Raw genomic sequence first — 102,150 nt, forward strand, 5'->3', positions numbered from 1 at the left:
CTCGCCGAGTTCTGGTGCGAGGTGCTGGGGTACGTCGTCCCGCCGGTCCCCGAGGGGTTCGCCACCTGGTCGGAGTACCACCGGTCGCTGCCGCGCGAGGAGCAGCCGGTCTACTTCGCGTGCTCGGACCCCACGGGGGCGGGCCCGCGCGTGCTGTTCCAGCGCGTGCCCGAGGGCAAGGCCGTCAAGAACCGGGTCCACCTCGACGTACGCGCCGGAAAGGGCCTCGTGGGCGCCGAGCGCCTGGCCGTCCTGGAGGCGGAGTGCGCGCGCCTGGTGGAGCTCGGCGCGACCCACCTGAAGACGCTGTACGCCGACGGGGAGAACGAGTCCTGCATCAACATGCAGGACATCGAGGGCAACGAGTTCTGCCTCGACTGAGCACCGACGGCCGAGCGCGGGGGCCGGAGGGCCCGGGGGCCGAGCGACCGACGGCTGAGCCCGCCGGCCGGTCCCGAGGGCCGCGCCCGCTGGCTGAGCCCGTCGGCCGACCCCGGCGGCCGGCGGGCCCGCGGTCTACGGAAGCGGCCCCCGCCCATCCCGGGTGGGGGCCGCTCCGGCGTGCGGGCGGTGTCAGACCTGCCGGGGGTCGCGCTTCATCGCCCACAGGACCGGGCCGCCGCCCGGCAGGGCGAACTCGCCGCGGACCGTGAAGCCGAAGTGCTCGTACACCGGCAGGTTGTCGGGCTTGGACGACTCCAGGTAGACCGGGAGGCCCGCCGCGTCCGCCTTCGCGAGGCCGGAGCGCAGGAGGGCCGAGCCGTGACCCAGGCCCCGAGCGGCGGGGTCGGCGCCGATGACGGCGAGGTACCAGTGGGGTTCGGCCGGTCCGTGCCCGGCGGCCGCCGCGACGGCGTCCCGGAAGACCGGGGCGCGGTCGCCGAGGATCTCCGTGAGCTCCTGGACGGTCGCCTCGTCGGGGACGGCCTTGTCGGCCCCCTCCGGCGCGACCCAGAAGGCGGCGGCGGACGCGGTCCGCTCGCAGACGCCGTGCGGGCCGTACTGCCGGGTGAACAGGGTCGTGAAGTAGCGGCCGAGGGCCGCCTCGCGCGAGGCGTCGTCGGGGAAGAACCACCGCATCATCGGGTCGTCGCCGAAGGCGGAGGCGAGGGTGCGGCCGACCGTGTGAGCGTCGTCGATCGTGGCCGGCATGGGTGCGTTCGCCAGGGTCATACGGGTCATTCTGCACCCGTGATGATCTTGGTCGGAGGGCGGGTCCGTCCCGCGCCCCGCTCCGCTCAGGCGGCCCTCGGCCGGGTGCGGAGCAGGAGCACCGCCGCCACCACCGGCAGGGTGACGCCCACGGCCAAGACCGTGAGCAGCTCCCACACGCCGAAGCCGGAGAGGAGGAAGGCGCTGACCAGCACCACGACCGGGGGCGCGACGGTGAGGGCGGTGGCCAGGGCCTTGGTGCCCCGGTCCCAGGAGTCGGAGGTCCACAGCAGGAAGAGGCTCACGATCAGGGCGAGCACCGAGGGGGCGGAGCCGGCGACCCCGGCGATCCCGGTGACGCCGATCAGGACGGCGGTGAGGGTGTCCCGGGTGCGGTTCGGGGCGGTGGCGGCGGTCGCCGAGCCCGACGCCGCCGGGCTCTCGGGCTCCTCCGCGCGGGCCGCGGCCACGATGGCGGAGGGGCTGCCGAGCCGTTCGAGGGCCGTGCGGACGGCCTGCGGGTCCTCCTCGTCGCCGACGGCGACCGCGAGGTGCTCGCGCAGGTCGGCGAGGAGTTCCTCGCGGCGCCCCGGGGCCAGGAAGGACGCCTCGCGCTCGATCGTGTCCAGGTAGTCGGTCACGAGGGGGTGTGCGGTGCCGGTCATGCGGTGCCTCCGTGGGGTGCGGTCAGGAAGTGGTCGACGCCGTCGCGGAAGCGCGGCCAGCTCTCGGTGAACTCGGCGAGCGCGGCCCTGCCCGGCGCGGTGAGCGTGTAGTAGCGGCGGGCGGGGCCGGTGGCCGACTCGCGGAGCTCGGTGTCGACGAGTCCGTCGCGGCGAAGCCGGGACAGCAAGGGGTAGATCGTTCCCTGGCTGGTGGTCATGACGCTGACCGCGGCCAGCTCGTCGAGGATCTCGACGCCGTAGCGCGGACCGTCGCGCAGCAGGGCCAGGACGCAGTACTCCAGCACGCCCTTGCGCAGCTGGCTGGCGACCTTTCCGGCCGCCTCTGATCTTGCTTCGCCAGGAACCATGCAATGCAAGATACCTCCGGGAGCGCTTCCGATCAACGGCGGCCCGCGTGCGACGATGCCCGGATGCGAGAACCGCGTGCACTGAGCGAACTGACCGAGGTCGAGGATCCGGCGTGGCCGCGCCTCGCCGAGGAACTGCGGGCGGCGAAGGTGCCCGTCGAGGTGCTGGACGCCGACCCCGGACGGGCGGCGGCCACCCTCCTGACGACGCAGGTCACCGTCCGCTCGTACCTGGGGGCGTTCGTCCTGCACACCGGCGGGGTGCTCGTCGACGGCGGATGGCTGAGGGTCTACGGCAGCCCGGCCGCTCACAACGACCGGCGGCTGCCCGGTCTCGCCCGCGTCAACGGCTATCCCGACGAGCCCGGCGCCGCCTGGAGCCCCGCCGCCGGACTCGTCGTCGCGCACGACGTGCTGGGCGGGACCTTCGCGATCCAGGGCGGTACGGAGGAGGCGACCGGACTGCCGGGCCGCCCCGGCGAGATGGTCTACTTCGCGCCCGACTCGCTGCGCTGGGACGCGATCGGCGCCGGCTACGGCGCGTGGCTGTCGTGGCTGCTCGCCGGCGGGACCGAGGAGTTCTACGAGGGGCTGCGCTGGCCGGGCTGGCGCGACGAGGTGCCCGGCCTGACCGGCGGGGAGGGCCTCTCCCTCTACCCGCCGCTCTGGTCCGCCGAGGCGCACCAGGACCTGGCCGCGACCAGCCGCGCGGTCGTCCCCCTGGAGGAGCTGCTCGGCTTCGGCCGCGACACGGCCCTGCGCCTGGACGGGACCGACCCGGGCTTCCTGGGCACGCCGTGACCGCCGGGCTCAGCCCTTCGTCGCCGTCCTGACCGCCCGCTCCCGCAGGGCCCGCAGGGCCGTCAGGTCGGCGCCGTGGCCCGCGCCCAGGGTCCGCTCGGCGTCCTTCTGGACCGCCGTGACGACGGCGGTGAGCCCGGCGCCGGCCTGGCAGTCGGCGTCCGTCCGGGACAGCCTCAGCTCGGTTCCGGCGACGGCGTGCACCGCGGCCGGGTCGCGGCCGGCCTTCCGGAGGTCCGCGTCGATCCGGGCCTGCGGCTCGCCGAACGCCCGCGCCGCCGTCCCCGCGGCCTTCATGCAGCTGCTCCAGGCGCGCTGCGCCGCGAGGTAGCGGGGGTCGGCGCGCACCCGCTCGACCACCGCGTCGCCCAGCACCTGGAAGGTGTTGAAGAGCCGGTAGTAGTCCGGCCCGAAGAGCCGGGACTTGGCGTCGCTGACGCAGGAGTCCGCGTGGTAGTAGAACTCCCGCTTCATCGGCATCGCCAGGTTCACGCGGTGCGCGGGGGTGCCGAGCAGCGCCTCCTTCCAGCGGGCGTTCGCGCCCTCGGCCGCGTTGGCGTCCGCCGGGCGGCGGAGCGAGAGCGCGGTGCTCGTGATGCCGTAGCCGTCGTCGACCGCCTGCGCGACGCCGATCAGCCCGTACGGACTGACGTCGGAGAGGTGGTCCCCGGTGGCCAGGGGCTGCGGGCGGTAGGTGAAGCCGCGCCGCTTCATGCAGGCGGCGACGAGCTCCTCCTCCGCCGTGTGCAGGGCCCGGCGCTCCGGCTCGGGGTAGTGGGTGACGCCCTGGAAGGGGCGCGGGGCGGGGAGGGGCGCCGGGCCGGGTGCGGCGGTGCCGCCGGACGTCGAGCATCCGGCGGCACCGAGACCCAGAAGCAGCGCCACGGCGGCGGTGCGTCTCCTGGAGGTCATCGCTCTAGTAGGTGCACCACTTGTTGGAGCCGATGGTGCTCAGGTTGTCGCCGATGTCGGACCAGCCGGTGCCCCGGTCCAGCCTCCAGCCCGTGCCCTGGTAGTTCGTGGCCTTCCACAGCACCGCGTTGCAGCTGTTGCCGTTGTTGTAGGCGGAGCCGTGCAGGGCGTTCCGGAAGTTGTTGTAGCCGGTGAGGTCGGCGTTGTCCTGGTACACGGTCTGGACGGCGCCCTGGTAGTTGGTGTTCCAGTACACGCAGAGCCCGCCGCTGGCACAGCCGGCGGGGGCGGCGTTCGCGGCCGGGGCGACGGCGGCCGCGCCGAGGGCAACGCCCGCCGCCATGCCGAGGGCGGCGAGGGATCGCTTGAGGTTCACGAGGTGCCTTCCGTTTCTCGAGGACCGGTTCTCCGGTTCGCCACGAGGCTGTCAGCGGCGGCCAACGGAAGGGCAAGGAGATCTCAACACCCCCTCAACGGAGCGTCGTTGAAGCGCAGATCAGAAGGCGTCCGGACGGCGCCACGCCGATCCGGAAACCCGGCGACAAAGACGTCCGCGCCGCTGCATCCTGACCCTCGCGAGGAAGATCGACGGGGGGACGCGCGATGTGGTCGGTGGTGTCGGCGGGGGAGCTGCCCGCGAGGGAACGTTTCGACTGGTTCACGGACCTGATCACCCGGGAGGTGATGCCCACCGCGCTCAGCGTCGAGCGGCCCGCCGACTTCCAGGCCGACGCGGCCGTCCTGGACCTCAGGACCGTCCGGGTCGCGCGGTTCTCCTTCTCGCCCCTGCGGTCCCGCCGGACGCCCGCGCTGATCCGCAGCGGCGACCCCGAGCAGTACCAGCTGGGGCTGATGAGGCGCGGCGCCACCGTCCTGTCCCAGCACCGCAACGATTGCAGCGTCGGCGCCGGGGACCTGGTCTTCTGGGACACCTCGCGGCCCTCCGACGCGGCCATGCCCACCGCGTCCGGGCCGGTCCAGCTGACCATGCTCCAGCTCCCGCGCGACGTCCTGCCGCTGCGGCCCCGGCGGATCGACCGGCTGCTCGCCAGCCGGATCCCCGGCGGGCACGGCCTCGGCGCGGTCCTCGCCTCCTTCCTCGGCTCCCTGGAGGGCCACGCCGGACAGTGCGCGCCGGAGGACCTGCCGAGGCTCGGGTCCGTCGTCGTCGACCTGGTCGCCGCCTGCCTCGCCCAGAACCTCGACGCCGAGGACCAGCTCCCCGCCGACGCCCGCGCGCGGGCCCTGCTCCAGCGGATCCACACCTTCGTCGACACGCACCTCGGCGACCCCGACCTCGCCCCGGCCGCCGTGGCGGCCGCCCACCACATCGCGCCGCGGACCCTCCACCAGCTCTTCCGGTCGTACGGGGACGGGGAGACCGTCCAGGCCCTGATCCGGCGCCGCCGGCTGGAACGGTGCCGCGAGGACCTCGCCCGCCCGGAACTCCTCGCGCACCCCGTGCAGGCCATCGCCGCGCGCCGGGGGTTCAGCGGCCCGGCCGTCTTCAGCCGGGCCTTCCGGGCGGCGTACGGACTCAGCCCCAGCGAGTTCCGCGCGCTGAGCGTCAAGGAGGCCCGCGCCGGACGCACAGCCGGGCGGGCGGCGCGTTCCTAGGCTCGGAGCCGTACGGCAGGCTTCGGGACGAACGGGGGAGGGTGCACGATGAACGGCGACAACGGCCAGGGGATATGGGACTTCGACGCGTGAACCGGGAAACGACGACCGTACGGACGGAGCGGCTCGATCTGGTGCCGCTCGCCGTCGAGCACGCCGGCGAGATGGCCGGGGTGCTCGACGCCCCCGCCCTGCACGCCTTCATCGGCGGCGCCCCGCTGACCGGGCCCGAACTGCGGGCCCGCTACGAGCGCCTGGTCGCGGGATCGCCCGACCCGGCGACCGTCTGGTGCAACTGGGTGGTGCGGGTCCGCGCCACGGGCCGCCTCGCGGGGACGGTGCAGGCGACGGTCACCGACGGCGGCCGGACGGCGGAGGTCGCCTGGGTGACGGGCACGCGGTGGCAGGGCCGGGGGATCGCCCGCGAGGCGGCCGGGGCGCTCGTCGCCCTGCTCACCGAGCGGGGCGTCCGCACGGTCGTCGCCCACATCCACCCCGACCACGAGGCTTCCGCCGCGGTCGCCCACGCGGCGGGCCTCAGGCCGACGGAGGAACAGCAGGACGGCGAGACCCGCTGGGAGCTGCGGCTCCCGCCCGAGGAGGAGCCCGCCGAGGTGCCCGGTCCGGCCGCGCGAGGCGGCCGCCTGCCCGGGACCGAGGGCGCGTGAGCGCGGAGACGTTCCTCTTCCGCTTCGTGGACGGCGAGCCCGCCGCGCTGGACGTGGAGCGGTTCCGCCAGGTGGTCGAGCCGTACGTGGTCGCGGGCGGGACCGACATCGGAGAGGTCCACCTGCGCGCGGAGGACGGGGGTGAAGCCGAGTTCTACCTCTGCACGGAGGGAACCGGGGGAGCCATGACGTCCGTGACGGTCATGCACATCTCGAGCGGCGCCATGCTCGGCCTGCTCACCCGCGTCGCCGACGCGCTCGGGGCCGTCATCCTCCCGGTGGGAGGCGCCGCGGAGATCCTCCGCGAGGAGCAGCGGCGGCACCTTCCGCCGGAGCTCCGGGACGAGGCGGTCGTCCGGTCCTGACCGCCCGGCGTCCCGTCACCGCCACGCCCAGCAGGCCCAGTGCCGCCGCCGTCCCCGCCGCCAGGCCGGCTCGTAGGCCCGGGGGGCGGAAGGAGCAGGTGAGGGTGGCGTGGGCCGGGGCGGCGAGGAGGCCGCCGTACGGGACGGGGGCGGCGCCCTCGCAGTGCCAGCCCGCGATGTGCGGGGCCGCCACCACCGCCGTGCCCGTGGCGCCCGGCGGGAGCACGGCCCGGATGCCGTCGGAGGTGACCCGGACCGACGTCGCCGCGCGGGCCCGCAGCGCCGTCACCGCCGCGCGGAGGCGGTCGTGGTCCAGGCAGCCGAGTTCGCCGGGGCCCGGGAGGTCCGGCTTCAGGCCGGGGACCCGCTGGAAGCCCAGCGAGGTCAGGGCCGCGCGGCGCTTCGGGGTGCCGCCCAGGAGCCGGACCGGGGCCCCGTCGCCGAGGCGGGCGGTGCCCGTGGCGTCCGGGGCCCAGAGGAAGACCTCCGTACCGACCGGGCACGCGCCCGCGCGCGGGGACCCGTAGACCCGGGCGCCCAGCAGGAGTTCCTGGTTGCGGAAGGGCGAGCGGCCGTAGACCGGCGGCGGGCCCGGCGGCCGTACCGTCACCAGGGGCAGGCGGACGTCCGTACGGACCACCTCGCCGTCCCGCCACCGCGCCCCCACCCCGAAGAGCGCGTCCGTCACCGGATTGTCCAGGCTCAGCAGGTTCCGGCCGCGCGAGGTCCAGCCGCCGCCCAGCGCCGCCAGCGTCTCCGTCAGGACCGCCGGGGTGTGGCTGCTGTAGTACGCGGCGCCCTGGCCGCCCAGGAGCAGCGGATCGTTCCCCGCGACCCGTGGCAGCCCGGAGTCGGTGCGGTACGCGGGCCAGCCGTCGGCCGCCGCCAGGGCCGCCGCCCGCCGCTCGTGCTCCTTGCCCCACGGCGGGTAGTCGTCGAGACGGGCGAGCCGCTCCCGGTCCGCGTACGCCGTCGTCGCCGCCGCCTGCCCCAGCAGCGTGCCGGTGACGAGCAGCGCGGCGAGCAGCCCGTACCGGCCCCGGCGGGGCAGCAGCAGCGCGCCCGCCACCGCCGCGAGGCCCGCGCCCGCGAGGAGCAGCGCCCACGGGGTGAGCAGACGGCTCGGCAGCGCCCCGGCCGTGAGGGCGAGGACCACCGCCGTCCCGCCCAGGAGCGAGCGCCGGTCCGGCAGGCCGTGCGCGAGGCCGGTCCAGGCGGCGAGGACGAGGACGCCGGACAGCACGAAGGTCTGGCGGTACGGGCTGCCGTTCGGGGTCGCGAAGAGGTGCCAGACCAGATGCGTCGGGCCCCACTGCACCGAGAGCGCGACCGCCGCGCACAGCCCGCCCCACAGCCACCGCTCCCGGCCGGGCGCGTCCCGGCGGAAGAGCAGCGCCCCCGCGAGCAGCGGCACCGCCGTGCAGACGAAGGCCGCCGGGGTCGCGAAGCCGTACGTCACCGGGAGCAGCCGGGCCAGCACGTCCGGGCCGGCCGCCGGGGCGAAGTCCCGGACCAGGCCCGGGTAGGCGTGCCGGGAGCCGAGGAAGACCGGGACGAGGACGGGGGCCGCGAGGCCGATGCCGAGCGCCGTCGTCACCGCGGCCCGGAGCAGCGTGCGCCACCGGAAGGAGTCGGTGACCGCCAGCCGCACCAGGAGCACCAGGGCGGCGCCGAGGGTCGCCATGTACGCGGTGTAGAAGTTCGCGAACCAGCAGACCGCCACCACCAGGGGCCCCAGGAGCGGCCGCCGTCCCTCCCGCACCCACTCGCCGACCAGGCAGAGGAGCGGGAAGGCGATGAGGCCGTCCAGCCACATCGGGTTGTACGTGCCCTCGATGAGCGACCAGCCGCACAGCGCGTACGCGGCGCCCAGGACGGACGCCCACCACCGGGGGCCGGCCGGTCCGAGGCGCCGGAGCAGGAACGTCATCGCCGCCGCCGCGACCGCCGTCTTCAGGACGGTGACCGCGTACACCGCGTACTCGATGTCACCGCGCGGGAAGAGCGCGACGAGCGGGGCGAAGGGGCTCGACAGGTAGGTGCCGTAGTCGGGCAGGAAGCTCGTGCCCCAGCCGCCCCGCCAGTCGAGGAGGAGCCCGCCGTCGGCCCGGCCCCGCAGCAGGTCCCACAGGTGCGCGTGGAACGGCACGAACTGGTTGGCCAGGTCGTTGACGGCCCGGCGGCGCGGCCCGAAGGGGAACACCCGGGCGACGGCGTCCCCGCCGCAGACGGCGACGGCGGACAGGACGGCGGCGAGCGCGGGCGGGAGCGCGTCGGATGCGGGCGCGGGGGGCGAGGGCGCGGCGGACGAGAGCGCGGCGGACGAGAGCGCGGTGGACGGGTGCGCGGCGGGCGGGAGCGCGGCGGACGGGCCTGTGGTCTTCGGCATGACGGGTCGAATATGCCAGCGCGCGCACGGGGACGGTGGGTCCCGCGGGCCCGTTCACGCGATGGTCGCCTGACGGCCATCCCGCCGGACCGGCCGGGTCACCGGGCTCCGTTGTCGTGGTCCGCGTGCTGCTCTCGATCGTCGTCCCCTGCTTCAACGAGGAGGACGTCCTCGCCCGCTTCCACGACCATGTGACCGCCGAACTCCAGCGTCTCGACGGAGAGTTCGAGCTCGTCTACGTGGACGACGGAAGCCGGGACGGGACCCTCCCGCTCCTCCGCGAACTCGCCGGACGCGACCCGGACCGGGTCCGCTACCTCTCCTTCAGCCGCAACTTCGGCAAGGAGGCCGCGATGCTCGCCGGTCTCCGGCACGCCGCCGGGGACGCCGTCGTGATCATGGACGCCGACCTCCAGCACCCGCCGGAACTCGTGCACCGCATGGTCGCCCTGCACGCCGAGGGGTACGACCAGGTCGTCGCCCGGCGCACCCGCGAGGGCGACCGGGTCACCCGCACCCTCACCGCCCGCCTCTACTACTGGGCGATCAACCGGCTCGTCGACGTCGAGCTCGTCGACGGCGTCGGCGACTTCCGGCTCCTGTCGCGCCGCACCGTCGACGCGGTCCTCGGCCTCGGCGAGTACAACCGCTTCTCCAAGGGCCTCTTCTCCTGGGTCGGCTTCCGCACCACGACCTTCTCGTACGAGAACGCCGTCCGTGAGCAGGGCCGCTCCAAGTGGACCTTCGGCAAGCTCCTCAACTACGGCCTCGACGGCCTCCTCTCCTTCAACAACAAGCCCCTGCGGGCCGCCGTCCACCTCGGGCTCCTCCTCACCGTCGTCGCCCTCGGGTACGCGGCCTGGATCGTCGGCGACGCCCTGGCCAACGGGGTGGACACCCCCGGCTACGTCACCCTCCTCGTCGCCGTCACCGCCCTCGCGGGCGTGCAGATGGTGATGGCCGGGCTGATCGGCGAGTACGTCGGCCGCATCTACTACGAGGTGAAGCGGCGCCCGCACTACCTGCTGAAGGAGACGAACACGCGTCCAGAGGAGGGCCTGGTGCGGGCCGACACCCGGGCGACGGGTGAGTCGTTGTGGGAAACAGTCGCTCCGAAGTAGTGGCTCCGGCCCCGGCGACTCCCTACCATCGATCACCGCAAGGTCGTTCAACTGACGCACGACCAGCCCGGGAGGCTCCTTTGCACCGCCGCACTGCGCTCACCGTGTCCGCCGCGCTCCTCGCCGCGGCCCCCCTGCTCACCGCCTGCGGCAGTGACGCCCACCCAGGAGCGGCGGCCGTCGTCGGCGGTGAACGGATCGAGGTCTCCAGCCTCCAGGCACAGGTCGCGGACGTGCGGTCCGCGCAGGCGGCCTCGCCGCAGTCCGCCCAGCTCGTCGCGGCCACCGGCGACCTCGGCCGCCGCAAGCTCAACGTCATGATCTTCGACCGGGTCGTCGACCGGGTCGCCCGGGACAACGGCGTCACCGCCACCCGCGCCGAGCTCCAGCGGACCCGGGCCGGCTTCGTCCAGCAGGCCGGCGGCGAGGACCAGCTCAAGGCCGTCCTCCTCCAGGAGCAGGGCGTCGCGCCGGACCAGATCGACGACTTCGTCCGCCGCAACGTCCTCATGAACAAGATCGCCGAGAAGCTCGGCGTCTCCGACGACGCGGCGGGCCAGAAGAAGCTGACGGACGTCTTCTCGGCCGCGTCCAAGGACCTCGGCGTCGACGTGAACCCGCGCTACGGCCGCTGGGACGACGCCCAGGTCCGGCTCGACACCGGCTACGTCGGCAGCCCCTGGCTCCGCCAGATCAGCCAGGACCCGGCCGCCGTCCCGTCGGGCGCGTGAGTCCGGGTAAGTTCGAGGGGTGACATCTGAGAGCCCCGGCCGCATCGTCCTGCTCACCGCCAGCCACCGCGTGGCGCCCGGACTCCTGTCCTGGCCCGCCTGGCAGGCGCTGCACGGCGCCGACCGGGTGCTCTGCCCCGACGAGGACCACCCCCAGCTGCCGTACCTGCGGGAGGCGGGCGTCGCCGTCGAGCACGGCCGGCCCACCGCCGAGGAGCTCGTCGAGGACTGCGCCGGCGGCCGCACGGTCCTGCTGCTGCCCTCCGGCGAGGGCGACCGGGCGCTGACCGACGGCCTCGCCCGGCTCGCCGGCTCCGGCCGCGTGTCCATGCCCGACCTGGAGCTGCTGCCCGGCTCGTACGACCTGCCCGGCGCCCGCCTCCTCGACCTGGTGCAGATCATGGACCGGGTGCGCCGCGAGTGCCCCTGGACCTCGGTCCAGACGCACCGGGGGCTCGCCAAGTACGCCATCGAGGAGGCGTACGAGCTCGTCGAGGCGATCGAGGAGGGCGACCGCCGGGAGCTCCGGGAGGAGCTCGGGGACGTCCTGCTCCAGGTCGTCTTCCACGCCCGGATCGCCGAGGAGGACCCGGAGGAGCCCTTCTCCGTCGACGACGTCGCCGGGACGCTCGTCGAGAAGCTCATCCACCGGCACCCGCACGTCTTCGGGGACGCGACCGCGGAGACGCCCGAGGACGTCAACGAGCACTGGCAGCGGACCAAGGCCGTGGAGAAGCGGCGGGAGTCCGTGACGGACGGGGTGCCGCTCGGGCAGCCGGGGCTCGCGCTGGCCGCGAAGCTCGCCGGGCGGGTCCGCGCGGCGGGCCTGGACGTGAAGCTTCCGGCCGGGGAGGGCGTCGGGTACGAACTGCTGGCGCTCGCGTCCCGCGCGGAGGCCTCCGGGGTGGACCCGGAGGCGGCGCTGCGGGCGGCGGCCAAGGCTTACCGGGACGCGATCCGGTCGGCCGAGGGCCTGACGTGACCGGAGCGCCGACCACGAGCGCCCCGGACCCGGCCGCGTCGGCGGCGAGCGTCCCGGACGCGGACGCGGCGGCGAGCGTTCCGGACGCGGACGCCGACGCACCGAGGAGCGCGCCGGACCCGGCGCCGGGGAGCGCCCCGGACGCGGCGGGGAGTGCTCCTGACCCGGCGCGGGAGCGGAAGGCGCGGGAGCGGAAGGCGCGCAAGGCGTCCTCCGCCGAGGCGCCGCCGGGGCTGACCGTCCTGATGGTGCTGTTCTTCGGCTGGGAGACGCTGAGCGACGACAACGCGGTCTGGATGCGGATCCTCGCCGCGCTGCTCCTGATCGCGGGCGTCACGGAGCTGGTCCGGATCGTCCGGCGGCGGCGGCGCGCGCGTCGCTGACGGCAGGCCGGGGTCACCCCTCGCGCGGGGCGCGGGCCTCCGGGTCGTGCCAGAGCGGGGCCGGCGGGCCCAGGAGGCGTTCGGCGGCGGTGTTCGGGCGGGTGCGGAAGCGGCCCACGGACGGCAGGGTGTCGTGGTGGATCCGCGCCTCCTCGGTGCCCAGCTCCGCCAGCGCCTCGCGGACCTCCGCCACGAAGGCCGGCGGCCCGGCGAGGTACACGTCGTGCGCGGACCAGTGGACGCAGGCCCGCAGGGCCTGGAGCAGCCGCTCGGTCGCCCGGTCCCTGCGCTGCCGCGGTGCGGCCGTGATGTAGGTGACGTTCAGTCCGGGAAGGCGCTCCCTCAGGCGCTCGGCCTCCTCCCGCCCGTACAGGTACTCCCTGGCGCGGGCCACCACGAACAGCCGGCCCTCCAGCTCCGGCTCGGCCTCGGCGGCCTCGGCGAGCAGCGCCCGCACCGGGGCCCAGCCCGTGCCGCCGCATATATAGGTGCGCAGTCCGCCCGGCGGCGTCCGCGCGGTGAGCCCGCCGCCGGGGGCGCTGAGCCGCAGCACCTCGCCCGGTCCCGTCTCCTCGACCAGCGCCGTGGACATCGCGCCGCCCTCGATCCGGCTCACGTGCAGCTCCACGGTGCCGTCCGCGCGGGGCGCGTCCGCGAGGGAGTAGGTGCGCCAGACGCGCGGGACCCGCAGCGAACTGACGCCCACGTACTGACCGGGGAGGTACGGGAGGGGCTGCCGGGGCCGGAGGGTGAGGACGGCCAGGTCGGGGCCGTACCGCTCGTGCCGGACGACGTCCGCGTCCCACCAGGCGGGCTCCCCGGCCGCGACCGCCTCCTCGGCGCCCGCCAGCATCAGGTCGGCGACCCGGCCGTACGCCTCGGACCAGGCCTTCTCCGCCTCGGTCGTCCACGCGGGCCCGGCGGCGTGCGCGAAGGCGGCGAGCAGGCTCTGCCCGACGGCCGCGTACAGCGCGGGCGAGGCGAGGAACTTGCGGTGGTCGCGCCCGAGGCGTCCCAGGTATCCGGGGAGTCCGGGGTCCTCCAGGTGCGCCACCACATGGGTGAGCGCGGCGAAGAGACGGTCCCGCTGGGGGACCATGTCCTCGGGGAAGAGCTCGCGCACCCCCGGGTTGTTCCAGAACAGGTGCGCGTAGAAGAACGTGAGGGCGTGCTCGGCGCGTCTCTCGACGACCGCGAACGTGCTTCGGAGCAGCTGGGGATCCACCGGCACGAATCTAGGGCACGGGGCACACCGTTTGATCACATCTTCTCCGTGATTGCTCCTCCGGAGTGGCCCTGTACGGTCGTGCCGTGAGCACAGCCCCCACCCCCCGACCCGCCCCCACCCTCTTCACCTGGGAGTTCGCGAGCGATCCCTACCCCGCGTACGCCTGGCTGCGGGAGCACGCGCCGGTGCACCGGACGACGCTGCCCAGCGGGGTCGAGGCCTGGCTCGTCACCCGGTACGCGGACGCCCGGCAGGCCCTCGCCGACCAGCGGCTCTCCAAGAACCCCGCGCACCACGACGAGTCCCCGCACGCGAAGGGGAAGACGGGCATCCCGGGGGAGCGCAAGGCCGAGCTGATGACGCATCTGCTCAACATCGACCCGCCGGACCACACCCGGCTGCGGCGGCTCGTGTCGAAGGCCTTCACCCCGCGCAGGGTCGCCGAGTTCGCCCCGCGCGTGCAGGAACTGACGGACCGGCTGATCGACTCCTTCGTGGAGCGGGGGAGCGCCGACCTCATCCACGAGTTCGCCTTCCCGCTGCCGATCTACGCGATCTGCGACCTCCTCGGCGTGCCGCCGGAGGACCAGGACGACTTCCGCGACTGGGCCGGGATGATGATCCGGCACGGCGGCGGGCCGCGCGGCGGGGTCGCCCGGTCGGTGAAGAAGATGCGCGGCTATCTCGCCGAGCTGATCCACCGCAAGCGCGAGGGCCTGCGGGAGGAAGGCGCGGACGACCTGATCTCGGGGCTCATCAAGGCCTCCGACCACGGCGAGCACCTCACCGAGAACGAGGCCGCCGCGATGGCCTTCATCCTGCTGTTCGCCGGCTTCGAGACCACCGTCAATCTGGTGGGAAACGGTCTTTACGCCCTCCTTCGGCACCCCGAACAGCGGGCGCTGCTCCAGGCGTCCCTGGCCGCCGGGGAGACCGGACTCCTGGAGACCGGCGTCGAGGAACTGCTGCGCTTCGACGGGCCGGTGGAGATGGCGACCTGGCGGTACGCCACGCGGGCGCTGACCATCGGCGGCCAGGAGATCCCGGCGGGCGACCCGGTGCTCGTGGTGCTGGCCGCCGCGGACCGGGATCCGGAGCGGTTCGGCGGGCCGGACGTCCTCGACCTCGCCCGGCGCGACAACCAGCACCTCGGGTACGGACACGGCATCCACTACTGCCTGGGCGCGCCGCTCGCCCGGCTGGAGGGACAGACCGCGCTGGCGACCCTGCTGACCCGGCTTCCGGATCTGCGACTTGCCGCGGATCCGGCCGAACTGCGCTGGCGCGGCGGGCTCATCATGCGGGGTTTGCGCACGCTTCCGGTGGAGTTCTCCCCTTCCGTACGCGTCTTGGATGCTGACGAGCCATCAGAAATGTGATCTTCACGTGATCGCGGGGCGATCGACTTGTGACGGACGTTCGAATACCGCTACGTTTCCCGGCAGTCTCAGCCGTCACGCGAAAGGCCCCTCCTATGCGTTCCGGGAACGGACGACACCGTCGCCCCCGTCAGGCCCCCGCCATCGTCGTCGCCGCCGGTGTCACCGGATCCGCCATGGCGCTGCCGCTGCTCGCCACCGGATCCGCCTCCGCAGCCGACGCCGCCACCTGGGACCGGGTCGCCGAGTGCGAGTCCGGCGGCCAGTGGAGCGCCAACTTCGGCAACGGCATGTACGGCGGCCTCCAGTTCACCCAGGACAGCTGGGAGCGCAACGGCGGACTCACCTACGCGCCCAGCCCCGACCTCGCCAGCCGCGCCCAGCAGATCGCGGTGGCCGAGAAGGCACTGGCCAAGGGCAGCGAGGAGTGGGCCACCTGCGCCCCGATCGCCGGCCTGAAGAACGACGGCAGAGCCACCGGGGTCGATCCCGGCCCGCTCGCCGTCCCGACGACTCCCGGCGGCCCGCTCCCCGAGTCCAACCGGACCCCGGACGCCCAGGCCGCCCCCAAGACCTCCGAGGCGACGCCCGAGCGGTCCGCCACGCCCACGACCCCCGCGAAGCCGACCGCTCCGACCGCCCCGGCGACCTCCGCCGCTCCGGCCGAGCCCGCCACCCCGGCGACCCCCGCGACCCCGGCCATGCCCGACGCGTCCGTTACGCCCGGTACGCCTGATTCGTCCGAGACGCCGAAGGGTGACGCTCCGTCGGCCACGCCGGGCACCGGCAAGCACCGGGGCGACGCCGCCCCGGAGGAGTCCGGCAAGCCGGACAGTTCGGCCGAATCGGGCCGCCACGCCTCGGACGCGACCGACTCCCCGGACCAGCCCGCGGAGAAGGTGGACGCCACGCTGGTGACTGACGACGCGAAGAATTCGGACGTAACGGACAGTCAGGGCGCTTCGGGCGCGTACACCGTGCGGCCGGGCGACAGCCTGTCCCGAATTGCACAGAAGAACGAACTCTCCGGAGGCTGGACCGCCCTCTATGACGCCAACCGCCGGACGGTGGGCACCGATCCGGACCTCATCCTGCCTGGTCAGAGCCTTGACCTGACGGCGGGTTCGACGGCGAAGGAAGGTTAGTTCGCGGCCTTATGTCCGGTTCTGGGCAAGTGAGACATGGGTCTCTTCGCCCCAACTGGCGTGTCACGTCCGCGCACTCTGCTCCCGCTGGCCCCCACCTGCACAAACGCCGCCCACCGGAAGGCAAGTAAGGTCGATTTTTCCGCAATGGGCCTCTTTGAACTTCCGGTGGGTCTGTGTCTACGGTCGTCACCGCTCGCCACCGCGGGCCCCGTCGTCCGAATCGCCGAATCCTGCCGTCGGCCGATGGGAACAGTCGTCGCGCAAGCGCCGAAGGCAGGAGTGGGGGACCCAAGGTAAGTGCCGGGCCCGGCCGTCGAGACAGACGGCCGACGACCGGCTTGGGGTGAAGCCGCGTGCTAGGACACGCGGCCGGGCAACTTTCCGGCCCGAACCCGACAGCTCACCTCACAGGCGTCGGTGAGGAGAATCTCCATGCTGTTTTCCGCCAAGGGCAAACACCGTCGTCCCTCCAAGGCCACCCAGGTCGCCGCGCTCGTCGGCGTCACCGGTGTCGCCGTCGCCGCCCCGCTGCTGAGCGCGGGCACCGCCTCGGCCGCCACGTCCGCCGAGTGGGACACCGTCGCCCAGTGCGAGTCCGGTGGCAACTGGTCCATCAACACCGGCAACGGCTTCTACGGCGGCCTTCAGTTCACCAACTCCACCTGGGCCGCCTTCGGGGGCACCTCCTACGCCTCGCGCGCCGACCTGGCCTCCAAGGACCAGCAGATCGCCGTGGCCGAGAAGGTCCTCGCCGGCCAGGGCAAGGGTGCCTGGCCGAACTGCGGCGTCGGCCTCTCGGGCGCCTCCTACGACGGCGGCTCCGCCGAGACCCCGCAGCAGCAGCCCCAGCAGCAGGCCGCGCCGAAGCAGCAGGCCGCCCCGCAGCAGGAGCGCCGCGCCGAGCAGCCGACCAGCCGCAGCGAGCAGCGCCAGGCCCCGAAGGCCGACGCCAAGAAGACCGTCACCACGCCCACCGGCAAGAAGGTCAAGAAGGGCGACGGCGAGTACAAGGTCGCCGCCGGCGACACCCTCTCCAAGATCGCTCAGGCGCACGGCACCAAGGGCGGCTGGGCCAAGCTCTTCGAGCTGAACAAGGACGTCGTCGAGAACGCCGACCTGATCTACCCGGGTCAGCAGCTCCACCTGAAGTGAGCCCGGCGGCTCGCGTGAGTCCGGCGGCTCACGCGGCCCCGACGACCCTCCCGCGGTGACCACCCCGGTCCGGCGCGCCCTTCCCCCGTGCGCGCCGGACCGGGGTCTCCCCTTGTCGGGGGGAGACCCCGTACCGCGCTCTCCCCTTATTACGGAGAGGCCGACGGTCCCGCGTCCGTGAGGGAAAGCTGACGGTTCCGAGTGTTACCGCCCAGTAGATCCCGGGTCCTTCGTCCCGGGATGGGTGCCCTCGGGTCCTTTTTCGTCCCAGGGGGCGGGCGCGCGGCGGGCGGGAGCCTCCGGGCCGGTTAGGCTCGTGTCGCAAGGCCGAGCGACCCTGCACCGACCTTGCGTCACATCCAGCGTCACATCCCAGAAGGAGATGCTCGTGCCGTCCATCGACGTCGTCGTAGCCCGGGAAATCCTGGACTCCCGAGGCAACCCCACGGTCGAGGTCGAGGTCGGCCTCGACGACGGCAGCACCGGCCGTGCTGCTGTTCCGTCCGGCGCCTCCACCGGTGCGTTCGAGGCCATCGAGCTTCGCGACGGTGACCCCAACCGCTACCAGGGCAAGGGTGTCGAGAAGGCCGTCCTCGCCGTCATCGAGCAGATCGGCCCGGAGCTCGTCGGCTACGACGCCACCGAGCAGCGCCTGATCGACCAGGCCATGTTCGACCTGGACGCCACGGAGAACAAGGGCTCGCTCGGCGCCAACGCCATCCTCGGCGTCTCCCTCGCCGTCGCGCACGCCGCCTCCGAGGCCAGCGACCTCCCGCTCTTCCGCTACCTCGGCGGCCCGAACGCGCACCTGCTGCCCGTTCCGATGATGAACATCCTCAACGGTGGGTCGCACGCCGACTCCAACGTCGACATCCAGGAGTTCATGATCGCCCCGATCGGCGCGGAGTCCTTCTCCGAGGCCCTCCGCTGGGGCGCCGAGATCTACCACACGCTCAAGGCCGTCCTGAAGCGCAAGGGCCTCTCCACCGGCCTCGGCGACGAGGGCGGCTTCGCCCCGAACCTCGAGTCGAACCGCGCCGCCCTGGACCTCATCATCGAGGCCATCAAGGAGGCCGGCTACGCCCCGGGCACCGACGTCGCGCTCGCGCTCGACGTCGCCGCGTCCGAGTTCTACAAGGACGGCGTCTACGAGTTCGAGGGCAAGTCCCGCTCGGCCGCCGAGATGACCGAGTACTACGAGGAGCTCGTCTCCGCGTACCCGATGGTCTCCATCGAGGACCCGCTGTACGAGGACGACTGGGCCGGCTGGAAGGTCCTCACCGACAAGCTGGGCGCCAAGGTCCAGATCGTCGGCGACGACCTCTTCGTCACCAACCCGGAGCGCCTCGCCCGCGGCATCGAGGAGGGCACCGCGAACGCCCTCCTGGTCAAGGTCAACCAGATCGGCTCGCTGACCGAGACGCTGGACGCCGTCGAGCTGGCCCAGCGCAACGGCTTCAAGTGCATGATGTCCCACCGCTCCGGCGAGACCGAGGACGTCACCATCGCCGACCTCGCCGTCGCGGTGAACTGCGGCCAGATCAAGACCGGCGCCCCGGCCCGCTCGGACCGCGTCGCCAAGTACAACCAGCTGCTGCGCATCGAGGAGATCCTCGACGACGCCGCCGTGTACGCCGGCCGCAGCGCCTTCCCGCGCTTCAAGGGCTGACAGCGTCACACCCGGTAGTTCCGTCCGTCCCCGCACTCGGTCCCGTACCGTGTGCGGGGACGTACGCGTGAACAGGGGAGGCGACACGACATGGCCGCGAAGGACCGGGACCGGTTCTCGACCGCGACCCGGATCAGACTGCTCGGCGAGCAGACCGCCGCACGTGTCTACCGCTCCCAGACCCGCCGTCAGGCCCGCCGCTCCCGGCTCACCGGCCGCGCGGCCTTCCTCGCCCTCGTGGTCTGCTCCCTCGTCGTCGCCCTCGCCTACCCGATGCGGAGCTACGTCTCCCAGCAGGGCGAGATCGCCGAGCAGGAGCGCCGGGCCGCCGAGGCCGCCCGGCGGGTCGAGGAACTGAAGGACGAGAAGGCGCGCCTCCAGGACCCGGCCTACGTCCGCCGCCTCGCCCGCGAGCACCTGCACTACGTCCTCCCCGGCGAGACCGGCTTCACCGTGAACGACCCCGACGCGGAGCAACGGCCCCGCGCCGACCAGGGCGCGGCCGACCGCCCCTGGTACGACAACCTCTGGGACGGCGTCGACCACGCCGACCGTCCCTGACCCCTCCGCGACACGAACAAGGCAGACCAAGGCAGACATGGAAACGCCCCCTCCGCAGACCGAGAGCACCGCGCCGACCGAGACGGACATCGCGGCCTTCGAGCTCCAGCTCGGCCGCCCGCCCCGCGGCCTGCGCGCCATCGCGCACCGCTGCCCGTGCGGCAACCCGGACGTCGTCGAGACCGCGCCCCGGCTCCCCGACGGCACGCCGTTCCCCACCACGTACTACCTGACCTGCCCCCGGGCGGCCTCGGCCATCGGCACGCTGGAGGCCAACGGGGTCATGAAGGAGATGCAGGCCCGGCTCGCCACCGACCCGGAGCTCGCCGACGCCTACCGGGCCGCGCACGAGGACTACCTCGCCCGCCGCGACGCCATCGAGGTCCTGGAGGGCTTCCCGAGCGCCGGCGGCATGCCGGACCGCGTCAAGTGCCTGCACGTCCTCGTCGGTCACTCGCTGGTGGCGGGCCCGGGCGTGAACCCCTTCGGCGACGAGGCGCTCGCGATGCTGCCGGAGTGGTGGGCGAAGGGCCCGTGCGTCACGCCGTGCGGGGAGCAGAAGGAGCAGAAGGAGGGGTCCGCGTGACCCGGGTCGCCGGAATCGACTGCGGTACGAACTCCATCCGCCTCCTCGTCGCGGACCTCCACCCGGAGACGGGCGAGCTCGTCGAGCTGGACCGGCGGATGACGATCGTCCGGCTCGGACAGGGCGTCGACCAGACCGGGCGGCTCGCCCCCGAGGCCCTGGAGCGGACCTTCGCGGCCTGCCGCGCGTACGCCCGGGTCATCGAGGAGCTCGGCGCCGAGCGGCTCCGCTTCGTCGCCACCTCCGCCTCCCGCGACGCCGAGAACCGCCAGGACTTCGTGGACGGCGTCGTGGAGATCCTGGGCGTCGAGCCCGAGGTCATCACCGGCGACCAGGAGGCCGCCTTCTCCTTCACCGGCGCCACCGGCGAGCTGCACGGGGACGACCGGCGGCTGGTGGTGGACATCGGCGGCGGCTCCACCGAGTTCGTCGTCGGCAACCGGCACGTCGAGGCGGCCCGCTCCGTGGACATCGGCTGCGTCCGGCTCACCGAGCGCCACGTCCGCCACGACCCGCCGACCGCCGAGGAGGTCGCCGCGATCCGCGCCGACGTCCGGGCCGCGCTCGACCTGGCCGCCGCCACCGTGCCGATCGACACGGCGGACACCCTCGTCGGGCTCGCCGGCTCGGTGACCACGGTCGCCGCGATCGCCCTCGGGCTCCCGGAGTACGACTCCGAGAAGGTCCACCACTCCCGGATCTCCGCCGCGCAGGTCGCCGAGGTGACCGAGCGGCTCCTCGCCTCCACCCACGACGAGCGGGCCGCGATCCCCGTCATCCACCCCGGCCGGGTCGACGTGATCATCGCCGGGGCGCTCGTCCTGCGGGAGATCGTGGAGCGCGTCGGAGCCCGCGAGGTCGTCGTCAGCGAGCACGACATTCTCGATGGGATCGCCCTATCCGTGGCATAGCGGGCGGCTATCGACCCCTCCGGCGACACCCCGTCGGAAAAGGTTCGTGAAGTTCTTCACAAGGAAAAGGGCCCTGTCGGTGCCCGAGGAGGGTCTTTAGGCCCTTCGAGGGGCGCCGCAGGGCCCTTTCGCAGGCGCGGGCCCCGATTCGCTCGCTGTTTCCATCGTGTGAACCAGGGCTCCGCTTCAGCGTTAACGGGCGCTCTCCAGGCCAGTTCACGAGGGGTGAACAACGTTCGCCAGTGCACCCCGGTTCCTTTGCAGGACCATGATGTGGATCACGTGGGCGGCGGAGTGTAGCAGAGGTGTCCGGAGAGCTTGTGAAGGGGCGCACGAGCACCCCCCTGGGGAGGGGTGGATACTCGATGCCATGAGCACCACGGAGCGTCCCAGGATCCTCGTAGTAGGCGGCGGGTACGTAGGCCTGTACGCAGCTCGGCGCATCCTCAAGAAGATGCGCTACGCGGAGGCGACCGTCACGGTCGTCGACCCGCGGTCGTACATGACCTACCAGCCCTTCCTCCCCGAAGCCGCCGCCGGCAGCATCTCGCCGCGTCACGTCGTCGTCCCGCTGCGACGCGTCGTCCGCGGAGCCGAGGTGCTCACCGGCCGGGTCACCACCATCGACCAGGACCGCAAGGTCGCCACGATCGCGCCGCTCGTCGGCGAGGCGTACGACCTGCCGTTCGACTACCTGGTCATCGCCATGGGCGCGGTCTCCCGCACCTTCCCGATCCCCGGCCTCGCCGAGCAGGGCATCGGCATGAAGGGCATCGAGGAGGCCATCGGCCTGCGCAACCACGTCCTCGAGCAGCTCGACAAGGCCGACTCGACCACCGACGAGGAGGTCCGCCGCAAGGCGCTGACCTTCGTCTTCGTCGGCGGTGGCTTCGCCGGCGCCGAGACCATCGGCGAGGTCGAGGACATGGCCCGCGACGCCGCGAAGTACTACCAGAACGTGTCGCGCGAGGACATGCGCTTCGTCCTGGTCGACGCGGCCGACAAGATCCTCCCCGAGGTGGGCCCCAAGCTCGGCCTGTACGGCAAGGAGCACCTGGAGAGCCGCGGGATCGAGATCTACCTCGAGACCTCCATGGACTCCTGCGTCGACGGCCACGTCGTGCTGAAGAACGGCCTCGAGGTCGACTCCAACACGATCGTCTGGACCGCCGGCGTGAAGCCGAACCCGGCGCTCTCCCGCTTCGGTCTGCCGCTCGGCCCCCGCGGCCACGTGGACTGCAACGAGAAGCTCCAGATCAACGGCCTCGACTACGCCTGGGCCGCGGGCGACAACGCCCAGGTCCCGGACCTGGCCGCGATCAAGGCCGGCGTCCCGGCCGAGCGCGCCTGGTGCCCGCCGAACGCCCAGCACGCGCTGCGCCAGGCCAAGGTCCTCGGCGACAACGTGGTGGCCGGCCTGCGGGGCTTCCCGCAGAAGGACTACAGCCACGCGAACAAGGGCGCGGTGGCCGGTCTCGGTCTGCACAAGGGCGTCGCGATGATCGTCATGGGCAAGGTGAAGATCAAGCTCAAGGGCCGTCTCGCCTGGTACATGCACCGTGGCTACCACGGCATGGCGATGCCGACCTTCAACCGCAAGATCCGCGTCTTCGCCGACTGGACCCTCGGCATGTTCCTCAAGCGCGAGGTCGTCTCGCTCGGCGCCATGGAGACGCCGCGCGAGGAGTTCTACGAGGCCGCCAAGCCCGCCCCGGCGCCGGCCGCCCCGGCGCAGGAGAAGGCCAAGGCCTGACCTCCCGGTCCCGCAGCACCGGCAGTACCCGCAGTACACGCAAGGCCGTAAAAGGGCCGTCCGCCATCCGTGGTGCGGACGGCCCTTCGCGTGTTTTGCCGACTTGTTGCGCGGCGGCGGGACTGGAAACTCCTACGGACGGTGTTCCCTTGCTGACAAGCATTTCTGGGGCACGAGATCACGGAGGTGTGCATCATGGCCGACGCCGCGTCGCGGCTGGCGACTCTCGCCGAGGAACTCCTCGGAGTACCGCTGCCGGTCCGTCTGCGAGCCTGGGACGGCAGTGAGGCCGTACCGCCCGGCGCGGGAGCATCCGGCCCCGTCCTGATCGTCCGCGACCGACGGGCCCTGCGGAGGATGATCTGGAAGCCCGGGGAACTGGGCCTGGCCCGCGCCTGGGTGGCCGGCGAACTCGACGTCGAGGGAGACCTCTACGAGCTGATGGACCGCCTCTCCGGCATCCTCTGGGAGCGCGGCGAGGAGACCAGGAGCCTGCTGGACTCCGTACGCGACCCCAAGCTGCGCGCCGCCGCCCGCGCCCTGCTGCGGATCGCCGGGCCCCTGCCGCCGCCGCAGCCGCCGGCCGAGGAGATGCGCGGCCGCCACGGCAGCCGTCACACCAGACGCCGCGACCGGCAGGCGATCAGTCACCACTACGACGTGGGCAACGACTTCTACGCGCTCGTCCTCGGCCCCTCGATGGTCTACTCCTGCGCGTACTGGACCGAGGACGGCTCCCTGGAGGACGCCCAGCGCGACAAGCTCGACCTCGTCGCCCGCAAGCTGAACCTCCGGGCGGGGGACCGGCTCCTCGACGTGGGCTGCGGCTGGGGCTCCATGGCCATCCACGCCGCCCGGGAGTACGGCGCCCGGGTCGTCGGCGTCACCCTCTCCCGCGAGCAGGCCGCCTTCGCCCGCAAGAGGATCGCCGAGGAAGGCCTCACCGACCTCATCGAGATCCGCGTCCAGGACTACCGGGACGTCACGGACGGCCCGTACGACGCGATCTCCTCGATCGGCATGGCCGAGCACGTCGGCGAGGTGAAGTACCGGGAGTACGCCGACACGCTGTACGGGCTCCTCAAGCCCGGCGGGCGGCTCCTGAACCACCAGATCTCCCGGCGTCCCGAGTCCGACGAGGAGGCCTACGAGGTCGACCCCTTCATCGACGCGTACGTCTTCCCCGACGGCGAACTCGCCCCCATGGGCCGCACCCTGACGAGCCTGGAGGACGCGGGCTTCGAGGTCCGGGACGTGGAGGCGATCCGCGAGCACTACGCGCTCACGCTGCGCCGCTGGGTGGCGAACCTGGAGGCGGACTGGGAGCGGGCGGTGCGGCTCACCTCGCCCGGCCGGGCCCGGATCTGGCGGCTGTACATGGCGGCCTCCGCGGTCTCCTTCGAGCGCAACCGGATCGGCGTGAACCAGTTCCTCGCGGTGCGCACGCCGGGTTCGGGGAAGAGCGGCACGGCGCTGCGGCCGCGCGTCTGGCAGGAGTGAGACGCGGAAGGGCCGGTCCCCCCGCGCGGGGGGACCGGCCCTTCACGGACGGGGTGCTACTCGGCCTTGATGGCGGAGAGCATGTTCAGCTTCGCCGCGCTGCGGGCCGGCCACAGCGAGGCGAGGACGCCGACCAGGGCGGCCAGGACCAGGAAGAGCCCGATCCGGTCCCAGGGCAGGACCAGGACGTAGCCCGGCAGGCTGCTCTTGAAGGTCTCGCCCAGCGCCCAGCCGAGGAACGAGCCGAGGCCGATGCCGACGACGGCGCCGAACACCGAGATGACGACGGCCTCCAGACGGACCATCCGCTTCACGCGGCGCCGGTCGAGACCGATCGCGCGGAGCATGCCGATCTCCTGCTGGCGTTCGAAGACGGACATCGCGAGGGTGTTGACGACACCGAGGACGGCGATGATCAGGGCCATGCCGAGCAGGCCGTACATGATGTTGAGCAGCATGTTGATCGGGCCGCCGAAGGAGTCACGGATGTCCTTGTGGTCCATCACCGTGATCGCCGGGTTGTCGCCCATGGCCTTGGCCAGGGCCCGCTCGTGGGCCGCGCTCGCGCCGCCGTCCGTCGACACGAAGATCTCACGGATCTCCGCCTGCTCCTCGTGCGCGGTGACCAGCTTGTGGTCGGCCAGGACCGGCGAGACGAACTCGTTGGCCTCGTAGACCGCGCCGACGGTCAGCCGGCCCTTCTGCTTGTCGAGGTACTCGACCGGGACGGAGTCGCCGACCTTCAGGCCGCGCTTCGTGGCGACGTCGTCGTCGACGGCGATCGTGTTCCCGCCGAGGGAGGACAGCGAGCCCTTCAGGACGTCCAGCTTGAGGACCTTCTCGATGGCGCCGGGGGTGACACCGGAGACCGAGGTGTAGTCGCCCTTCAGCTGGAAGGCACCGGCCTGCTGCGGGGAGAGCGCGGTGACGCCCGGCGCCTTCTCCAGGGCGGTCAGCGCCTCCGGGCTGAGCCCGTTGCCGCTGGCCATGGAGACCATGTAGTCGGCCTTGATCTGGTCGGTCGTCACCTTGTCGAGGGCCGAGCCGACCGTGGCGCCGAGCACCGAGAGGCCGGTGACCAGGGTCAGGCCGATGGCGAGCGCGGAGGCGGTGGCGCCGGTGCGGCGCGGGTTGCGGACCGCGTTGAGCCCGGCGAGCTTGCCGGAGACCCCGAAGAGGCCGACGAACAGCGGGCGGATCAGGGCGATCACGGGCCGGGACAGCATCGGGATCAGCACGATGACGCCGATGAGGGTGAGGAACGCGCCGCCCGCGATGAGCATGCGGCCGTCGTCGCCGCCCTGCCCGGCGCCGAGCACGATCAGGACGACACCGAGCGCGGTGAACGCGGCACCGATGGAGTTCCGCAGGACGAGCGACTTGGTGCTCGCGGTGGCGTGGACGCTGCTCATCGCGGCGACCGGCGGGATCTTCGCGGCGCGGCGGCCGGGCAGCCAGGCGGCGAGCATCGTGATCAGGACGCCGACGCCGAAGGCGCTGAGGGCCGGGGTGACGCCGAGGACCAGGTCACCGGCCGGGACCTTCATGTCGAAGGCGCTCATCGCGGAGCGCAGGCCGACGGCGAGCCCGATGCCCAGGGCGTAGCCGACGGCGGAGGCGACCAGGCCGACGAGACCGGCCTCGGCGAGGACGGAGCGGGTGATCTGCTTGCGCGAGGCACCGACGGCGCGCATCAGCGCGAGCTCCTTGGTGCGCTGCGCGACCAGCATGGTGAAGGTGTTGGAGATCAGGAAGACACCGACGAAGAGCGCGATGCCGGCGAAGCCGAGGAGCACCTGGTTGAGGGCGCCGAGACCGGCCTCGATGTCCTTGGCCTGCCGGTCGGCGAGGGCCTTGCCGGTCTGTCCGGTGGCCGACTTCGGGACGACCTTCAGGACCTCGTCGAGGAGCTTGCCGTCGCTCGCGCCGGGGGCGGCGGTGACGGTGAGGTCGCGGTAGAAGCCGGGCTTCAGGTAGAGCTTCTGGGCGACGGCGTCGTCGAAGACGACCAGGCTGCCGCCCGCGTTGACGGCGCCGTCCTCGGTGGTGAAGACACCGGCGAGGGTGTACTCCTTCACCGGGCCGTTGGTGGCGACGCGGACGGGGTCGCCGACCTTGTAGCCGCCCTTGTCGGCGGTGTCCCGGTCGAGCGCGATCTGGTCGGCCCGGTGCGGGCCGTCGCCCGCGACGAAGGAGTACGCGCGGTCCTTGCCGTCCTTGCCGGGGGCGAAGTTGGTGCCCTTGTTCGACCAGCCGCTGCCGATCAGCTTGCCGTTCTTGTCGGGGACACCGGCGAAGCCGTCGACGCGGGGGGTGACGGAGGCGACGCCGTCGAGCTTCGCGACCTTGTCGACGACCTCCCGGGAGAGGCCGGGGGTCTTCCGGGCCTCCTCGGGGTTCGGGTACATGGTGACGGAGACGGCGACGTCGTCGTAGCTCTTGGCCGACTGGTTGCGGAAGGCCTGGCCGAGGGTGTCGGTGAAGACGAGGGTGCCGGAGACGAAGGCCACGCCGAGCATCACGGCGAGGACGGTCATCAGCAGCCTCGCCTTGTGCGCGAGGACGTTGCGCAGGGCGGTACGGAACATGGGCGGGTCCTGGAGTCCTGGAGGAGGGGGGGCGGGTACGGGGTGACGCGCGCGGTACCGGTTCGCGGCCGGTTCCGGCGCGGCGGCGTCAGCTCGTACGGCCCTTGGCGTCGAAGGCCTTCATGCGGTCGAGGACGCCGTCCGCCGTCGGGCGGAGCATCTCGTCGACGATGCGGCCGTCCGCGAGGAAGATCACGCGGTCCGCGTAGGAGGCGGCCATCGCGTCGTGGGTGACCATGACGACGGTCTGGCCCAGCTCGCGCACCGAGTTGCGCAGGAAGCCGAGGACCTCGGCGCCCGAGCGCGAGTCCAGGTTTCCGGTCGGCTCGTCGCCGAAGATGATCTCGGGGCGGGAGGCGAGGGCGCGGGCCACGGCCACGCGCTGCTGCTGGCCGCCGGAGAGCTCGGACGGGCGGTGGCTGAGGCGGGCGGAGAGGCCGAGCATGTCGATGACCTGCTGGACCCACTGCTTGTCGGCCTTGCGGCCGGCGATGTCCATCGGCAGCGTGATGTTCTCCAGGGCCGTCAGCGTCGGCAGCAGGTTGAAGGCCTGGAAGATGAAGCCGATCTTGTCCCGGCGCAGCTGGGTGAGCTGCTTGTCCTTCAGGGTGGAGAGCTCCGTCTCGCCGAGCCGGACCGAGCCGGAGGAGAAGGAGTCCAGGCCGGCGACGCAGTGCATGAGCGTCGACTTGCCGGAGCCGGAGGGGCCCATGATCGCGGTGAACTCGCCCTGCCGGAAGTCCACGCTGACCCGGTCGAGCGCGACCACCTGGGTCTCGCCGTGTCCGTAGACCTTGGACAGGTCGGTGGCGCGGGCGGCCACCGCGGTGGCGCGGGACACGGTGGGGGTGGTGGTCACGGGAGGACTCCTGTCACTGCGACGGCGTTTCGGGAACCCCTTCATCCTCTCGGCCGTTCCGCTTCCGGACGTCCGCCCACGTGCCCGTTCCGGGGGCCGTCTGGAGTCTGACCGGAGGCCCGGTCCCTCCTCCTTTGGGATGACGGGACCCCTGACTCCGTCCGGTGGCGGAGCCGCCGGACGGACGTGACAGACCCTCGACGACTTTTCGTCATTCCAGGGGGTGCCGCTTTGCGCCTGCGACCCCGGTCACAGTTTGGCGAAAGGGCCCCCACCTGCACTGACGCACCCTCAGGCGTCAATAAAATAAGACAACATCGGACCGATGTTCCGCTGATCGGGGGAAACCGTCCCGATAGGCTCATGTGCCAACGCGGAGCTTCGCGGCGACGCCCGGATGGTGGAATGCAGACACGGCGAGCTTAAACCTCGCTGGCCTTCGGGCCGTACCGGTTCGAGTCCGGTTCCGGGCACCACGGCTCCGCTACCTCGGCAGCCGGTCCAGCAGCCAGGTGCCGTACTCCTCGGAGAGGAGCGGGCCGCCGGGGTCCGGCTTGCCGGTGATCGTCCCGTCCACGAGGTCCTCGGTCAGACCGTCCGCCGCGTCCCCGTCGACGAGCCTCAGGAAGGCCGGGATCCGCGGCCGCTCACCCATCCGGCTCAGCTCCGCCTCGTCCTCCAGCTCCGGGGCGGCGCCGTTGTGGGAGAAGAGGACGCCCGTCCCGTGGTCGAGCCGCTGGTACTCCATGCCGGCGAGGGCGTAGCGCGCGGCGAGGGCGCCCTGCCCGGTGCCGCCGACGGTCAGCGGGGCGTCGCCGTGCCGCTCCGCGAGGGCGCGCGTGACGGTGTTCTGCACGATCCCGCCGTCACCGGTCATGGAGCCGTCCTCCGGCAGCGCGAGCAGGATCAGGTCGTGGCCGCGGGCCGTGAGCTCCGAGATCAGGGAGTACGCGCCGTGGTGGGCGCCCTCGGCGAGGGCGGCGAGCCCGGTGCCGGAGTCGCCGGCCAGGACCACGGGCCGGTCGAGGCGCCCGTTCGCGGTGAAGACCCACGCGGTCGCGTGGCGCAGGGTCCAGGTGTCGTTCGGTTCGGGGGCCATGGGCGCTCCTGTGGAGGGAATCGTTCCGTACGGGACGAGCCTGGCCGTGCGGGGAGGTTTGCCGCCGGTGAAGATCGGAAACTTGCGGGAAAAGATCCTCCCCGAGCACTAGGGAGTTTCTTTTGCCTACGCATTACCCTTGACGCAGGGCCGCGCCGTGCGGTCCGCCATGGAGGAGTGAGATGAGGAGCAGCAACCCGGTCTTCTCGCGACGGGGGTTCAGCCGCGACGCCGGCTACGCGGGCTTCAACGCGCAGCAGCCGCAGGCCGGGGGCCCCGCCGTCGGAACCAACCCGTACGCCACCGGCGCCCCGCAGGCCGAAGGCGCGGCGAACCCGTACGCGACCAACCCGTACGCCCCCCAGGACGTTCAGCTCGGAGCCCCGCAGCAGGCCCGCGGCAACGTGATGACGATCGACGACGTCGTGAGCCGTACGGCCATGACGCTCGGCACGGTCGTGCTCACCGCCGTCCTGTCCTGGCTGCTGCTCCCGGTCGACCCGGCGAACCTCGGCAAGTCCTACGGCATCGCCATCGGCGCCGCCCTGGTCGCCCTGGTGCTGTCGCTGGTGCAGTCCTTCAAGCGCAAGCCGTCCCCGGCGCTGATCCTGGGATACGCCGCCTTCGAGGGCGTCTTCCTCGGGGTGATCTCCGCCGCCGTCTCGACGTACATCGCCGACGGCGTGGTCATCCAGGCGGTCCTGGGCACGATGGCGGTCTTCGCCGGCGTGCTCATCGCCTACAAGCTCGGCTGGATCCGGGTCAACCGGCGCTTCGTCGGCTTCGTGATGGCCGCCGCGATGGGCTTCATGCTCCTCATGGTGGTCAACCTGCTGTTCGCCGTCTTCGGCGGCGGTGACGGCCTCGGCTTCCGCAGCGGTGGCCTCGGCATCCTCTTCGGTGTCATCGGCGTCATCCTCGGCGCCTGCTTCCTCGCCCTCGACTTCAAGCAGGTCGAGGACGGCGTGACCTACGGCGCGCCGCGCGAGGAGGCCTGGCTGGCCGCCTTCGGTCTCACCATGACCCTGGTGTGGATCTACCTGGAGATGCTGCGTCTGCTGTCGATCCTCCAGGGCGACGACTGACGTACCCCCTGACGCGGGGAAGGGCCCGTCCGGCTTCGTGCCGGGCGGGCCCTCTCGCGTGCGGAGCCACCCGGGGCGGCCGGGCTCAGAGCAGTCTGCGGGCCGCGCGGCGCAGGTCGTACTCGTGGATGATCGCCTTCGCGTGGCCGTACGTCAGCTCGTGCTCCCCCCGGAGCCAGCTGACGCGCTCCTCGAACCGGACGAGGGAGGGCCCCGCCTCGACGGTGCGCATCCAGTCGGCGATCTCGCGACCGGTGCGGCGCGGGATGCGCGCCAGCAGGTTGCGGTGGGTCTCCTCGGAGAAAGTCTGGGACATCGGCGCCTCCGGACGCTTCGTACCGTGTACTTCTCGTATTCCTTCCCGCCACCGTGCCGAAGCCTCGGGCCGTTGGCAAGGGCGCCGGGCGGGCGCGTAGGGTCGCGGCGTGCGCGATACGAGTGAACTGACCACCGCCGTCGAGCGGTTCGCCGACCGGCTGCGGGCGGCCCCGCATAGCCGGCTCCAGCGGGGCGCGGCGGCCGAAGGCCTGGCCCTGGCCAGGGAGTTGGCGGCGCGCGCCCAGCGCGCGGAGAACCCGGATCGGGAGCCGCGGACCATGCCGGACGCGGGCCTCTTCGCGGTGGGCGACCAGCTCGCCGTCGCCGGGAACGATCTGGCCGAGATCCTGCGGACGGCCCCGGCCGGCTCCCCTGAGGGTGAGCTGGACGAGGCCGTGGGTTTGGTGCGGGAGGCGGCGGCGCGCGCGGGGCTGTAGGGGGCTACAGGGACGCGATCACGCGGTCGGCGAGGATGTAGACGTTCTCCTCGTCCGTGTCGCCGTACGAGAAGGTCAGGGCGAAGGCGCCCGAGACGCCCGAGCCGCCGAGCAGGACCGGGGTGCGGCCGGAGCGCAGGGCCTCGGCCAGGCGCTCCGCGGTCTCGCGGTGGCCCGGGGTCATACAGAGCGTGGTGCCGTCCGCGAAGACGTACACGTCGAGCGTGCCGAGCGGACCCGGGCGCACGTCGGTGAGCGCGGTACGGGTGTCCGCGAGCTCCTCCAGGCGGGCCACCGTCCGCTCGTGGTCCGTCACGACCGGCGTCTGGACCGGCACGAAGTCCGGGTGCGAGGGGTGGCGGCGGCGGGCCGCGGCCAGCTCCGCCGTGTCCTCCGGGTACTCGGGGTACTCCGTGTAGTCGTCGAAGGCGTCCAGGGGGTCCGGGCCGTCCAGCGCGGCGGCCTCCGCCTCCATGGCCTCCAGGGCCATCGCCTCCAGGCCCACGAAGTCGGCCTGGCGCGGGACGAAGAAGGTCCCGTCGTCGGCCGTGCCGCCCAGACCGCCCAGCAGGGACGGGGCGTCGGCGGCGTCGCGGGCCTCCTGCGCGGCCCAGAAGGCGCGCGCCTCGGCCAGCTCGCGCTCGCGCTCCTCGGCCAGCGCCTCGGTGACCGCGGCCCGTATCTCGGCGGCGGGCGTGGCGCGCGCCGCCGGGACCGTGCCGCCGTGGCCCGCGGCCAGCTCGCCCCGGAGGGCGGTGACCTCCTTGCGGAGCCCGCGGACGGCATGCAGGGCAGCAGCGCCCACGGCCGTGGCAGCGGCCGTGGTCAGCAGCAGGGCAAGAGACATGGCGCTCACTGACGTACTCCCGATTCCGAGTCGATCCCCCGACTTCCTACATCAGCTTGTCCCGGGGTGGTGCCCGCTGTCAGTGCATTACGTCACGAATTGGACAGGTATTTCTGCCAGGTGTTTGGTCCCGAAACCGCTCTGACCTGGGAAAACGAACTCCCCCGGGATATAGGTCACATCCTGGGGGAGATTCGGTCACGGCTGGGACGCGGTGCGGTTGACGCACTCGGCGTGTGGAGACGTGGGGGGCGCGCGCCCCGGGGCTAGCTCAGGCGCTCGATGACCATGGCCATGCCCTGGCCGCCGCCGACGCACATGGTCTCCAGGCCGAACTGCTTGTCGTGGAACTGGAGGCTGTTGATCAGGGTGCCGGTGATGCGGGCGCCGGTCATGCCGAAGGGGTGGCCGACGGCGATGGCGCCGCCGTTGACGTTCACCTTGTCCAGGTCCAGGCCCAGGTCCTGGTAGGACGGGATGACCTGGGCGGCGAAGGCCTCGTTGATCTCGGCGAGGTCGATGTCGCCGATGGTCAGGCCGGCGCGCTTCAGGGCCTGCTTCGAGGCCTCGACCGGGCCGAGGCCCATGATCTCGGGGGAGAGGCCGGAGACGCCCGTGGAGACGATCCGGGCCAGCGGGGTCAGGCCGAGCTCGCGGGCCTTGGTGTCCGACATGATCACGAGCGCGGCGGCGCCGTCGTTCAGCGGGCAGCAGTTGGCGGCGGTGACCAGGCCGTCGGGGCGGAAGACCGGCTTCAGGCCCTGGACGCCCTCCAGGGTGACGCCGGCGCGCGGGCCGTCGTCCGTCGACACGACCGTGCCGTCGGGCAGCGTCACCGGGGTGATCTCGCGCTCCCAGAAGCCGTTCTTGATGGCCTGCTCGGCGAGGTTCTGCGAGCGGACGCCGAACTCGTCCATCTCCTGGCGGCTGATGCCCTTCCAGCGGGCCAGGTTCTCCGCGGTCTGGCCCATCGCGATGTACGCGTCGGGGACGACGCCGTCCTCGCGCGGGTCGTGCCAGGCCGAGCCCTCGGAGGCGGCGACCTCGGCGGTGCGGGCCTCGGCCTCGGCGAAGTAGGGGTTGTGCGTGTCGGGCAGGGAGTCCGAGTTGCCCTTCACGAAGCGGGACACCATCTCGACGCCCGCCGAGACGAAGACGTCGCCCTCGCCCGCCTTGATCGCGTGCAGCGCCATGCGGGAGGTCTGGAGCGAGGAGGAGCAGTAGCGGGTGACCGTGCAGCCCGGCAGGTGGTCCATGCCCATCTGCACGGCGACGATCCGGCCCAGGTTGTTGCCCTGCTCGCCGCCGGGGAGGCCGCAGCCGAGCATCAGGTCGTCGATGTCGCGCGGGTCCAGCTCGGGCACCTTGGCCAGGGCGGCCTGGACGATGGTCGCGGTGAGGTCGTCCGGCCGCAGGTCCTTCAGGGAGCCCTTGAAGGCCCGGCCGATGGGCGAGCGGGCGGTCGAGACGATCACGGCTTCGGGCATCACGGCTCCATGAGGGTGCGGAGTGGGCGGACTGAGAGGGAAGTTACCCGTACGTACCGCTGGGGTCACGGCCGCCGGTATGTGATGCGGACCTCTTTTCTAAGCGAGCGCTCATTCGGGCCGCGCGGCGCCGCACCCCCGCCGGGCCGTTGTGGGCGGCCCTCGCCGGCCCCGCTGCGGGCAGGCGTTCCGCCGGGGCGTTATGGGCCCGCGCCCCCGCCGGTCCCGGTTGTGGGCCCGTGCCCGCGCCGGTCCCGTTGTGGGCAGGCGTTCCGCAAGGGGCGGAACGGGTGGGCACAACGGACCAGCGCCCTGCCGGCGCCAGAGGCTCCTGGGCCTGACCCGCACCACCAGGGTGCCGCCACTCGCGGTGCGGGTCCAGGCCCGGAACGCGGAGGCGCCGCGAGAGGGCGCCGTCCCGTGTGCCCACCCGTCCCGCCCAGCGGGACGATTGCCCACACGGCAGTGGGGACGGGCCCCGCCGAGGGGCGCGGGCCCCACACGGGCGTGGGCGACGGCCCGCCGAGGGTGCGGCCCCACACGGGTCGGGGCCCACGCCCGCGCGGGGTCACGGCTGCGTCGCGTCCTCCGGGGTAGGCGTGTCCGCCGTGGGAAGGCGCCGCCGCCGGCGGTGCTTCAGGAGGGCCCACGGCGCCCGCGCCCCCGTGACCTCCGTGCCCGCCTCCCGTACCGCCTCCGCCGCCGCCTTCGCCACCGGCAGGATGTCCTCGCGCCGGGCCGGCTCCAGCCGGTCCGTCTCCGGCCAGACGCCCAGCGCGGCGCAGACCGTCGGCAGCATCGCCATCGCCGCCGTCGCGTACCCCTCCGCCGAGGGGTGGAAGTTGTCCGCCCCGAACATCTCGCGCGGGTTCGCCGCGAACTCGGGGCCCAGCAGGTCGCCCACGGACACCGTCCGGCCGCCCTGCTCGACCACCACGATCGTCTGCGCCGCCGCCAGCTGCCGCGAGGCCCGCCGGGCCAGCCAGCGCAGCGGCTGGTAGACCGGCTCGATCGTGCCGAGGTCCGGGCAGGTGCCGACCACCACCTCCGCGCCCGCGGTCCGCAGCCGCCGGACGGCTGCGGCGAGCAGCCGCACCGATTCCGTGGCGGGCAGCCGGTGCGTCACGTCGTTCGCGCCGATCATGACCACGCACACGTCCGGCGGCCCGAGCGGTTGCGCGAGCAGCAGCGAGACCTGCCGCTCCAGGTCGTCCGAGCGGGCCCCGGAGAGCGCCACGTTCCGCAGCACGACCGGCCGCTCGGCCACCGCGGCGAGCCCCGAGGCGAGCAGCGCGCCCGGTGTCTGGCCCGCGCGGCGCACCCCCTGGCCCGCCGCGGTGGAATCACCCAGAAGGGCCAGCCGCAGGGGGTCGTCCGTGCCGAAGGCACGGCCGTAGAGGCCGTCCGCCACCGGTGGCAGCGGCGCCGGGGCTCCGTAGACCGTGCGCTTGGCGAGCTGCGCCTCGGCGAGGAGGACCCCCACCGCCGCCACCCCGATCAGGCCGATGCTCCCGCCGCCGTACGCCGCACCCGCCGCGATCCGCCGCGCCACCCTCGCCCTCGACATGGGGCCGTCACCTCCTTCAAGCCGTTCAGGGTCTAACTGCCCCGTAACCCGCTCCGACTACGCATACGCTGGCTCCACCATTACGGAGACCCCGGAGATTACGGTGCAATTCCACGACTCGATGATCAGCCTCGTCGGCAACACCCCGCTGGTGAAGCTCAACAACGTCACAGCGGGCATTCAGGCGACCGTTCTGGCCAAGGTCGAGTACTTCAACCCCGGCGGCTCGGTCAAGGACCGGATCGCCGTGCGCATGATCGAGGCGGCCGAGCAGAGCGGTGAGCTCAAGCCCGGCGGAACCATCGTCGAGCCCACGTCCGGGAACACCGGCGTCGGCCTGGCGATCGTGGCCCAGCAGAAGGGCTACAAGTGCATCTTCGTCTGCCCGGACAAGGTGTCGCTCGACAAGATCAACGTGCTGCGGGCCTACGGGGCGGAGGTCGTGGTCTGCCCCACGGCGGTCGACCCCGAGCACCCCGACTCGTACTACAACGTCTCGGACCGGCTCGTCCGCGAGACGCCGGGCGCCTGGAAGCCCGACCAGTACTCGAACCCGAACAACCCGCGCTCGCACTTCGAGACGACCGGTCCCGAGCTCTGGGAGCAGACGGACGGGAAGATCACCCACTTCGTCGCGGGCGTCGGCACCGGCGGCACGATCTCCGGCACCGGCAACTACCTCAAGAAGGCCAGTGACGGGCGGGTGAAGGTCATCGGCGCGGACCCGGAGGGCTCGGTCTACTCGGGCGGTTCCGGCCGGCCGTACCTGGTCGAGGGCGTCGGCGAGGACTTCTGGCCCACGGCCTACGACCGGAACGTCACGGACCGGATCGTCGCCGTGTCCGACAAGGACTCCTTCCAGATGACCCGCCGCCTCGCCAAGGAGGAGGGCCTCCTGGTCGGCGGCTCCTGCGGCATGGCCGTCGTCGCGGCCCTGGAGGTCGCCCGGGAGCTCGGCCCCGACGACGTCGTCGTGGTGCTGCTGCCGGACTCGGGCCGCGGCTACATGTCCAAGATCTTCAGCGACGAGTGGATGGCCGGCCACGGCTTCCTGGAGGACACCTCCACCGCGACCGTCGCCGACGTCCTGCGCCACAAGGAGGGCGGCCTGCCCTCGCTCGTCCACATGCACCCGGACGAGACGGTCGGCCAGGCGATCGAGGTGCTGCGCGAGTACGGCGTCTCCCAGATGCCCATCGTGAAGCCCGGCGCCGGCCACCCCGACGTCATGGCGGCCGAGGTCGTCGGCTCGGTCGTCGAGCGCGAGCTGCTCGACCACCTCTTCACCAAGAAGGCCTCCCTGGAGGACCCGCTGGAGCACCACATGAGCGCGCCGCTGCCGCAGGTCGGCTCCGGCGAGCCGGTCGCCGACCTGATGAGCGTCCTCGGCGAGTCCGCCGACGCGGCGATCGTCCTGGTCGAGGGCAAGCCGACCGGTGTCGTGAGCCGTCAGGACCTGCTGGCCTTCCTGGCCAACGGCGGCGCGAAGTAGGCGGCCCGCCGGACGTGCGGCAGTTCGCGCAAACGGTACGAGGGCGACACGTACCCGCAGCACCCGCTTAACACGCGTCCGGCACAGTGGGGGTTGTCGGCGTCACGGACCTCCGGAGCGGCTCCCGGGCCTCCACAGACGCCACGGACGCGGCGACCGGCCCTGACCCGGGCCCGTGTCCCTCGCGGGGACCGCCGTCGTCCCGCCCCCCGGTGACGGGGGTGCGGCGGTCCCCGCGCCAAGACCTCGCACGACGCCCTCGGGCCCCCGTTCCCACGGGGGCCCGAGGGCGTTCCGGGCCCGGTCGCCGTCGCCGTCCGGTGCCGCCGGGCCCAGGCGCCGGGCACGCCGTCCGGCCCGCCCCCCAACACCACGCACGCGACGGCCCGTTCGCCGTGCGGGCGGCGCCCTTCGACCAGTAACCTCGGGGCACGGTAGTGGGGGAACGCGGACGGGACCGCTCCCCGGGCCGACGCGGCACACCCCGCCGACGCCCCTCGCCTCCCGGCAGGATCCCGACGGGAATCCCGGAAGGATCCCGACGGGGCTCCGGCGAAAGTCCGGCGGGATCCCGGCCGCCGGAGCGCCCCTCGGCCGTCATGCATATCCTTATGCAGGAGATTCGAGGGTGAATAAGGGGAAGGTGGCGGCATGAGCGACAGCCCGGCCGGCCGGCTGCAGGCGCTCTTCGAGGGGCACCGGCTGACGCCGACGCAGCGGCGGATCGCGCACTGCATGGTGCGCCGCGCCGCCGACGTGCCGTTCCTCTCCAGCGTCGAGCTCGCCGAGCTCGCCGGGGTGAGCCAGCCCTCCGTCACCCGCTTCGCCGTCGCCCTCGGCTTCGACGGCTACCCGGCGCTCCGCAAGCACCTGCGGGAGAGCATGCCCGCCGCCGCCGAGGAGGCCTCCGGCCACAACGAGTACCAGCAGGCCGTCCTCGCCGAGATCGAGAACCTCCGGCACCTCGCCGGACTCCTCGCCGACCCCGCACCCGTCGAGCGGGCCGGACGGCTCCTCGCCGGGTCCCGGCCGCTGCCCGTCCTCGGGCTGCGCGCCGCCTCCTCGCAGGCGCGGGGCTTCGCCTACTTCGCCGCCAAGGTGCACCCGGACGTCCGGCTCCTCGACGAGGGCGGCTCCATGCTCACCGACCGGATCGACGCGGTCGTACGGGCCGGGGCGACGGCCCTGCTCTGCTTCGCGCTGCCCCGGCACCCCCGGGAGGTCGTCGAGGCCCTGGAGTACGCCCGGGCCGCCGGGCTCGCGGTGGTCACCGTCGCCGAGTCGGCCTTCGCGCCCGTCGCCGCGCACAGCGACCTGCTGATCCCGGCCGCCGTCGGCACCGGGCTCGCCTTCGACACGGCCTGCGCGCCGATGCTCCTCGGCCGGGTCCTCCTGGAGGCCATGGCCGACGAACTCCCCGACGCGCAGGCGCGCCTGGAGGAGTTCGACACGAAGGCGGCGGCCCGGGGCCTGTTCGTCGAATAGGCCCCGCGCGCCGCTCCGGCTCAGACGTCCAGCTCGGCCTCGATCTTCTTCAGCTTGTGGCGGGCCATCGCCAGGTTGGCCCGCTCCTTGTCGAGCGCCAGGTAGAGGAAGAGGCCGTCGGTGCCGCGCCCCCTCAGCAGCCGGATCAGGTGGTACTGGGTGCCGAGGGTGATGAGGATGTCCTCGATGTCCTCCTTCAGGCCCAGCATCTCCATCGTCCGGAGCTTGGCCCGCACCACGTCGGTGTTGCCCGCCGCGGCCATGTTCAGGTCGAGCTCCTTGCCGCCGCCGATGGTGCCGAGCGCCATGCCGCTGGTGTAGTCGACGAGGGCCGCGCCGAGCGCGCCCTCGATCTGGGCCGCTTCCTTGAGGGAGGTCTCGGTGTTCGCCATGGTGTCGTTTCTTCCTTCTCGCTACTGATCGGACGGATTCAGTTCAGGTCTCTGCGTTCCAGCGCGCCGTCGACGAGTTCGCCTATCCGGGTGCTGGACCTGCGGGCCTCCAGATGGAGCCGCCCCACGTTGATCCGGGGTTCGGCGAGCAGCGTCAGGACGGCCGAGCCGCCCGCCGCGTACGTCGCCACATAGCCGTTCTCGCCGCGCACGAGCAGTTCGCGGAAGCGGCCCTGGCCGGTGGACTCGGCCAGTCGCTGTCCGACGCCGAGCGCCGCCGCGGTCAGCGCGGCCACGCTCTCGGCCTCGCCGTCCACCGTGTCGTGGGCGAGCACCAGGCCGTCGGCGCTGGCCGCCAGGGCCCCGGTGAGCTGCGGCAGTCGCGCGCGCAGCCGTCTCAGCTCGCCGAGGACCTCGGCTTCTGCCGTCATGAGCTGTCTCCTCTCGGCGCGCATGCGCAGGGCACGCCTCATCACAGGTGTGCCTCCAGGGCGTCACGGAGCCGGCGCAGCAGGGCGATGTCGGGATCGGCCACCGGCAGGGCGGCCGATAACGGGGGCGGTGGGGGGCCGGGGTCGGGTTCGGGGGCGAGCGGCGTCTCGACGAGTCCGGCCGCGGCGAGGCGCCGCACGTCGAGGAGCGTGTGGAAGGCGGGCCGGCCGAGCAGCCGGGCCAGCTCCGCCGGGGTCAGCTCCCCGTCGGCCGCGGCGAGCAGCGCGCGCTGGCGGGCGCCCACGGTCTGGCCGGGGGCGGCGGGGCGGGGCACGACCGGGGCGGTGTCCACGGCGGAGTACGGCCAGACGGCGTCGAGGAGTTCGCGGCGGCGCACGGTCTCGCGCTCCACGGCCTCGGCGGACACCGGCCGCACCGTCCCGAACCAGTGCCCGACCCCGTAGCGGAAGCGGGTCGGGCCGCTGGTGGGGGAGAGGGCGAAGAAGGCGGCGTCGAAGACGGCGCCGAGGTGGCAGATCTCCAGCTCGCCGTCGTGCAGCCGGCCGCTGTCGACGAGGAAGCGGCCGACCGCGCGGTGCGCCCCGGCCCGGTCGACGGCCTCGTCCCAGCCCTCGCGGGGCAGCCGGCCGCCGGTGGTGAGGAGGACGTCGACGCCGGGGGCGGCGGGGGACTCGGCGTGCACGACCCGGCCCTCGACGAGGTAGAGGGTGCCGTGGTCGCGCAGCAGGGCGCCGGTGGCCTTCTCGGCCGCGAGCCGGACCAGCATCGGGGAGACGGCCGCGCGGCTCATCCGAGGACCAGCCGTTCGGCGAGGTCGCGCAGGCGCAACCGGGCGAGGGCGAGGTTTCCGGCGTCGCGGTCGAGCCAGAGATGGAGGAAGACGCTGCTGTCGAAGGCGGTCTGGACGAAGCGGAGGACGTGATAGCCGGAGCGGGTGGTGACGATCAGGTCCTCGACGGGCGGGCCCTCGCTGTCCCCCTCCGTCGTGAAAGAGTCGAACTCGGCGGCGGAGCGGGCGATTTCGGCGGTCTCGGCGGCTGTGGTCTCGTGGTCGCCGACCGGCGAGGCACCCGCCGTCCCGAGAGCGAGGCCGCTGGTCCAGTCGACCAGGGAGGCGCCCCGGGCCCCCGGCAGGGCCATGGCCTCCAGAAGGCACTCGTCGATTCCGGGCACGCGGATTCCCCTCCCGATGCGGCGTGCGAACGTGCGGCAGTGACGGTGACGCTACTGAACGTTCGCGTCCGGGGGAGGCGTTCTGGCATTTTCCATCGGAACATGCCGCTGTATGACGAGAATTGATCCGGACCAGTCCGGATCAGCCGCGTGACTCCACGGTCCGCGCGATGTCGGCCAGGTCCTTCGTGAGCGCCTTCGCGACCGCCTTCGCCCCGAAGCGGGCGAGCAGCCGGGCGGCGAACCCCGCGCTCCGGCCGCCGGCGGGCCGGGCGGAGAAGGCCATCCGCAGCGTGGTGGCCCCGGCGCCGTCGGGCGTCAGGGTGAGCTCGGAGACGTAGTGCATGCCGTGCGAGTCGGCCACCGTGACGTAGCGGTCGGGCGGCTCGCACTCGGTCACGGTCATCTCCTCCGTCGCCTCCTTGCCCAGCATCCGCCGGGTCTCGCGCCAGCGCGTGCCGACGGCGAAGCCGCCCTCGGTGAGCACCTCCACCCGGTCGACGCCGGAGAGGACCCGGGGCATGTCCCGCAGGTCGGTGATCGCCTCCCAGACCCGCCCGGGGGAGGCGTCGACCCGGCGCTCGACCACGACGGAGGTGGTGTCCGTACCCGTTCCAGTCATGGCTTCATCGAAACCGGGCCGCCGCGCCCGCGCTACCGGAACGCCCCGGAGAGCTGCCCGACCAGCGCGTCCGCCCGGGCCCCGCCCGCCTCGGCGACGATCTCGTCGAGCGTCTGCGCCCCGCGCACGGCCGTGAAGGACACCGCCCCGTCCCCGTCCACCGTGAAGCCGTGGACCGCGGGCCGGGGCAGGCTGTTGTACGCGTAGTGGTGGGCGAAGTAGTACGCGCCGGTGTCCGGCACCGCCACCACGTCCCCGGGGCGCAGCAGCGGCAGCTCCCGGCCCGTGGCGAGCAGGTCCCCGGCGAAGCAGGCGGGGCCCGCCACGTCCTGGACGGTGAGGTCCCCGGTGCGGGGCCGTCCCTCGGCGTCGTACGCGAGGACGCGCAGCGGCCAGGAGCCGGGGGCGTAGACCGTGCGGGTGGCCAGCTGCACGCCCGCGTGGGTGACGGCGATCGGGCGGCCGCCGGAGGTCTTGGTGTACTCCACCCGGGCGAGGACCGTGCCGTGCTTGGCCAGCAGGGAGCGTCCGAACTCGGTGACGAGCCCGTAGCGGCCGTCGAGGAGCCCGGGGACGGTGGCGGCGAGCAGCCGGGCGTACTCCGCGTAGGTCGGCGTCTCCTCGTCGGAGGAGAAGTTCACCGGCAGGCCGCCGCCGATGTCGACGGTGTCGATCTGCTGCCGTCCGGCCTCCCGGTTGATCTCCTCGGCGAGCGCGTAGGTCTCCCCGACGCCCTCGGCCATCAGCGCGAGGGGGACGCCCTGGGAGCCGGTGTGGGTGTGCAGCCGGGTCAGCCAGGGCCGCTCCAGGAAGGCCCGCACGACGGCCTTGCGGGCGCCCTCGTCGCGGAGCGCCACGCCGAACTTGGAGGTGGCGGTCGCGGTCGAGAGCGCGCCGATGGAACCGGCTCCGACCTGCGGGTTCACCCGGAGTCCGAGCGGTGAGGCGGTGGGCGCGGCGGCGACGAGCGCGTCCAGGCGGGCCAGCTCCTGGAGGTTGTCGGCGTTCACGGCGATCCCGAGCGCGAGGGCCTGGCGGAGCTCGGCGGGGGTCTTGGCGGGGGAGTCGAGGACCGTGCGGGCGGGCGGGATCCCCGCGGCCCGGGCGAGGGCCAGCTCGCCGGGGCTCGCGACCTCGACGCCGAGCCCCGCCTCGTGCAGGAGGCGCAGGACGGGGACGAGCGGGGTGGCCTTCACGGCGAAGGCGTGCAGCACGGGCGCGTCGGTGACCGCGGCGAAAGCGCTGGTCAGGGCGGCGGCGGAGGCGTGGACGCCGGCCGTGTCGAGCAGGGCGACGACGGGTTCGGCGGGGGAGAGGAGTCCTTGATCGACGGTGGCTCGGACGGCGAGATCGCGACGGGAGGAGGCCATGCGGCCCATCCTCGTCCATGGCGTGGCCGGGACGCCCTGTTGACTACAACTATTCAGGAAGACAAGATGTGAATATCTGAACGACATTCGAGGAGGCACCGCCATGTCAGGACCCCGCCCCGTGCGAGCAGCCCGCGGTACGGAACTGAGCGCCCTGGGATGGCAGCAGGAAGCCGCCCTCCGGATGCTCCAGAACAACCTCGACCCCGAGGTCGCCGAGCACCCCGACAAGCTCGTCGTCTACGGCGGCACCGGCAAGGCCGCCCGCGACTGGCGCTCCTTCGACGCCATGGTCCGCACCCTGCGCACCCTCAAGCAGGACGAGACGATGCTCGTCCAGTCCGGCCGCCCCGTCGGCGTCATGCAGACCCACGAGTGGGCCCCGCGCGTCCTCCTCGCCAACTCCAACCTGGTCGGCGACTGGGCCAACTGGGAGGAGTTCCGCCGCCTGGAGCAGCTCGGCCTCACCATGTACGGCCAGATGACCGCCGGCTCCTGGATCTACATCGGCACCCAGGGCATCCTCCAGGGCACCTACGAGACCTTCGCCGCCGTCGCCGCCAAGAAGTTCGGCGGCACCCTGGCCGGCACCATCACCCTCACCGCCGGCCTCGGCGGCATGGGCGGCGCCCAGCCCCTCGCCGTGACCATGAACGACGGCGTCGCGATCTGCGTCGACGTCGACCCGCGCGCCATCGAGCGCCGCATCGAGCACCGCTACCTGGACGTCAAGGCCGACGACCTCGCCCACGCCCTCCAGCTCGCCGTCGAGGCCCGCGACGCCCGCCGCCCGCTCTCCATCGGCCTCCTCGGCAACGCCGCCGAGCTGCTCCCGCGGATGCTCGCCGAGGGCGCCCCGATCGACATCGTGACCGACCAGACCTCCGCCCACGACCCGCTCGCGTACCTCCCCGTCGGCGTCGCCTTCGAGGACATGGCCGACGCCGCCGCGAAGGACCCGGCCGGCTTCACCCAGCGCTCCCGCGAGTCCATGGCCAAGCACGTCGAGGCCATGGTCGGCTTCATGGACGCCGGCGCCGAGGTCTTCGACTACGGCAACTCGATCCGGGGCGAGGCCCAGCTGGCCGGCTACGACCGCGCCTTCGCCTTCCCCGGCTTCGTCCCCGCCTACATCCGCCCGCTGTTCTGCGAGGGCAAGGGCCCCTTCCGCTGGGCCGCCCTCTCCGGCGAGGCCTCGGACATCCACAAGACCGACAAGGCGATCCTCGACCTCTTCCCGGAGAACGAGTCCCTGCACCGCTGGATCAAGATGGCCGGCGAGCGCGTCCACTTCCAGGGCCTGCCCGCCCGCATCTGCTGGCTCGGCCAGGGCGAGCGCGACAAGGCGGGCGACATGTTCAACGACATGGTCGCCGACGGCACCCTCGCCGCGCCCCTCGCGATCGGCCGTGACCACCTCGACTGCGGCTCGGTGGCCTCCCCGTACCGCGAGACCGAGGCCATGCTCGACGGCTCCGACGCCATCGCGGACTGGCCGCTGCTGAACGCCATGGTCAACGTCGCCTCCGGCGCCTCCTGGGTCTCCCTCCACCACGGCGGCGGCGTCGGCATGGGCCGCTCGATCCACGCAGGCCAGGTCTCCGTCGCGGACGGCACGAAGCTCGCGGGCGAGAAGATCCGCCGCGTGCTCACCAACGACCCCGGCATGGGCGTCATCCGCCACGTCGACGCGGGCTACGACATCGCCGAGCGCGTCGCCGACGAGAAGGGCGTCCGCGTCCCGATGCGCGAGGGCGACCAGGCCGCCGAGGGTGACTCCGCGTGAGTGCCACCTTCCACGCCATGTGGCGGTCGTTGCGGCCCATCGGCCGCGACGCCGCCTCCGGCGGCTACCGCCGCTACGCCTGGACCGGGGCCGACGCCGACTGCCGGCTGTGGTTCCGGATGCAGGCCGAGGCCCGCCGCCTGGACGTCGAGACCGACCGCAACGGCAACCAGTGGGCCTGGCTCGGCGACCCCACCGCGGGCGACGCCGTCGTCACCGGCTCCCACCTGGACTCCGTCCCCGACGGCGGCGCCTTCGACGGCCCCCTCGGCGTCGTGTCCGCCTTCGCCGCCCTCGACGAGCTCCGCGCCCGCGGCGCCTCCTTCCGGCGGCCCCTCGCCATCGTCAACTTCGGCGACGAGGAGGGAGCCCGCTTCGGCCTGGCCTGCGTCGGCTCCCGCCTCACCGCCGGACGGCTGACGAAGGAAGCCGCGTACGAGCTCCGCGACGCCGACGGGATCACCCTCCCGCGGGCCATGGAGGCCGCCGGGTACGACCCGGAGACGATCGGCCCCGACCCCGAGCGGCTCGCCCGCATCGGCGCGTTCGTCGAGCTCCACGTCGAGCAGGGCCGCGCCCTGGACCTCTCCGGGGACGCCGTCGGCATCGCCTCCGCCATCTGGCCGCACGGCCGCTGGCGGTACGACTTCGCCGGCGAGGCCAACCACGCGGGTACCACCCGGCTCGTCGACCGCCGCGACCCGATGCTCACCTACGCCGAGACCGTCCTCGCCGCCCGCCGCGAGGCCGAACTCGCGGGCGCCGTCGCCACCTTCGGCAAGATCGCGGTCGAGCCCAACGGCGTCAACGCCATCCCGTCCATGGTCCGCGGCTGGCTCGACGCCCGCGCCGCCGACCAGGGCTCCCTGGACAAGGTCGTCGCGGGGGTCGAGACGGCGGCGCGCGAGTACGCCGAGCGCCACGGCATCGACCTCGCCGTCGTCCAGGAGTCCTACACCCCGGTCGTCGACTTCTCGCACGCCCTGCGCGACGAGCTCTCCCGGATCCTCGGCACCTCGGGCGAGGTCCCGGTCCTCGGCACCGGAGCGGGACACGACGCGGGCATCCTGTCCGAGTCGATCCCGACCGCCATGCTGTTCGTACGCAACCCCACCGGGGTCTCGCACTCCCCGGCCGAGACCGCGGCCGAGGACGACTGCGTGGCCGGGGTCCTCGCACTCGCCGACGTACTGGAGGAGCTGGCGTGCCGCTGACGACGTACTGGCTGGAACACGCCTGGCTCGACACGAACGTCGAGCCGGGCACGGCCCTCGACGTGTCCGCCGACGGCCGCATCGTGGCCGTCCGCACCGGGGTGGAGACGCCCCCGCCGGGCGCCGTCGTCCTGCGCGGCCTGACGATCCCCGGACTCGCCAACGCCCACTCGCACGCCTTCCACCGCGCGCTGCGCGGCACCGTCCAGGTCGGCTCCGGCACCTTCTGGACCTGGCGCGAGATCATGTACACCGTCGCCCAGCGCCTCACCCCCGACAGCTACTTCACCCTCGCCCGCGCGGTGTACGCCGAGATGGCGCTCGCGGGCGTCACCGCCGTCGGCGAGTTCCACTACCTGCACCACGCGCCCGGCGGCGACCGCTACGACGACCCCAACGCCATGGGCGAGGCGCTGATCGCGGCGGCCGGCGAGGCGGGCATCCGCATCACCCTCCTCGACACCGCGTACCTCTCCTCCGGCTTCGGCGCCGCGCCCGAGCGGCACCAGCTCCGCTTCACCGACGGCACCGCCGAGCGGTGGGCCGAGCGCGTCTCGGCGCTCAAGGAGAGCGACACCGTACGGATCGGCGCCGCGATCCACTCCGTCCGCGCCGTCCCCGCCGACCAGCTGTCCACCGTGGCCCGCTGGGCCCAGGACCGTCAGGCCCCGCTGCACGTCCACCTCTCCGAGCAGACCGCGGAGAACGAGGCCTGCCTCGCGGCCCACGGCATGACCCCGACGCGGCTCCTCGCGGAGCACGGCGTCCTCGGCCCGCGCACCACGGGCGTCCACAACACCCACCTGACGGACGAGGACATCGCGCTCATCGGCGGGTCCGCCACCGGCACCTGCATGTGCCCGACGACCGAACGGGACCTCGCGGACGGCATCGGCCCCGCCGTCGCCCTCCAGCGCGCCGGCTCGCCGCTCTCCCTGGGCAGCGACAGCCACGCCGTCGTCGACCTCCTCGAAGAGGCGCGGGCGATGGAGCTGAACGAGCGCCTGCGGACCCGCACCCGGGGCCACTGGACGGCCGCCGCGCTCCTGCGCGCGGCCACCGCCGACGGCCACGCGGCCCTCGGCCGGCCCGACGCGGGCGTCCTGGAGCCGGGCGCCCCGGCCGACTTCGCCACGATCACCCTGGACTCGGTCCGCACCGCGGGCCCGGCGGCGCGCCTGGGAGCGGAGACGGCGGTCTTCGCGGCGACGGCGGCGGACGTGCGCCACGTGGTGGTGGGCGGCCGGACCGTCGTGCGGGACGGCGCCCACGTCTCCGTACCGGACACCGGCGAGGCGCTCGCGACCGCGATCGCCGCGCTCAGAAGCTGAGCCGCACCCGCCCGCACCGCCCGCCCCTCCACGGAAGAGCACCATGACGACGACGCTCATCACGAACATCGGCAGCCTGGTCACCAACGACCCCGGCCTCGGCGCGGGACCCCTCGGCCTGATCACGGACGCCGCCCTCGTCCTGGATGGCGGCACGGTCGCCTGGGCGGGCCCCGCCGCCCAGGCCCCGGCCGCCGACACCGCCACCGACGCAGCCGGACGGGCCGTCGTCCCCGGCTTCGTCGACTCCCACTCCCACCTCGTCTTCGCGGGCGACCGCACCGCCGAGTTCAACGCCCGCATGTCGGGGCAGCCCTACCGGGCGGGCGGCATCCGCACGACCGTCGCCGCGACGCGCGCGGCGAGCGACGCCGAGCTGTCCGCCAACGTCGCCCGCTACATGTGGGAGGCGCTGCGCCAGGGCACCACCACCTTCGAGACCAAGTCCGGCTACGGCCTCACCGTCGAGGACGAGGCCCGCGCCCTGCGCATCGCCGCCGAGCACACCGACGAGGTCACCTACCTCGGCGCGCACATCGTCTCCCCGGACTACGCCGACGACCCCGCCGGATACGTGGACCTGGTCACCGGCCCGATGCTGGACGCCTGTGCCCCGTACGCCCGCTGGGTCGACGTCTTCTGCGAGAAGGGCGCCTTCGACGGCGACCAGGCCCGCGCGATCCTGACGGCCGGCCAGGCGAAGGGCCTCCAGGCCCGGGTCCACGCCAACCAGCTCTCGTACGGCCCCGGCGTCCAGCTCGCCGTCGAACTGGACGCGGCGAGCGCCGACCACTGCACCCACCTCACCGACGCCGACGTCGACGCCCTCGCGCAGGGAAACACGGTCGCGACCCTGCTGCCCGGCGCCGAGTTCTCCACCCGGGCCACCTGGCCGGACGCCCGCAGGCTGATCGACGCGGGCGTCACCGTCGCCCTGTCCACGGACTGCAACCCGGGCTCCTCGTTCACCTCCTCGATGTCCTTCTGCGTCGCCCTCGCCGTCCGCGACATGCTGATGACCCCGGACGAGGCCCTCTGGTCCGCCACCGCGGGCGGCGCCGCCGCCCTGCGCCGCACCGACGTGGGCCGCCTGAGCACCGGCGCCCGCGCCGACCTCGTCGTCCTGGACGCGCCCTCGCACGTCCACCTGGCCTACCGCCCCGGCGTCCCCCTGATCGCCGAGGTCTGGCGCAAGGGCGTACGGGTGGTCTGAGGGACCCTCAGCTCCCGGGGAGAGCGAGCGGCGCGTCCCGTAGCGTGGCGGGATGCCCACGCCGCCCGACGCGCTCGACCGCGCGCTGCACGCCCCCTCCGACCCGCCGCTCGCCCCGCTCCCGCCGGCCGTCGCGGACCTCCTGCGGCGTCTCGGCGCCCCGCCCCGGCTCGCCGCCCACCTGCGCGCGGTCCACGACGTGGCCCGCCGGCTGGTCGCCTGGGCGGAGGACCGCCATCCCGGCCTCGGAATCGACCGGGAGGCGGTCCTCTTCGGGGCGGCGACCCACGACATCGGCAAGGCCGCGCACCCCGACGAGCTCTCCGGCCCCGGCTCCCGTCACGAGGAGGCCGGCAGCGTGCTCCTGGCGGCCCACGGCTTCCCGCCCGGGTGGGCACGCTTCGCGGCCACCCACGCCACCTGGACGGCCCCCGGAGTGACCCTGGAGGACCTCCTGGTGAGCACGGCGGACAAGGTGTGGAAGAACAAGCGGGTCCCCGAGCTGGAGGACCTGGTCCTCGCCCGGATCACGGAGGCGACCGGCCGGCCGCGGTGGGAGGAGTTCCTCGCCCTCGACGAGCTGCTCGAAGGCCTCGGCGCCGGGGCCGACGCGCGGCTCGCCTTCCAGGCGTCGTTCCCCGTCGCCCCCGTCAGCCCCGGTGGCCCAGGACGTTGACCACGCGGCCGTCCGGGTCCCGGGCGAAGAAGCGCCGGACGCCCCAGGGCTCGTCGGTCAGGGGGTGGACGATCTCCGCGCCGGACGCGCGGACCGTCTCGTACGCCGCGTCGACGTCCTCGACCTCCACGCTCAGGTCGGGGACGACGGGGGCCGTGAGGTCCTCGGACATCAGGCTGATCTGGGCGGTCGGGGCGGACGGGGAGGCGAGGGTGGTGATCCAGCCGTGGTTCATGACCTCCTCGAAGCCGAGCAGGCCGTAGAAGGCGCGGTTCTCGGCCGGGGCGTCGGTCCGGAGATTGGCGACGGCGCGGCGGACGTTCATCGGGTTGCGTGACTCCATGCCCCCACCTTGCCCGGTACGGGCCGGCGGAACGCGTGCACGACCTCGATCTCGCCGACGATGTGCGCGTTGAACGCGTCCAGCTCCTCGGCCGGCACCCACAGCTCCAGGATCGTGCGCCCGCCCGCCTGCCGGACCGGGTACCTGCGGAGGAACTCCGTGTCGACCTCGAAGCGGGTGACGTACCCGGCGCCGTCGTGCTTCACGTTCCAGTCGCGCGCGATCCGCACCGCGTACTCCTCGTCGAGGACCGGGTAGAAGATCGGCTGCTCCGGCAGCCGGGGCGGCCAGGCGCGCCATCCCGACTCCCGGACGAGCTCCAGCTCGGCGGGGCCGGTGGGGCGCCACAGGGTCGTCGTCGTGCGGGTGCCGCTGGTCATCACGAGGCGCTCTCCGCCGGGGAGGCCACCGGTGCGGCCCCTGGGGGAACGGACGGTAGCGGCGGCGGCACCGAGGCGGCCACCGGGTTTCGGGGCGCGGCACACGGAAGGGCCCGCCCACGGTCGGCAGAGCGTGGACGGGCCCGGGGAGTCTCCGGCGGCGCGGGGCGCCGGCCGGGGTCACTCCTCCAGCGTCAGCCCCCGGCGCAGTCGGCCGAGGGTGCGGGTGAGCAGCCGGGAGACGTGCATCTGCGAGATGCCGAGTTCCGCGCCGATCTCCGACTGGGTCAGGCCGGTGACGAAGCGCAGGGAGAGGATCAGGCGCTCGCGGGAGGGCAGCGAGGCGATCATCGGCTTGAGGGAGGCGATGTACTCGATCCCGGTGAGTCCGTGGTCCTCGTAGCCGAGGCGGTCGGCGAGCGTGGCCTCGCCGCCGGCGCCGTCCTCCTCGTCGGGCTGGGCGTCGAGGGAGGTCGCGGTGTAGGCGTTGCTCGCGGCCATGCCCTCGACGACCTCCTCCGGCGCGATGCCGAGCTCCTCGGCGAGTTCGGCGACGGTCGGGGCGCGGTCGAGGCGCTGGGCGAGCGCGTCACCGGCCCGGGCGAGGTCGAGCCGGAGCTCCTGGAGCCTGCGGGGCACGTGGACGGACCACGAGGTGTCGCGGAAGAAGCGCTTGATCTCGCCGATGATCGTCGGCATCGCGAAGGTCGGGAACTCGACGCCTCGGGAGAGTTCGAAGCGGTCGATCGCCTTGATGAGGCCGATGGTGCCGACCTGGACGATGTCCTCCATCGGTTCGCTGCGGGTGCCGAACCGGGCGGCGGCGAAGCGGACCAGGGCGAGGTTGAGTTCGACGAGCGTGTTGCGGACGTACGCGTGCTCGTGCGTGCCCTCCTCCAGCTCGGAGAGCCGGGCGAAGAGCTCCTTCGACAGCGCGCGGGCGTCGACCGGTCCGATCCGGTCGAGCGGCGTGTCGTGCAGTCGGTCGGGCAGGTCGACGACAGGGGGGTGGGGGAGTGCTGCCGACGGCGCGTCGGGGGTACGCGGGGCGTCGAGCCGGGGTGACATGGGTCTCCTTCGGGTGCTTCTCGCTGCGGTTTGCGGCGCCTCCAAAGCCGGTCGGTCGGACGTTCTCTTCTAGGCCTACCGGTTTCACCCCGATGGTTGCAAGTGGCAATAATCCGTTTCGTGTCGGTTTGTGGACCCCCTCATGTGCATCGAAGGGGTCCCCACTTGTAGTGTTCGGGGGCACGTCAGTCGGCACCGCGAGAGCGAGAAGAGGCAAGGCCATGGACCGCGAACACATCGGCAGCGCGCAGCCCGCGCGCCTGCGGGTCGAGGTGCGGGACGTGGCCGGGAGCGCCCTCCTCACGCCCGCGGGTGAGCTCGATCACCACACCGCGGAAATCCTGCGCACTCCGCTGGACGCCGCCCTCGACGCGGGCACGGCGCGGCTGGTCGTCGACTGCTCCGGCCTGGAGTTCTGCGACTCGACCGGGCTCAACGTGCTCCTGGGCGCCCGGCTGCGGGCGGACGCCGCCGGCGGCGGTGTCCATCTGGTGGGGATGCGGCCCGCGGTGGCCCGGGTGTTCCACATCACGGGCGCGGACGCCGTCTTCACCGTCCACGCCTCGCTCGACACGGCGCTCCCCGGCTGAGACCGACGTCATACACCCCGCGGCTCCGCCCGCACGTCCTGTCCCTCTGTCCTGTCGATCGGTGAGGTGAAGCGTTGATGGACCAGGCTTCCGACGTCCGTACGCTCGCCCTCGGAGAGGCCAGCGGCACGGTGCCGCTCGCGCGCGACTTCACGCGGTCCGCCCTCCACGAGTGGGGCTGGCTGCCGGCCGCCACCGCCGACCGCAGGGCCGCCGCCGAGGACGTCCTGCTCGTCGTCTCCGAGCTCGTCACCAACGCCTGCCTGCACGCCGAGGGCGCCGAGCGGCTGCGCGTCCTGCGCACGCCCACCACGCTGCGCCTCGAAGTCACCGACCGCGGCGCCGGCCAGCCCGCGCCGCGCACCCCCCACCGCTCCGGACGCCCGGGCGGACACGGCATGTTCATCGTGCAGCGGCTCTGCCTCGACTGGGGCATCGACCGCACCCCCGGGGCCCCGGGCAAGACCGTCTGGGCCGAACTGGCCGCACCGGCATAGGACCTTCACAAGTCCACTGGCTCCCCTGCCTTCCCTCCGCAAGGTCTCGGGCGTACCTTGACGCCCAATCTGAAAGACCGTCAGTTATGTCGCGGTGAGGGGTGCTCGGGGTGTCCAAGGTGCCGAACCGGAGGAGAACGACCGCCGCGCTCACGGCCGCGGTCGCGGTGGCGGGCGCGGCCGTACTGGCCGGCGCACCGGCCGCCCAGGCGGCCGTCGTCGACGTGAACTACGCCTGCGAGACGAAGATCGGGCCCAAGAGCGCCGTCTCGCCCGTCGACATCAAGGCCGTCAGGAGCGGCAGCGGCTACACGATCACCATGTCGTTCGAGAAGGGCGTCTCCGACAGCCCGGTGGAGCTCCCCAAGGGCGTCATGACCCCCCGCGCCGAGCTCGTCCTCGGCGGCGACGCGAGCGGCCGGGTCAAGGTCACCGGGAAGCCGAACACGGCCGCCATCCCGCCCGACACCCCCATCAGCATCGGCACGCTGACCGGCACGTTCACCCCGAAGAAGAACGGCAAGGTCACCTTCACGGCGGGCGTCCTCACCGTGCACGCCCTCGGCATGGACGCGGCCGTCTGCACCCCGAAGAACAACCCCAAGCCCTCGCTGGAGCTCCAGGTCACGGGCGTCTCGGGCGGCTCCGACGCGCCCCCGCCCGCCGCCGACGACGGCGGCTCCGGCGGCGGCTCCGGCGACGAGCAGCTCCCCAAGACCGGGCCGCTCGACTCCGCCGTGGCGCTCGGCACCCTCGGCGGCACCGTCCTGCTGACCGGCGCCGCCGGAGTCCTCTGGCTCACGCGGCGCACGGCTCGCTGATGCGGACGGCGGACCGCCCGGGCGCGCGCGGGACGGCATCCCCCGCCCGGCGCGGACGGCGCCGGGCGGCCCGCTCCGGGCTCCTGGCCGCCGCGACGGCCCTCCTCGGCGCGGTCGCGGCGGCGCCCCCCGCCGCCGGACGCGACGGGACGGCCGCGCACGCCGCCGGACGCGACGGGACGGCCGCCCCCGCCGCCGCCCGCGACTGGACGGCCGCACCCGCCGCCGGACGGCCGTACGCCTATCTGGAGGGCCCGGCCGGCAGCGTCCTCCAGGACACCCTCTCCGTCACCAACCCCGGCACCGCCCCGCTCACCGTCCGCCTCTCCGGGCAGGGCGCCCCGGTGTCCTTCGCCGCGCCGACCGTGACCGTGCCCGCCAGGACCCGGGCCGACGTGCCCTTCGCCGTGACCGTCACCGCGGACACCCCGCCCGGCGACCACCGCGGCACCGTCCGGGCCGCGGCGGCCGGCCGGGAGGTCCGCGTCGACCTGCGGCTGCGGGTCAGCGGACCGCGCCTCGCCGCGCTCACCGTCGAGGACGTGCGCGTCGACGCCGCCACCGGCGCCCTCCGCTACACCCTGGTCAACCGGGGCAGCACGGTCCTCGCCCCGCACCTCGCCGTCCGCGCCGAGGGCCTCCTCGGCACCGTCCTCGACCGGCCGGCCCGCGCCCTCCCGCTCACCCTGCGCCCCGGCGAGCGGGTCACCAGGACCGAACCCTGGCCCGACCCGCCCGCCCTCGACTCCGTCACCGTCCGGCTGACGGCCACCGCACCGGGCGCCGCCCCCGCCACCGCCCGCGCCGAGGCCGCCTTCGCCTCGGGCCCCGCGCTCACCGGCGCCGCCGGGCTGCTCCTGGCGGCCGCGGGCGCCGCCGGGTGGACGGCGCGGCGGCGGACCGCGTCCCGTACCCAGCGAGCCCCGGCGGGAGCGACACCATGAGGACGATCCGTACGGCCGCCGCCCTCCTCGCCGCCCTCGCCCTCGTCCTGCTGCCCACCGCCCCCGCGGCCACGGCCGCGCCGGGGCCCGTGGTCGAGCTGTCGAAGACCGAGGGCGGCAAGGGCGGGGAGATCACCGTCAGCGGCAGCGGCTGGAAACCCGGCGCGCTGCTCATGCTCCTGATCTGCGGTCAGGGCGCCCCCGGCAAGGGCGTCATCGGCGGCACCAACTCCTGCGCCAACCCCGAGGGCCGCGCGGCGACCGTCGACCGCAGGGGGGCCTTCAGCGCGAAACTGCCCGTCACCGAACCGCCCAAGCCCTGCCCGTGCGTGGTGCACGTCGCCGGGGTCACCGGGCAGCAGGACGCCGTCGACAAGGCGTTCACGGTCGCCGGGCACCCCACCGCCCCGCTCCCGGATGCCTCCGGCGACGGCCGCCTCGCCGTCCTCGCCGCCGTCCGGCTCGACGGCTCCAGCGGCGTGCTCGTCTGGTTCGGGGCGCCCGCGCGCCGCGAGGTCGTCTTCACCGTCGGCAACCTCGGCCCGACCGCCGTCAAGGACCCCGTCTTCCGGGTCGGCACCAGCCACGGCGTCTTCGCGCCCCAGTACGAGGAACGCCCCTGGCGCGGCACGATCGAGCCCGGCAGGAAGGCCCTGATCCGCCTGCCCGCCGAGCTCACGGCCGGCGCGCACGGCGACTACCAGGTCTCCGTGACGTACGCGGGCAAGGTCCTCGTCGAGCAGCCGTGGGGGGTCGGCAGGCCCTGGGGCGTGACGCTCTTCTGGATGCTCCTCGCCGTCGTGGTGCCGGCCGCGCTCTTCCGGATCGGCATGGCCGTGGTCGACCGCGCGCGGCCCTCGTCCGGACCCGGCCGGGCGCGCGCCCCCAGGACCCGGCCGGTGCCGCGCCCGCGTCGGCGCGCCCCCGCCCGTACACCCGCTTCCGCCCCCGCTCCGGGGGACGGCGAGACGACCGCGGCCCTGCCGTGGTTCAGCCCTGACTCCGCACCGTCAGCGCCAGAGAGCAGCAGCCCGACGACGAAGGGACATGCGTGAGTACGCAACGGAGGATGAGCGCGGCCGGGGTCGCGCTGATGCTCGGCGGCGCGGGGATCCTGTATGCCGCCGGCCCCGCCCAGGCCGCCGAGATCAGTTACGCGACGGAGTGCGTCCCGCCGCCGATCTCGGGCCTTCCGCCCGTGCAGGGCACGACGAAGGTGCTGATCACCGCACCCGCGGAGGCCAAGGTCGGCGACGAGGTCGAGATCGTCTGGAAGACGGTCCAGGCCGCCTCGAAGAACCCCGACGTGCTCGACCTCGGCCAGGACACGGTGAAGCCGACCGGCACCCTCACCGTGGGCGGCGCGGGGAGCGGGACCGTCGCGATGGAGGGGCCGCGGCAGAACCCGCCGATCCCCAAGAACAGCCCGATGGTCCTTCCGGAGATGAAGGGGAAGCTGAAGCTGGACAAGGCGGGCGAGGTCACGCTGACGCCCGGCAAGTACACGATCAACGTCTCCAAGCCCCTGTCCACGGACACCAAGTGTTCCCCGAAGGCGATGGTGCCGGCCGGCGCGACGATCAAGGTCACGGACGGGGGAGGGGGGACGACCTCGGGCGGCTCGACGACCTCCGGCGGGACCACGTCCGGCGGCGGTACGGCCTCGGGCGGGACGACCACGGGCGGTTCGACGACCTCCGGCGGGACGACCACGTCCGGTGGCGGTACGACTTCCGGCGGTACGACGACCACGGCGGGCGGCACCACGGCCTCGGGCGGCACCACGTCCGGCGGCACCACCGCGTCCGGCGGATCCTCCGGCTCCGGCGGTACGGGTTCCACCGGCGGAAGCTCCGGCGGCACCGGCGGCGGACCGACCGACTTCCCCGGCAAGGAGGTCGCCGTCGCCTTCGCCTGCACGAGCCCCGGCCCCCCGGCGATCGACTCCAAGGTCACGATCAACGCGAAGAGGAACGGCGAGGTCTACGACCTGACGGTCAAGACCGCCAAGGGCGTCATGAAGAGCCCGGCCGCCCTGCCGGCGGGGGCCCTGAAGCCCTCCATGGCGGTGACGGTCGGAGGGGCCGACAAGGGCACGGTGACGGTCACCGGCGCGGCCAACCCCGAGGCCCTCGCCATGGACGCCCCGGTCAGCCTGGAGGACATGAAGGGCACCTACCGGCCCGGCGCGACCGGTACCTCCACGCTCAGCCCCGGCACGCTCACCATCAAGGTCAGCCTCGGCTCCGTGAAGATGGAGATCCCCTGCAAGGTCAAGAACGCCGTGAAGGCCTCCCTCGAACTGGACACCAGCAAGCAGGACGGCGGTGTCTCCGGCGGCGGTGACGACGGCGGCACGGCCGCGGCCGCCGGGTCGGGCTCCGGCTCCGCCGGCACCGACGGCGGGAGCCTCGCCCACACCGGCGGCGGGAACGACGGCGCCCTGCGCGCCCTCGCCCTCGTCGCGGGCACGGTGATCCTGGTCGGCGGCGCGGTCTTCACCTTCACCCCCTGGGCCCGGCTCAGGCGCTGAGGGAACGGCCGAAGGCCGCCGCACCGGAGCGGTGCGGCGGCCTTCGGCCGTACAAGCGGGGCGGGTCAGTGGACGCTGCCCATGAGGCCCTGGACCTTCTTGCGGTACATGTAGATCGCGAAGCCCGCGAGGACGGCCAGGGCGGCCTGCATCGCGATGATCCCCGTCCCGTTCAGGTCCACACCGGCCAGCGACAGCAGACCCGTGGTGCAGTCACCGGCGGTGACGGCGAGGAACCAGACGCCCATCATCTGCGAGGCGTACTTCTGCGGTGCCATCTTCGTGGTGACGGAGAGGCCGACCGGGGAGAGGCACAGCTCACCGATGGTCTGGATCATGTAGATCGTGACCAGCCACATCGGGGAGACCTTGGTGCCGTCGCCCGCCATGTTCATCGGGACGATGAAGACGAAGAAGGACGCGCCGACCAGGACGAGACCCATCGCGAACTTCACGACGGTGTTCGGCTCCTGGTTCTTGCGGGCCAGCCACAGCCACAGCCAGGCGAAGACCGGGGCCAGCGCCATGACGAAGAGCGGGTTCAGCGACTGGTACCAGGTGGCCGGGAAGCCGAAGCCGAAGACCGTGGACGCGGTCTTGTCGTCGGCGAACAGCGACAGGGTCGAGCCACCCTGGTCGTAGATCATCCAGAAGACGGCGGCGGCGACGAAGAACCATATGTAGCCGGTCATCTTCGACTGCTCGGTCTTGTCGAGGTCCTTGTCGCGCTTGATGCGGACGAGGACGGCGACCGGGATGATCAGACCGGCGAGGGTGATCGGGACGAGCGCCCAGTTCAGGGTGTACATGCCGAGGCCGACGACGACGCCGTAGAAGACGGCGGCGAGGACGGCCACGAGGGCGACCTTGACCAGGAGGGACTTGCGCTCGGCCGGGCTGAGCGGGTTCGGGACGACGTTGCTCTTCGCGCTGAGGTGCTTCGTGCCGAACAGGAACTGGACCAGACCGAGGCCCATGCCCAGCGCGGCGAGCGCGAAGCCGAGGTGCCAGTTGACCTTCTCGCCGACGGTGCCGACCACGAACGGCGCCACGAAGGCACCGAGGTTGATGCCGACGTAGAAGAGCGTGAAGCCACCGTCACGGCGCGGGTCGTCCGGGCCGTCGTAGAGGTGGCCGACCATCGTGGAGATGTTGGCCTTGAGCAGACCGGAACCGGCGGCGACGAGCGCCAGACCGACGAAGAACATCGCCTGGCCGGGGATGGCCAGCGAGGCGTGACCGGCCATGATCACGAAACCGGCGATGGCGACGGTCTTGCGGGCGCCCCAGACGCGGTCGCCGAACCAGCCGCCGGGCATGGCCATCAGGTAGACCATCGAGACGTACACCGAGTAGATGGCCGTCGCCGTGGCCGCCGTCATGGCGAGGCCGCCACCCTGGCTGCCGGTCGCCGCGTCCGCGCCGCCGGAGACCAGGTACAGAACGAGAAGGGCCCGCATGCCGTAGTAGGAGAAGCGCTCCCACATCTCGGTCATGAAGAGGGTGGCCAGACCACGGGGGTGGCCGAAGAACGTCTTCTCGGAACCAGAAGTTCCGGACGAAGCCGTCGTCAGGCTGGACGCCATGTCGATCCTTGCTCTGTCGGGACGCACGCCTTGTGAGCGTGATGCGCCCGGTGGGGGAGGCCGGCACCGGCGGAGTGTTGGAACTCCACCGGGATCCACGCCCCGGGAGATGCGTCGTCGCGTCCCGGGACCCGGCCCACAGGTCATTCACCGTCTCAAGGTTCGGCGGAGCCGACCTCACGCAGAAAGAGGACCTTGGCGCGCGAAGCTGGCCAAAGGTCCCCGATTACCGCTACTGACGTCTCGCCACCATACGACACGACAGTGCCGCATATGGAAGGACTTGAGAGATGGATCACAGGCGTGTGTGCAACCGCGCAAGGTCATTCGAAGGTCATGTGCAGGATGGCCACAAGATCCGCAGGGGGTGCACAGGCCCTCCGGATCCCGCCCCGGCCCGGGCGCCGTGCCGACTACCATCACCCCATGACCCGTGTACTGCTCGCCGAGGACGACGCATCCATCTCGGAACCGCTGGCCCGCGCCCTGCGGAGAGAGGGATACGAGGTCGAGGTGCGTGAGGACGGCCCCACCGCCCTCGACGCCGGACTCCAGGGCGGGATCGACCTGGTCGTGCTCGACCTGGGCCTGCCCGGCATGGACGGCCTCGAGGTCGCCCGCAGGCTGCGCGCCGAGGGCCACACGGTACCGATCCTGGTCCTCACCGCCCGTGCGGACGAGGTCGACACCGTCGTCGGGCTCGACGCGGGCGCCGACGACTACGTCACCAAGCCCTTCCGGCTCGCCGAGCTCCTCGCCCGGGTCCGGGCCCTGCTCCGGCGCGGCTCCACCACCGAGCCCGCCGCCGCCCCGGCGACCCACGGCGTCCGGATCGACGTCGAGTCCCACCGGGCCTGGATGGGCGACGAGGAGCTCCAGCTCACCGCGAAGGAGTTCGACCTGCTGCGGGTCCTGGTCCGGGACGCGGGCCGGGTCGTCACCCGTGACCAGCTGATGCGCGAGGTCTGGGACACCACCTGGTGGTCCTCCACCAAGACCCTCGACATGCACATCTCCTGGCTCCGCAAGAAGCTCGGCGACGACGCGGCGAACCCCCGCTACATCGCGACGGTCCGGGGAGTCGGCTTCCGCTTCGAGAAGAGCTGAGCGCCGCCGCCGGGGCGGACACGGGACGCACGGGCGGCGCGCCGCCGCGGCCGGCCGCCGGTGTGCCCTGAACCCCTGAGCCCCTCCGGCAGGGCGTCGCCACCCCCGCTGCCGTCACGCCGCCCTCCGGAGGAGCCATGCGCCGCCGACTGATCAACTCCACGCTCGCCGTCGTCCTCGTCGTCATCGCCGTCTTCGGGGTCTCCCTCGTCCTCGTCGAGACCCGCACCATCTCCAGCAGCGCCCAGGAGAGCGTGGACTCGGAGGCGCTGCGGATCGTCTCCATCGTCGACAGCCGGCTCATCGGCGGTGAGCCGGTCAACCCGGACATCCTCGCCGAGCAGAGCGGCGCCAAGCGGTACGCGCAGATCCGCATCCCGGGCCGCGAGACCATCGAGATCGGCAGCCGCCCCGGCGGCGACGTCATCCGCGGCCTCGCCGAGGGCGAGCGCGGCGAGAGCGTGGTCGTCGAGGAGTCCCGCTCCACGGTCACCGCCGAGGTCGGCCGCACCCTGCTGATCATCGGCGCGGTGGCCCTGCTCGCGGTCGTCGCCGCCGTCCTCCTCGCCGTACGGCAGGCGAACAAGCTGGCCTCGCCGCTCACGGACCTCGCCGAGACCGCCGAGCGCCTCGGCTCCGGCGACCCCCGGCCCCGGCACAAGCGGTACGGGGTGCCCGAGCTGGACCGGGTCGCGGACGTCCTCGACGCCTCCGCCGAGCGCATCGCCCGGATGCTCACCGCCGAGCGGCGGCTCGCCGCCGACGCCTCCCACCAGCTCCGCACGCCCCTCACCGCGCTCTCCATGCGCCTGGAGGAGGTCGCCATGGCCGACGACCTCGACACCGTCCGGGAGGAGGCGACGATCGCCCTCACCCAGGTCGAGCGGCTCACCGACGTCGTCGAGCGGCTCCTCACGAACTCCCGCGACCCCCGGACGGGCTCCGCCGTCGCCTTCGACCTGGACGAGGTCGTCAAGCAGCAGATCGAGGAGTGGCGCCCGGCCTACCGCAGCGCGGGACGGGCCATCGTGCACTCGGGCAAGCAGGGGATGCGGGCGGTCGGCACCCCCGGAGCGGTCGCCCAGGTGCTCGCCGCCCTGATCGAGAACTCCCTCATGCACGGCGGCGGCACGGTCGCCCTGCGCACCCGCGTCACCGGCAACCAGTCCGTGATCGAGGTCACCGACGAGGGCCCGGGCGTCCCGGCCGACCTCGGCGCGCGGATCTTCGAGCGGGCGGTGAGCGGCCGCAGCTCGACCGGGATCGGCCTGGCGGTGGCCCGGGACCTGGCGGAGGCGGACGGCGGCCGCCTGGAGCTGCTCCAGCAGCAGCCGCCGGTCTTCGCGCTCTTCCTCAGCCGGGAGGTCAGGAGCGTCGCGGAGGCCCCGCAGGAGCGACCGGTGCGCTGACCGCCGGGCGACGGGGTCAGACCCGGTCGGGCTGGCGGCGGGTCGCCTGCCGAGGGGCGTGCTCCAGGAACGATTCGGCGGTCTGCACGGCCTCCTTGGCCGGCAGCGCGCGGAACACCCACGTGCGGTACGACCAGAAGCGGAACAGGGTCGCGATGCCGATCCCGGAGAACTTGAAGAAGTTGCTCGCCAGCGGGCCGTCCCAGCCGAAGCCGTACGTCGCCGCGTACAGGATGCCGTTCTCGATGACCATGCCGACCAGGCTGAACAGCAGGAACAGCGTCAGTTCCTTGGTGCGCCCGGACTTGTCCCGGTCGCGGTACGTGAAGTACCGGAAGCCCACGTAGTTGAAGGCGATCGCGACCACGGTCGCGATCAGGCTCGCCCGCACCACCGGCAGGTCCGAGAAGTGCCGGACCAGATTGAAGACGGCGAGGTTGACGAGGACGCCGAGACCGCCGACCACCCCGAACTTGGCGACCTCCCGGAAGAGCCCCTGGAGTCGCATGCGCAGCGCGCCGGGTTCACTCATGGTGATCGCTCTGTCCCGTCCGTCCGGATGACGTCCGGGCGACGTCAACCCAACCACTCTAACCAGGCCCCCCTGTCACCCGCCTGTGTACCTCCGAAACCCGCGTAGAACCCGTCTTCCGCCTGCGTTCCGGTTGTGCCAAAGCACAGCCGGACGCGTGTTCCCCGATGGTGCGGATACCCTAAGAGGGTGACGTTCCCCGTAGTAGGCATGGTCGGAGGCGGGCAGCTCGCCCGTATGACCCACGAGGCGGGTATCCCCCTCGGCATCAAGTTCAAGCTCCTCAGCGACACCCCGCAGGACTCCGCGGCCCAGGTGGTGGGCGAGGTCGTCATCGGCGACTACCGCGACCTGGACACGCTGCGTGACTTCGCGCGCGGCTGCGACGTGATCACCTTCGATCACGAGCACGTCCCCACCGAGCACCTGCGCGCCCTGGAGGCCGACGGCATCCCCGTCCGGCCCGGCCCGGACGCGCTCGTGCACGCGCAGGACAAGGGGGTGATGCGCGCGAAGCTCGACGAGATCGGCGCGCCGAGCCCCCGGCACCGCATCGTCGCCGACCCCGCCGACGCGGTGGCCTTCGCCGCCGAGGGCGACGGCTTCCCGATCATCCTGAAGACCGTGCGCGGCGGCTACGACGGCAAGGGCGTCTGGTTCGTCCGCACGCCCGAGGACGCCCACGAGCCCTTCCGCGCCGGGGTCCCGGTCCTGGCCGAGGAGAAGGTCGACTTCGTCCGCGAGCTCGCGGCGAACATCGTCCGCTCCCCCCACGGCCAGGCCGTCGCCTACCCCGTCGTCGAGTCCCGTCAGGTCGACGGCGTCTGCGACACGGTCATCGCGCCCGCGCCCGACCTCGACGACGAGCTGGCGGGACAGGCCCAGGAACTGGCCCTGCGCATCGCCAAGGAACTGGGCGTCGTCGGCCACCTCGCCGTCGAGCTGTTCCAGACCACGGACGGCCGGATCCTCGTCAACGAACTGGCGATGCGCCCGCACAACTCCGGCCACTGGACCCAGGACGGGGCGATCACCTCGCAGTTCGCCAACCATGTCCGGGCGGTCCTCGACCTGCCCCTCGGCGATCCGCGTCCGCGCGCGACGTGGACCGTGATGTGCAATGTCCTGGGCGGCGACTACCCGGACATGTACTCCGCGTACCTGCACTGCATGGCCAGGGACCCGCAGCTCAAGATCCACATGTACGGCAAGGACGTGAAGCCCGGTCGCAAGGTGGGCCACGTCAACACCTACGGCGACGACCTCGACGACGTGCTGGAGCGCGCCCGTCACGCCGCCGGCTACCTGCGAGGAACCATCACCGAATGAGCACCGCCACCGCCCCCGTCGTCGGCATCGCCATGGGGTCCGACTCCGACTGGTCCGTCATGGAGGCCGCCGCGCAGGCCCTCGACGAGTTCGAGATCGCGTACGAGGTGAACGTCGTCTCGGCGCACCGGATGCCGCGCGAGATGATCGCGTACGGCGAGGAGGCCGCGGGCCGCGGCCTCCAGGTGATCATCGCGGGCGCGGGCGGCGCCGCCCACCTGCCCGGCATGCTCGCCTCGGTCACCCCGCTGCCGGTCATCGGCGTCCCGGTGCCGCTGAAGTACCTCGACGGCATGGACTCGCTGCTCTCCATCGTGCAGATGCCGGCCGGCGTCCCCGTCGCCACCGTCTCCGTCGCCGGCGCCCGGAACGCGGGCCTGCTCGCCGCCCGGATCCTCGCCGCGCACGACGCCGACCTCCGCACCCGGATGACCGACTTCCTCCAGGACCTCAACCACCAGGCCACGGAGAAGGGCAAGCGGCTCCGGGCCAAGGTCGAGGGCTCCGCCTCGTTCGGCTTCGCCAAGTGAGCGCCGCGGACCGGCTGGAGGAGGCCCGCGAGCTGCTCGCGGGCCACCCCGTGGTCGACGGCCACAACGACCTGCCCTGGGCGCTGCGCGAGCACGTCCGCTACGACCTCGACAAGCTGGACATCGCCGCGGACCAGACCGGGGCGCTCCACACCGACCTCGCCCGGATGCGGGCGGGCGGCGTCGGCGCCCAGTTCTGGTCGGTGTACGTCTCCTGCGAGCTGACGGGCGACGACGCCGTCAGCGCCACCCTGGAGCAGATCGACATCGTCGACCAGCTCCTGGAGCGGTACGCGGGCGACCTCGCGCCCGCCCTGACCGCCGACGACATGGAGGCGGCCCGGAAGCAGGGCCGCATCGCGTCCCTCAAGGGCGCCGAGGGCGGCCACTCGATCAACAACTCGCTCGCCACCCTGCGCGCGCTGCACACCCTCGGCGTGCGGTACATGACGCTCACGCACAACGACAACAACGACTGGGCCGACTCCGCGACCGACGCCCCCCGCGCCGGCGGCCTGACCGCCTTCGGCCGCGAGGTCGTCCGCGAGATGAACCGCAGCGGCATGCTCGTCGACCTCTCCCACGTCGCCGCCACCACCATGGGCGACGCGCTCGACACCTCGGCCGCGCCGGTGATCTTCTCGCACTCCTCGGCCCGCGCGGTCTGCGGACACCCGCGCAACATCCCGGACGACGTGCTGGAGCGGCTGCCCGCCAACGGCGGCGTCGCGATGGCGACGTTCGTGCCGAAGTTCATCCTGCCCGCCGCCGTCGAGTGGACGAACCGCGCGGACGAGAACATGCGGGCGCACGGACTGCACCACCTCGACACCACGCCGCGCGGCATGGAGGTGCACCGCGCCTTCGAGGCGGCGAACCCGCGCCCGATCGCCACCGCCGCGACGGTCGCCGACCACCTCGACCACATGCGCGAGGCCGCCGGCATCGACCACATCGGCATCGGCGGCGACTACGACGGCACCGCCTTCACCCCGTCCGGCCTGGACGACGTCGCGGGCTACCCCAACCTGATCGCGGAGCTCCTGCACCGCGGCTGGTCGCGCCCGGACCTCGCCAAGCTGACCTGGTCCAACGCGGTCCGCGTCCTGCGGGACGCGGAGGCCGTCTCCCGCGACCTGAGGAGCCGTACGGCCCCGTCGAACGCCACGATCGACGTGCTCGACGCGCCCTAGGGCGCGTCGTCACACTCCCGTCTGCCCCGCGACGCCTGGCACGCGCTCTCGCCGCACCGGGCGAAAGCCGAGTACGTCCAGTACGCGTGCTTCCACCCGGCGCACCGAGAGCACGCACCAGACGCCGTGGGGCCGCCCTCCGGGCGACGACGGGAGTGTGACGACACGCCCTAGCGGTCCCGGCCACCGGTCCTCACCCGGACGGCGCATCCCGCCGGGCCCCGGGCCGGGGCCGGTGGCACGGTGGACCGTACCGCCCCGCCGCGCTCGGCGGGGCGGTACTGCATCGCCGAGTCCGGAGTCGCACCATGGCGGAACTGCTAGACGACCATCCCCCCCTCTCCACCGTCCCCCTCCTCGTCCCCGCCGCCGGCCCGCCCGGCCCGCCGGAGTCACCGCCACCGCTCGACGAGACGGCCCGGGCCGACGCCCTGCTGGCCGCGCAGCCCGTCACCGAGGGCCACACCGAGCTCCCCGCGTCGCTCGACCCGGAGGACCTGCCGCCCGCCCGCGCCGCGCGGACCGGGGCCCAGCTGTGGTCCCTGCACGTGGAGCCGGACGAGGGCGTCATCGGGACCCTGCGCCGCATCGACGCCGTCCGCGCCCTCGTCGCCGCCTGCCCCGAGGACCTGCGCCTCGCCCTCACCACGTCCGAGCTGGACCACGCCCGCAACTGCGGCCGCGTCGCCGCGCTGCTCGGACCGGTCGCCTGGACGGCGCTCGGCGGCTCGGCCGCCACCCTGCGGGCCTACCACGCCCTGGGCGTACGGGCCGTGAACCTGGTCCGCTTCGACCGCTTCGCCCGCGACGCGGTCCGCGAGATGAACCGCATCGGCCTGGCCGTGGACCTCTCCGGCGCCGACCAGGACACGGTCCGCCGCGCCCTCGCCGTCACCCGCGCCCCGGCGCTGCTGACCCGGGCGGCCCCGGAGGGCCTTCCGGACGACGTCCTGGGGCTCCTCGGCGAGAACGGCGCCGTCCTGATGGTCACGGTCACCGACGACCCGGCGGCCGTCGCCGACGTCCTCGACCGGGTGCGGCGGGAGGCGGGCGCGCACTGCGTGGGCGTCTCCCACACCACCGACCCGGCCGCCGGCTACGTGCCGCTCTTCGCGGAGCTGCTCCGCCGGGGCTGGACCGCCCCGGAACTGGTCGGCCTCGCCCACGCCAACGCCACCCGGGCGCTGCGCGAGACGGAGTTCCTGTCCCGGACGAACCGGATCCGGCCGGCCGCGGCCTGACGCCGTACGGACGCCAGAACCGCACGTACGCGAGATTCGTACGTACGCGAGAGGGGCGCACCGCCTCGCGGTGCGCCCCTCTTCGCCGTCCGGCCTGTCTCGGGCCGTCCGGCCGCGTCTCAGGCCGTCGGGCGGCCCATCGCCCGGTAGGTCCAACCGGCCGCGCGCCACTTCTCGGCGTCGAGGGCGTTGCGCCCGTCGAGGATCGTCCGCGTGGTGGCGACCGAGGCCAGCTCGGCCGGGTCGAGCTCGCGGAACTCGCGCCACTCCGTCAGGTGCAGCACGACGTCCGCCCCGCGCACGGCCTCCAGGGCCGAGTCGGCGTAGCCGAGGGTCGGGAAGAGGCGGCGGGCGTTGGCCATGCCCTTCGGGTCGTAGACGGTCACCTGGCCGCCCTGGAGGTGTATCTGGCCGGCCACGTTCAGGGCGGGGGAGTCGCGGACGTCGTCGGAGTCCGGCTTGAAGGTGGCGCCGAGGACGGCGACCCGGCGGCCCAGGAAGGTGGACCCGCCGAGGGCCTCGCGGGCCATCTCGACCATCTGGCCGCGCCGCCGCATGTTGATGGAGTCGATCTCGCGGAGGAAGGTCAGGGCCTGGTCGGCGCCGAGCTCGCCCGCGCGGGCCATGAAGGCCCGGATGTCCTTGGGCAGGCAGCCGCCGCCGAAGCCGATGCCGGCGCGCAGGAACTTGGCGCCGATCCGGTCGTCGTGGCCGATCGCCTCCGCGAGCTTCACGACGTCGCCGCCGGCGGCCTCGCAGACCTCCGCCATCGCGTTGATGAAGGAGATCTTCGTGGCGAGGAAGGAGTTGGCGGAGGTCTTCACGAGTTCGGCCGTCGGGAAGTCGGTCACCACGAAGGGCGAGCCCTCGCCGACGGGGACCGCGTACACCTCGCGGAGCGTCTTCTCGGCCGCCTCGCCGGGGGAGCGGACGCCGACGACGATCCGGTCCGGGCGCAGCGTGTCCTGGACGGCGAAGCCCTCCCGCAGGAACTCGGGGTTCCAGGCGAGGTCGACGCCCTCCGGGAGGAGCGCGGCGAGCCGCTGGGCCGAGCCGACGGGGACGGTGGACTTGCCGACGACCAGGGCGCCTTCGCGGACGACCGAGGCGAGGGAGGCGAAGGCGGCGTCGACGTAGCTCATGTCACAGGCGTACTCGCCGTGCTTCTGCGGGGTGTTCACGCAGACGAAGTGCACGTCGCCGAAGGCGCCGACCTCCTCCCAGGAGGTGGTGAAGCGCAGCCGGCCGCTCGATCCCTCGATGCCGGCGACGTGCTGCGCGAGCAGTTCCTCCAGGCCCGGCTCGTACATGGGGACGCGTCCGGCGGACAGCATCTCGATCTTCTCGGGGACCACGTCCAGGCCGAGCACCTCGAAGCCCAGCTCCGCCATGGCCGCGGCGTGGGTGGCGCCGAGGTAGCCGGTGCCGATCACAGTGATCTTGAGGGCCATGCGGAACTCCAGGGAACGTCGGGCGGAATGCCTGCCCGAGCATAGTCGTGCCCTGGCCGGGGGCCCGGTCACGCCCTACCCTTTGGGTTACTTAACGGTAGTTAGCAAGCGTGGGAGTGAGTGAGCGTGTCAGGTTCTGCTGATTTCGACCTGTATCGGCCTTCCGAGGAGCACGACATGCTCCGGGAGTCGGTGCGTGCCCTCGCGGAGGCGAAGATCGTGCCGTTCGCGGCGGCGGTGGACGAGGAGGGCCGGTTCCCGCAGGAGGCCCTGGACGCGCTGGTCGCCAACGACCTGCACGCGGTGCACGTCCCCGAGGCCTACGGCGGCGCGGGCGCGGACGCGCTGGCCACGGTGATCGTGATCGAGGAGGTCGCCCGCGCGTGCGGCTCGTCCTCGCTGATCCCCGCGGTCAACAAGCTGGGCTCGCTGCCGGTGATCCTGTCCGGTTCCGAGGAGCTCAAGCACCAGTACCTCGCACCGCTGGCCAAGGGCGACGCGATGTTCTCCTACGCCCTGTCCGAGCCGGACGCCGGCTCCGACGCCGCCGGGATGAAGACCCGCGCCGTGCGCGACGGCGACTCCTGGGTCCTCAACGGCGTCAAGCGCTGGATCACCAACGCCGGCGTCTCGGAGTACTACACCGTGATGGCCGTCACCGACCCCGACAAGCGCTCCAAGGGCATCAGCGCCTTCGTCGTGGAGAAGTCCGACGAAGGCGTCTCCTTCGGCGCCCCGGAGAAGAAGCTCGGCATCAAGGGCTCCCCCACCCGCGAGGTCTACCTCGACAACGTCCGCATCCCCGCGAGCCGCATGATCGGCGCCGAGGGCACCGGCTTCGCCACCGCCATGAAGACCCTCGACCACACCCGCATCACCATCGCCGCCCAGGCCATCGGCATCGCCCAGGGCGCCCTCGACTACGCCAAGGGCTACGTTCAGGAGCGCAAGCAGTTCGGCAAGCCCATCGCCGACTTCCAGGGCGTGCAGTTCATGCTCGCCGACATGGCCATGAAACTCGAAGCCGCCCGCCAGCTCACCTACGCCGCCGCCGCCCGCTCCGAACGCGTCTCCACCGGCGCCGACGGCGCCAAGGAACACCTCACCTTCTTCGGCGCCGCCGCCAAGTGCTTCGCCTCCGACATCGCCATGGAGGTCACCACCGACGCCGTCCAGCTCCTCGGCGGCTACGGCTACACCCGCGACTACCCCGTCGAACGCATGATGCGCGACGCCAAGATCACCCAGATCTACGAAGGCACCAACCAGGTCCAGCGCATCGTCATGGCCCGCAACCTCCCGTAGGACGCGCGAGGGGCGCCCTCCCACCGGAGGGCGCCCCTTTCCGCGTTCCGCCGCCGCTCAGCGGCCGGACTCGACGGTGACCTTCTCGTCGTTCCTGATCTGCTCGACGAGCTGCTTCACCTTCGGCATGTCCCACTTCAGGGAGTTCTGCGGCGCGGACCCGGCGATCGGCATGTTCATGGACTTGCCGTCGCCGCCGCTGATGCCCTTCATCGCGAAGAACATCTTGCCGAGGTCGTACAGCGACATGTCCTTGTCCACGATCAGGGTGTCCAGACCGGCGCCGAGCGTCGGGTACAGCGCGAACGGGTTGAGGATCGTGCCCGGCGTCGCCGCCTGGTTCGCGAGCGCGGAGAGGAACTTCTGCTGGTTCTTCGTCCGCTGGAGGTCCGACTCGGCGAAGGCGTACCGGGTCCGGACGAAGGCGAGCGCCTGCTCGCCGTTGAGCGTCTGCTTCCCGGCCTGGAAGTCGGCGCCGGACTTCTTGTCCTTGAAGCCCTTGTCGATGTTCAGCTCGACGCCGCCGAGCGCGTCCACGATGTTCGCGAAGCCGGCGAAGCCGATCTCCGCGTAGTGGTCGATGCGCAGGCCGGTGTTGTACTCGACGGTCCGCACGAGCAGCTCGGGGCCGTCCATCGCGTAGGCCGCGTTCAGCTTGGAGCCGCCGCGGGCCGGGTACGCCTTGCCCGACTCGGAGCCGACGAAGTTCGGGATGGTCACCCAGGAGTCACGGGGGAGCGACACCATCGTGTTCCCGCTGGAGCAGGCCGCGAGGATCATCATCGAGTCGGTCCGCTTGCCCTCGGCGGAGCCGGTGTGGAGCTTCTTCTTCTCCTCGGCGGACATGCCCTCGCGGCTGTCCGAGCCGACGATCAGATACGTCGTGCAGTCGCCCTCGGACGGACGCTCGATGACCTTGGAGAGGTCGACCTCGGTCCGCATCTGCGAGCTCGCCCAGGCGTAGGTGCCGATGCCCCAGGCCGTGACGGCGACCACCAGGACGATCGAGCCGATCTTGATGCGCTTGCGCCAGTCCGGCGCCGGCCGGCCGGGCCCCTGCGGGGTGTACTGCGGCGGCACGCCGCCCTGGCCGCCGCCCTGCCCGCCACCCCGGTTCTGGGGGCCTCCGTACACCTGGCCGTCGCTGTAACCGGAGTCGTAGCCCTGGTTCCGTGCCTGGGTGAAGTTCGGGTCGTAGCCCTGGCCGTGGCCCTGCGGGGAACGCGGCGGCTGCTGCGGAACCTGCGGTCGCCGGACGTGGCTCATCCGGCGGGGTCCCTCGGGCTGATCGGGCCAGTCATTCATGTGGACCAGTGTGCCGGGCAGCTCTTTCCGGGCGACAGTCCGGGTGGACGATCGGACCGGTGCTGTTGCCAAGCTGATGCAAACCGGACCGAACGGCGACCGCGCCAGGACCCGGCATATGGTGGAGGGCATGACAGATCAGGGCGATATCCCGGGCAAGCCCATCTCCGCGTCCCGGACCACCCTCAGCCACATCATGACGAGCCACGACACCAACCTCCTGGGCACGGTGCACGGCGGCGTGATCATGAAGCTCGTCGACGACGCGGCGGGCGCCGTCGCGGGACGCCACTCGGGCGGCCCGGCGGTCACGGCCTCCATGGACGAGATGGTCTTCCTGGAGCCGGTCCGGGTCGGCGACCTGCTGCACGTGAAGGCCCAGGTCAACTGGACCGGCCGGTCCTCCATGGAGGTCGGCGTACGGGTCATGGCCGAGCGCTGGAACGAGTCCACGCCCGCCACCCAGGTCGGCTCCGCCTACCTCGTCTTCGCCGCCGTCGACGCCGATGGCAGGCCCCGCCGGGTCCCCCAGGTCCTTCCGGAGACCGAGCAGGACAAGCGCCGCAACCAGGAGGCCCAGATCCGCCGCACCCACCGCCTGGCCCGCCGCCAGGCCATCAAGGAGCTGCGGGAGCGCCGGGTGGCCGAGGGCTACGAGGACTGAGCCCGGCGAGCGGCCCGGGGACGGTCACCGGCCGCCGGGGCGAGCGCCGCAGGCCCGGGACGGTCACCGCGGCCGTCGGGACGGTCACCGCGGCCGTCGGGACGGTCACCGCGAGCCCGGGACCGTCACCGCGGGCCCGGGACCTCCCCGTCGAGCGCCGGGACCGTCACCGCGTCCCCGGCACCGTCACGGGCAGACCACCTTGTCCCCGGTGACCGCCTCGAAGGGCGCCTCCGTGGTCTCCGCGCGGACCGCCCGGACGGCCTTCCAGTCGCCCGCCACGGTCACCCGCAGCGTCCCGCCCCGCCCCGCGACGGCCCGCAGCTCGGCGCCGGGCAGCGCCGCCGCCAGCGACTTCGCCGACCGGTCCCAGCGCGGGTCGTACTCGACGAGGGTCCGCGTGCGCGGTGACCCGGTCATCGGCGCCCGGGTGGTGTCGAAGCCGGTGGCGCGCAGCGCGTCGTCGACCTTGCGGCCGAGGCCGTCGGTCCGGGTCCCGTTGTAGACCTGGACCTTGACCGACCGTGGCGGTACGTCCACCACGACCGCCTTCGGCGCCTTCGCGGAGTCCTCCTCCTTCGGCGCGGGACCGGCGAGCGGCCGGTCGTCCCGCAGCGCCTGGAACAGCCGCTGGGCCTTGGCCGCGTCCCACTTCACGGTCGAGCCGATGCCCTTCACGGGGAAGCTCATGTCCCCGATCGGCACGGACACGAACTCCGACGACGCCGGGGTGAACCCGTGCATCGCCTTGGCGAGCGCCAGCAGCTGATCCGTACCGAACTCCTCGTCGGCCCGCACGGAGCCCAGCATCGTCGTCGCGACCTCGCGGAACCGCACCGGGTTGAGCAGCACCCCGCCGTCCGTCACCCGGTCGACGAGCGCCGCCAGGAACCGCTGCTGGCGCTGCATGCGGCCGATGTCGGCGGCCCCGTCGATGTGCCGGGAGCGCACGTACTGAAGTGCCTGGCCGCCGTCCAGCTCATGGGTGCCGGGGGACAGGTCGAGCCCCGTGTACGAGTCCTTCAGGGGCCGCGCCGTACAGATCTGCACCCCGCCGACGGCGTCCACGGTCCGCATGAAGCTCGTGAAGTCGACCTCCAGGTAGTGGTCGATCTTCACCCCGGTCATCGACTCGACGGTCCGCACGGTCAGACCGGGCCCGCCCTCGGCGTAGGCCGCGTTCAGCTTCACCGGATGCGCCTTGTGCTTCCGGCCGCTCGTCAGATCGGTGTGCTCGGGCATCTCCGCGTACGAGTCGCGGGGCAGGCTGACGACGCTCGCCCGCTCCCGGTCCTCCGAGATGTGCACGAGCATCACCGTGTCGGTGCAGTGGCAGGGCGCGCCGCCGAGCCGGTACTTCCGCTTCTCCTCCGGGGTGATCCGGTCCCGGCCGTCCGTGCCGACCACCAGCACGTTCATCCCGTGTCCGGCCTGCGGGCGGTTCTTCATGTCCTTGAAGGGGTCGACCCGGGTGATCCCGGTGTCCAGACCGGTCACCACGGCGTGCCCGATCCCGCCGGCCGCGAGGACCGTCACCGAGAGCGCCGTCGCCATCCGCATCCCCCACCGGGGGCGCCTCCGCCGCCGGCGGACCGGTGCGCGCCGGGCGGCGGGCCGGGGACGGGGCGTGCGGGGCGGTGTGGGCACGGACGGACACCTCCGCGGGTGTGACAGGGGAACCGTGAGCACCGTAGGCCCATACGATCAGCGCAAGGGCCCACCGCCCGCTCGGCGCGCATGTCTGTCCCCCGTTCGCGGTAACGCGGCGGCGGATGGACGCCACCCCCGCACACGGCGACGGCCGGGCCCCTTCCGGGCCCGGCCGTCGCCGTGTGCGGGGGAGCGGGTCAGCTCTTCCCGTCCCAGCGGTAGACGGAGTAGACGTCCATGCAGGTCGCCTTGTCGTCGGCGCCCTCGGGGAGGTCGCCCGCGACGGACTTCGGCTTCTTGAAGGTGGCGCCCTCGCGCCAGTCGGAGCCCACGACGAGGGTGATGCCCTCCGCCTTGGCGTCGGCGCGCACGGCGGAGTCGGGCAGGTTGGCCGCCTTCGCCACGGAGAGGGCGTTCGCCCGGCCCTGGTCGCCGTCCGCCTTGGGGTAGGTGATCAGGGTGTCCCTGCGCGGCTCGGCCTCCTTGGAGGCGTCGGCCTGGGTGAAGCCCTTGCCCTGGAGGGCCTCGGCGACGGTGCGGGCCCGTCCCTCGGTGGGCGGCTGCTCGTCACCGGCGGTGCCGTTGACGACGGTCACGCCGAAGGAACCGGGCGCCTCGGCGGGCGTCTTCGGCTTCGCCGTGGGCTTCGGCTTGGCGCCGGCCTTGTCGCCGTTCTTGTCCAGCGCGACGTCGTCGCGGAGCATGGAGAACATCTTGTTCGCGGAGGACGGCACCAGCTGGAGCCACTCGTTGGGGCGCTGCGGGTACTCGACCGTGGGGACCGTGGCCGTGGTGAGCCGGTCCAGCTTGACGTTCTTGAGCTGCATCGACAGGTCGAAGAGCTTCGCCACGGTCTTCAGCTCGTCGGAGACCTGGAGGGCGCTCGTGGCCGTCTCGGCCAGCCCCATCAGCCGCCCGGTGTCGCTCCAGGCGTTCTGGCCCTGGAGCTTCTTCATCATGCCGTTCATGTACATGTGCTGGGCCTTGGCGCGGTTCTGGTCGCTGCCGAAGGCGTGCCGGGTGCGCAGCCACTGGAGCGCCTGCTCGCCCTTGACCTCGTGGGTGCCCTGGGGCATCTTCAGGCCGGATCCGCCCTTCACCACCGCGTTCGACTTGTCCCACACGCCGGTCTTCACGCAGACCGGGACGCCGCCGACCTCGTCGGCCATCGCCACGACACCGGCGAAGTCGACCATCAGCCAGTGGTCGATGTAGACCCCGGTGAGGGTCTCCCAGGTGGTGAGGGTGCAGCCGGGGCCGCCGCGCTGGAGCGACTCGTTGATGGGCCGGTTCTCGGTGGCCGCGTACTTGTGGCCGTCCTTGTCCTCGCACCGGGGGATGGGGACGACCGTGTCGCGCGGGATGGAGACGATCGAGGCGTTCTGCCGGTCGGCCGACACGTGCAGCAGCATCTGCACGTCGGCGAGGGGCTTGCGGTCCCGGTCGTTCTTGCCGCCGCCCAGGGCGATGTTCTTCTCGTCCGCCCGGCTGTCGGAGCCGATCAGGAGGATGTTCAGCGGGGTGTCGCCGAGCGCGTTCGGCGCGGCCTTCTTCACGCCGCTCTCGCCGCCCGCGCGGCCACCGCTGCGGATGTTGCCGTTGAGGTGCTCGTAGTACAGGTATCCGGCGCCGGCCGTCCCGAGTATCAGCAGCGACAGCGTGATCGCCGTCCACCGCAGCACCTTGCGTTTGCCGGTCTTCTTGGCCTGCTTGCGCGCGGCGGCGCGGCCGCCCGCTCCCGTGCCGCCTCCGCCGCCGCGGCGGCGCTCGGCACGGCCCGGCCCCTTGGAGGCACCGGCCTCCTCCTCGGGAGCGTCGTCCTGTGCGTCGGCGGCCTCGCCGCCTTCGTACAGGTCGTCGTCCCAGCCCAGTTCACGGGCGCGCGGAACGCTTTTCCGCGTTCCCTCCCCACGCACGCTGCTCTGTCCCACCCCAGGTCCCCTCGTCAGTCAGAGTGCCTCAAGGCCCGGTGTTTCCGGGTCACTTGGCGCACACCTGCTTGTCTGCTGCTACCTTCTCCAGATCCTTCGGCGCCTTTGCCGGTCCGGTGATGGGCACCCCCGCGCCCTTGAAGTCCGCGCCGAGGACGAGCGTCATGGGCTCGCGCTCCGCGGCGTCCTGTGTGCCCGGCTGGAGAGCCGTGGCCGGCAGACCCATCATGTCCGCGAGCTTGCGGGCCTGATCGGCCTGGTTCGGTGCATAGGTGAGCGTGGTCTTCGCCGCCTTCTCCGGGGCGTTGCTCTTGTTGGTGGAGCGGCTGACGCCCTGCGTGTTCTGCAGCCAGTTGAGGGTCGACTGGGCCGCCCCCGTGATCCCGCTGCCGTTGAAGACGTCGACGCGCACCTCGGCCGCGGTGGACCGCGTGCCCTTGAGGACCGCCGCCTGCGCGTTCTTGGCGTCCTGCTGCTTCTTCTTCACCTCGGTGAGCGAGGTGTCGGACTGGAGCATCGCGAACAGCTGCGGTGCCTTGACCGGGTCGGGGACGACCGTCGCCCGGACCTTCTCGGCCGGGTTGTCGACGACGGGCAGCGTGGTGAACGCGATGTTCTTGGCGTCGATCGACGACAGCTCGCGGGCCAGGGCCTGGAGCTTCGTCAGGTCGCCTATGCCGGAGTCGACGGTGAGGGCGCTCGTCGCCGCGTTGGCGAGGTCGTAGAGCTTGCCCGGGTCCGTCAGGGTGTCGTCCGACTTCATCTGGCGGATCATCGAACTCAGGAACTGCTGCTGGACCTTGATGCGGTCCAGGTCGCTCTCGTTGCCGAAGCTGTGCCGGGTCCGGACGAAGGCGAGGGCCTGCTCGCCCTGGATGACGGACTCGCCGGCGGGCAGCTTCAGGTGCGACTTCGGGTCGTTCACGGCCTTCTCGACGCAGACCTTCACGCCGCCGACGGCGGTCGTCATCTCCTTGACGGCGTTGAAGTCGGCCATCATGAAGTGGTCGACCGTCAGACCGGTGAGCTCCTCGACGGTGCGCATGACGCAGCCGGGGTCCCGGCCGTCCTGGCCGAGGCTCACGTTGAAGCGGACGTCGGTCTCGCCGGGGATCGTCTTGATGCTCTTGTCGGGCTGGCGCGACTGGCACTCGGGGATGTCCGTCTTCATGTCGCGCGGGATGGAGAGCGCGGTGGCGTTCGTCCGGTCCTTGGAGACGTGGAAGAGGATCGTGGTGTCGGCGTGGCCGGGGCTGTCCTTGTCGCCGTAGCCCGCGTTGCCCGCGCCGGTCCGCTTGTCGGTGCCGATGACGAGAATGTTGAAGGGCTTGCCCTTGGCGAATCCGGCGTCGGTGTTCTTGCCGACGACGTCGACGACGTCGAGGTTGCCGTTGAGCTTGTTGTAGAGGGCGTACGCGCCCGCCGCCCCGCCCACGAGCACGAACGCCATCGCGCCGCCGGTCCACAGGAGGACCTTCTTCTTGCGGCCGGCGCCCTGCTTGCGCTTGCGGCGCCGCTGCGCCGGGATCTGCCCGCCCGCCGGCTCCTCGGGGGCGCGGCGGCGGCGCTGGCCCGGGACGGGCGCCTCGGCGGGCGCGGAGGCGGGGGCCGACGTGGGTGCGGCGGAGGCGGATCTCCGGGGGCGGGACGGGGTCTGCGCCTGCGGCTGCCCAGCGGAGCGGTCCAGTCGCAGTTCGTAGTTGCCGGTCTGCGGGTTGAGGACCCACTGGTCGGCGGGGTCGATCTCGTCCGCCCGTCCACGGCTGTGCGCGTCCACGGTTACTCGAGTCCTCCGTCGGTGCCACGCGGGGCGCCTCCCCCACAGGGCGCCGCTCTCTCGGTCGTTCGATCCTTGGTGAGTGCGACCACGCGGTCGGGGTGCACCGGATCGCGTCACACTATCCGCCCAGTTCAGCGTGGGGCGACGCCCGTGACAAATTCCACGCCCCTTACAACCGGGCAATTTGCTCAAACCTCATCGCTCTCAACGGTCCCCTTGGGGCGGCCTTTACTCGCACACCCCTTCCGCCGCGCTGCGTCCCGTGAAGGTCGGAGTCGTGGAGGGCCCCGGGGCGTCCGGATCGTCGGGCTTCCCGTCCCCGCCTCGGCTCCCGTCCTTCCGGTCGCTCTCGGGTGTCACCAGAACGGGCCTGTCCTCGCGCAGTTGCCTGAACAGTTCGCTGGCCGCCGGTTGCACCAGTTCGTCCCGGTTCGCGTCCAGGTGGTAGGACCGGCGGGGCACCGTGAGGAATTGCACCTTCTCCGTCGGGATCGCCCGCATCGACCGCGCCAGGTCGTACAGGTCCTTCAGCGAGTCGAGACCCGGGTCCGTGGTGACCGCCTTCGTGGCCGCGTCCAGCACCGGATAGAGCTTCGTCGGGTTCAGCAGCACCCCGTCGCTCTGCACCTTGTTGACGAGCGCCCCGAGGAACTGCTGCTGGCGGTCCATGCGTTCCGTGTCGCTGCCGTTCCCGAGCGACTTGCGGGCCCGTACGAAACCGAGCGCCTGCTCCCCGTGGAGCGTCTGGCGGCCCGCGGGCAGCTTCAGCTTCGCGTCCGGGTCGTTCACCGGCTCCTTGAGGCAGACCTCCACCCCGTCCACGGCGTCCACCATCTTCTTGAAGCCCCGGAAGTCGATCACCATGTGGTGGTCGATCCTGATCCCGGTCAGCTTCTCGACGGTGCGGATCGTGCACGCCGTACCGCCGAACTCGAAGGCCCAGTTGAACTGCGCGAACTGCTCCCGGGTCCGCGCCCCGTCCGCCGTGCGGCAGCTCGGGATCGTCACCATCAGGTCGCGGGGCACGGAGACGGCGGTCGCGCTCGTCTTCCCCGCCGCGAGGTGCAGCAGGATCGTCGTGTCGGACCGCTGGGTGCCCTGGTCCCTGCCGTACTTCCGGTTGCCCTCGCCGGCCCGGGTGTCCGAGCCGATCAGCAGGATGTTCCGGGCGGCCGAGGTGCCGGCCGGCGGACGCTCCTTCTCGTACCGCCGCAGTTCGGCGTCGGCGGTGGTGTCCGTGGTGATGTTGTTGTCGAGCTTCCGGTAGAACCACCAGCCGATCCCGGCGGCGGCCAGCACGACGAGCGCACAGCCGAGGGCGGTCCAGCGCAGCCAGTGGTGGCGCCGGCGCGGTGCCTCGGGGGCGCCGGGCTCCGGCTCCCCCTCCTCCGGTGCCGGGGGATCCGGTTCGGCGGGCGTGCCTGCACGGTCCGTCACGTCTGGGTCCGTCCTTCATGGCGTCGGCGGCGCGCCGGGCGTTCCGCCGGTCACAGAAGGAGACGGCCGAACCCGACGCTTGGTTGTGCGGAAGGAATCGACTCCCCCCGGCCGATCATGTACCGGACGGGGCGCGCGGACCCGGGGACTCGGCGCGGTGCTACTCCGAACGGGGCGCCGAGCGGCGCGGGGGGCCGATGCCGACGGGTGTCGGGACGGGTGTCGGGACGGGTGTGTGCGGCGGGCGCCGGCGGCTCCGCGTGGACCGGAGCGGCCGGCGCGCTCCCGGAGGGCCGTGTGCGTGACGGGCTCACGCCCTCCCGGCGAGCCGCGCGCGTGACGGGCTCACGCCCCCTCAGAGGGCCGTGTGCGTGACGCGCTCGCTCTCGATGCGCTTCTCCAGGCCCTCGGCGCCCAGCCGGTCCAGGTTCCGGCACAGGACGACGGAGCCGCCCGCCGCGAGCGGGGCGTACAGGCCGGACGAGAGGCCCTGCCAGTCGCCGTAGCCGGACCCGGAGAGCAGCCTGGAGCCCGGCGCGAGGCCGAGCGTCGCCGCGTCCGCGCGGGCCTGCTCGACGAGCTGCGCGGCACTGCGTTCCGTACCGTCGACGACGAGCGCCGGAGCCTCCGGATCGACCGGTACGAAGGGGGCGAAGCGGTCGCCCTGGCTCGGCACCTCGACCGCGTAGTCCGCGTATCCGGCGGGCGCGGCCGGGAAACGGCGGCCCAGCGGGGCCAGGGAGAGCGCGATCCGCTCCCCGGAGCAGGCGAGACCCGCCTCCAGGGTGTCCGGCCCCGCGACCACCACGTCCGCGTCCGCCGGGTCGCCGCCGACCTCGGCGGTCACGCCGACGGAGGCGCAGGCGAGCAGCCAGACGGCGCTCTGCCAGTGCGCGGGCAGCAGCAGGGCGAGCCGGTCGCCGGGCGCGGCGGACAGTTCGCCCTGGAGCAGGTTCGCCGTCTTGGCCACCCAATTGGCGAAGGTGGCGACGGACAATTCCACGCGCTCACCGGTGGCGTCGTCGTAGAAGGTGACCAAGGGGCGGGCGGGGTCCGCGGCGAGCGCGGATCGCAGCAGGTCGGCGGGGGTGCGGTCGCTGGCGTTCACGCCGGACAGCGTACGCGGGCGGCCCCGCGCGGGTCCGCCGTACCGGTGACGCCGTCCTCCGGTCGGACCGACGGCCCGTCAGTTTCCGGGCGTGTTCCCGGCGCGCGGATCGGCGCGCCGCTCCGCACGATCGGCCCATGCGTGCCTCACTCGCCTCCTCGATCGCCGTCACCTGCGCGGCGGTACTCGCCCTGCCGGTCCCCCTCACCGCGCCGGCGGCGGCCTCGACGCCCTCCGCGGCCGCCTCCGCCCTGCCCCCCGCGCCCGAACTCCCGGGCTCGACCCAGTCGCTCCCGCTCCAACCGCTCGGCGCCGCCACGCGGTCCCTGGGCGGTGGGGCGACCGACTCGGGCGAGCAGGGACTCACCCGACGCGACGTCAGACCCTTCTCGCTCGTCGGCGTCGTCTGGGACGACCCGACGGCCCCCCTGCACGGCACCGTGCAGGTCCGCACCCGGGCCACCGGGGGCGGCACCTGGTCGGAGTGGCAGGACGTGGAGACCCACAACGAGGAACACGGTGCCGACCCGGGGAGCGCCGAGGGCCGTGCCGGGGCGCTCCGCGGGTCCACGGCTCCGCTGTGGGTGGGCGACTCGGACGGCGTGGAGATCCGGGTACGCGGGGAGGAGACGCTCCCGTCGGGCCTGCGGCTCGAACTGGTCGACCCGGGGGAGGGCCCCGCGGGCGACCAGGACCAGGAGCGGACGGCCGAGCGCGAGGCCCCCGCCCCGCACTCCCGCACCGCGGCGATGCCCGTGGCCCCCGCCGCCCTGAGCGCGCCGGAGGCGGCGGCGAGCGCGGTGAACGCGCAGCTCGCCCCGTACGGCGCGACCTGGATCCCGGCCCTCTCGAAGGAGGAGACCGAGCTCACGGTCCGGACCATGCACCTCCAGGACGCGGGCCGGACGGCCCCGGTCCAGGCGGCACCTCCCGCGGCCGCGGCGGGGCAGGCGGCTCCGGCCGCACCCGCGGCGGCGGCGGCGAAGCCGTACATCGGACCCCAGCCCAAGATCATCACCCGTAAGGGCTGGGGCGCGGACGAGAGCATCCGCGAGAAGGGCTTCGTCTACACGAAGACCATCAAGGCCGCCTTCGTCCACCACAGCGCCACCGGCAACAACTACACGTGCAGCAAGGCGCCGTCCGTCCTGCGCAGCATCTACCGCTACCACGTGCTGAGCAGCGGATGGCGGGACATCGGCTACAACTTCGCCGTCGACAAGTGCGGAAACATCTACGAGGGCCGGGCGGGCGGCGTGGCCAAGCCGGTCCTCGGCGCGCACACGCTCGGCTTCAACACCAACAGCATGGGCATCGCCGTCCTCGGCACCTTCACCAAGAGCAACCCGCCGGCCGCCGTCGTGACCGCCGTGGCCCGCCTGACGGCGTGGAAGCTCGGACTGCACGGGGTGAACCCCAAGGGCTCCTCCTACCTGGTCTCGGGCGGCGGAAACCTGTACAAGAAGGGCACGACCGTACGCTTCAACTCCATCGCCGGTCACCGCGACGGATTCGCCACGGAATGCCCCGGCGCACGCCTCTACGGCAAGCTCGGCACGGCCCGCACGAGCTCCGCGAAGTACCAGGGAAGGCCCTGATGGGGACGCGGATGGGGGCAGGGGGGCAACCATCCGCATAAACTGACCGGTCACATCGCACGGACGACCGATCCGGGCGAGCCGGCCGGCCCCGAACAGGAAGCAGAGACGACAAGGTGACAGAAGCGATCCTCCTGGTCGGTGGCAAGGGCACACGGCTGCGACCCCTCACGGTCAACACGCCGAAGCCCATGGTCCCGGCGGCGGGCGTCCCCTTCCTGACCCATCAGCTGGCCCGCGCCCGTGCCGCCGGCGTCGAGCACATCGTGCTCGCCACCTCCTATCTGGCCGAGGTCTTCGAGCCGCACTTCGGTGACGGCTCCGACCTCGGCCTGAGCCTGGAGTACGTCACCGAGGAAGAGCCCCTCGGCACCGGCGGCGCGATACGCAACGTCGCCTCGCGACTCCACTCGGGTCCCGACGAGCCGGTCCTCATCTTCAACGGGGACATCCTCACCGGCCTGGACATCCAGGCCCTCGTCGCGACCCACTCCTCCTCCGGCGCGGACGTCTCGCTCCACCTCACCCGGGTCGAGGACCCCCGCGCCTTCGGCCTGGTCCCCACGGACGACACCGGCCGCGTCACGGCCTTCCTGGAGAAGCCGCAGACGCCGGAGGAGATCGTCACCGACCAGATCAACGCGGGCGCGTACGTCTTCAAGCGCTCGATCATCGACACGATCCCCACCGGCCGCCCCGTCTCGGTCGAGCGCGAGACCTTCCCGGAGCTCCTCTCCTCCGGAGCGCACCTCCAGGGCATGGTGGACTCCACCTACTGGCTGGACCTCGGCACCCCGCAGGCCTTCGTCCGGGGCTCCGCCGACCTCGTCCTGGGCCGCGCGCCCTCCCCGGCCGTCCCGGGCCGCTGCGGCGACCGCCTGGTCCTGCCGTCCGCCCGCGTCGCCCCGGACGCCAAGCTGACCGGCGGCACGGTCGTCGGCGCGGACGCGGTCGTCGGCGAGGGCGCCCGCGTGACGGGCTCCACCCTGCTGGCCGGCGCGATCGTCGAGGCCGGCGCGGTGATCACGGACTCCCTGATCGGCGCGGGGGCCCGCATCGGCGCCCGTACGGTGGTCAGCGGGGCGGTCATCGGGGACGGGGCGCAGGTGGGCCCGGACAACGAACTCCGCGAGGGCGTCCGAGTCTGGTGCGACACCACCCTCCCCCCAGGCGCCGTCCGCTTCTCCTCGGACCAGTAACCCGCCCGCGTCGCGCCCACCGCGCCTCGCGCCGTGGGCGCCGCGCCCCCGCGGCGGGCCCGCGTCCCGCCGTTGTGGGCGGTGCCCACCCGACGGCCCGTTGCGGGCCCGCACCCTGCCGCCCCCGTTGTGGGCAGGCGTTCCGCAAGGGGCGGAACGGGTGGGCACAACGGAACGGCGCCCTTGCCGGCGCCAGAGGCTCCTGCGCCTGAACCCGCACCACCCGGGTGCAGCACATGGTGGTGCGGGCCGGGGGCGGAACGCGGAGGCGCCGCGAAGGGCGCCGTCCCGTGTGCCCACCCGTCCCGCCCAGCGGGACGATTGCCCACACGGGGGCGTGGGCGACGGGCCCACGACGGCCGCGGGGCCGCGGGGCCGCGGGCACACGGGCGCGGGCGACGGGCCCGCAAGGGCCCGGGCCCGGGGCGCACGGGCGCGGGCCAAGGCCCCCAGGCCCCCACAGGCACAGCCCCCCGCCCCACCCCACCCCGCTACCCTCGTACCCATGGCCGCCCGCTTCCCCCCAGGACCCCCAGGACCCCCAAGACCCACCCGCACCACAGCCCGCGGCGGCCACGTCCCCGTCCCCACCCCCCGTTCCCTGGACACCGCGCCGGACCTGGACCTGGGGCTCACCCTCGGCCCGCTCCGCCGGGGCCCCGCCGACCCCACGTTCCGGGCGACCCCGGACGGCTCGGTGTGGCGGGCCAGCCGGACCCCGGACGGGCCCGGGACGCTCCGGGTCCGGATGGACGCCGGGCGGGCCGTGGCGGAGGCCTGGGGCCCGGGTGCCGCCTGGCTCCTGGACGGCCTCCCGGCGCTGCTGGGCGCCGAGGACGACCCGGCCGCCTTCGTCCCGCGCCACAAGCTGCTCCTGGCGATCCACCGCCGCCGTCCCGGCCTGCGCCTGACCCGCACGGGTCTGGTCCTGGAGGCCCTGATCCCGACGGTCCTGGAGCAGAAGGTCACGACGCACGAGGCCTACGGCTCCTGGCGCCACCTCGTGCGGAAGTACGGCGAGCCGGCCCCGGGCCCGGCCCCCGAGGGCCTGTACGCGATGCCCGACGCCCGCACCTGGGCCCGCATCCCGTCCTGGGAGTGGCACCTGGCGAACGTGGACGGCAAGCGCGCGGCCACGATCGTCCGCGCGGCGCGCGTGGCGGCCCGCCTGGAGGAGGCCGCGGCGATGGACGGCCCCGCGGCCCGCGCGCGCCTGGAGCTGGTCCCGGGCATCGGCCCGTGGACGAGCGCGGAGACCGTCCAGCGCAGCAACGGCGCTCCGGACGAGGTCACCACCGGTGACCTGCACCTGCCCGGCATCGTCGGCTGGGCGCTCGCGGGCGACCGCACGACGGACGATGCGGCGATGCTGGACCTCCTGGCCCCGTACGCGGGCCAGCGCCACCGCGCGGCCCGCCTGATCCTCCTCAGCGGCCGCGTACCGCCCCGCAGGGCTCCCCGCATGACACCGGGGAACATCGCCGGGCTCTGAGCACGGGCACGGCCCGCCCGCCTACCTGACCTCGACGAACTCCGCGGCTGGCCGCGCCGGGCGGTCCTTCGGCGGGGCCGCCGGGTGGCCGATGGCGACCGCGCCCATGGGGTCCCAGCCGTCCGGCAGCCCGAGGACGTCCCGTACGACGTCACGGCAGAACATCGTCGAGGACACCCAGGCCGAGCCGAGCCGCTCCCCGGCGAGCGCCACCAGGAAGTTCTGCACGCCCGCGCCCGCCGCCACCACGAACATCTCGCGCTCGGCTGCGTCCCGGCGCGGGTCGCCGTAGTGGTGGGAGCCGTCCATGACGAGGCACGGCACGGCGAGGTAGGGCGCGTGGCGCAGCACGTCACCGCGCCGGACGCGCTTCGCGACGGACTCCTCGGACTTCCCGTCCCGCCGCAGGTCCGCGATCCACGCGTCCCGCATGGCGTCGAGCAGCCGCGTCCGCGACTCCGGGGACTCCAGGAGCACGAACCTCCACGGCGTGGTGTGGTGCGGCGCCGGGGCCGTCACGGCGGCCGCGACGGCCCGCCGGACCGCCCCCGGGTCGACCGGCTCGGCGGTGAACTCCCGTACCGTCCGGCGCAGCGTCACCGCCTCCCGTACGGCCTCCGAGGTCCCGAGCCGGAACATGTCGTCGGCGGCGGAGCGCACCAGGGCCCGCGCTCCCTCCTCGTCGTCGCCGCCCACCACGTGGGGCAGGCCGCGCACGACGGCGACGGGCAGTCCGGCGGCCTTGCCCTTCACCAGGTCTCCGGCGGCGGCGAGTTCGTCGGCCGTGGCGACCACGGTCGCGCTGAGCGGATTGCCGTGCGCGTCGGTGCCGCCGCGCAGGTCGTCGAGGACCCGAACGCCGGCCGCGCCGATCGCCACGTCGGTGAGCCCGCTGCGCCAGGGCCGTCCGAAGGTGTCCGTGACGACGACGCCGACGTCGACGCCGAGCGCCTCGCGCAGGCCCGAACGGATGCGCCGGGCCGAGGCGTCGGAGTCCTCGGGCAGCAACAGGACCGTGCCGGAGGGGGTGTTGGAGGCGTCGACCCCGGCGGCGGCCATGACGAGCCCCTGCCGGTTCTCGACGATCCGCAGGGCGCCGCGCCGGGCCACCACCCGTACCGTCTCGGCGTCGATGGCCTCCTCGCGGTCGGCGGCGGCCGTCACCCGCCCCTCCGCCTTACTGACGATCTTGGAGGTGACCAGCAGGACGTCGCCGTCGGCGAGCTCCGGCGCCACGGAGGCGATGAGCTTGGCCAGGTCGTCACCGGCGGCCACCTCGGGCAGCCCGGACAGGGCCCAGACCCGGTACGCGGGCGCGTACGCGCCGGAACCGGCCCCCTCCCCACCCGGGACCGCACCGCCGCAACCGGCACCGTCCGGGATCGCCCCGCCCGGCCCCGACGGAGGCGCCGTCGTCACGCCCGTACCTCCTCGGCCAGCGCCAGCGCCTCGCGGGCCATCGCGGCCGTCGCGTCCAGGTCCGTCATCATCAGCGGCACCGCGCGGCAGGCGATCCCCGCCGCCTCGACCTCCGCGACCGCGCCCGCGTCCACGGTGTCCACGAGCCAGCCGCCGACGAGCTCGGCGCCGTAGTGCAGGGCCACCGCCGCCGCCGTGGACTCCACGCCGACGGCCGCGAGCACCTTGTCGGCCATGCCGCGCACGGGGGCGTCGCCGACGATGGGGGAGAGCCCCACGACGGGCGCCCCGGCCGCGACGACCGCCTCGCGGATCCCGGGCACGGCCAGGATCGTGCCGACGCTCACCACGGGATTGGACGGCGGGAAGAGGATGACGTCCGCCGCGGCGACGGCCTCCAGGACGCCCGGCGCGGGCTTCGCCGCCTCGGCGCCGACCGGTACGACGGCCTTCGCGTCGACGGAGGCGCGCAGCTTCACCCAGTACTCCTGGAAGTGCACCGCGCGCTGCTCGCCGTCGACCTCGATCGCCACGTGTGTCTCGACGCGGTCGTCGGACATCGGGAGCAGCCGGACACCGGGCTTCCACCGGTCGCACAGCGCCTCGGTGACCGCGCTGAGGGGGTAGCCCGCGCCGAGCATCTGCGTGCGGACGATGTGGGTGGCGAAGTCCCGGTCGCCGAGGCCGAACCACTCGGGCCCGACGCCGTACGCCGCGAGCTCCTCCTTGACGGTGAAGGACTCGTCCGTGCGTCCCCAGCCCTGCTCCTCGTTGATGCCACCGCCGAGGGTGTACATCACCGTGTCCAGGTCGGGGCAGACCTTCAGCCCGAAGAGATGGATGTCGTCACCGGTGTTGCCGATGACCGTGATCTCCGCGTCAGGCGCGGCCTGCTTGAGGCCGCGAAGGAAACGGGCACCACCGATGCCGCCGGCCAGAACCACAATGCGCATGCGGACAGTCTGTCAGCAGCGGGCTGATCGTATGAGGGGTGGTGGCCGGGAGAGGGCCGGGCCCGTGGCACCGCCGGCGGCCTGGAGCGGGCCGGGCCCGTCGGGCGACCGGCGCACCGCCGCCGGCCGGGAGCGGGGCGGGTCCGTCAGACGACCGGGGCGTCCACGGCGGCCGGGGCGCACTGCGCCCGGAGCGACTCGTGCATGGACTCGTGCATCGGCATCTCGGTGAGGCCGGGGAAGTAGACGTGCAGGCTGACGGCCGGTTCGAGGGAGTCGTTGACGACCTCGTGGACGTAGCCCGGCGCGAAGATCCGCTCTCCGCCGGGGGCGAGCGTCCGCGTGCCGCGGTCCGTGCGCTCCGTCAGCTCGCCCTCCAGGACGGTCAGCACGCCGGAGGAGAGGCCGTGGTCGTGGAGCCCGCTGCCCTGTCCGGGCACCCAGGAGAGCAGCCACACCTCGTAGCCGGGGCCGGTGCGCAGGCGGTGGTACCAGCGGGTGGTGGCGTCGTACTCGACGTGCGGGGCCCACTGGGAGCGGTCGGCGGCGAGGGAGCGCGCGAGGCCGGCGAACTCGGCCACGGTGACGGGGTGGGCGCGCTCGGGCTGGAGGAGGTGCGGGACCTCGAGGATGTCGCCGGCGATCTGAAGGTCGCTGTCCATGTTCATGGGGTGGGGAGGTTCCTCAGCAGAAACAGAAGCGGTGGGGGTCACGGAAGAGAGGTGACACGGGTGACGCTGGGAGGAGGAGCTGGAGCTCTACGGCATCAACAGCTGGGACAGCAACAGCAACAGCGCGCCTGGACAGCGCGGCGGAACCCACGGGCGTGGGTCGCGGAGGGCGCTGCGGTCGCTGGCATGCCACCAAAGGTGGCCGGAGCGGCACCCGACTGTCAACTCAATGCCCGATTTGGGGGTAATGTTTCACCTCATCCGGTTACTGCGTCCGGAGAAAGGTTTGTTCAAGCGCGGACCAGGACAGATGGCGCTTCGACCGTGCCCGTAAACATCACGGGCGCGATCGGGCTGTGATCCGGATCGCTTCCACGGCCCGATCGCAACAAGATCCACGTCCCGGTCGTCCTTCCCTGTGAAGGAGGTGCGGCACGGTCAGGCCCGCGGCATGTGTCAGGTTTTTGGTGATTTGAACACTTTCCGCATAGGCTTGGTTCCGCAGAGTGAATACGGGGCCCAATAGCAGATCTCGGCTTGACTCGCACAGAGCACAAACTTGTAATTTCACTCGTGTCGTTCGGCCGGGTTCGCCCGGCAACATCACGGGACGCACAGAACAGACGAGGGGCGCACATGACCGAGTTGTTCCAGGAACTGCTGGTCGAGGACGCGGACGAGGAACTCGGCTGGCAGGAGCGCGCGCTGTGCGCCCAGACCGATCCCGAGTCCTTCTTCCCCGAGAAGGGCGGCTCGACGCGTGAGGCCAAGAAGGTCTGCCTCGCCTGCGAGGTCCGCTCCGAATGCCTCGAGTACGCCCTCCAGAACGACGAACGCTTCGGCATCTGGGGCGGCCTCTCCGAGCGAGAGCGACGCCGCCTGAAGAAGGCCGCCGTCTGAACCGCGCCGGGCCCGCCGGCCCCCGCGCGCCACGGCGCGCACACCAGGACATGACGAACGGTCCGCCCCCCTGAACCCCACGGGAGGCGGACCGTTCCGCGTGTCCGGCACCCGGTGTCCGTTACGCAGTCGTCCCGCACGGTCTGTCCACAGGGACGGCGGACCGCTCCGCGTGCAGCCGTTAGTGTGGGCCTCCGTCCGAGACGCTCCCCACGCCCCCCGCGGGCGACCCCGGCCGGAGGGCCCGTAGCTCGATGTCCTCAACTCCTGAGTTTCCGCGACACGTCGTCACCGCCGTGCTCGTCACCCACGACGGCGCCCGCTGGCTGCCCGACGCGCTCGCCGGGCTGCTCGCCCAGGAGCGCCCCGTGCAGAACGTGGTGGCGGCCGACACCGGCAGCGCCGACGACTCGGCGCAGCTCGTCGCCGACGCCATCGGCGCCGACCGCGTCCTGCACCTCGCGCGCCGCACCGGCTTCGGCGCCGCCGTCGAGGAGGCCGCCCGCACCGCGCCCCCGCTCGGACCCGAGGACCTGCCCTACCTGAAGCGCCCCAGCGGCTGGGACCCCGTCAGCCGCACCTGGAACGACGAGGCGTACGACCTCCCCGAACTCCCGCACGGCGAACCGGTCCAGTGGCTGTGGCTCCTCCACGACGACTGCGCCCCCGAGCCCGGCGCCCTCGCCGAACTCCTGCGCGTCGCCGACTCCGACGCGGAAGCCGCCGTCATCGGCCCCAAGCTGCGCGGCTGGTACGACCGCAAGCAACTCCTCGAAGTCGGCGTCGGGATCGCCCGCAGCGGCCGCCGCTGGACCGGACTCGACCGCCGCGAACAGGACCAGGGCCAGCACGACCAGGTCCGCTCCGTCCTCTCCGTCTCCACCGCCGGCATGCTGATCCGCCGCGACGTCTTCGAGGGCCTCGGCGGCTTCGACCGCCGCCTGCCCCTCATGCGCGACGACGTCGACCTGTGCTGGCGCGCGCACTCCGCCGGCCACCGCGTCCTCGTCGCCCCCGACGCCGTCCTGCGCCACGCCGAGGCCTCCGCCCGCGAGCGCCGCACCGTCGACTGCGCCGGCCGCACCGCAGCCGACCCGCACCGCGTCGACAAGGCCGGCGCCGTCCACACCCTCCTCGCCAACACCCGCGGCAGCGCCCTTCCGTACGTCCTCGTGCGGCTCGTCCTCAGCACCCTGCTGCGCACCCTCGCCTACCTCGTCGGCAAGGCCCCGGGTCAGGCGGTCGACGAGGTCACGGGCCTCTTCGCGACCCTGCTGCGCCCCGAGAAGATCCTCGCCGCCCGCAAGCGCCGCAAGAACCCGGCCGTCCCCAACAGCGAGTTCCGCGCCCTCTTCCCGCCGCCCGGAGCGACCCTCCGCGCCACCGTCGAGCAGATCGCCTCCCACTTCGGCGGCGCCGAGGCCGAGACCGGCGGCTCCCGCCACGGCGTCGTCGAGTCGGGACCCGGCGGCGACGACGCCGACTACCTGGAGATCGAGCAGTTCGCCCGGCTCAAGAAGATCGCCCGCAAGCCCGGACCGGTCCTCTTCGCCCTGCTCCTCGTGGTGTCCCTGGTCGCCTGCCGCAACCTCTTCGCCGGCGGCTCGCTGGCCGGCGGCGCCCTGCTGCCCGCCCCCGACACCGTCTCCGGCCTCTGGTCGCGGTACGCCGACTCCTGGCACGCCCTCGGCACCGGCGGCACCCAGACCGCCCCGCCCTACCTCGCCGTCCTCGCCGTGCTCTCCGCGCTGTTCCTCGGCTCCACCTCCACCGCGCTGACCGTGCTGCTGGTCTGCTCGGTCCCGCTCGCCGGGTTCACCGCGTACTTCGCCGCCCGGGGCATCGTCGAGTCCCGGCTGCTGCGCGCCTGGGGCGCCGTCGCGTACGCCTTCCTGCCCGCCGCCACCGGAGCCCTCGCCGCCGGCCGGCTCGGCACCGCCGTCCTGGCGATCCTGCTCCCACTGATCGCCCGGGCCGCCGTCGCCGCCCACGGCTTCAACCGGCCCGACCGAGGCAGCTGGCGTGCCACCTGGGCGTACGCCTTCCTCCTCACCTTCGCGATGGCGTTCACCCCGGTCGTCTGGCCGCTCGCCGTCCTCCTCGGCCTCGGCGTCCTCGCCGTGCGCCGCTCCGACCTCCCCGCGTACGGGCTGCGCTTCCTCGCCGCCGTCGGCACCCCGCTGCTGCTCCTCGCGCCCTGGTCGCTCACCCTGCTCACCGACCCCGGCGCCTTCCTGCGCGAGGCCGGACTCGACGTCCGCACGGGCACGGCGACCGCGCTCGACCTGCTCGGCACCAGCCCCGGCGGCCCCGGAACCACCGGCGGCCTGCTCCTGATCGGCCTCGTCCTCGCCGGACTGGCCGGACTGCTCCGCGAGGAGCGCGGGCTCGCCGTCCGCGCCGCCTGGGCCGCCGCCCTCGCCGGACTCCTGCTCGCCGTCCTCGCCAACGGCGCGGGCGGCACCGGCTGGGCCGGACCCGCCACACTCGTCTACGGCGCCGCCCTCATCGCCGCCGGCATGATCGGCGCCGAGGGCGGCCGCACCCGCGTCGCCGCCCACGGCTTCGGCTGGCGCCAGCCCGTCGCCGCCCTCATCGCCCTCGCCTGCGCCGTCGGCCCCGCCGTCGCCGCCGTCGGCTGGATGATCGGCGGCGCCGACGGCCCGCTGACCCGGCGCGACCCGGTCCAGGTCCCGGCCTTCGTCGCCGAGGAGAGCGGCACCCGCGACCAGCCCCGCACCCTCGTCCTCGGCGGCGGCGCGCCCGGCGAGGTCGCGTACACCCTCGTCCGCGGCTCCGGCGCCCGCCTCGGCGACGGCGAACTCACCGACGCGGCCGAGGCCGACCCGCGCCTCGACGCGGTCGTCGCCCGCCTCGTCGCCGGCTCCGGCGCCGACCAGACCGAGGAGCTCAGCGGCTACGCCGTCCGGTACGTCCTCGTACGGGACGGGGCACCGCGCCAGATGAGCCGGGTCCTCGACTCCACCCCCGGCCTGAGCCGGCTCAGCCAGCTCGACGGCAGCGCCCTCTGGCGCGTCGACCGCGAGATCGCCCGCGTCATGATCGTCCCGCCCGCGGCCAAGACCGCCGACACCGACAAGGCGCCCGAGACGGCCCAGCCGGTCGCCGTCGCCGCCGGACCCGTCGAGGCCCACACCGACGTCCCCGCGGGCCCCGCCGGGCGCGTCCTGCGCCTCGCCGACCGCGCCGACGAGGGCTGGACCGCCACCCTCGACGGCAAGGAGCTCACCCGGACCACCGTCGACGACTGGGCCCAGGGCTTCGAGCTGCCCGCCCAGGGCGGCCGCCTCGACCTCACGTACGACGAGCCGCTCACCCACACCGCGTGGATCTGGGCCCAGGCCGGCCTCGCCCTCGTCCTGCTGGTCCTGGCCCTGCCCGGGCGGCGCCGCGAGATCGACGACGACCTGCCCGAGGAAGAGCTCGCGATCCCCGCCCAGGCGGCCGAGGGCGACGGCCGCCGGGCCCGCCGCCTGCGCGCCGCCGCCGAGGCGGAAGCCGCCGCGGAGAGCGCCGAGCCGGCCGCGGAGGCCGCCTTCGACGCCTTCGGGACCGCCCAGGGCGGCCCGGCCCCCATCCCGGGACAGCAGACCCACGAGCCCGGGGCCCAGGAGCAGGACTGGGACGGCGGGTACGACCCGGCGTACGCCCAGCAGGCCCAGGCCCAGCAGCCCCAGGAACAGCCGCAGGCCCAGCCCTACGCGGACCAGGGCTACTACCAGGACTACGCGGCCGATCCGTACCAGCAGCAGCCGTACGCGTACCCCCAGCAGGGCTACGACCAGCAGCCCCAGGCCTACCCCGAGCAGGGCTACGAGCAGCAGCCCCCGCAGCAGTACGACCCGCAGCAGCAGGGTCAGCCGCAGGAGTACGACCAGCAGCAGTACGACCCGTACGGCGGCTACGGCTACGGGTACCCCCAGGGCCACGAGACCGAGCAGCGTCCCGACGGGAGCAGCAACCAGTGAAGCGCACGACCCTCTCCCTGATCGCGGGCGCCACGGCCCTCGCCGCCGTCACCGGCTTCGCGGCCCTCACCGCCCCGGACGGCTCCGCGGCCCCCGCGGCGAAGCCCACCACCCGCCTCCCGGTCGAGCGCGCCGGCCTCGTCTGTCCGGCGCCCAGCACCTCCGAGGTGGCCGAGACGCTCTACACCTCGTACACCCCGGCCGGCGCGGGCTCCGCCCCCGCCGGCGGCAAGGCGGACCCGCCGACCGCGCAGCTGCGGACCGCCGCGCGCGCGGCCGGCGACAAGCCCGGCCAGAAGCCGAAGGCCGTCAAGGCACCGGCGACCGTCACCGCCCCCGGCAAGCCCGTCACCGCCGAGGCGGAGGGCGCCTCCGTGCCCGCCCTCACCGGCGCCGCGACCGGCGCCCTCGCCCCCGGCTGGACGGTCCAGCAGACCACCGTCGTCCCGGCCGGCGGCGCGCGCGGACTCCTCGGCCTCGGCTGCGGCGCCCCCGACACCGACTTCTGGTTCCCGGCGGCCTCCACCGCCAAGGACCGCCAGGACTACGTCCACCTCACCAACCCGGACGACACGGCCGCCGTCGCCGACATCGAGCTGTACGGCCCCGAGGGCGTCCTGAAGTCCCAGTTCACCGAGGGCATCCCCGTCCCCGCCCACTCCACCGTCCCGGTGCTGCTCTCCACCCTCACCAGCGAGGCCGCGCAGAAGGACGTCACCGTCCACGTCACCACCCGCAGCGGGCGCGTCGGCGCCGCCGTCGCCGTGGCCGACGACAAGCTCGGCAGCGACTGGATCGCCCCGGCGGCCGACCCGGCGACGAGCGCCGTGCTGCCCGGCATCCCGGCCGACGCCACCTCCGTGCGGCTCGTGGCCTTCGCCCCCGGCGAGGACGACGCCGACCTCAAGGTCCAGCTGGTCACCGCGACCGGCACGATCGTCCCGGCGGGCGGCGGCTCCCTCCACGTGAAGTCCGGGATGACGGCCGCCGCCGACCTGCCGAACCTCACCCGGGGCGCGGCCGGCTCGCTGCTGCTGACCCCGAGCGACCCGAAGAAGGCGACCCCGGTCGTCGCTGCCCTCGAAGTCGTGCGCGGCAAGGGCGACGACACCGAGATCGCGTTCATCCCCGCGACGGCGCCCGTCTCCGCGCGCGCGACGGTCGCCGACAACCGGGCCAAGGGCTCGACGCTCTCCCTGACCGCCCCGGGCGCCGACGCCCGGGTCAAGGTCACCGCCTCGGCCGGTTCCGGCGGCGGCGCGCCGGCGTCGAGGACCGTCACGGTCAAGGCGGGCACGACGACGGTCCTCACGGACCTGGCGCCCGCGGGCCTCAAGGGCTCCTACGCGCTGACCGTCGAACCGGTCTCGGGCGGCAAGGTCCACGCGGCCCGCACCCTCGTCCTGCCGGAGGACGGCGTCCCGATGTTCACCGTCCAGACCTTCGTCGACGACCGGGGCACGGTCGAGGTCCCGACGGCCCGCCAGGACCTGGGCGTCCTCGACTGACGGCGCGGCCGGAGGGCCCCCGCGGGGCGGAGCGGTCCGGGCACGCGCCCGGACCGACGCGGTGCGTTCAGCCCTGCCCGTACGGACGGGACCCGCTCGGTTCTGCCCGTACCGGACGTGGTCCGGTCGGTCCTGCCCGTACGGACGTGATCCGCTCGGTCCTGTCCCGTACCGACGCGGTCCGGTCAGTCCTGCTCAGTACCGACCCGGTCCGCTCAGTCCGGTCAGTCCTGCCCGTACCGGGGATCGACCGACTCGGGGGAGAGGCCGAGGAGCTCGGCGACCTGCTCCACGACGACCTCGTGCACCAGCAGCGCCCGCTCGTCCCGGCTCTTCGAGCGGATCTCGACCGGCCGCCGGTAGACGACCACCCGGGCCGGGTCGTTCTTGTCGGCCGGCACCGAGCCGCCCAGCGGCACCGTCTCGCCCGGCACCGGCGGCGGCACCTCCATCACCAGGAAGTCGACGTCCGCCAGCTGCGGCCAGCGCCGTTCGAGGCGCTCCACCGAGTCGAGGACGAGGTCGCGGAAGGTGTCGGCCCGGCTCGCGGAGAGCGGCACCTGCGGCGGCGCGACCGGTCCCCGCATCCCGCGGCCGTGCCGGTCGCGGCGGCGGACCCGGGGCTCCGCCGGGGGCTCCGTGGGACGGTGCGAGGGGCTCGGCGGCACAGGACTGTCCATCACTGACGCAGCGTAACCCTCATCCGTCCCACCGCACCGTGGCGCATCCTCGCCACCTCCCCCGGCGTGCCCGCGGTCCCGCACGCGTCCTGTCCAAACCTGAACATTCCGGCCGGGAGCAGGTCCGATTCGACGGTCCGTCACGATCGGCCATCTGGCCCTGGTTGACCGGATTTGTATCTCACGGTGTCCGGATAGCCCCCTGCCCGCACCCCCTTGGGACGCCTCCCGCGCAGGTCAGAGCCACGACCGCCCGGAGGCGGGTGTCGGAGGTCACACCGCGACACGGTGGAGTGACCTGAGGGAGAGTCGTCGCGGCCCGCTCAAGAGTGCGGTACCGTCCAACGTCGTGAGCCCTGTACGTCGCTGTTCGCGCACCGCGTGCGGCCGCCCTGCCGTCGCGACACTGACGTACGTCTATGCCGACTCGACTGCGGTCCTCGGCCCGCTCGCCACCTACGCCGAGCCCCACTGCTACGACCTGTGCGCCGAGCACAGCGAGCGCCTCACCGCCCCGCGCGGCTGGGAGGTGGTGCGGCTCTCCGACGGGTCCGCCCCCGCCCGCCCCAGCGGCGACGACCTCGAAGCGCTGGCCAACGCGGTACGCGAGGCGGCCCGCCCCCAGGAACGCGCGGCCGAGGCCGGCGGCAAGGGCGGCCCGGGCCGCGGCGGAGACCCCATGGAGGTCGGCCGCCGCGGGCACCTCAGAGTGCTCCGTTCGCCGGACAACTGACGCCAACCGGCCACCCTCCCCCCACCCCCGACCCGGTACCGCCGGTCTCCGGGTAGTTTTGGCGTTCCGTACACGCGCCGCACACGCGTGTGGAGAACTCAGGAGGGTGGATCCGTGACGACCGATCTGTCGCAGATCGTGAAGGCGTACGACATCCGCGGAGTGGTACCCGACCAGTGGGACGAGACGCTCGCCGAACTCTTCGGCGCCGCCTTCGTCCGGGTGACGGACGCGGGCGCGATCGTCGTCGGCCACGACATGCGCCCCTCCTCGCCCGGCCTCGCGGCGGCCTTCGCGCGCGGCGCGGCCCGCCTGGGCGCCGACGTCACCCTCATCGGGCTCTGCTCCACGGACCAGCTGTACTTCGCCTCCGGCAGCCTCGGCCTGCCCGGCGCCATGTTCACGGCCTCCCACAACCCGGCCCAGTACAACGGCATCAAGATGTGCCGCGCCGGCGCCGCCCCCGTCGGCCAGGACACCGGCCTCGCCGACATCCGCGCCCTCGCCGAGGAGTGGTCGGAGCAGGGCGCCCCCCAGGCCGCGGCGACGCCGGGCACGATCACCGAGCGCGACACCCTCGCGGACTACGCCGCCCACCTGAAGGGCCTGGTCGACCTCACCGCGATCCGCCCCCTCAAGGTCGTCGTCGACGCGGGCAACGGCATGGGCGGCCACACCGTCCCGACCGTCTTCGACGGCCTCCCGCTGACGACCGTCCCGATGTACTTCGAGCTCGACGGCACCTTCCCGAACCACGAGGCCAACCCCCTCGACCCGAAGAACATCGTCGACCTCCAGGCCCGCGTCCTCGCCGAGGGCGCCGACCTCGGCCTCGCCTTCGACGGCGACGCCGACCGCTGCTTCGTCGTCGACGAGCGCGGCGAGCCGGTCTCCCCGTCCGCGATCACCGCCCTCGTCGCCGCGCGCGAGCTCGCCAAGCACCCCGGCGGCACGATCATCCACAACCTGATCACCTCCTGGTCGGTGCCGGAGGTCGTCCGCGAGCAGGGCGGCGAGCCGGTCCGCACCCGCGTCGGCCACTCCTTCATCAAGCAGGAGATGGCGAAGACCGGAGCGATCTTCGGCGGCGAGCACTCGGCGCACTACTACTTCAAGGACTTCTGGAACGCGGACACGGGCATGCTCGCCGCCCTGCACGTCCTCGCCGCCCTCGGCGGCCAGGACGGCACCCTGTCCGACCTGGTCTCCGCCTACGACCGGTACGCCTCCTCCGGCGAGATCAACTCGACGGTCGCCGACCAGGCGGCGAGCACCGCCAAGGTCAGGGCGGCCTACGCGGACACCGAGGGCGTCACCTTCGACGAGCTCGACGGCCTGACCGTGGCGGCGGCGGACTGGTGGTTCAACCTCCGCGCCTCCAACACGGAGCCGCTCCTCCGCCTCAACGTCGAGGCCCGCGACGAGGCCACCATGGCCAAGACCCGCGACGAGGTCCTCGCCCTGGTCCGGGCGACCGACTGACCCCCCGGCCCACCGCCGGGGAACCGGGGCGTGCCCCTTTCCCCGGCGGTAGGCTGACCTGGCCCGATCCGTCTCGTCCGAAGGGACCCCCCATGCCGCTCGAAGCCGGCCTCCTGGAGATCCTGGCCTGCCCGGCCTGCCACGCTCCGCTGAACGACCGCACGGCGGACGAGACCCCCGAGCTGGTCTGCACGAGCCCCGACTGCGGCCTCGCCTACCCGGTCCGCGACGGCATCCCGGTCCTGCTCACGGACGAGGCCCGCAAGCCGGCGTAGGGCCCCCGCCCGCGCGGGCCCGCGCCGGCACGCCGGAGCAGGGTCCGCGCCCGTACGATCCCCCGCCCGCACGCCGGAGCGGGGCCCCCGGGCTCGCGTGGGCCCCGCGTCCACGCCCCTGCGGGCTCCACCCCGCCCGCCGTGGGTATGAGTTCCTCGCCCGGACACCGTCCGGGGACCCCCGGGGCGGAACGGGTGGGCACGAGGGAAGGCGCCCTCGCCGGGCGCGGGCTCCCGCGCCCGGACCCGCACCACCCGCACCCGCACCAAGGCAGCGCCCGCACCAGCCGCGCCCCGCAGGGAGGCCCGCACATGCTCGACGAGACCCTCCTCGACGCCCCGGACGACCTGGCCCTGGCCGACCGCCGGGGCCTCCTCCGCGGTGCGGCCGAGGCCGGAGCACGGGTACGGACCGCCGCCCGGCACGCCGCGGAGGCCGGCATCGCGGACCTCCGCCCCGAGGGCCGCCCCCGCGCCGTCCTCGTCGCGGGCCCCGGCACCGCCGCCGCCGGCGTCGCCGACCTGATCGGCGCGCTCGCCGGAGCCTCCGCCCCCGTCGTACGGCTCCAGCCGACCGGCGTCGCCCCGGCCGCCGGCGCCCTGCGCTGGGCGCTGCCCGGCTGGGCGGGCTCGGTGGACCTGCTCCTGCTGCCCACCACCGACGGCTCGGAACCGGGCCTCGCCCTCCTCGCCGAACAGGCCTACCGCCGAGGGATCACGGTCGTCGCCGTCGCCCCGAAGGCCTCCCCGCTCACGGAGACGGTCAACGGCTCGCACGGCCTGTTCGTCCCGATGGCGACCGCCCCGCACGAGACGCCCGACGAGTACGCCGAGAGCATCGCGGCCAGCCCGGGCGCCCTCTGGGCCCTGTTCACCCCGCTGCTCGCGCTGCTGGACCGCGTCGGCCTCCTGGAAGCGCCGCCGGAGGCCCTGGAGAAGGTCGCCGACCGCCTCGACCGTACGGCGGAGCGCTGCGGCCCGGCGATCGCCACGTACAGCAACCCGGCGAAGACCCTCGCCGCCGAACTCGCCGACACGCTCCCGCTGATCTGGACCGAGGGCGACGCCGCCGGACCGGCCGGCCGCCGCTTCGCCGCCGTCCTCGCCGAACTGGCCGGGCTGCCCGCGCTCGCCGCCGAACTCCCCGAGGCCCTCCCGGCGCACGGCGTCCTCCTCGCCGGCGACTACGCGGCGGGCGCCGACCCGGACGACTTCTTCCGCGACCGCGTGGAGGAGCAGCAGGCGCTCCGCGCGCGCGTGGTCCTGCTCCGCGACCGTCCGGCGGGCGGCCTGACCGCCGCACCGGCCGCCCGCGAACTGGCCCTCGGCCACGAGACGGCCATCAGCGAACTCGAACCCGAGGAGGGCGGCGACCTGGAGACCCTCGCCGAACTGCTCGCGGTGACCGACTTCGCGGCCGTCTACCTCGCGCTCGCCACCCCGGGCCGCACCCCGCACTAGCCCGCCGGCGAGGCGCGGACGCGGACGCCCCGCGGCTCGGACCCCACCACCGCCCCACCGGGGTCAGACGACGGGTCACACCAGGCGTCACCCCGCGGGACCCGAAGACCCCAAGGGCCACAAGGACCCCAGGGGGCCCCACCGCCCCCACCGTCCCTCCGGCCCTGGTCACCCCACCGTCACCCCCGCGCCCACCGACCCGTCACCCACCCGTCACCCGCCCCCTGTCACCTGTCTCCCGACACCCCGCACGATCCATCACCGCCCCGAGGAGCTGGCAGGCACCATGGACCGCCTCGTCAACACCGTCCGCCCCTACGCCTGGGGATCCACGACGGCCATCCCGGACCTGCTCGGCACCGCCCCCACCGGCGAACCGCAGGCCGAACTGTGGATGGGCGCCCACCCCGGGGCCCCCTCCCGCACCGGGCGCGGTGCGCTGAACGAGCTCATCGCCGCCGACCCCGTGCGCGAACTGGGCGAGCGGGCCGTCGAGAAGTTCGGACCGAGGCTCCCCTTCCTCCTGAAGCTGCTCGCCGCCGGAGCCCCGCTCTCCCTCCAGGTCCACCCCGACCTGGAGCAGGCGAAGGCCGGCTACGCCGCCGAGGAGGCCGCCGGCATCCCGGTCGACGCCCCGCACCGCATGTACAAGGACGCCAACCACAAGCCCGAGCTGATCTGCGCGCTCACCCCCTTCGACGGACTCTGCGGCTTCCGCGCCCCCGCCGAGGCCGCCGACCTCATCGCCGCGCTCGGCGTCGACTCCCTCAAGCCGTACGTGGACCTCCTCCACGCCCACCCCGAGGAGGCCGCGCTCCGCGAGGTCCTGACGGCCCTGCTCACCGCCGACCGCGACGAGATGGCGCACACCGTCGCCGAGGCCGCCGCCGCGGCCGACCGCCTCGGCGGCGACCACGCCCCCTTCGCGAGCCTCGCCCACCACTACCCGGGCGACCCCGGCGTGATCGCCGCCATGCTCCTCAACCGGGTACGGCTCCAGCCCGGCGAGGCCCTCTACCTCGGCGCGGGCGTCCCGCACGCCTACCTCGACGGCCTCGGCGTCGAGATCATGGCCAACTCCGACAACGTGCTCCGCTGCGGCCTCACGCCCAAGCACGTCGACGTCCCCGAACTCCTCCGGATCGTCCGCTTCGAACCGAACGAATCGGCCGTCCTGCGCCCCGAGGCCTCCCCCTCCGGCGAGGAGGTCTACGAGACCCCGATCGACGAGTTCCTCCTCTCCCGGTTCGTCCGCGCGGAAGGCGCCGCCCCGAACGACCTCACCACCCCCACCCCGCAGATCCTGCTCGCCGTCGCGGGCCGCCCCCGGGCCGGCGAGACCGTCCTCGGACCCGGCGACTCCGTCTTCGTCCCCGCGGGCGAGCCCACCGAACTGACCGGAGCGGGGACGGTCTTCCGGGCGACCGTCGTGGCCTGATGCGACAATGACCGGCCGAGCCGCGGCGATCGAGCCGGAGCACCGACGAAGGGACCACGTACACCCATGAGCGCGTCAGGCGGAACCCGGGCGATCGTGGCGGCACTCGCCGCCAACCTCGCGATCGCCGCAGCCAAGTTCGTGGCGTTCCTCTTCAGTGGTTCGTCGTCGATGCTCGCCGAGAGCGTCCACTCGCTCGCCGACTCCGGCAACCAGGGCCTGCTGCTCCTCGGCGGCAAGAAGGCCCAGCGCGAGGCCACCCCGCAGCACCCCTTCGGCTACGGCCGCGAGCGGTACATCTACGCCTTCCTCGTCTCCATCGTGCTCTTCTCCGTCGGCGGCATGTTCGCCATCTACGAGGGCTACGAGAAGATCTCGCACCCCCACCCCATCGAGGCCTGGTACTGGCCGGTGGGCGTGCTCCTCTTCGCGATCATCGCCGAGTCCTTCTCCTTCCGGACCGCCATCAAGGAGGCCAACCAGATCCGCGGCGGCCTCTCCTGGACGGCCTTCGTCCGCCGGGCCAAGGCCCCCGAGCTCCCCGTCGTGCTCCTGGAGGACTTCGGCGCCCTGATCGGCCTCGTCCTCGCCCTCGGCGGCGTCGGCCTCGCCCTGCTGACCGGCAACGGCGTCTGGGACGGCATCGGCACCCTCTGCATCGGCATCCTGCTCATCCTCATCGCGCTCGTGCTCGCCGCCGAGACCAAGTCGCTCCTCCTCGGCGAGTCCGCCGGCGTCGAGGACGTCAGGAAGATCGAGGCGGCCGTCGTCGACGGCGAGACCGTCACGGGCCTCATCCACATGCGCACCCTCCACCTCGGCCCCGAGGAACTCCTCGTCGCCGCCAAGATCGCCGTCCAGCACGACGACACGGCCGCCGAGGTCGCACGCGCGATCAACGCCGCCGAGGAGCGCATCCGCGACGCCGTCCCGATCGCCCGGGTCATCTATCTGGAGCCCGACATCTACAGCGAGAAGAAGGCCGCCGAGGGCAACGACCCGGCGAAGACCCCGGGCGGCACGGGCCACTGACCCCGACCCCCTCAGGCCCCCGGGACCACACGGCCCCGGGGGCCTCGCGCACCCGTACGGCCCACCCGCGCGGGAGGCGCGACCGTACGGGAATCAGGGCACCGGAGCCCGCCGGGGGCCGGATGCGGACTGTGGCCCGCCGCACCGATCGGTGTAGATTCGTGACCAGCCAGACGTCGCTGCTGATGGCGGTCGGGCGGTCCTCGGACCGGCCGAGGGAGAGAGGGCCTCCGACGACGGCACCGAGCAAGCACCCGGGCATTCCTGTGCCCAGGGGGCATGCCGTGGTGCCAGGCACCTCAAACCGACCCTCGCACTCGCACACACGAGGAGCAGCCCAGTCATGACGACTGTCGCCCACCAGGACTTCAAGGTCGCCGACCTCTCCCTCGCCGTCTTCGGCCGCAAGGAGATCACCCTCGCCGAGCACGAGATGCCCGGCCTGATGTCGATCCGCCGCGAGTACGCCGAGCAGCAGCCGCTCGCCGGCGCCCGCGTCACCGGCTCCCTGCACATGACCGTGCAGACCGCCGTCCTCATCGAGACCCTGGTCGCCCTCGGCGCCGAGGTCCGCTGGGCGTCCTGCAACATCTTCTCCACCCAGGACCACGCCGCCGCGGCCATCGCCGTCGGCCCGAACGGCACCCCGGAGAACCCGCAGGGCGTCCCGGTCTTCGCCTGGAAGGGCGAGACCCTGGAGGAGTACTGGTGGTGCACCGAGCAGGCCCTCACCTGGCCGAACACGCCCACCGGCGGCCCGAACATGATCCTGGACGACGGCGGTGACGCCACCCTCCTCGTCCACAAGGGCGTCGAGTTCGAGAAGGCCGGCTCCGCCCCGGACCCCGCCACTGCGGACAGCGAGGAGTACGGCCACATCCTCCGTCTCCTCAACCGCACCCTCACCGAGAACCCGCAGAAGTGGACCCAGCTGGCGTCCGAGATCCGCGGCGTGACCGAGGAGACCACCACCGGCGTCCACCGCCTGTACGAGATGCACCAGGCCGGCTCCCTCCTCTTCCCGGCGATCAACGTGAACGACGCCGTGACGAAGTCGAAGTTCGACAACAAGTACGGCTGCCGCCACTCCCTGATCGACGGCATCAACCGCGCCACCGACGTCCTCATCGGCGGCAAGACGGCCGTCGTCTGCGGCTACGGCGACGTCGGCAAGGGCTGCGCCGAGTCCCTCCGGGGCCAGGGCGCCCGCGTCATCGTCACCGAGATCGACCCGATCTGCGCGCTCCAGGCGGCCATGGACGGCTACCAGGTCACGACCCTCGACGAGGTCGTCGAGACCGCCGACATCTTCATCACCACCACCGGCAACAAGGACATCATCCTGGCCGCCGACATGGCCAAGATGAAGCACCAGGCCATCGTCGGAAACATCGGCCACTTCGACAACGAGCTCGACATGGCCGGCCTCGCCAAGACCCCGGGCATCGTCAAGGACGAGGTCAAGCCGCAGGTCCACACCTGGACCTACCCGGACGGCAAGGTCCTCATCGTCCTGTCCGAGGGCCGCCTGCTGAACCTCGGCAACGCGACCGGCCACCCCTCCTTCGTGATGTCGAACTCCTTCGCGGACCAGACCCTGGCCCAGATCGAGCTCTTCACCAAGCCGCAGGAGTACCCGACCGACGTCTACGTGCTCCCGAAGCACCTGGACGAGAAGGTCGCCCGCCTCCACCTGGACTCGCTCGGCGTCAAGCTGACGACCCTCCGCCCCGAGCAGGCCGCCTACATCGGCGTCGAGGTCGAGGGCCCCTTCAAGCCGGACCACTACCGCTACTGATGCCCCGGCCGGCGGCGCCCGCGCGCTGACGCGACGCCGTCCCGGACACCCGTAGTGGACTCAGGCAGGCCCCCCGCACCCCCGTGCCGGGGGGCCTGCCCCGTCCAGCCCCCGCTACCGCTCCAGGAAGCGCACCCTCCCGAGGACCGACCCATGCCCCGCGGCCGCTATTCGCTCCATGACCCGCACGATCACACCCCCCTCGGCGAAGAACACTTCCACTGCGCGCCCGGCCCCTCCGGCTGGCGCTACGTCTCGCAGATCACCACCCCCACCGGCGATCACCGGGGCTCCGTCGACCTGGCCGTCGACGAACTCGGCCGCCCCATCCGACTCGACATGCACGCCGCCGGCTGGCAGGTCCGCGGCGCGGCCCTCGACGGCGTCACCTGGGTCCGCACGGACCCCACCGGAACCCATGCCACCGAAGGCAATGTGCGCGCGCACGCCTTCACCGGCACGTCCCCGGCCTTCCTCGTCGCCCTCACGCGACTGCTGCGTCTCACCCCCGATTCCCCCGAGACCCGTGTCAGGCTCGTCGCCTTCACGGACCCGGTGCTCGCCCCCCTCACGGTCGACCAGTCCTGGGCCCTGCTGAGAAGTGAAGCGCACGCCACTGACAACGGCCCTCTGACCGTGGACGAGTACCAGGTCAGCGGCCTGGAGACGGGCGAACGCCATACGGTCCACATCGCCGGCGACGTGGTCCTCGCGGCCCCCGGCATCGAGCTCGAAGCCCTGGAGACCCCACCCTCCGTCTTCCCCTGACGGCACACCCCGCTCAGGCGGGCGGAGCGAACCCGGTCGACCGCCGGCCGCCCCCGGTTCCGGGGGGAGTGACGACGGGGGACGCGGCAGGGGGAGGAGCGAGGGAGGAAGCCGCAGGGGACGCGGCCGCGGGAGCAGCTACCGACGGAAAGCCCACCGGCGGCCCGCTTGCCGCCGCACCGCCCACCGGCCCTCCGTCCCTCGGGGCCGCCGCGCCCCCGGCGGCCGCACCCGCCCCCCGTGCGAACGCCCGCCGGGCGTCCCGCGCCTGCCGCTCGGCCACCACCCCCGCCAGATAGGCGCCGGCCGGAACCCCCGCCGGCGGAGGCGTACCGGTCCGCGTCACGAGCTCGTCGGCCAGCCGCTCCGCCAGCCGCCGCCCCACCACCGGGTCCAGCTCGCGCGAGCGCGTCAGGTACTGACGTATCTCCAGCCACAGCCCCTCCGGCACCGCCGAGAGGTCGAGCCCGCCGAAGCGCCCCACCAGCCACGGCGGCGGCGGCACGGCCACGGTCCGGGCCGCGGGCATCCGCTCCCGCACGACCAGCGTTCCCGCGAAGACGTCCCCGAGCCGTCGGCCCCGCTCGGACACCAGCGAAGCGACACAGGCGACGACCCCGAAGGTCATCAGGATCTCCACGACCCCCATCGCGCCCCGCACGAGCGCGTGCCGGAAGCGGATCGGCCCGCCGTCGTCCCGGACCACCCGCAGACCGCAGGCCAGCTTCCCCAGCGACCGCCCGTGCGTCAGCGTCTCGACCGCGATCGGCGCCCCCACGAGCACCAGCAGGAACGACGCGATGGACACCGCCATGACCGCGGCCTCGTCCAGCGACGCCGTCGCGACCGCGAGCCCGAGCGTGAGCAGCAGATATCCGGCCCAGACGACGACCAGATCGATGAGCACGGCGAGCGCCCGACTCGGCAGCCGCGCCGGCTCCACTCCCAGAACGACCGCGTCACCCGTCACCAGACCGCTCACGGCACCCACCCTTCTCCGACCTTCCCGACCCCTCCGAACGCCAGTCTGCCAAGCTGACCCGCAGCGCGCCGCAGTAGTACGGACCCGTCCGCAGCCAGTGCCTGGAGCAGCAGCCGATCATGGACCTCGACGTCTACGTGACCGCCCACCGCGCCGAGTGGGAACGCCTCGACCACCTCCTGCGCCGGGGCGGCAGGCTCACCGGCGCCGAGGCGGACGAACTCGTCGCGCTCTACCAGCGCACGGCCACCCATCTCTCGATCGTCCAGTCGAGCACCCCGGACCCCATGCTCACGGCCCGGCTCACCCAGCTCGTGGCCCGCGCCCGCGCCGCCGTCACCGGCACCCGCCGCTCGTCGTGGCGGGACGCGCTCCGCTTCCTCACGGCCGGTTTTCCCGCCGCGGTCTACCGTTCCCGGCGCTGGTGGATCCCGACGGCCGTGCTCTCCACGCTGCTCGCGGTCCTCATCGGCTGGTGGGTCGGCACCCACCCGGAGGTCCAGGCCTCGATCGGTGCCTCCGGCGACCTCCGCGAGATGACCCGTCCCGGCGGCCAGTACGAGACGTACTACTCCAGCCACCCCGCGGCCTCCTTCGCCGCGCAGGTCTGGACGAACAACGCCCAGGCCGCCGCCATGTGCCTGGTCCTCGGCGCGTTCCTGGGGATCCCGGTCCTCTGGATCCTCTTCACGAACATGCTGAACGTCGGCGTCGGCCTCGGCCTGATGTCCTCCGCCGGCCGTCTCGACGTCTTCCTGGGCCTGATCCTTCCGCACGGCCTCCTCGAACTGACCGCCGTCTTCGTCGCCGCCGGCACGGGCCTCCGCCTGGGCTGGACGGTCATCGATCCGGGTCCGAGGACGCGCCGAGCCGCCCTGGCGGAGCAGGGCCGCTCGGCCGTCGGCATGGCGATCGGACTGGCCCTGGTCCTGTTCGTCTCGGGCCTGATCGAGGGGTTCGTGACCCCCTCGGGCCTTCCCACCTGGGCCCGCATCACCATCGGCGTCGCGGCCGAGGCGGCCTTCCTGACGTACGTGTACGTCCTCGGCGGCCGCGCCGCGCGGGCCGGCGACATCGGCGACCTGGAGGAGCCGGACCGCAGCGCCGAGCTCCCCACGGCGGCCTGATGTGCGTCGGCCCCTGCTGAGCTGCTAGTCTCCTCCGGTGCCCGCGAAAGCTGTTGACACAGTCGTCGCGGGGAGGTAGATTCAAACGGTTGCCTAGAACTGGACAGTTCGGCAGCGGCCGGGTAGAGTCTCGCTCACTCCGGCAGGGAATTCGATTCCACGGAGTCATCCCGATTCTTATTCGAATCACGAAAGCCACCGATTAGGTCGGCGGAAATGATTCTGATAAAGTCGAAAAAGCCGGAAGGGCCCGGAGCGAAAGCAAAAGGGACCGGAAAGCGCCGAGGAAATCGGATCGGAAAGATCTGATAGAGTCGGAAACGAAGGAAGCGCCCGGAGGGCCTGGAAACAGGAACGAAGGAAGCGTCCGCACCTT

94 protein-coding genes, 1 tRNA gene and 1 riboswitch (1 of these 96 cut by a window edge) are annotated in these 102,150 nt (G+C 73.2%); of the genes, 57 read left to right on the plus strand and 38 right to left on the minus strand.

Annotated elements, in window-relative coordinates; translation table 11 throughout:
* A protein-coding gene (locus ACFYXU_RS35140; protein ID WP_389461645.1) for a VOC family protein crosses the window boundary here: on the plus strand, positions 1-381 show its 3' portion. Its footprint begins 54 nt before the window's first position; 381 of the gene's 435 nt are visible here — the last part of the coding sequence; its start codon lies off the left edge, out of view; it ends in the stop codon at positions 379-381.
* A gap of 192 nt (positions 382-573) precedes the next feature.
* Here ACFYXU_RS35140 and ACFYXU_RS35145 read toward each other — a convergent pair whose 3' ends face one another.
* Genes ACFYXU_RS35145 through ACFYXU_RS35155 form a run of 3 tightly spaced genes read right to left on the minus strand, consistent with a single transcriptional unit; the run spans position 574 to position 2,185 of the window.
* Positions 574-1,182 (minus strand): GNAT family N-acetyltransferase, encoded by a 609-nt coding sequence (locus ACFYXU_RS35145; protein ID WP_389461647.1) that lies wholly within the window; start codon positions 1,180-1,182, stop codon positions 574-576.
* A gap of 56 nt (positions 1,183-1,238) precedes the next feature.
* Positions 1,239-1,817, minus strand: a complete 579-nt coding sequence (locus tag ACFYXU_RS35150; RefSeq protein ID WP_389408784.1) for an HAAS signaling domain-containing protein — start codon at positions 1,815-1,817, stop codon at positions 1,239-1,241.
* Positions 1,814-2,185 (minus strand): PadR family transcriptional regulator, encoded by a 372-nt coding sequence (locus ACFYXU_RS35155; RefSeq protein ID WP_329853319.1) that lies wholly within the window; start codon positions 2,183-2,185, stop codon positions 1,814-1,816. The genes ACFYXU_RS35150 and ACFYXU_RS35155 overlap by 4 nt, the downstream gene beginning before the upstream one ends.
* A gap of 63 nt (positions 2,186-2,248) precedes the next feature.
* Between ACFYXU_RS35155 and ACFYXU_RS35160 the strand changes: the two genes are divergently transcribed.
* On the plus strand, positions 2,249-2,986 hold the full coding sequence (locus ACFYXU_RS35160; RefSeq protein ID WP_389408783.1) for a DUF2625 domain-containing protein: 738 nt from the start codon (positions 2,249-2,251) through the stop codon (positions 2,984-2,986).
* Between the two features lie 9 nt (positions 2,987-2,995).
* Here the strand turns inward: ACFYXU_RS35160 and ACFYXU_RS35165 are convergent, their stop codons facing one another.
* Entirely contained in the window at positions 2,996-3,898 is a 903-nt protein-coding gene (locus tag ACFYXU_RS35165; RefSeq protein ID WP_389461649.1) for a hypothetical protein, read from the minus strand.
* Positions 3,899-3,902: 4 nt separating this feature from the next.
* Positions 3,903-4,274, minus strand: a complete 372-nt coding sequence (locus ACFYXU_RS35170; RefSeq protein WP_329853322.1) for a peptidase inhibitor family I36 protein — start codon at positions 4,272-4,274, stop codon at positions 3,903-3,905.
* A gap of 227 nt (positions 4,275-4,501) precedes the next feature.
* On the opposite strand from ACFYXU_RS35170, the gene ACFYXU_RS35175 reads away from it, so the two are divergent.
* The 3 genes from ACFYXU_RS35175 (at position 4,502) to ACFYXU_RS35185 (ending at position 6,548) form a co-directional block, all read left to right on the plus strand.
* A complete protein-coding gene (locus tag ACFYXU_RS35175) occupies positions 4,502-5,515 on the plus strand; it encodes a helix-turn-helix domain-containing protein (RefSeq protein ID WP_389461651.1) in 1,014 nt (337 codons plus the stop codon).
* Between the two features lie 74 nt (positions 5,516-5,589).
* Positions 5,590-6,183, plus strand: a complete 594-nt coding sequence (locus ACFYXU_RS35180) for a GNAT family N-acetyltransferase (RefSeq protein WP_389408780.1) — start codon at positions 5,590-5,592, stop codon at positions 6,181-6,183.
* On the plus strand, positions 6,180-6,548 hold the full coding sequence (locus ACFYXU_RS35185) for a hypothetical protein (RefSeq protein ID WP_376514331.1): 369 nt from the start codon (positions 6,180-6,182) through the stop codon (positions 6,546-6,548). Before ACFYXU_RS35180 ends, ACFYXU_RS35185 begins: the two co-directional genes overlap by 4 nt.
* Here the strand turns inward: ACFYXU_RS35185 and ACFYXU_RS35190 are convergent.
* Positions 6,451-8,937, minus strand: coding sequence for a YfhO family protein (locus ACFYXU_RS35190; RefSeq protein ID WP_389461654.1), 2,487 nt, complete (start codon positions 8,935-8,937; stop codon positions 6,451-6,453). The genes ACFYXU_RS35185 and ACFYXU_RS35190 overlap by 98 nt on opposite strands.
* A 125-nt stretch (positions 8,938-9,062) precedes the next feature.
* On the opposite strand from ACFYXU_RS35190, the gene ACFYXU_RS35195 reads away from it, so the two are divergent.
* The 4 genes from ACFYXU_RS35195 (at position 9,063) to ACFYXU_RS35210 (ending at position 12,154) form a co-directional block, all read left to right on the plus strand.
* The gene (locus ACFYXU_RS35195) at positions 9,063-10,058 is read left to right on the plus strand and encodes a glycosyltransferase family 2 protein (protein ID WP_361394927.1); all 996 of its coding nucleotides are present in this window, start codon (positions 9,063-9,065) and stop codon (positions 10,056-10,058) included.
* Between the two features lie 80 nt (positions 10,059-10,138).
* Entirely contained in the window at positions 10,139-10,789 is a 651-nt protein-coding gene (locus ACFYXU_RS35200) for a SurA N-terminal domain-containing protein (protein ID WP_361394930.1), read from the plus strand.
* 19 nt (positions 10,790-10,808) lie between these two features.
* The gene (locus tag ACFYXU_RS35205; RefSeq protein ID WP_389461656.1) at positions 10,809-11,771 is read left to right on the plus strand and encodes a nucleoside triphosphate pyrophosphohydrolase; all 963 of its coding nucleotides are present in this window, start codon (positions 10,809-10,811) and stop codon (positions 11,769-11,771) included.
* Entirely contained in the window at positions 11,768-12,154 is a 387-nt protein-coding gene (locus ACFYXU_RS35210; protein ID WP_389461658.1) for a hypothetical protein, read from the plus strand. The genes ACFYXU_RS35205 and ACFYXU_RS35210 overlap by 4 nt, the downstream gene beginning before the upstream one ends.
* A 13-nt stretch (positions 12,155-12,167) precedes the next feature.
* Here the strand turns inward: ACFYXU_RS35210 and ACFYXU_RS35215 are convergent, their stop codons facing one another.
* The gene (locus ACFYXU_RS35215) at positions 12,168-13,379 is read right to left on the minus strand and encodes a globin domain-containing protein (protein ID WP_389408775.1); all 1,212 of its coding nucleotides are present in this window, start codon (positions 13,377-13,379) and stop codon (positions 12,168-12,170) included.
* Between the two features lie 86 nt (positions 13,380-13,465).
* Here ACFYXU_RS35215 and ACFYXU_RS35220 point away from each other — a divergent pair, with 86 nt between their 5' ends.
* The 9 genes from ACFYXU_RS35220 to ACFYXU_RS35260 all read left to right on the plus strand — a co-directional run bounded on the left by ACFYXU_RS35220 (position 13,466) and on the right by ACFYXU_RS35260 (position 24,041).
* On the plus strand, positions 13,466-14,761 hold the full coding sequence (locus ACFYXU_RS35220) for a cytochrome P450 (protein ID WP_361394942.1): 1,296 nt from the start codon (positions 13,466-13,468) through the stop codon (positions 14,759-14,761).
* Between the two features lie 95 nt (positions 14,762-14,856).
* Positions 14,857-15,906, plus strand: coding sequence for a transglycosylase family protein (locus ACFYXU_RS35225; protein WP_389461660.1), 1,050 nt, complete (start codon positions 14,857-14,859; stop codon positions 15,904-15,906).
* A gap of 258 nt (positions 15,907-16,164) precedes the next feature.
* Positions 16,165-16,338: riboswitch (cyclic di-AMP (ydaO/yuaA leader) on the plus strand.
* Between the two features lie 3 nt (positions 16,339-16,341).
* Positions 16,342-17,061, plus strand: coding sequence for a transglycosylase family protein (locus tag ACFYXU_RS35230; RefSeq protein WP_376514349.1), 720 nt, complete (start codon positions 16,342-16,344; stop codon positions 17,059-17,061).
* A 382-nt stretch (positions 17,062-17,443) separates the two neighbouring features.
* Positions 17,444-18,730: a phosphopyruvate hydratase gene (gene eno, locus ACFYXU_RS35235; protein WP_329853335.1), complete on the plus strand. Its 1,287-nt coding sequence runs from the start codon at positions 17,444-17,446 to the stop codon at positions 18,728-18,730.
* 90 nt (positions 18,731-18,820) lie between these two features.
* Positions 18,821-19,291 carry a septum formation initiator family protein gene (locus ACFYXU_RS35240; RefSeq protein ID WP_189805618.1) on the plus strand — a complete coding sequence of 157 codons (471 nt, stop codon included), beginning with the start codon at positions 18,821-18,823 and terminating at the stop codon, positions 19,289-19,291.
* A gap of 37 nt (positions 19,292-19,328) precedes the next feature.
* Entirely contained in the window at positions 19,329-19,877 is a 549-nt protein-coding gene (locus ACFYXU_RS35245) for a DUF501 domain-containing protein (RefSeq protein ID WP_389408773.1), read from the plus strand.
* Positions 19,874-20,788, plus strand: a complete 915-nt coding sequence (locus ACFYXU_RS35250) for an exopolyphosphatase (RefSeq protein ID WP_376514353.1) — start codon at positions 19,874-19,876, stop codon at positions 20,786-20,788. The genes ACFYXU_RS35245 and ACFYXU_RS35250 overlap by 4 nt, the downstream gene beginning before the upstream one ends.
* A gap of 370 nt (positions 20,789-21,158) precedes the next feature.
* Entirely contained in the window at positions 21,159-22,541 is a 1,383-nt protein-coding gene (locus ACFYXU_RS35255; protein ID WP_329853340.1) for an NAD(P)/FAD-dependent oxidoreductase, read from the plus strand.
* A gap of 195 nt (positions 22,542-22,736) precedes the next feature.
* A complete protein-coding gene (locus ACFYXU_RS35260) occupies positions 22,737-24,041 on the plus strand; it encodes a class I SAM-dependent methyltransferase (RefSeq protein WP_376514356.1) in 1,305 nt (434 codons plus the stop codon).
* Between the two features lie 56 nt (positions 24,042-24,097).
* On the opposite strand, the gene ACFYXU_RS35265 is transcribed toward ACFYXU_RS35260, so the two are convergent.
* Both ACFYXU_RS35265 and ACFYXU_RS35270 read right to left on the minus strand, forming a co-directional pair.
* Complete coding sequence (locus ACFYXU_RS35265; protein WP_389461662.1) at positions 24,098-26,629, minus strand: ABC transporter permease; 2,532 nt, start codon at positions 26,627-26,629, stop codon at positions 24,098-24,100.
* An 88-nt stretch (positions 26,630-26,717) separates the two neighbouring features.
* On the minus strand, positions 26,718-27,488 hold the full coding sequence (locus ACFYXU_RS35270; protein WP_329853345.1) for an ABC transporter ATP-binding protein: 771 nt from the start codon (positions 27,486-27,488) through the stop codon (positions 26,718-26,720).
* 391 nt (positions 27,489-27,879) lie between these two features.
* Here ACFYXU_RS35270 and ACFYXU_RS35275 point away from each other — a divergent pair.
* Positions 27,880-27,964: transfer RNA gene (locus ACFYXU_RS35275), tRNA-Leu, on the plus strand.
* An 8-nt stretch (positions 27,965-27,972) separates the two neighbouring features.
* Here ACFYXU_RS35275 and ACFYXU_RS35280 read toward each other — a convergent pair.
* A complete protein-coding gene (locus ACFYXU_RS35280) occupies positions 27,973-28,587 on the minus strand; it encodes a hypothetical protein (protein WP_376514359.1) in 615 nt (204 codons plus the stop codon).
* Positions 28,588-28,769: 182 nt separating this feature from the next.
* Between ACFYXU_RS35280 and ACFYXU_RS35285 the strand changes: the two genes are divergently transcribed.
* Positions 28,770-29,672 (plus strand): Bax inhibitor-1/YccA family protein, encoded by a 903-nt coding sequence (locus tag ACFYXU_RS35285; RefSeq protein ID WP_329853347.1) that lies wholly within the window; start codon positions 28,770-28,772, stop codon positions 29,670-29,672.
* Positions 29,673-29,757: 85 nt separating this feature from the next.
* Here ACFYXU_RS35285 and ACFYXU_RS35290 read toward each other — a convergent pair whose 3' ends face one another.
* A complete protein-coding gene (locus tag ACFYXU_RS35290; RefSeq protein WP_329853348.1) occupies positions 29,758-29,988 on the minus strand; it encodes a DUF4287 domain-containing protein in 231 nt (76 codons plus the stop codon).
* Between the two features lie 109 nt (positions 29,989-30,097).
* On the opposite strand from ACFYXU_RS35290, the gene ACFYXU_RS35295 reads away from it, so the two are divergent.
* The gene (locus tag ACFYXU_RS35295) at positions 30,098-30,427 is read left to right on the plus strand and encodes a hypothetical protein (protein ID WP_329853350.1); all 330 of its coding nucleotides are present in this window, start codon (positions 30,098-30,100) and stop codon (positions 30,425-30,427) included.
* A gap of 4 nt (positions 30,428-30,431) precedes the next feature.
* Here ACFYXU_RS35295 and ACFYXU_RS35300 read toward each other — a convergent pair whose 3' ends face one another.
* From ACFYXU_RS35300 to ACFYXU_RS35310, 3 genes are all read right to left on the minus strand, one after another.
* Complete coding sequence (locus tag ACFYXU_RS35300) at positions 30,432-31,283, minus strand: hypothetical protein (protein ID WP_376514362.1); 852 nt, start codon at positions 31,281-31,283, stop codon at positions 30,432-30,434.
* A gap of 257 nt (positions 31,284-31,540) precedes the next feature.
* The gene (locus ACFYXU_RS35305; RefSeq protein ID WP_329853352.1) at positions 31,541-32,761 is read right to left on the minus strand and encodes an acetyl-CoA C-acetyltransferase; all 1,221 of its coding nucleotides are present in this window, start codon (positions 32,759-32,761) and stop codon (positions 31,541-31,543) included.
* Positions 32,762-33,329: 568 nt separating this feature from the next.
* Positions 33,330-34,328 (minus strand): SGNH/GDSL hydrolase family protein, encoded by a 999-nt coding sequence (locus tag ACFYXU_RS35310; RefSeq protein ID WP_361394965.1) that lies wholly within the window; start codon positions 34,326-34,328, stop codon positions 33,330-33,332.
* 103 nt (positions 34,329-34,431) lie between these two features.
* Here ACFYXU_RS35310 and ACFYXU_RS35315 point away from each other — a divergent pair, with 103 nt between their 5' ends.
* The gene (locus ACFYXU_RS35315; RefSeq protein ID WP_329853354.1) at positions 34,432-35,820 is read left to right on the plus strand and encodes a cystathionine beta-synthase; all 1,389 of its coding nucleotides are present in this window, start codon (positions 34,432-34,434) and stop codon (positions 35,818-35,820) included.
* 651 nt (positions 35,821-36,471) lie between these two features.
* Complete coding sequence (locus tag ACFYXU_RS35320) at positions 36,472-37,305, plus strand: MurR/RpiR family transcriptional regulator (protein WP_329853355.1); 834 nt, start codon at positions 36,472-36,474, stop codon at positions 37,303-37,305.
* 20 nt (positions 37,306-37,325) lie between these two features.
* Here ACFYXU_RS35320 and ACFYXU_RS35325 read toward each other — a convergent pair whose 3' ends face one another.
* The 6 genes from ACFYXU_RS35325 to ACFYXU_RS35350 form a co-directional block, all read right to left on the minus strand.
* Positions 37,326-37,697: a hypothetical protein gene (locus ACFYXU_RS35325; RefSeq protein WP_361394970.1), complete on the minus strand. Its 372-nt coding sequence runs from the start codon at positions 37,695-37,697 to the stop codon at positions 37,326-37,328.
* Positions 37,698-37,735: 38 nt separating this feature from the next.
* Positions 37,736-38,128, minus strand: a complete 393-nt coding sequence (locus ACFYXU_RS35330) for a roadblock/LC7 domain-containing protein (RefSeq protein WP_361394973.1) — start codon at positions 38,126-38,128, stop codon at positions 37,736-37,738.
* A 41-nt stretch (positions 38,129-38,169) separates the two neighbouring features.
* Entirely contained in the window at positions 38,170-38,940 is a 771-nt protein-coding gene (locus tag ACFYXU_RS35335; RefSeq protein ID WP_361394976.1) for a transcriptional regulator, read from the minus strand.
* The gene (locus ACFYXU_RS35340; protein WP_329853360.1) at positions 38,937-39,323 is read right to left on the minus strand and encodes a hypothetical protein; all 387 of its coding nucleotides are present in this window, start codon (positions 39,321-39,323) and stop codon (positions 38,937-38,939) included. The genes ACFYXU_RS35335 and ACFYXU_RS35340 overlap by 4 nt, the downstream gene beginning before the upstream one ends.
* Positions 39,324-39,465: 142 nt before the next feature.
* The gene (locus ACFYXU_RS35345) at positions 39,466-39,945 is read right to left on the minus strand and encodes an SRPBCC family protein (protein ID WP_329853361.1); all 480 of its coding nucleotides are present in this window, start codon (positions 39,943-39,945) and stop codon (positions 39,466-39,468) included.
* 32 nt (positions 39,946-39,977) lie between these two features.
* Positions 39,978-41,324, minus strand: coding sequence for a diaminopimelate decarboxylase (locus ACFYXU_RS35350; RefSeq protein ID WP_376514945.1), 1,347 nt, complete (start codon positions 41,322-41,324; stop codon positions 39,978-39,980).
* Between the two features lie 94 nt (positions 41,325-41,418).
* On the opposite strand from ACFYXU_RS35350, the gene hutU reads away from it, so the two are divergent.
* From hutU to ACFYXU_RS35375, 5 genes are read left to right on the plus strand one after another with little or no spacing between them, the layout of a single operon-like run.
* Positions 41,419-43,101, plus strand: a complete 1,683-nt coding sequence (gene hutU / locus ACFYXU_RS35355; RefSeq protein ID WP_376514943.1) for a urocanate hydratase — start codon at positions 41,419-41,421, stop codon at positions 43,099-43,101.
* Between the two features lie 17 nt (positions 43,102-43,118).
* Positions 43,119-44,315, plus strand: coding sequence for an allantoate amidohydrolase (locus ACFYXU_RS35360; RefSeq protein WP_329853412.1), 1,197 nt, complete (start codon positions 43,119-43,121; stop codon positions 44,313-44,315).
* The gene (locus ACFYXU_RS35365; RefSeq protein WP_389461665.1) at positions 44,306-45,646 is read left to right on the plus strand and encodes a formimidoylglutamate deiminase; all 1,341 of its coding nucleotides are present in this window, start codon (positions 44,306-44,308) and stop codon (positions 45,644-45,646) included. Before ACFYXU_RS35360 ends, ACFYXU_RS35365 begins: the two co-directional genes overlap by 10 nt.
* A gap of 43 nt (positions 45,647-45,689) precedes the next feature.
* Positions 45,690-46,859 (plus strand): imidazolonepropionase, encoded by a 1,170-nt coding sequence (gene hutI / locus ACFYXU_RS35370; protein WP_361394990.1) that lies wholly within the window; start codon positions 45,690-45,692, stop codon positions 46,857-46,859.
* Positions 46,860-46,911: 52 nt separating this feature from the next.
* A complete protein-coding gene (locus ACFYXU_RS35375) occupies positions 46,912-47,535 on the plus strand; it encodes an HD domain-containing protein (protein ID WP_389408768.1) in 624 nt (207 codons plus the stop codon).
* On the opposite strand, the gene ACFYXU_RS35380 is transcribed toward ACFYXU_RS35375, so the two are convergent.
* The 3 genes from ACFYXU_RS35380 to ACFYXU_RS35390 all read right to left on the minus strand — a co-directional run bounded on the left by ACFYXU_RS35380 (position 47,510) and on the right by ACFYXU_RS35390 (position 49,326).
* A complete protein-coding gene (locus ACFYXU_RS35380) occupies positions 47,510-47,860 on the minus strand; it encodes a VOC family protein (RefSeq protein ID WP_361395065.1) in 351 nt (116 codons plus the stop codon). The genes ACFYXU_RS35375 and ACFYXU_RS35380 overlap by 26 nt on opposite strands.
* Positions 47,857-48,258, minus strand: coding sequence for a hypothetical protein (locus tag ACFYXU_RS35385; protein ID WP_389408767.1), 402 nt, complete (start codon positions 48,256-48,258; stop codon positions 47,857-47,859). The genes ACFYXU_RS35380 and ACFYXU_RS35385 overlap by 4 nt, the downstream gene beginning before the upstream one ends.
* A gap of 180 nt (positions 48,259-48,438) precedes the next feature.
* Positions 48,439-49,326, minus strand: a complete 888-nt coding sequence (locus tag ACFYXU_RS35390; protein ID WP_361395001.1) for an RNA polymerase sigma factor SigF — start codon at positions 49,324-49,326, stop codon at positions 48,439-48,441.
* A 221-nt stretch (positions 49,327-49,547) separates the two neighbouring features.
* Here ACFYXU_RS35390 and ACFYXU_RS35395 point away from each other — a divergent pair, with 221 nt between their 5' ends.
* The 6 genes from ACFYXU_RS35395 to ACFYXU_RS35420 all read left to right on the plus strand — a co-directional run bounded on the left by ACFYXU_RS35395 (position 49,548) and on the right by ACFYXU_RS35420 (position 54,711).
* Positions 49,548-49,916, plus strand: coding sequence for an STAS domain-containing protein (locus ACFYXU_RS35395; protein WP_329853371.1), 369 nt, complete (start codon positions 49,548-49,550; stop codon positions 49,914-49,916).
* A 77-nt stretch (positions 49,917-49,993) separates the two neighbouring features.
* Positions 49,994-50,413, plus strand: coding sequence for an ATP-binding protein (locus ACFYXU_RS35400; protein WP_376514932.1), 420 nt, complete (start codon positions 49,994-49,996; stop codon positions 50,411-50,413).
* 119 nt (positions 50,414-50,532) lie between these two features.
* Entirely contained in the window at positions 50,533-51,234 is a 702-nt protein-coding gene (locus ACFYXU_RS35405; protein WP_376514953.1) for a peptidase, read from the plus strand.
* Complete coding sequence (locus ACFYXU_RS35410; protein ID WP_389461667.1) at positions 51,234-52,178, plus strand: hypothetical protein; 945 nt, start codon at positions 51,234-51,236, stop codon at positions 52,176-52,178. The genes ACFYXU_RS35405 and ACFYXU_RS35410 overlap by 1 nt, the downstream gene beginning before the upstream one ends.
* On the plus strand, positions 52,175-53,233 hold the full coding sequence (locus ACFYXU_RS35415) for a hypothetical protein (protein ID WP_389461669.1): 1,059 nt from the start codon (positions 52,175-52,177) through the stop codon (positions 53,231-53,233). Before ACFYXU_RS35410 ends, ACFYXU_RS35415 begins: the two co-directional genes overlap by 4 nt.
* A gap of 14 nt (positions 53,234-53,247) precedes the next feature.
* Positions 53,248-54,711 (plus strand): hypothetical protein, encoded by a 1,464-nt coding sequence (locus ACFYXU_RS35420; protein ID WP_389461671.1) that lies wholly within the window; start codon positions 53,248-53,250, stop codon positions 54,709-54,711.
* A gap of 65 nt (positions 54,712-54,776) precedes the next feature.
* On the opposite strand, the gene ACFYXU_RS35425 is transcribed toward ACFYXU_RS35420, so the two are convergent.
* Complete coding sequence (locus ACFYXU_RS35425; protein WP_376514924.1) at positions 54,777-56,297, minus strand: peptide MFS transporter; 1,521 nt, start codon at positions 56,295-56,297, stop codon at positions 54,777-54,779.
* A gap of 426 nt (positions 56,298-56,723) precedes the next feature.
* On the opposite strand from ACFYXU_RS35425, the gene ACFYXU_RS35430 reads away from it, so the two are divergent.
* The gene (locus ACFYXU_RS35430; protein ID WP_329853377.1) at positions 56,724-57,404 is read left to right on the plus strand and encodes a response regulator transcription factor; all 681 of its coding nucleotides are present in this window, start codon (positions 56,724-56,726) and stop codon (positions 57,402-57,404) included.
* A gap of 137 nt (positions 57,405-57,541) precedes the next feature.
* The gene (locus tag ACFYXU_RS35435) at positions 57,542-58,813 is read left to right on the plus strand and encodes an ATP-binding protein (protein ID WP_361395018.1); all 1,272 of its coding nucleotides are present in this window, start codon (positions 57,542-57,544) and stop codon (positions 58,811-58,813) included.
* Positions 58,814-58,829: 16 nt separating this feature from the next.
* Here ACFYXU_RS35435 and ACFYXU_RS35440 read toward each other — a convergent pair whose 3' ends face one another.
* Positions 58,830-59,345: a GtrA family protein gene (locus tag ACFYXU_RS35440; protein ID WP_329853381.1), complete on the minus strand. Its 516-nt coding sequence runs from the start codon at positions 59,343-59,345 to the stop codon at positions 58,830-58,832.
* A gap of 210 nt (positions 59,346-59,555) precedes the next feature.
* Between ACFYXU_RS35440 and ACFYXU_RS35445 the strand changes: the two genes are divergently transcribed.
* The 4 genes from ACFYXU_RS35445 to ACFYXU_RS35460 all read left to right on the plus strand — a co-directional run bounded on the left by ACFYXU_RS35445 (position 59,556) and on the right by ACFYXU_RS35460 (position 63,638).
* The gene (locus ACFYXU_RS35445; protein ID WP_376514951.1) at positions 59,556-60,674 is read left to right on the plus strand and encodes a 5-(carboxyamino)imidazole ribonucleotide synthase; all 1,119 of its coding nucleotides are present in this window, start codon (positions 59,556-59,558) and stop codon (positions 60,672-60,674) included.
* Complete coding sequence (gene purE, locus ACFYXU_RS35450) at positions 60,671-61,204, plus strand: 5-(carboxyamino)imidazole ribonucleotide mutase (RefSeq protein WP_329853384.1); 534 nt, start codon at positions 60,671-60,673, stop codon at positions 61,202-61,204. Before ACFYXU_RS35445 ends, purE begins: the two co-directional genes overlap by 4 nt.
* Positions 61,201-62,397 carry a dipeptidase gene (locus ACFYXU_RS35455; RefSeq protein ID WP_389461674.1) on the plus strand — a complete coding sequence of 399 codons (1,197 nt, stop codon included), beginning with the start codon at positions 61,201-61,203 and terminating at the stop codon, positions 62,395-62,397. The genes purE and ACFYXU_RS35455 overlap by 4 nt, the downstream gene beginning before the upstream one ends.
* A 308-nt stretch (positions 62,398-62,705) precedes the next feature.
* Complete coding sequence (locus ACFYXU_RS35460; RefSeq protein WP_389408762.1) at positions 62,706-63,638, plus strand: membrane dipeptidase; 933 nt, start codon at positions 62,706-62,708, stop codon at positions 63,636-63,638.
* Between the two features lie 119 nt (positions 63,639-63,757).
* Here the strand turns inward: ACFYXU_RS35460 and ACFYXU_RS35465 are convergent, their stop codons facing one another.
* A complete protein-coding gene (locus ACFYXU_RS35465) occupies positions 63,758-65,089 on the minus strand; it encodes a UDP-glucose dehydrogenase family protein (RefSeq protein WP_376514917.1) in 1,332 nt (443 codons plus the stop codon).
* Between the two features lie 126 nt (positions 65,090-65,215).
* Here ACFYXU_RS35465 and ACFYXU_RS35470 point away from each other — a divergent pair, with 126 nt between their 5' ends.
* A complete protein-coding gene (locus ACFYXU_RS35470) occupies positions 65,216-66,394 on the plus strand; it encodes an acyl-CoA dehydrogenase family protein (protein WP_376514915.1) in 1,179 nt (392 codons plus the stop codon).
* Between the two features lie 57 nt (positions 66,395-66,451).
* On the opposite strand, the gene ACFYXU_RS35475 is transcribed toward ACFYXU_RS35470, so the two are convergent.
* Positions 66,452-67,699: an LCP family protein gene (locus ACFYXU_RS35475; protein ID WP_376514913.1), complete on the minus strand. Its 1,248-nt coding sequence runs from the start codon at positions 67,697-67,699 to the stop codon at positions 66,452-66,454.
* A 130-nt stretch (positions 67,700-67,829) separates the two neighbouring features.
* On the opposite strand from ACFYXU_RS35475, the gene ACFYXU_RS35480 reads away from it, so the two are divergent.
* Positions 67,830-68,363, plus strand: a complete 534-nt coding sequence (locus ACFYXU_RS35480; protein WP_376514911.1) for an acyl-CoA thioesterase — start codon at positions 67,830-67,832, stop codon at positions 68,361-68,363.
* A 186-nt stretch (positions 68,364-68,549) separates the two neighbouring features.
* Here the strand turns inward: ACFYXU_RS35480 and ACFYXU_RS35485 are convergent, their stop codons facing one another.
* The 5 genes from ACFYXU_RS35485 to ACFYXU_RS35505 form a co-directional block, all read right to left on the minus strand.
* Positions 68,550-69,923, minus strand: a complete 1,374-nt coding sequence (locus ACFYXU_RS35485; RefSeq protein ID WP_376514908.1) for an LCP family protein — start codon at positions 69,921-69,923, stop codon at positions 68,550-68,552.
* Positions 69,924-70,210: 287 nt separating this feature from the next.
* Positions 70,211-71,944 carry an LCP family protein gene (locus ACFYXU_RS35490; RefSeq protein ID WP_389461677.1) on the minus strand — a complete coding sequence of 578 codons (1,734 nt, stop codon included), beginning with the start codon at positions 71,942-71,944 and terminating at the stop codon, positions 70,211-70,213.
* A 49-nt stretch (positions 71,945-71,993) separates the two neighbouring features.
* The gene (locus ACFYXU_RS35495; protein ID WP_376515127.1) at positions 71,994-73,721 is read right to left on the minus strand and encodes an LCP family protein; all 1,728 of its coding nucleotides are present in this window, start codon (positions 73,719-73,721) and stop codon (positions 71,994-71,996) included.
* Positions 73,722-73,952: 231 nt separating this feature from the next.
* Positions 73,953-75,161 (minus strand): LCP family protein, encoded by a 1,209-nt coding sequence (locus ACFYXU_RS35500; RefSeq protein WP_376515125.1) that lies wholly within the window; start codon positions 75,159-75,161, stop codon positions 73,953-73,955.
* 355 nt (positions 75,162-75,516) lie between these two features.
* Positions 75,517-76,269 (minus strand): TIGR03089 family protein, encoded by a 753-nt coding sequence (locus ACFYXU_RS35505; protein WP_389461679.1) that lies wholly within the window; start codon positions 76,267-76,269, stop codon positions 75,517-75,519.
* Positions 76,270-76,406: 137 nt separating this feature from the next.
* Between ACFYXU_RS35505 and ACFYXU_RS35510 the strand changes: the two genes are divergently transcribed.
* The 3 genes from ACFYXU_RS35510 to ACFYXU_RS35520 all read left to right on the plus strand — a co-directional run bounded on the left by ACFYXU_RS35510 (position 76,407) and on the right by ACFYXU_RS35520 (position 80,558).
* Positions 76,407-77,867, plus strand: a complete 1,461-nt coding sequence (locus ACFYXU_RS35510) for a peptidoglycan recognition protein (protein WP_389461681.1) — start codon at positions 76,407-76,409, stop codon at positions 77,865-77,867.
* 116 nt (positions 77,868-77,983) lie between these two features.
* Positions 77,984-79,066, plus strand: a complete 1,083-nt coding sequence (locus tag ACFYXU_RS35515; protein WP_329849530.1) for an NDP-sugar synthase — start codon at positions 77,984-77,986, stop codon at positions 79,064-79,066.
* Between the two features lie 505 nt (positions 79,067-79,571).
* Positions 79,572-80,558 (plus strand): DNA-3-methyladenine glycosylase family protein, encoded by a 987-nt coding sequence (locus tag ACFYXU_RS35520; RefSeq protein WP_389461683.1) that lies wholly within the window; start codon positions 79,572-79,574, stop codon positions 80,556-80,558.
* Positions 80,559-80,579: 21 nt separating this feature from the next.
* Here ACFYXU_RS35520 and ACFYXU_RS35525 read toward each other — a convergent pair whose 3' ends face one another.
* The 3 genes from ACFYXU_RS35525 to ACFYXU_RS35535 all read right to left on the minus strand — a co-directional run bounded on the left by ACFYXU_RS35525 (position 80,580) and on the right by ACFYXU_RS35535 (position 83,598).
* Complete coding sequence (locus ACFYXU_RS35525) at positions 80,580-81,941, minus strand: coenzyme F420-0:L-glutamate ligase (protein WP_376515131.1); 1,362 nt, start codon at positions 81,939-81,941, stop codon at positions 80,580-80,582.
* 32 nt (positions 81,942-81,973) lie between these two features.
* Positions 81,974-82,930 (minus strand): 2-phospho-L-lactate transferase, encoded by a 957-nt coding sequence (cofD, locus tag ACFYXU_RS35530; RefSeq protein ID WP_361406140.1) that lies wholly within the window; start codon positions 82,928-82,930, stop codon positions 81,974-81,976.
* Positions 82,931-83,076: 146 nt separating this feature from the next.
* Entirely contained in the window at positions 83,077-83,598 is a 522-nt protein-coding gene (locus ACFYXU_RS35535; protein WP_389409072.1) for a cysteine dioxygenase, read from the minus strand.
* A 639-nt stretch (positions 83,599-84,237) separates the two neighbouring features.
* Between ACFYXU_RS35535 and ACFYXU_RS35540 the strand changes: the two genes are divergently transcribed.
* The 3 genes from ACFYXU_RS35540 (at position 84,238) to ACFYXU_RS35550 (ending at position 89,998) form a co-directional block, all read left to right on the plus strand.
* Positions 84,238-84,501, plus strand: coding sequence for a WhiB family transcriptional regulator (locus ACFYXU_RS35540; RefSeq protein ID WP_015033978.1), 264 nt, complete (start codon positions 84,238-84,240; stop codon positions 84,499-84,501).
* 254 nt (positions 84,502-84,755) lie between these two features.
* On the plus strand, positions 84,756-88,490 hold the full coding sequence (locus tag ACFYXU_RS35545) for a glycosyltransferase (protein WP_389461685.1): 3,735 nt from the start codon (positions 84,756-84,758) through the stop codon (positions 88,488-88,490).
* Positions 88,487-89,998 carry a DUF5719 family protein gene (locus ACFYXU_RS35550; RefSeq protein ID WP_389461687.1) on the plus strand — a complete coding sequence of 504 codons (1,512 nt, stop codon included), beginning with the start codon at positions 88,487-88,489 and terminating at the stop codon, positions 89,996-89,998. Before ACFYXU_RS35545 ends, ACFYXU_RS35550 begins: the two co-directional genes overlap by 4 nt.
* A 224-nt stretch (positions 89,999-90,222) precedes the next feature.
* On the opposite strand, the gene ACFYXU_RS35555 is transcribed toward ACFYXU_RS35550, so the two are convergent.
* Positions 90,223-90,678, minus strand: a complete 456-nt coding sequence (locus ACFYXU_RS35555; RefSeq protein ID WP_329849563.1) for a metallopeptidase family protein — start codon at positions 90,676-90,678, stop codon at positions 90,223-90,225.
* 298 nt (positions 90,679-90,976) lie between these two features.
* Here ACFYXU_RS35555 and ACFYXU_RS35560 point away from each other — a divergent pair, with 298 nt between their 5' ends.
* From ACFYXU_RS35560 to ACFYXU_RS35595, 8 genes are all read left to right on the plus strand, one after another.
* Positions 90,977-91,411 carry a DUF3499 domain-containing protein gene (locus ACFYXU_RS35560; RefSeq protein ID WP_376515130.1) on the plus strand — a complete coding sequence of 145 codons (435 nt, stop codon included), beginning with the start codon at positions 90,977-90,979 and terminating at the stop codon, positions 91,409-91,411.
* 114 nt (positions 91,412-91,525) lie between these two features.
* Positions 91,526-92,893, plus strand: coding sequence for a phosphomannomutase/phosphoglucomutase (locus ACFYXU_RS35565; protein WP_329849547.1), 1,368 nt, complete (start codon positions 91,526-91,528; stop codon positions 92,891-92,893).
* Between the two features lie 92 nt (positions 92,894-92,985).
* Complete coding sequence (locus ACFYXU_RS35570; RefSeq protein WP_376515106.1) at positions 92,986-93,168, plus strand: Trm112 family protein; 183 nt, start codon at positions 92,986-92,988, stop codon at positions 93,166-93,168.
* 312 nt (positions 93,169-93,480) lie between these two features.
* Positions 93,481-94,629: an SIS domain-containing protein gene (locus ACFYXU_RS35575; RefSeq protein ID WP_389409069.1), complete on the plus strand. Its 1,149-nt coding sequence runs from the start codon at positions 93,481-93,483 to the stop codon at positions 94,627-94,629.
* 286 nt (positions 94,630-94,915) lie between these two features.
* On the plus strand, positions 94,916-96,067 hold the full coding sequence (gene manA, locus ACFYXU_RS35580; protein WP_389409068.1) for a mannose-6-phosphate isomerase, class I: 1,152 nt from the start codon (positions 94,916-94,918) through the stop codon (positions 96,065-96,067).
* 66 nt (positions 96,068-96,133) lie between these two features.
* Positions 96,134-97,099, plus strand: a complete 966-nt coding sequence (locus tag ACFYXU_RS35585) for a cation diffusion facilitator family transporter (protein ID WP_389461689.1) — start codon at positions 96,134-96,136, stop codon at positions 97,097-97,099.
* 343 nt (positions 97,100-97,442) lie between these two features.
* Complete coding sequence (gene ahcY, locus ACFYXU_RS35590) at positions 97,443-98,897, plus strand: adenosylhomocysteinase (RefSeq protein WP_329849553.1); 1,455 nt, start codon at positions 97,443-97,445, stop codon at positions 98,895-98,897.
* A 153-nt stretch (positions 98,898-99,050) separates the two neighbouring features.
* On the plus strand, positions 99,051-99,665 hold the full coding sequence (locus tag ACFYXU_RS35595; RefSeq protein WP_376515100.1) for a hypothetical protein: 615 nt from the start codon (positions 99,051-99,053) through the stop codon (positions 99,663-99,665).
* Between the two features lie 13 nt (positions 99,666-99,678).
* Here the strand turns inward: ACFYXU_RS35595 and ACFYXU_RS35600 are convergent, their stop codons facing one another.
* On the minus strand, positions 99,679-100,647 hold the full coding sequence (locus tag ACFYXU_RS35600; protein WP_389461691.1) for an RDD family protein: 969 nt from the start codon (positions 100,645-100,647) through the stop codon (positions 99,679-99,681).
* Positions 100,648-100,766: 119 nt separating this feature from the next.
* Between ACFYXU_RS35600 and ACFYXU_RS35605 the strand changes: the two genes are divergently transcribed.
* Positions 100,767-101,774 carry a stage II sporulation protein M gene (locus tag ACFYXU_RS35605; RefSeq protein ID WP_389409065.1) on the plus strand — a complete coding sequence of 336 codons (1,008 nt, stop codon included), beginning with the start codon at positions 100,767-100,769 and terminating at the stop codon, positions 101,772-101,774.
* Between the two features lie 134 nt (positions 101,775-101,908).
* On the opposite strand, the gene ACFYXU_RS35610 is transcribed toward ACFYXU_RS35605, so the two are convergent.
* On the minus strand, positions 101,909-102,150 hold a 242-nt coding region (locus ACFYXU_RS35610), incomplete at its 5' end, for a hypothetical protein (protein WP_389461693.1).

Origin of the sequence: Streptomyces sp. NPDC002232, from assembly GCF_042890295.1 — a bacterium.
In the GTDB taxonomy this organism is placed as follows: domain Bacteria; phylum Actinomycetota; class Actinomycetes; order Streptomycetales; family Streptomycetaceae; genus Streptomyces.

Excerpts from the sequence above, each read along its gene's own strand:
- ACFYXU_RS35160 (WP_389408783.1), top strand. The coding sequence starts at position 2,249 with ATGCGAGAACCGCGTGCACTGAGCGAACTGACCGAGGTCGAGGATCCG.
- ACFYXU_RS35265 (WP_389461662.1), bottom strand. The coding sequence starts at position 26,629 with ATGTTCCGTACCGCCCTGCGCAACGTCCTCGCGCACAAGGCGAGGCTG.
- ACFYXU_RS35310 (WP_361394965.1), bottom strand. The coding sequence starts at position 34,328 with ATGTCGAGGGCGAGGGTGGCGCGGCGGATCGCGGCGGGTGCGGCGTAC.
- ACFYXU_RS35465 (WP_376514917.1), bottom strand. The coding sequence starts at position 65,089 with ATGGCCCTCAAGATCACTGTGATCGGCACCGGCTACCTCGGCGCCACC.
- ACFYXU_RS35285 (WP_329853347.1), top strand. The coding sequence starts at position 28,770 with ATGAGGAGCAGCAACCCGGTCTTCTCGCGACGGGGGTTCAGCCGCGAC.
- ACFYXU_RS35350 (WP_376514945.1), bottom strand. The coding sequence starts at position 41,324 with ATGGGCCGCATGGCCTCCTCCCGTCGCGATCTCGCCGTCCGAGCCACC.
- ACFYXU_RS35280 (WP_376514359.1), bottom strand. The coding sequence starts at position 28,587 with ATGGCCCCCGAACCGAACGACACCTGGACCCTGCGCCACGCGACCGCG.
- ACFYXU_RS35480 (WP_376514911.1), top strand. The coding sequence starts at position 67,830 with ATGACAGATCAGGGCGATATCCCGGGCAAGCCCATCTCCGCGTCCCGG.
- ACFYXU_RS35460 (WP_389408762.1), top strand. The coding sequence starts at position 62,706 with ATGGCGGAACTGCTAGACGACCATCCCCCCCTCTCCACCGTCCCCCTC.
- ACFYXU_RS35145 (WP_389461647.1), bottom strand. The coding sequence starts at position 1,182 with ATGACCCGTATGACCCTGGCGAACGCACCCATGCCGGCCACGATCGAC.
- ACFYXU_RS35520 (WP_389461683.1), top strand. The coding sequence starts at position 79,572 with ATGGCCGCCCGCTTCCCCCCAGGACCCCCAGGACCCCCAAGACCCACC.
- ACFYXU_RS35395 (WP_329853371.1), top strand. The coding sequence starts at position 49,548 with ATGGACCGCGAACACATCGGCAGCGCGCAGCCCGCGCGCCTGCGGGTC.
- ACFYXU_RS35190 (WP_389461654.1), bottom strand. The coding sequence starts at position 8,937 with ATGCCGAAGACCACAGGCCCGTCCGCCGCGCTCCCGCCCGCCGCGCAC.
- ACFYXU_RS35475 (WP_376514913.1), bottom strand. The coding sequence starts at position 67,699 with ATGAATGACTGGCCCGATCAGCCCGAGGGACCCCGCCGGATGAGCCAC.
- ahcY (WP_329849553.1), top strand. The coding sequence starts at position 97,443 with ATGACGACTGTCGCCCACCAGGACTTCAAGGTCGCCGACCTCTCCCTC.
- ACFYXU_RS35435 (WP_361395018.1), top strand. The coding sequence starts at position 57,542 with ATGCGCCGCCGACTGATCAACTCCACGCTCGCCGTCGTCCTCGTCGTC.
- ACFYXU_RS35595 (WP_376515100.1), top strand. The coding sequence starts at position 99,051 with ATGCCCCGCGGCCGCTATTCGCTCCATGACCCGCACGATCACACCCCC.
- ACFYXU_RS35360 (WP_329853412.1), top strand. The coding sequence starts at position 43,119 with ATGTGGCGGTCGTTGCGGCCCATCGGCCGCGACGCCGCCTCCGGCGGC.
- ACFYXU_RS35155 (WP_329853319.1), bottom strand. The coding sequence starts at position 2,185 with ATGGTTCCTGGCGAAGCAAGATCAGAGGCGGCCGGAAAGGTCGCCAGC.
- ACFYXU_RS35415 (WP_389461669.1), top strand. The coding sequence starts at position 52,175 with ATGAGGACGATCCGTACGGCCGCCGCCCTCCTCGCCGCCCTCGCCCTC.
- ACFYXU_RS35445 (WP_376514951.1), top strand. The coding sequence starts at position 59,556 with ATGGTCGGAGGCGGGCAGCTCGCCCGTATGACCCACGAGGCGGGTATC.
- ACFYXU_RS35575 (WP_389409069.1), top strand. The coding sequence starts at position 93,481 with ATGCTCGACGAGACCCTCCTCGACGCCCCGGACGACCTGGCCCTGGCC.
- ACFYXU_RS35585 (WP_389461689.1), top strand. The coding sequence starts at position 96,134 with ATGAGCGCGTCAGGCGGAACCCGGGCGATCGTGGCGGCACTCGCCGCC.
- manA (WP_389409068.1), top strand. The coding sequence starts at position 94,916 with ATGGACCGCCTCGTCAACACCGTCCGCCCCTACGCCTGGGGATCCACG.
- ACFYXU_RS35420 (WP_389461671.1), top strand. The coding sequence starts at position 53,248 with ATGAGCGCGGCCGGGGTCGCGCTGATGCTCGGCGGCGCGGGGATCCTG.
- ACFYXU_RS35540 (WP_015033978.1), top strand. The coding sequence starts at position 84,238 with ATGACCGAGTTGTTCCAGGAACTGCTGGTCGAGGACGCGGACGAGGAA.
- ACFYXU_RS35165 (WP_389461649.1), bottom strand. The coding sequence starts at position 3,898 with ATGACCTCCAGGAGACGCACCGCCGCCGTGGCGCTGCTTCTGGGTCTC.
- cofD (WP_361406140.1), bottom strand. The coding sequence starts at position 82,930 with ATGCGCATTGTGGTTCTGGCCGGCGGCATCGGTGGTGCCCGTTTCCTT.
- ACFYXU_RS35390 (WP_361395001.1), bottom strand. The coding sequence starts at position 49,326 with ATGTCACCCCGGCTCGACGCCCCGCGTACCCCCGACGCGCCGTCGGCA.
- ACFYXU_RS35225 (WP_389461660.1), top strand. The coding sequence starts at position 14,857 with ATGCGTTCCGGGAACGGACGACACCGTCGCCCCCGTCAGGCCCCCGCC.
- ACFYXU_RS35385 (WP_389408767.1), bottom strand. The coding sequence starts at position 48,258 with ATGACCAGCGGCACCCGCACGACGACGACCCTGTGGCGCCCCACCGGC.
- ACFYXU_RS35345 (WP_329853361.1), bottom strand. The coding sequence starts at position 39,945 with ATGACTGGAACGGGTACGGACACCACCTCCGTCGTGGTCGAGCGCCGG.
- ACFYXU_RS35510 (WP_389461681.1), top strand. The coding sequence starts at position 76,407 with ATGCGTGCCTCACTCGCCTCCTCGATCGCCGTCACCTGCGCGGCGGTA.
- hutI (WP_361394990.1), top strand. The coding sequence starts at position 45,690 with ATGACGACGACGCTCATCACGAACATCGGCAGCCTGGTCACCAACGAC.
- ACFYXU_RS35290 (WP_329853348.1), bottom strand. The coding sequence starts at position 29,988 with ATGTCCCAGACTTTCTCCGAGGAGACCCACCGCAACCTGCTGGCGCGC.
- ACFYXU_RS35545 (WP_389461685.1), top strand. The coding sequence starts at position 84,756 with ATGTCCTCAACTCCTGAGTTTCCGCGACACGTCGTCACCGCCGTGCTC.
- ACFYXU_RS35150 (WP_389408784.1), bottom strand. The coding sequence starts at position 1,817 with ATGACCGGCACCGCACACCCCCTCGTGACCGACTACCTGGACACGATC.
- ACFYXU_RS35245 (WP_389408773.1), top strand. The coding sequence starts at position 19,329 with ATGGAAACGCCCCCTCCGCAGACCGAGAGCACCGCGCCGACCGAGACG.
- ACFYXU_RS35485 (WP_376514908.1), bottom strand. The coding sequence starts at position 69,923 with ATGCGGATGGCGACGGCGCTCTCGGTGACGGTCCTCGCGGCCGGCGGG.
- ACFYXU_RS35425 (WP_376514924.1), bottom strand. The coding sequence starts at position 56,297 with ATGGCGTCCAGCCTGACGACGGCTTCGTCCGGAACTTCTGGTTCCGAG.
- ACFYXU_RS35325 (WP_361394970.1), bottom strand. The coding sequence starts at position 37,697 with ATGGCGAACACCGAGACCTCCCTCAAGGAAGCGGCCCAGATCGAGGGC.
- ACFYXU_RS35175 (WP_389461651.1), top strand. The coding sequence starts at position 4,502 with ATGTGGTCGGTGGTGTCGGCGGGGGAGCTGCCCGCGAGGGAACGTTTC.
- ACFYXU_RS35330 (WP_361394973.1), bottom strand. The coding sequence starts at position 38,128 with ATGACGGCAGAAGCCGAGGTCCTCGGCGAGCTGAGACGGCTGCGCGCG.
- ACFYXU_RS35320 (WP_329853355.1), top strand. The coding sequence starts at position 36,472 with ATGAGCGACAGCCCGGCCGGCCGGCTGCAGGCGCTCTTCGAGGGGCAC.
- ACFYXU_RS35440 (WP_329853381.1), bottom strand. The coding sequence starts at position 59,345 with ATGAGTGAACCCGGCGCGCTGCGCATGCGACTCCAGGGGCTCTTCCGG.
- ACFYXU_RS35555 (WP_329849563.1), bottom strand. The coding sequence starts at position 90,678 with ATGGACAGTCCTGTGCCGCCGAGCCCCTCGCACCGTCCCACGGAGCCC.
- ACFYXU_RS35400 (WP_376514932.1), top strand. The coding sequence starts at position 49,994 with ATGGACCAGGCTTCCGACGTCCGTACGCTCGCCCTCGGAGAGGCCAGC.
- ACFYXU_RS35535 (WP_389409072.1), bottom strand. The coding sequence starts at position 83,598 with ATGAACATGGACAGCGACCTTCAGATCGCCGGCGACATCCTCGAGGTC.
- ACFYXU_RS35410 (WP_389461667.1), top strand. The coding sequence starts at position 51,234 with ATGCGGACGGCGGACCGCCCGGGCGCGCGCGGGACGGCATCCCCCGCC.
- hutU (WP_376514943.1), top strand. The coding sequence starts at position 41,419 with ATGTCAGGACCCCGCCCCGTGCGAGCAGCCCGCGGTACGGAACTGAGC.
- ACFYXU_RS35375 (WP_389408768.1), top strand. The coding sequence starts at position 46,912 with ATGCCCACGCCGCCCGACGCGCTCGACCGCGCGCTGCACGCCCCCTCC.
- ACFYXU_RS35230 (WP_376514349.1), top strand. The coding sequence starts at position 16,342 with ATGCTGTTTTCCGCCAAGGGCAAACACCGTCGTCCCTCCAAGGCCACC.
- purE (WP_329853384.1), top strand. The coding sequence starts at position 60,671 with ATGAGCACCGCCACCGCCCCCGTCGTCGGCATCGCCATGGGGTCCGAC.
- ACFYXU_RS35260 (WP_376514356.1), top strand. The coding sequence starts at position 22,737 with ATGGCCGACGCCGCGTCGCGGCTGGCGACTCTCGCCGAGGAACTCCTC.
- ACFYXU_RS35430 (WP_329853377.1), top strand. The coding sequence starts at position 56,724 with ATGACCCGTGTACTGCTCGCCGAGGACGACGCATCCATCTCGGAACCG.
- ACFYXU_RS35255 (WP_329853340.1), top strand. The coding sequence starts at position 21,159 with ATGAGCACCACGGAGCGTCCCAGGATCCTCGTAGTAGGCGGCGGGTAC.
- ACFYXU_RS35570 (WP_376515106.1), top strand. The coding sequence starts at position 92,986 with ATGCCGCTCGAAGCCGGCCTCCTGGAGATCCTGGCCTGCCCGGCCTGC.
- ACFYXU_RS35240 (WP_189805618.1), top strand. The coding sequence starts at position 18,821 with ATGGCCGCGAAGGACCGGGACCGGTTCTCGACCGCGACCCGGATCAGA.
- eno (WP_329853335.1), top strand. The coding sequence starts at position 17,444 with ATGCTCGTGCCGTCCATCGACGTCGTCGTAGCCCGGGAAATCCTGGAC.
- ACFYXU_RS35380 (WP_361395065.1), bottom strand. The coding sequence starts at position 47,860 with ATGAACGTCCGCCGCGCCGTCGCCAATCTCCGGACCGACGCCCCGGCC.
- ACFYXU_RS35605 (WP_389409065.1), top strand. The coding sequence starts at position 100,767 with ATGGACCTCGACGTCTACGTGACCGCCCACCGCGCCGAGTGGGAACGC.
- ACFYXU_RS35305 (WP_329853352.1), bottom strand. The coding sequence starts at position 32,761 with ATGCCCGAAGCCGTGATCGTCTCGACCGCCCGCTCGCCCATCGGCCGG.
- ACFYXU_RS35335 (WP_361394976.1), bottom strand. The coding sequence starts at position 38,940 with ATGAGCCGCGCGGCCGTCTCCCCGATGCTGGTCCGGCTCGCGGCCGAG.
- ACFYXU_RS35180 (WP_389408780.1), top strand. The coding sequence starts at position 5,590 with ATGGGACTTCGACGCGTGAACCGGGAAACGACGACCGTACGGACGGAG.